Origin of the sequence: Serratia sp. Nf2 (genome assembly GCF_003028435.1) — a bacterium.
In the GTDB taxonomy this organism is placed as follows: Bacteria; Pseudomonadota; Gammaproteobacteria; order Enterobacterales; family Enterobacteriaceae; genus Serratia; species Serratia marcescens_L.
In genome coordinates, this window is the sequence record NZ_PYTW01000008.1 from 1 (window position 1) to 112,473 (window position 112,473).

Genomic DNA, 112,473 nt, shown 5'->3' on the forward strand with positions numbered 1-112,473 from the left:
GTTGTGGTTGAGGTAGTCACGCCACAGGACTTCGGCGATGTCCGCCATGCCCATAGGGGCCCCCGGGTGGCCGGAATTTGCTTTTTGTACGGCGTCCATGCTGAGTGCGCGGATGGCGTTGGCAAGCGCTTTACGAGAGGACATGTTTTACTCCAGTGCGGTTACAGTTGAGCGGCCAACATGTCTTCCAGCTTCTGCTGGTCGACGGCGAACAGGCGAATGCCTTCGGCGAGTTTCTCCACCGCCATGGCGTCCTGATTGTGCAGCCAGCGGAATTCCGCTTCGGCCAGCGGGGCAGGTTGGTGGAAGCCCTCGGTAGACGGGGTCAGCTTGCGCTCGACCGGCTGGTCGCTGTTTTTCAGCTGTTCAAGCAGGTTCGGCGCGATGGTCAGGCGATCGCAGCCGGCCAGCGCCAAAATCTGCTCAACCTTACGGAAGCTGGCGCCCATGATCACCGTCTGGTAACGATGACGCTTGTAGTATTCATAGATGGTACGCACCGACTTCACGCCCGGATCCTGATCGGCATCGTAGTCGGCGGCAGGCTGTTTGGCTTGATACCAGTCATAGATGCGGCCGACGAACGGCGAGATCAGATACACGCCGGCTTCGGCGCAGGCGCGAGCCTGAGCGAAGGAGAACAGCAGCGTCAGGTTGGTGTTGATGCCTTCTTTTTCCAGCTCTTCGGCGGCTTTGATGCCTTCCCAGGTGGAAGCCAGTTTGATCAGAATGCGCGATTTGTCGATGCCCTGTTCCTGATACATGGCGATCAGCTTGCGCGCTTTGGCGACGCACATGCCGCGATCGAACGACAGACGGGCGTCCACTTCGGTGGAGATGCGGCCCGGCACGCTTTTGAGGATCTCGACGCCGATATTGACCGCCAGCTTATCACTGGCGTTGATCAGCTGGGTTTCCTTGCTGCCGCCCTGGCGGCGGGCATACTCCAGCGCTTCGGTGATCAGCGCTTTATACTGCGGCAGCGCGGCGGCTTTCAGGATCAGCGAAGGGTTGGTGGTGGCGTCCTGGGGTTCGAACTGGCGGATGGATTCGATATCGCCGCTGTCGGCGACCACCGTGGTCAGCTGCTTGAGTGCGTCTAATTGATTCATTGATAAGCTCCTTGACCAAGCTCAACGTAGGGAAATGAGAACCTTTTGCATCGTAGGGGGAACACACTGCATCATCGGGTCGGGAATGAAAATGCGCTTTTTCTGATTGTTGCGATGGATAATAACAATGAATGCCGAATAAACCCAGGCGGGGCGCGGCTTGCGGCGGTGGCAGGCGAAGGAGGCGGTAGCGCGAGAGCCAAAAAAGAAGGGTTCAGCGCCAGGCTGAACCCTCAAAGATCGCCTCATTTGGCCGATTATTTGCTCAGGTTGACATCGATCGCCTGGTAGAAGGCGTTGGCGGTGTCGGCTATATCCCACACGGCAAGGATCACGTGCGAACCGCTGCGATCTGCCGGTATGTTGCACTGGTGGGTCACCTGCGCGGCAGGAATGGCGCCGCCGTCGTTGAACTGGCAGAACGGCGTCAGATCAAAGGAGGCGCGGGTCAGCGGTTGCGAAGCGTCCCAGTTCGGCTTGGTGATGAAATAGCGCCAGCTGGTAGTGCTGTGACGCGCGGTCAGCTTCCAGGTAAAGGAGTTGGGGCCGGTTTTCAGGTTGAGCTTGTTCCAGCGCGTCGGCGTTTGCTGATCCAGTTCGAAGAAGGTGGATTTGTCGGCGCTGGCGATATGGCCGTCAGCCGGACCGGCCTGCGGGAAGCCTTTCAGGCCTTCGACGCTCTGCGGTTCATACTGCACGCTGCCGCACTGGGTGTTGAGCTGCAGTTTGCACTGATAGGCGCGGCTGGCCGGCGATTCGACATAACCGTGGGCATTCGCCTGTTGCGAAACGCCGAACATGGCCGCGCTCAGCAGGCCCAGAGAGAGCAGGGTACGGGAAGATTTGTTCATAAGTCACTCCTGACTGAAATTATGTTGTAAGTTGAGCGTATTTCACCGACAAAATGAGAGGCTAATAACGTAATTGGAAATAACCATTTCTGTCGGCTTGTTTTATTTTTATCATTCTGGTTTGGCCGTAGATCGGAATGTTTTACCGGCTATTAACGAAAAATATTATGATGACGATCTTTGATCGTTAGGCCGAATTTATTTAACTTTCACAATGTAAAAGCACGGCGCTATGATGAAATTTATATCAGGTAGTGATGAATAGTATTTAAGATAGCGCTCTCATTTATGAAGTATATTGCTTGTTGCCTTGAGCACCCTTGTTCGACTTGATCGATTTTTGTGCGCCACCACCTTGGGAATTTAGTGTCATTTTTCTTATTTTATTTTAAAGAGGAATTTGTATGACTAGATTATCCCTGGACGCGATTAAAATAATCAGCACCATCAAGAGCACCGGCTCTTTCTCTATGGCGGCGGAGGCGCTGCATAAAACGCCCTCGGCGATCTCTTATCGGGTTTCCAATATTGAAAGCAAACTCTGCGTGAAACTTTTTCATCGCAATGGCCCCATGATTACCCTGACGGATGAAGGGGAGTTTCTCCTGCAGGAGGGCAGCTGGATATTAAATGCGGTGCAGGATCTGGAAAGTCGGGTCAGAAACATCCCCAAGCTGGACAATAATATCCGCCTGGCGGTGGACACCTTCTTCCCGCTGGAGACCCTGACGCAGGATATCCGCGATTATATTCAGCATTGCCCGAACGCCAATATCTCGGTGCAGCGGGAAGCCTTGAACGGCACCTGGGATGCGCTGAAGAACAACCGGGCGGACCTGATCATCGCCATTGGCCAAATTCCCGACAGCGTACAGGCCAAAACCCTGATGCTCGGCAAGCTCAACTTTGTGCTGTGCGTGTCGCCTTCGCACCCGTTCGCGGCGCAGAGAAAGCCGGTGTGCAAGAAGCAGCGCTTGAACGACATCGTGGTCGCGATCGCCGACAGCAGCCATGAGCTGCCCAAACGCAATCACGGTACGCTGCCTCTGCAGCGCCAACTGGTGGTGTGCGACGTGGAAAGCAACCTGGCGCTGCTCAAACGCGGCATCGGCCACGCTTTTCTGCCGCCGTCGCTGATTGAAAAGGAGCTGGCCAGCGGCGAACTGGTGACGGTGCCGGTGGAGATGCAGAAGGGCGACGAAATGATTTGGCTGGCGTGGCATCCGGCCAGCAAGGGCGCCGGGTTTAACTGGTGGCATGAGCGGCTGACGCGCAAAAGCGATGTTTACAGCCTGATGGGCCGGGAAGTGGTGCGGGATGGCGGCTATCCTTGGTGCCACAACTGAAGGGATAGAGACGAAGGGACGCGAAAATCAAACGGTTAACTCAATGAAAACCCCGCAGCGCTCGGCTACGGGGTTTTTTTATGGCTTACGCCACGCGGCCCACCTTCAACCAGGCGCTGTCGGAACCGGGTGCCGAGGTGATATAGCCCCATTTGGTCTGCCAGACGTAACCCTGATAGGACACCAGCGCGCCTTGCGCGTAAGTGGTGCCCGGCACGTAGGCCGGTGCCGTCATGATCGGCAGGTTGCCGGGGCCGACGCCGGTGTAGCGCAGGCCGGTGCCCATATCCAGCTGGCTGTCGTCGTAGTCTGCGGCGTTGAAATAGCGATCCAGCGCGGCCAGCAGATCGCCGTTGCGGTTGTCTTGCCCCAGATGCCAGAACATCACGCCGCCCAGCTGCTGCTGCTTGATGTACTTCGCTTTGTATTTGAAGCTTTCGGCATCGTCATAGGTGACGAACAGCCCGTTCTGCGCATGATACAGGTAAGGGGTTTTGGTCTTGTCGTTCCACAACCGCTGATAGCCGTAGTTGCCCTGCAGCATCTGCTCCAGCTGACGATAGGAGGCGATGCGCGGATCTTTGTCGCGCACGCACTCTTCGCAGCCCACCAGCCAGTAGTCGGTGCTCGGATACGGATCTTCGCCCGGCGTGCTGTGGCTGCTGTACTGGCCGCCGTTGCTGCCGCTGACGCCTTTGAAGGCGCGGCCGTAGAAGGGGACGCCCATCACGATCTTGGCGCTCGGCACGCCTTCCATCATCAGGTGTTGCTGCACTGCGGCGTCGACCGTCAGGCTGAACGGGCTGGGGAAGGCGCGGGTCAGCTCTTCCCAGCTCCAGCCCAGATTGGCTTCGCGCAGCGCGTTGTAGAAGGTCGGCCCGGCCGCGTCGCCGAACAGCGCCGCCTGGTGGTTGGTGATCTTCTCCCAGGGGCCGGCCAGATCGTAGGTCATCAGGTTGATGTAATCGAGCGGCGCGACGATCTGCGCCAGCTTGCTGTAATAGCGCGACAGGAAGAAGGCGCCGCCGGCGCCGGCGATGGTCAACTGATACGGCAGCGCCTGGCGGCCGTCGGCGACGGTTTGCTGATTCAGCAGGGTGCGGATCTCTTGCAGCGCGGCGATGAAACCGTCCACTTCTGAGGCCTGCGGGTACTCCCAGTCGATGTCCACGCCGTCGAAGCCGTAATCCTTCATGATGCGCACGCAGGATTGGGCAAACTTGGTGCGCGATGCCGGGGTCTTCACCGCGTTGACGTAGTTGGCGTGCGACACGCCCAAATCGTTGGAGTAGTACCAGCCGCCGATGGAGAACATGATGCGCAGACTGGGGTTGTGCGCTTTGAGCGCGGTCAGGCGATTGACGACATCACGCGCCTTGGCGTCGTTGGTGGCCGGATCCCAGGCGCATTCCAGATTGCTGTTGATATCCAGGAACGAGAAGTTGATGTGCGTCAGCTGTTTGGCTTTGGCCGGCGTGATGTTGGAAACCGGGAACGGCACGACGGAGGTATCGGACTCGGTGTAATTATTGATTTGGTTGGTCGGAATAAAATAATACCCAATAACGGCTTTGCGTGTGGACATGGCATTTCTCCAGAGTGGATGTTTTTAGGGTGGGGAACTATTTCCCACAGCCATTAATGTTTATTTTTGGTGAAAACAAAAGTCGAAATAAATCACGATAACAATGAATTTTTATTTACCGCCGCCTGCATTAGCGTCTAGGTGTTGTGCCAGCGTTCAGCATGAATGAATTCGACCGTAGGGCCTGTATTTATTCATTTGCTTTGTCATAGCATCCTTAACTAGATTCTGATTATCCGATGTCCCACCGGCCGTGATTGGCATTTAATTAAAAATAAAAAAAGGAGATGAGCTATGTCCAGCATAGAGCCTGACGCTGTTGGCTTAATAGTCCAGCGAGTATGTGAATATCTGCAGCCGGTATTGAACGCCATTCTGGCCGGCGTAATGGCGTTATTGCACGGCGCCTATCGCAACGTGGGCATTCGGCGCCGTTTATTGAATGCGGCGATGTGCGCGTTATTAGCCTGGACGGTACGCGATGCGCTGGCGTTGATGGGCCTGGAATTAAAGTGGGCGAATTTGGCCAGCGTGCTGATTGGCTTTATGGGGGCGGATTACATCAACGCCTTAATTAAGAAATTCATTGGTAAAAAAACGGGGTTTAAAAATGTTAAATGACATCGAAGATATTCGCTTTACCGCCCGCAGCGAAGAGAACCTGCGCGGCGTGCACCCGGATCTGGTGCGCGTTATTCGTCTGGCGCTGCGTTATTCGCTGGTGCCGTTCTCCGTCAGCGAGGGGCTGCGCAGCATGGCGCGCCAGCGGGAAATGGTGCGCGCCGGCAGCAGCCAAACGTTGCGCAGCCGCCACCTGACCGGCCACGCGGTGGACGTGGTGGCGATGCCGGCGGGCGTGGTCTCCTGGGAGTGGGATTACTACGCGCAGATTGCGGTGGCGGTGCGGCGCGCGGCGCGCGAATGCGGCATCAACGTCGAATGGGGCGGCGAGTGGAAAACCCTCAAGGATGGCCCGCACTTCCAACTGCCGTTTCGGGATTACCCGGCATGAGCGGCTGGCTGCAAAAACTGATGCAGGGCGGGTTGTTGCTGTTGCTGCTGGCGGCTATCTGCCTTGGTAGCTACAGCTCGCTGTTGTCGCACCAGTTGGCGTCTGCGCGGCAACAGGCGGAGGAACTGCAAAAAAGCCTGGCGCAGCAGGCCGGTCTGATCGCCACCCTGCAGACCCAGGATGCGCAAAACCGTGTGCTGATGGCGGCGCAGCAGCGGCAGGAACGGCAGCTGCGCCAACAGCACGAGGCTTATCAGAGGAAATACCGTGAAGCGATTAAAAACGATCCCTGCGCTGCTCAGCCTCTGCCTGGCGCTGTGCTTGAGCTCCTGCGCCCGGCCGCCGGCGCCCCAGGCCGTGCCGCTGTTGCCCCCTGAGTCGGTGTTTGCGCCCTGTGAGCAACCGCAGCTGCAAGGCGAGACCTGGGGCGATGCGGTAAGCTATACCCTGGCGTTACAAACCTCGTTACACATTTGCGCCGGTCAGGTGGAGACGCTCAACGCCTGGCGCGCCACGCTGCCGTCGCACTGACGGCGGCGTTTCTCTGCGCGTCCCGCAGACCTTCTTTTTTTACTTTTAAAACGGTCTTTCGACCCAGGTTATGGCGCGCTTCAAAGTTTGTGATGTTTCTCTCACTATACTTCAAGGCTGTGCCCTGTCATTGTACTTGGGCGCCACGGCCCACGGCAGGGCGCAGCCTCAAAGCCTTACCTCAACATAAAAGCAAAAAACAAAGGAATCCATAATGGACGAACAGCTCAAACAGAGTGCCCTTGATTTCCATCAGTTTCCTGTCCCAGGGAAGATCCAGGTTTCCCCTACCAAACCGTTGGCGACCCAGCGCGATCTGGCGTTGGCCTATTCGCCGGGCGTCGCCGCGCCTTGCCTCGAGATCGCCGAAGATCCGCTGGCGGCCTACAAATACACCGCGCGCGGCAATCTGGTGGCGGTGATTTCCAACGGCACGGCGGTACTGGGTCTGGGCAATATCGGCGCGTTGGCCGGTAAGCCGGTAATGGAAGGCAAGGGCGTTTTGTTCAAGAAGTTTTCCGGTATCGATGTGTTTGATATCGAAGTGGATGAGCATAACCCTGACAAGTTAATCGACATTATCGCCGCGCTGGAACCGACCTTCGGCGGCATCAACCTGGAAGACATCAAGGCGCCGGAGTGTTTCTACATCGAACAGAAACTGCGCGAGCGCATGAAGATCCCGGTGTTCCACGACGACCAGCACGGCACGGCGATCATCACCACTGCGGCGGTGCTCAACGGCCTGCGCGTGGTGAAGAAGAATATCTCCGACGTACGCCTGGTGGTGTCCGGCGCCGGCGCGGCCTCCATCGCCTGCCTGAACCTGCTGGTGGCGCTGGGGCTGCGGCAACAGAACATCACCGTTTGCGACTCCAAGGGCGTCATCTATAAAGGCCGCGACGCCAACATGGAGCAGACCAAAGCCGCCTACGCCATCGAGGATAACGGCCAGCGCACGCTGGGCGACGCCATCCCGAACGCCGACATCTTCCTCGGCTGCTCCGGCCCGGGTGTCCTGACGCAGGATATGGTGAAAACCATGGCGCGCGATCCGCTGATCATGGCGCTGGCCAACCCGGAACCGGAAATTTTACCGCCGCTGGCCAAAGCGGTGCGCCCGGACGCCATCATCTGTACCGGCCGTTCCGACTACCCGAACCAGGTGAACAACGTCCTATGCTTCCCGTTCATTTTCCGCGGCGCACTGGACGTGGGCGCCACCACCATCAACGAAGAGATGAAGCTGGCCTGCGTGCATGCCATCGCCGATCTGGCGCTGGCGGAGCAGAGCGACGTGGTGGCTTCTGCCTATGACGACCAGGATCTCTCCTTCGGGCCGGAATACATCATTCCGAAACCGTTCGATCCGCGCCTGATCGTCAAGATCGCGCCGGCGGTAGCCAAGGCGGCGATGGATTCCGGCGTGGCGACGCGCCCGATCGAAGACTTCGACGCCTACGTCGAGAAGCTGGCGGAGTTCGTCTACAAAACCAACCTGTTCATGAAGCCGATCTTCTCGCAGGCGCGCAAAGAGGTGAAGCGGGTGGTGCTGGCGGAAGGCGAGGAAGAGCGCGTGCTGCACGCCACGCAGGAGCTGGTGTCGCAGGGGCTGGCCTTCCCGATCCTGGTCGGCCGCCCGAGCGTGATCGAGATGCGCCTGAAAAAATTGGGTCTGCAGCTGACGCCGGGCAAAGATTTCGAAGTGGTAAACAACGAGTCGGATCCGCGCTTTAACGAATACTGGGGCGAGTACTACCAGATCATGAAACGTCGCGGCGTCTCGCAGGAACAGGCGCGCCGCGCGGTGATCGGCAACCCGACGCTGATCGCCGCCATCATGCTGCACCGCGGCGAAGCGGATGCGATGATCTGCGGCACCATCGGCAGCTACCATGAGCATTACGACGTGGTGAAGAACGTGTTCGGCTTCCGTGAAGGCGCGCACGTCGCCGGTGCGATGAACGCGCTGCTGTTGCCGAGCGGCAACACCTTTATCGCCGACACCTACGTCAACGACGATCCGACGCCGGAGCAGCTGGCGGAGATCACTCTGATGGCGGCGGAAACCGTGCGCCGCTTCGGTATCGAGCCGAAGGTGGCGCTGCTGTCTCACTCCAGCTTCGGGTCTTCCGACTGCCCGGCGGCGCGCAAGATGCGTAAAACGCTGGAGTTGGTGAACGAGCTGGCGCCGGAGCTGGAGATCGACGGCGAAATGCACGGTGACGCCGCATTGGTGGAAAGCATCCGTCACGATCTGATGCCGGACAGCCCGCTGAAAGGCTCGGCCAACCTGCTGATCATGCCGAACATGGAAGCAGCGCGCATCAGCTACAACCTGCTGCGCGTCTCCTGCTCGGAAGGGGTGACCGTCGGGCCGGTGCTGATGGGGGTCGCCAAGCCGGTGCACATCCTGACGCCGATCGCCTCGGTGCGTCGCATCGTCAACATGGTGGCGCTGGCGGTAGTGGAAGCCCAGACCGAACCGCTGTAAGCCCAGGTTGAGTGACTGGCCCCCTGCGCCGCTGGCGCCGGGGGCTTTTTTATGCCTTGCAGCGTGCGGCGATGGCGCGGATATCCTGCGGGGTGGTGCGGCAACAGCCGCCGATCAATTGTGCGCCGAGCGTGCGCCACTCCGTCGCCTGATCGACCAGGCTGCCGTGCTCGCCGCCGCAGGCGTGCCAGGTTTTGCTCACCGCATCGTAGTGCTCGCCGGAGTTCGGGTAAACCAGCAGCGGTTTGTCGGCCAGCGCGCCCAGTTGGCGCAGCGCCGGGGCGACCTTGTCCAGCGCGATGCAGTTGATGCCGATGGCCAACACCTGTGGGTTGCCGCGCAGCGCGGACAGGACCTCCGTCAGCGGCGTGCCGTCGCTGAGGTGTTGGCTGTCGCGCAGGGTGAAGGCGAACCAGGCGCCGAGCGTCGGGAATTCCTGCAGCAGCGTCAGCAGCGCCTGCAGTTCGGCGAACGACGGCAGCGTTTCGCAGGCCAGCAGATCGACGCCGGCGGCGGCCAGGGCTGCAATACGCGGGCGGTGGAAGGCGATCATGTCATCCTGCGCCAGCCGGTAGTCGCCGCGGTATTCCGAGCCGTCGGCCAGATAGGCGCCGTACGGGCCCACCGAACCGGCGATCAGCAGCGGCGCGGCCTGCGGGTGCGCGGCCAGATAATCGCGGCGCGCGCGTTGCGCCAGCTGCACGCTTTTGGCGATCAGCGCCAGCGACCGATCCTGATCCAGGCCGCGGCGCAAGAAGCCCTGCGGCGTGGCCTGATAGCTGGCGGTGATGGCGCAGTGGGCGCCGGCGTTGAAATAATCGAGATGCACCTGATAGATAAGCTCGGGATTTTCAATCAGCACTTTGGCCGACCAGAGCGGATCGGTCAGATCGCAGCCGCGCGCTTCCAGCTCGGTGGCCAGCGCGCCGTCCAGGATCAGCGTGGGGTGTTCGGCCAGCAGGCGGGCGACGGGGTTATTAACCGACATGTTGTTCTCCCAAAGCGGTTTTTTGCCCGGCGCGCCGGGTCAGGAAATAGGTGAGGTAGCACAGGGCGACGAACGGCAGTCCGCAGTAGAGCGCAATGCGCTGCTCCGGATCGAACGCCAGCCCGATGCAGGCCAGCAGGCACAGCGCAAAGCCGAGGATCGGCGTCAGCGGGTAACCGGGGGCGCGGTATTTCAGGCCGCTTATCGGCTGGCCGCTGCGCAGGTAGGCGCGGCGGAAAGCAAAGTGGGCCGCGCAGATGCTCAGCCACACCGCCACCACCGCAAAACCGGAGATCGCCGACAGGGCGACAAACACCGTGTCCGGCGCGATCACGCTGGTCAGCAGCGCCAGCACGCCGCCGAGCATGCTGAAGGTCAGGGCGTTGATCGGAATGCCACGCGCATTGACGCGCGCAAAGTAGGCCGGCAGGGTGCGCTGGTGGGCCAGCGACCACAGCATGCGCCCCGAGGCGTACAGGCCGGAGTTGGCCGCCGACAGGATGGCGGTCAGGATCACGAAGTTGAAGATATCGGCGGCGTAAGGCACGCCGATGCGTTCAAACACCAGCACGAACGGGCTTTTGACGATCCCCGCCTGATCCATCGGGATCAACGCCGCCAGCACGAAGACCGTGCCGATAAAGAACAGCATCAGGCGGATCACCGTGGTGCGGATCGCCAGCGGCACGACTTTTTCCGGGTTTTCGGTTTCACCGGCGGCGATGCCGATCAGTTCCGTGCCGGAGAAGGCGAAGTTCACCGCCACCATGGTCATCAGGATCGGCAGCGTGCCGTGCGGCAGCCAGCCGGAAGCGGTCAGGTTATGCAGGAACGGCGCCGGCGTGCCGTCTTTCATCGGCAGCAGGCCGAACATGGCGGCGCCGCCCAGAATGATAAACGCCAGAATGGTCACCACTTTGATCAGCGAAAACCAGAATTCGCTTTCGGCGAAAAAACGGGTGGTCACCACGTTGAGCAGAAAAATGGCCGCGCAGAAGATCAGGCACCACAGCCACACCGGCGACTGCGGGAACCAGTACTGCATGCAGAATCCGGCGGCGGTCAGGCTGGAGCCGAGCGCCACCGTCCAGGTGAGCCAATACAGCCAGGCGACGGCATAGCCGGTGGCCGGCCCCAGATAGCGCGAAGCATAGACGTGAAAAGCGCCGGTTTCCGGCATCGCCACCGACAGCTCGCCCAGGCACAGCATCACCAGATACACCACCAGCGCGCCGATCAGGTAGGCCAGCAGCGTGCCGAGCGCCCCGGTGGTGGAGATGATGTAGCCGGTGTTGAAAAACAGCCCGGTGCCGATCACGCCGCCCAGCGACAGCATCACCAGGTGCCGGGCCTTCATGCTGCGTTTGAACTGTCCTGCGGCGGGTGCCGATGGTTGCATAATAATCTATCCGTATAGACGTCTAAATATCTGAATGGCTATTGGTTATACCCGCAATGCTTTTTCAACGCAATGCGCAGCCGGCGATCGCCGCGTAAAAAAATCGTTAAGCCGGATCTATATGCAAATGATAATTATTATCTATAATGTCGCCATTTTCGATAATGGGGCAACATGATGAGATACCTGATTTTATTGGCGGCGTTGGCGCTCGGCGCCTGCAGCCAAACGCCGGTGAAGGCGCCGGCCAGCGACGTCGCGAGTTTGGGGAGTATCACCGATCTGCACAGCGGCGCGACCCTGACGCCGGAGCAGCTGTTGACGCGACTGGCGCAGCAGCCGCGGGTGATCCTGGGGGAGAAGCATGACAATCCTTACCACCATCAGATTGAGGAATGGCTGGTGCAGCAGTTACCGCTGCGGCGGCCGCAGGGCAGCGTGCTGATGGAGATGATCAACCCGAACCAGCAGGCGCAGGTCGACAAGGTGAAGCAGTGGTTGCAGAGCGATCCGACGGTGCGCGACGGCCGCGTAGCGGAGCTGATCGCCTGGCAGCCGGGCTGGAAGTGGGCGCTGTATGGCGGGGTGACGATGGCGGCGATGCGCGCGCCTTACCCGCTGTGGTCGGCCAATCTGGATCGCAGCGAGATTACGGCGTTCTATCAGCAGCCGCAATTCCCGGCGGGGCAACTATCGGCGCAGCCGGCGGTGCGCAAGGCGCTGGAAGAGACCATCCGCACTTCGCACGGCGGCAAGATTGAGGCCGACCAGCTGCATGCGATGCTGGCGATCCAGCAGCAGCGCGACCGGCGCATGGCGGAACGTCTGCTGGCGGCGCCCACGCCCGCGCTGCTGATCGCCGGCGGCTATCACGCCGCCAAATCGGTGGGGGTGCCGCTGCACGTGCGGGATCTGCAACCGGCGGCGGCGCCGACGGTGCTGATGCTGGCGGAGCAGGGCGTACAGGTCGATGCGAACACCGCAGACTACCTGTGGCTCACACCATCAGTGAAATGAATACGTTAAGACAGTGAAAAGGGGTGTTAATTATATTTGCAAATGATTATCATTAGTAAATGTGATCTGCAATCATTCGCAATTAAGCAAAGCTAATGCCCCTATGTTAAGTCAGTCTTACTCCCTCCCGGCCTTTGAACTGCCGCAGCCGCGCTGGGCGCGCGGCCTGCTGCTCGCTCTGGCGGCGCACGCGGCGTTGGTGCTGTTGTTTTACTGGCCGCAGACGGCGCTGGAGCCGGTGGTGTTGCCACCGCCGGCGGTGATGATGAGCTGGGCGGCGCAGATTGAAGCGCCGGAAAGCAAGCCGCTGCCGCTGGGCGTGCAGCAGGCGGAGTCCGCCGCGGCGCAGCCGGCGGAGCAGCAGCAACAGCCGGATCTGCCCAAGCTGGCGCACGCCGAGAAAGCGAAAATCGTGACGGCGCAGAAGAAGCGCGCCGAACACCGACCCCCGCAAAAATCGCAGCCGAAGCCGCAGGAACAGGCCAAAGAGACGCGCAATGCCGCCGCGTCCAGCGCCGCCGCGCCGCAGGCGCAGACGCTCTCCCACCAGACCGCCGCACCGATCAACAGCGACGCCAACAGCAACGTGCAGGCCAAACTGTCGTGGGAGAGCCTGGTGAAAGGCAAACTGAACCGCATCAAGGATTACCCTTTGGATGCCCGCAGCCGCCGGCGCAGCGGCATGCCGCAGGTCAGCTTCAGCGTTGACGCGCAGGGACGGGTCTCGAACGTCATGCTGCAGGTGCGTTCCGGCACCGCGTCGCTGGATCGGGAAGCGGTGGCGGTGGTATCGCGCGCCCAGCCGTTGCCGCCGCCGCCGCCGGAGATGCTGCAGCAGGGGGCCGTCAAGGTGACGATGCCGATCGATTTCAATCTGGCGGAGCTGAACGCCCGCCGTTAATGCCCGCAGGCGCCGCATCGCCGTCGTGCGCCTCTTCAAACTTCGTGAGGGATTATGAATCCGCTGTTATTCACCCCGCGCCGTCGCATCGCGGCCGCGCTCTGGCTTTCTTTAGGCATCGCTGGCGCCGCGCTGGCGCAACCGCAGCCGCCGTTGGCGGAACGCGCGCCGAAAGCGCTGACGGCGCACGGCGAGACGCGCACCGACGATTACTACTGGCTGCGCGACGACAGCCGAAAAGAGCCGAAGGTGCTGGACTACCTGAAGGCGGAGAACCGCTATACCGAGCAGATGATGGCGCCGTACCAGAAGCTGCGCGCCACGCTGTATCAGGAGATGTTGGGCCGCATGAACCCTGACGATCGTTCGGTGCCGTATCAGCTCAACGGCTATCGCTATCAGGAAAGCTACGCCGCCGGTAAAGATTTCGCGCTGTATCAGCGCCAGGCGCTCACCGCCGACGCGCCGTGGCAAACCTTGCTGGACGCCAATCAGCGCGCGGCCGGCCACGCCTACTATCGCCTGGGGGCGATGGACGTCAGCCAGGACAACCGCCGCCTGGCGGTGGCCGAAGATCTGCAGGGCCGCCGCCAATACCGCATCTCCCTGCGCGAGATAGGCAGCGAACGCTGGTCGCCGGAAACGCTGGAAAACACCTCCGGCAACATGGTGTGGGCCAACGACAACCAAACCCTGTTCTACGTGCGCAACCACCCACAAACGCTGTTGCCGTACCAGGTCTATCGCCATCAGTACGGGACACCGACGGCGGAAGATAAGCTGGTGTACCAGGAAAACGACCCGGCGTTCTACCTCAGCCTTGGCCGCTCGTCCTCGCGTGATTATCTGATTCTGACCATCAGCGGTAACACCACCTCCGAGGTGCGCCTGATCGACGCCAACCAGCCGCAGCGCGAGCCGCAGCTGTTTGCCGCCCGGCAGAACGGCCGCGAGTACTATCTCGATCACTACCGCGGCGAGTTCTATCTGCGTTCCAACCATCAGGATCCGAACTTTGGCCTGTACCGCACGGCGGCGGCGGGCAAACCCTGGCAGACGCTGATCGCACCGCAGGTGCAGCACGAGGTGGAGAACTTCAGCCTGTTCCGCGACTGGCTGGTGGTGCAGGAGCGCGCCAACGGGCTGGTGCAGCTGCGGCAAATCAGCTGGGACGGCAAAACCGAGCGCGCCATCCCGTTCGACGACGCCAGCTACATGGCCTGGCTGGGTTATAACCCGGAGCCGGACAGCGATCGGTTGCGCTACGGCTATTCGGCGATGACCACGCCGACCCGCACCTATGAGTGGGATCTGAACAAGGGCGAGCGCACCCTGCTGAAGCAGCAGGAAGTGAAAGGCGTCGATCCCAGCTTGTATCACAGCGAGCGCATCTGGGTCACGGCGCGCGACGGCGTGAAGGTGCCGGTCTCTCTGGTGTACCGCACATCGCTGTTCAAAAACGGGCATAACCCGCTGCTGGTATACGGCTACGGCGCTTACGGCATGAGCATGGATCCGGCGTTCAGCGCCAACCGCATCAGTCTGCTGGATCGCGGCTTCGTCTATGCGCTGATCCACGTGCGCGGCGGCGGCGAGCTGGGGCAGAGCTGGTACAAACAGGGCAAGCTGACGCACAAACCGAACAGCTTCAACGACTTCATCGACGCCACCCAGGCGCTGATCAAAGACGGCTACGGCCAACCGGGGCGCATCTACGCCATGGGCGGCAGCGCCGGCGGCTTGCTGATGGGAGTGGTGATCAATCAGGCGCCGCAGCTGTACAACGCGGTAGTGGCGCAGGTGCCGTTCGTCGACGTGGTGACCACCATGCTGGACGACAGCATTCCACTCACCACCGGCGAATACGAGGAGTGGGGCAACCCGCACCAGCCGGCCGCCTATGCGCTGATGAAGTCCTACAGCCCGTACGACAACGTGCGCAAGCAGCGTTACCCGAACCTGCTGGTTACCAGCGGCTTGTACGACTCGCAGGTGCAGTATTGGGAACCGGCCAAATGGGTGGCGAAGCTGCGGCGCTTCAAGCAGGGTGATTCGCTGCTGCTGCTCTCCACCGACATGACCGCCGGCCACGGCGGCAAGTCGGGCCGCCTGGCGCGGCTGGAAAACGGCGCGCTGGAGTACGCCTTTATTCTGGCGGCGGATCGGCAGGCGCAGAAATAACCTTCAGCGCCGCGGCACGCTGCGGCGCAATAAAACAATAACAATCTTTTACCGCGCGTTTCGGCGGGCTTTTTGCTGGGCATTGTCGGCCATCAAACCTTATTGGCTATTTCTGGGGATATATGAAAATCAAAATGATAGCGAGCCTGATCGGCGCGGGACTGGCGCTGTACGGGCAGGCTGCGGCCGCGCAGGAACAGGCGGAAAATAATAAAGGCAGCGTGGCGTTCAGCCCGCTCAACGTCTCGGCCGCCGACAGCGGCAAAAGCAGCGAAAAAGACGCGTTGGCCCGGCCGGGCGCGTTCAGCTCGCGCGATGAAAACAAGAATCTGGAGTCAGTGGACAGCATTCTGCGCAGCATGCCGGGCACCTATACCCAGATCGATCCCGGCCAGGGTTCGGTCAGCGTCAATATCCGCGGCCTGAGCGGCTTTGGCCGGGTCAACACCATGGTCGACGGCATCACCCAAAACTACTACGGCAACTCGCCGAACGACGCAGCGCACGGGGGATTGCCCACCAGCCAGTTCGGGGCGCTGATCGATCCTAACTTTATCGTCGGCGTTGACGTGGCGCGCGGCAATGCCACCGGCTCCGCTGGAGTGAACGCCCTGGCGGGCAGCGCCAACTTCCGCACTATCGGCGTGGACGACGTGGTGTTTTCCGATAACCCGTTCGGCGTGCGCACCAAATTCTCGGTGGGCAATAACGGCATCGGCCGCAGCGGCATGATCGCCGTGGGCGCCAAAACCGCCGCCTTTGCCGACGGCGGCAGCCTGGGGGCGATGGCGGCGATCAGCGGCAGTTCCATCACCTCCAACTACAAAAACGGCGCCGGTTTCGACAGCGAGATGTTCAACGTCGATAAAACCTACCGCCAGAACCCGAAATCCCAGCTGTTTAAGGTGGACATCAAGCCGGATGCCTTCAACAGCATCGAACTGTCGGCGCGCAGCTACCAGAATAAAATCACCCGCCGCCACATCGACAGCGACGATTTCTACCTTAAATATCACTACGCGCCGTTCTCGGAACTGATCGATTTCAACCTGACCGCCAGCACCAGCCGCGGCAAGCAGCAATTTATGTCCAACAACATGGCGGGCTTCAGCGACAGCACGGCGAAAAACATCTCCGATGCGCTGGATATCAACAACACCAGCCGTTTCAGCCTGCAGGACGTCGATTTCGCCTTCAGCTACGGCGGCAAGCTGGTGCGCAACGAGTATAAGAAAAAGGCCTCCGGTTTGGTGACGGATGACAATCAGGCGGAAAGTTCGCCGGTGGGAATGTCGGGCAAGCAAGATATTTCCAGCCTGTACAGCGGGTTGCAGGCCAACTACGGCATCTGGCAGGGGAATTTCGATCTGAACTACACCGCCTATCGCCTCTCCGGCTATAAGCCGGCCTGTGACGAGCGCGTAGAGTGCTTCCCGCAGGGCGCCGGCAATATCAACCGCAATGAACACGGCTTCAACCCGTCGGTCATGCTGTCGGCGCAGGTGACGCCGTGGCTGCAGCCGTTCGTCAGCTACAGCAAGTCGATGCGCGGGCCGAATATCCAGGAGGTGTTCTTCGCCAACAGCGGCGGCCAGTCGATGAACCCGTTCCTGAAGGGCGAAAAAGCGGAGACCTGGCAGGGCGGTTTCAATGCCAATGCCCACGATCTGTTGTTCAAGCAGGACAGTTTCCAGCTGAAAGCGGTCTATTTCGAAACCAGAATCAAAAACTACATATCCAGCCAAACCTACCTGGTGTGTAAAAACCGCCAGAAGTGCAACCGTTCGCAGGCGACGCAGGAAGAGTGGGATAACGCGGACGCCAACGTCAGCATGACCATGTACAGCAACGCCCCCGAACCGGTCAAAATGCGCGGGGTGGAGCTCGAAGCGCTGTACGACGCCGGTTTCGCCTTCACCAAGCTGTCGTTAAGCAAGGAGCATACCTCCCAGCCGACCAACCAGGCCAGCAACGTGTTCGGCGCGGGCGATGTCAGCGAACTGCCGGAATTCTACTTCACGCTGGACAGCGGGGTACGCTTGCTGGACGAGAAACTGACGCTGGGCGGGGTGGTGAAATACACCGGCAAATCGGTGCGCCTGTCGCCGGACTCTGATTACGATGAGAATGAGCAGTTGCTGAAAGAGCCGGCGCCGCATATTCCGACCATTATCGATCTATACGGCACCTATCAGGTGAATCGCAATCTGTTGCTGAAGCTCAGCGTGCAAAACCTGATGGACAGAGACTATTCGGACGCGCTGAACAAGATGAACTCGCTGCCGTCGCAGTCGCAGTATGAGACGCCGACCAACACCGCCCGTGGGCGGACTTATATCTTCGGCGGGGAGGTACGCTTCTAAACCGCAGCAGAGCAGGGCGCAGTCACTGCGCCCGTTTCGCCTGCAGCAGCCATTTATCCAGCTCGTTGGCGAACTGCTGGCGGTCGCGCTGGTTCAGGGCGTTCGGGCCGCCGGTCTGAATGCCGCTGGCGCGCAGGGTATCCATAAAATCGCGCATGTTGAGGCGCTCGCGGATGGTGTCCGGCGTATAGCGTTCGCCGCGCGGGTTCAGCGCTACCGCACCTTTCTCTATCACCTCCGCCGCCAGCGGGATATCGGCGGTGATCACCAGATCGCCCGCTTCGCAGCGGCGCACGATCTCGTTGTCGGCCACGTCGAAGCCGGCCGCCACCTGCAGCGAACGAATGTACTTCGAGGGCGGCGTGCGCAATGGCTGATTCGCCACCAGCGTCACGGTGATGGCGGTACGATCGGCGGCGCGGAACAACACCTCTTTGATCACGTTCGGACAGGCGTCCGCATCGACCCAAATCTGCATCATTTCGCCTCCTGCAGCCAGTCGCGCACCGGCAGGAAATCGCGCGCCAGCGCCGCTTCCGGGCTGTCGCCTTCCGGCTGGTAGTTATATTCCCAACGCACCAGCGGCGGCATCGACATCAGAATGGACTCGGTGCGCCCGCCGGTTTGCAGCCCGAACAGCGTGCCGCGATCCCACACCAGGTTGAACTCCACATAGCGGCCGCGGCGGTACAGCTGGAACTGGCGCTCGCGCTCGCCCCAGGTCAAGGCCTTGCGTTTTTCGACGATCGGCAGATAGGCGTCGAGGAAGCCCTGGCCCACCGCGCGGGTGAAGGCGAAGCAGTGGTCGAAGTCCGGGGTGTTCAGATCGTCGTAGAACAGGCCGCCGATGCCGCGTGCTTCGTTGCGATGCTTGATGAAGAAGTAATCGTCGCACCACTGTTTGTATTTCGGGTAGACCTCGTCGCCGAACGGCGCACACAGATCGGCCGCGGTGCGGTGCCAGTGCACGGCGTCCTCTTCGAAGCCGTAGAACGGCGTCAGATCAAAGCCGCCGCCGAACCACCACACCGGCGCTTCGCCCGGTTTTTCGGCGATGAAGAAACGCACGTTAGCGTGGCTGGTGGGCACGTAGGGGCTGAGCGGGTGGATAACCAATGAGACGCCCATCGCCTGGAAGCTGCGCCCAGCCAGTTCCGGACGGTGCGCGGTCGCCGAGGCCGGCAAGGTGGCGCCGGAGACGTGCGAGAAGTTGACCCCCGCCTGTTCGAACACCGCGCCGTTGGTCAGCACGCGGCTGCGGCCACCGCCGCCTTCTTCACGCGTCCATTGGTCTTCGGTGAACACGGCGCCGCCGTCGGCCTGGGCGAGCTGCGCGCAGATGTGATCCTGCAGCGCCAGCAGGAAGGATTTTACTTCAGCGATGTTAGGTAAACTCATGCGGGGTCTTTATAGCGTCTGGCTGAACAAGGCGCTGAGTATACTCTTATTCGCCGCCCGCGGCATCAGCGGGGTTTGCGCTGGTGGGCGTCGAAGTAGTCGAAGAAGTTAACGATGCCGTCCGCGATGGCGCGGGCTATTTTCTCGCGAAACGCGGTGGTGCCCAGCAGCCGCTCTTCGTTCGGGTTGGTGATGAACGAGGTTTCCACCAGCACCGAGGGAATGGACGGGGATTTCAACACCGCGAACGCCGCCTGTTCGGTGCTGTCGCTGTGCAGGTGGTGTACCGGGCGAATTTGGCCGAGCACGTGGCGGCCGAGCGTCAGGCTGTTGTTGATGGTGTCGGTTTGCACCAGATCGAACAGCACCTGTTGCAGGTAGTTGTCCTGATCTTTGTACTTGCCGCCTGCCACGTCGTCGGCGGCGTTTTCACGGTTGGACAGGTAGCGCGCCATGGCGCTGCTGGCGCCGCGGTTGGACAGGGCGAACACCGAAGCGCCGGAGGCCGATGGGCTGGTAAAGCCGTCGGCGTGGATCGAAATGAACAGGTCGGCCTGGTGCTGGTGGGCGATCTCCACCCGCTGGAACAGCGGAATGAACTCGTCTTCTTCGCGCGTCAGGCGCGCCTCGACGTGGTCGTGCTCATGCAGAAAACGGCGTACGTGGTTGGCGATTTCCAGCACGATGTGTTTTTCCTGCGAGCCTTCGTGGCCGACCGCGCCGGAGTCGATGCCGCCGTGGCCGGGATCGATCATCACCCGTTTTTTGCCGCCGGCCGGTTTCGCCGCCGGCTTGCTGTGCTGATTGCGCAGCAGGCCTTCCGCCCTGGCGCTGTGGTTTTTCACGCCGAACAGCGCCACCGCCAGGCCGGAAAGCAAAAGTTGGCGTCGCGTCGGGGAAACGGCAAGCGGCTTAAAATTGAGGAATTGTTTACCCTGCTTTTTCATTACGCAACGCTCCATCGACGATTCTATTTTGCGACGTTATATCGTATTGATAATCATTAATCGACCCGATAACTATTTCCATTTATTACGCCTGTTACCGGCGATTTCCGGGCAAATAGCGCGGTAAATCGCAGTTTGATATTGCGTAAGTGAATAATCACGCGATAATCAGATAAACACCTTAATTAACAGCGGCCAACATCGATGGAAATTCGCGTATTTCGACAAGACGACTTTGAAGAGGTCATTACCCTGTGGGAGCGCTGCGATCTGCTGCGGCCCTGGAACGATCCGGAAATGGACATCGAGCGCAAGCTGAACCACGATCCGGAGCTGTTCCTGGTGGCGGAAGTCGGCGGCGAAGTGGTCGGTTCGGTGATGGGCGGCTATGACGGCCACCGCGGCTCGGCGTATTACCTCGGGGTGCATCCCGACTATCGCGGGCGCGGCATCGCCAATGCGTTGATCAACCGTCTGGAGAAGAAGTTGATCGCCCGCGGCTGCCCGAAAATCCAGATTATGGTGCGCGAAGACAACGACACGGTGGTCGAGATGTACGAGAAGCTCGGCTATGAGATCCAGGGCATCACCAGCCTGGGCAAGCGGCTGATCGAAGATCAGGAATATTGATCGAGCGGCGGGCGGCGGCGTTGCACCGCCCGCCGCAGTGCATTACGGCAGCTTTTTGACGGTTTTCACGTCCACTTCGACGCTGCTCCAGTCTTTATCCACTTTACCTTCCAACTGTACCTTGTCTTTCGGCGTCACGGTTTGGCCGTTCCAGCGTTTGCGGTCGATATCGACCGTCAAGGTGCCGGTGGCGTCGCGGAAGGTATAGGTTTCGTCGCCGATGCGCTGCTCGATGTTGCCCTGCAGCATCACCCAGGTGTCGTCGCTCAGCGATTTCACCTTGTCTACGGTGGTCAGCGCCGCGCTGGGGCCGGAGAAACCGCCTTGTGCGGTGGTTTGCGTTTGAGCCTGCGGCGCGGCCGGATCGAGGAACCCGCCTTGTTGCGCCAGTACCGGTGCGCTGCACAGCGCGATCAGAGCGGCCAGAGTCAGTTTTTTCATGTTGCGCTTCCTTATCGTTATCGAAAATTACATCCCGCTGATATCGGGTTGCTTGCTGAGTGATAAGCATTAAAACACGCCGATCTTAAGAGCTTCTTAAGCCGACGCATTGAAATTCCCATCGCCGGCGCCCATCTGTAGCCATAGTCTTTATTCTGTTGGCAAGGAACGATCGTTGAAGCCATTCTCACCCCAGTTTTCCCCGGATGATTACGACCAGCACGGCGCGCTGCGGCTGCCGCTGGGATTTTGGGCCGTGCTGATTCTGCAGGCGCGCACCTGGCTGCTGTTCGTGATGGCCGGCGCTTCGCGTGAGCAGGGCGAAAGCTTGCTGGCGCTGTTTTATCCGGATACCCAACGCTTTTGGTACGGCATGCTGCTCGGTCTGCCAGCGGCGCTGGCGTTTTTGCTGAGCGGCCGCCGCCACCAATGGCCGCGGCTGTGGCACGGCTGGCGCTGGGGGCTGGTTGTCTCCGTGCTGGCGTCGCTCGGCGGCTCGCTGTTCAGCCTGTGGCGCCAGGACGGCGATGCGCCGGGGCTGGAGCTGGCGTTGGCGCTGCTCGATGCGCTGGCGCTGAGCTATCTGCTGTTGAATGCGCGCCTGAAAGCCTGCTTTACGCCGGCGGAGCACGCCGACTAATTGCCGAGAAGTGCGGCACTTTTCGCATTTTCCGTACTCCAAGCTGGCAACCGTTGGCGTAGTGCAGGCCGTTGTGAGAGGCTGGCACGCAGCAAAACGCCGAGTGCGGCAAGGGCGGGCCACCGCCCCGCGCCATTGATGTTTAAGGAGCTAGAGATGAATATTCGCCCCCTGTTGTTAGGGCTTCCGCTGTTACTGACCGGCTGTTCGAGCATGTCCAATTTCTCCTGGTCCAGCCTGTCGCCGTTCAACTGGTTCGGCAGCAGCCTGGAGGTCGGTGCCAAGGGCGTCGGCAAGCTCAACGCCGGCACGCCGATGTCGGAAAGCGCCATCAACGACGGGCTGGACGGCAACTACCGCCTGCGCGGCGGCATGGCGACCAGCAACGGTCAGATCGTCTCTTATTATCAGGCGCTGTCCGGCGACGAGGTGAAGCTGGTGATCACCGGTGAACCGAAAGGGCGCCTACAGCGGGTGGACGTGCTGGATCCGAAAGTGGCGACGGAGTGGGGCAACAAGCTCGGCACGCCGTTCGGCGATATGTACAGCAAGGCGTTCGGCTCCTGTAAACCGGGCAGCGGCGAAGACGCCGGCAAAGTGGAGTGCGTGGCGGAGCAGAGCAAGTACGTTACCTACATCTTCAGCGGCAAGTGGGCCGGGGCGCAGGACATCATCCCGCCGGACGACACCCTGAAAAGCTGGACGGTCAGCAAAATCATCTGGCACGCCAAGCCGCAGCAGTAATATGTTCAACGGGCGCCGGTTCACGGCGCCTGCCTTTTCAAGCCATTACCCCTATTTTCTTTGCGCTGCTGCAAGGCAATCGCCCGTGCTTGCGGTATGATAGCGCGCGTTTGTAACAGGGAACCCGCGCGTCAACCGCCATACCTTACCTGTTGCCGGATTCTGGTATTGAGGATAACAACATGACACAGGTTCAGAGCGGCATTCTGCTGGAGCACTGCCGTTTCGCCATTTTTATGGAAGCCAGCGTACAGGGCGAATTCGCCGACTTGCGCCAGGGCTGCAAGCAGTTTTGTCAGACGCTGAGCGAGCTGCAGCAGCAGTTTCCCGATGCGCGCCTCGGCGCGGTGATCGCTTTCGGCTACGACGTCTGGCACGATCTCTCCAGCGGCCAGGGCGCGCAAGAGCTGAAGCCGTTCACGCCGCTCGGCAAAGGGCTGGCGCCGGCCACCCAGCGCGACATGCTGATCCACATCCAGTCGCTGCGCCACGACGTCAATTTCACGCTGGCGCAGGCCGCGCTGGCGGCGTTCGGCAACGTCATCAAGATTGAAGAAGAAACCCACGGTTTCCGCTGGGTGGAAGAGCGCGATCTGAGCGGCTTCATCGACGGCACCGAAAACCCGCAGGGCGAGCAGCGCGCGGCAGTGGCGACGATCGCCGAAGGCGAAGAGGACGCAGGCGGCAGCTACGTGCTGGTGCAACGTTACGAGCACAACCTGCGCCAGTGGCAGCGCTTTACCACCGAACAGCAGGAGCAGATCATTGGCCGCACCAAGCACGACAGCGAAGAGCTGCCGGCCGATCAGCGCCCGGATACCTCGCACGTCAGCCGCGTCGATCTGAAAGAGGATGGCAAAGGCCTGAAAATTCTGCGCCAGAGCCTGCCTTACGGCACCGCCAGCGGCAAACACGGCCTGTTCTTCATCGCGTATTGCGCGCGCCTGCACAATATCGAGCAGCAGCTGCTGAGCATGTTCGGCGATCTGGACGGCAAACGCGACGCGATGCTGCGTTTCAGCCGCGCGGTCACCGGCAGCTACTACTTTGCGCCATCGCTGACGCGCCTGCTGTCACTTTGACGCCGTTGCCGAAGCCGGCACGCCCGGCTTCGGCCCGTTTTCCCGCCCCGAAAACGCCATGTGCCCCCTGCCTTATAGCGTTTGATGCTTGTAAATCACTAAACGGTATATAAAAGCGTTACAGCTCCGCACCGAGTTATAAATACACTGGTCGTCAATAAGGCGAAAGCCTGAAGGAATGACTCAGTGATAAGGTGCAGAATGAAACAAAACCGGGTTAAAAATCTCGTGCTGAAAGGTTGGCTGGCGGCTGCGCTGTTGGCGAGCGGCGCCGCGTCGGCGACGGAATTGCTGAACAGCTCTTATGACGTTTCCCGTGAATTGTTCGTCGCGCTGAATCCCGGCTTTGAACAGCAGTGGAATCAACAGCATCCGAACGACAAGCTGACCATCAAACAATCGCATGCCGGCTCGTCGAAGCAGGCGCTGGCGATCCTGCAGGGTTTGCGCGCCGACGTGGTGACGTACAACCAGGTCACCGACGTGCAGATCCTGCACGATCGCGGGCAGCTGATCCCAGCGGACTGGCAGGCGCGCCTGCCAAACAACAGCTCGCCGTTCTATTCCACCATGGCGTTTCTGGTGCGCAAGGACAACCCGAAGGGCATCCACACCTGGAACGATCTGGTGCGCGACGACGTGAAGCTGGTGTTCCCGAACCCGAAAACCTCCGGCAACGGCCGTTACACCTATCTGGCCGCCTGGGGCGCCGCCAGCCAGGCCGACGGCAACGACGCGGCCAAGACCCGCGCCTTCATGACCCGCTTCCTGAAAAACGTGCTGGTGTTCGATACCGGCGGCCGCGGCGCGACCACCACCTTCGTCGAACGCGGCTTGGGCGACGTGCTGATCAGCTTCGAGTCCGAAGTAAACAACATCCGCAAGCAATACGGTGAAGACAAGTACGAAGTGATCGTGCCGCCGGTCGATATTCTGGCGGAATTCCCGGTGGCCTGGGTCGACAAAAACGTCGAGCGTAACGGCACCGAACAGGCGGCCAAAGCTTATCTGAACTATCTCTACAGCCCGGCGGCGCAGCAGGTGATCACCAGCTTCTACTACCGCGTGTACGACCAGAAAGCGATGACTGCCGCGAAGGGGCAATTTCCGGACACCCAACTGTTCCGCGTGGAAGATCAATTCGGCGGCTGGCCGCAGGTGATGAAAACCCACTTCGCCACCGGCGGCGAGCTGGATCAGCTGTTAGCGGCAGGGCGCAAGTAAATGTTGGCGTTGTCGTCCAGTAAGCGGGTGCTGCCCGGATTTGGCCTCAGCCTCGGCAGCAGCCTGTTTTATACCTGTTTGATCCTGCTGCTGCCGCTCACCGCGTTGGTGATGCAGCTGGCGCAGATGAGCCTGGCACAATACTGGGAAGTGATTTCCAACCCGCAGGTGGTGGCGGCGTATAAAGTGACGCTGCTGGCGGCCGGCGTCGCCAGCCTGTTCAATGCGGTGTTCGGTATGCTGATGGCCTGGATCCTGACGCGCTACCGTTTTCCCGGCCGCTCGCTGCTGGATGGCCTGATCGATCTGCCGTTCGCGCTGCCGACCGCGGTGGCCGGCCTGACGCTGGCCGGCCTGTTTTCCACCACCGGCTGGTATGGTCAGTGGCTGGCGCACTTCGATATCAAGGTCACCTTTACCTGGCTTGGGATCGCGGTAGCGATGGCGTTCACCAGCCTGCCGTTTGTGGTGCGCACCGTGCAGCCGGTTCTGGAAGAGCTGGGGCCGGAATACGAAGAGGCGGCCGAGACGCTGGGCGCCACGCGCTGGCAGAGCTTCCGCCGCGTGGTGCTGCCCGAGGTGGCGCCGGCATTGTTGGCCGGCACCGCCATCTCCTTTACCCGCAGCCTGGGCGAGTTCGGCGCGGTGATTTTCATCGCCGGCAACATCGCCTGGAAGACGGAAGTGACCTCGCTGATGATTTTTGTGCGTTTGCAGGAGTTCGATTACCCGGCGGCCAGCGCCATCGCCTCGGTGATCCTGGCGGCGTCGCTGCTGCTGCTGTTCAGCATTAACGTATTGCAAAGCCGCTTCGGCAGACGCTTGGGAGGAGGGCACTGATGGCTGATGTTTCCGCCTTCAACGGCGCCGAGCGCCCGCGCGTCAACTGGGGCAAGTGGACGCTGATCGCCATCGGCGCGCTGTTCTCGGTGCTGCTGCTGGTAGTGCCGATGATGTCGATTTTCGCCGAGGCCTTTTCCAAAGGATTCGGCGCGATGTGGAGCAACTTGCTCGATCCGGACATGCTGCACGCCATTTGGCTGACGGTCTTGATCGCGCTGATCACCGTGCCGTTCAACCTGGTGTTCGGCACGTTGCTGGCGTGGCTGGTGACGCGCTTCACCTTCCCCGGCCGCCAGCTGCTGCTGACGCTGATCGATATCCCGTTCGCCGTTTCACCTGTGGTGGCGGGGCTGATTTACCTGCTGTTTTACGGCAGCAACGGCCTGCTGGGCGGCTGGCTGGATGCGCATAACATCCAGATCATGTTCTCCTGGCCAGGCATGGTGCTGGTGACCATTTTCGTCACCTGCCCCTTCGTGGTGCGCGAGCTGGTGCCGATGATGCTCAGCCAGGGCAGCCAGGAAGACGAGGCCGCCATTTTGCTGGGGGCGTCCGGCTGGCAGATGTTCCGCCGCGTGACGCTGCCCAACATTCGCTGGGCGCTGCTGTATGGCGTGGTGCTGACCAACGCGCGCGCCATCGGCGAGTTCGGCGCGGTGTCGGTGGTGTCCGGTTCGATTCGCGGCGAAACCTACAGCCTGCCGCTGCAGGTCGAGCTGTTGCAGCAGGATTACAACACCGTCGGCTCCTTTACCGCCGCCGCCCTGTTGACCCTGATGGCGATCGTTACCCTATTTTTGAAGAGCGCGCTGCAGTGGCGTCTGGAACGTCAAAACGCGCGTCTCGAGCGGGAGGAAAATCATGAGCATTGAGATTAACGGCATCAACAAGTACTTCGGTCGCACCAAGGTATTGAACGATATCTCGCTCGATATTGCTTCCGGCGAGATGGTGGCGCTGCTCGGGCCGTCCGGTTCCGGCAAGACCACGCTGCTGCGCATCATCGCCGGGCTGGAAAGTCAGAGCGGCGGCAAGCTGGGCTTCCACGGCACCGACGTCAGCTACATGCACGCGCGCGACAGGCGCGTGGGCTTCGTGTTTCAGCACTATGCGCTGTTCCGCCACATGACGGTGTTCGACAACATCGCTTTCGGCCTGACCGTGCTGCCGCGCCGCGAGCGGCCGAACGCTGCGGCGATCAAACAGAAAGTCACCCAACTGCTGGAGATGGTGCAGCTGGGCCACCTGGCCAACCGCTATCCGTCGCAGCTGTCCGGCGGCCAGAAACAGCGCGTGGCGCTGGCGCGTGCCCTGGCGGTGGAACCGCAAATCCTGCTGCTGGACGAACCGTTCGGTGCGCTGGATGCACAGGTGCGCAAAGAGCTGCGCCGTTGGCTGCGTCAGCTGCACGAAGAGCTGAAGTTCACCAGCGTATTCGTTACCCACGATCAGGAAGAGGCGATGGAAGTGGCCGACCGCATCGTGGTGATGAGCCAGGGCAATATCGAACAGGTCGGGTCGCCGGTCGAAATCATGCGCGAACCGGCCAGCCGTTTCGTGCTGGAATTCATGGGGGAAGTGAACCGCCTGAACGGCGAAATTCGCGGCTCTCAGCTGTTCGTCGGCGCGCACCAGTGGCCGCTGTCGTTCCAGCCGATGCACCAGGGCAGCGTCGATCTGTTCCTGCGCCCGTGGGAAATGGAAGTGGCGACCGAAAGCAGCGAGCGCTGCCCGCTGCCGGTTCAGGTGCTGGAAGTCAGCCCGCGCGGCCATTTCTGGCAGTTGACGGTGCAGCCGATCGGCTGGCATCAGGAACCGATAAGCCTAGTGCTGCCGGAGGGCAACGCCACGCCGGTGCGCGGCGGCCGTTACTACGTTGGCAGCCTCAATGCGCGGCTGTATGCCGGCGATCAACTGCTGCAACCTGTTGCGTTAGCCAAAAGCGCCTGATAGGTTTTAGCAGCCCTTTTCTTCAAGGCAACCCCCGGGTTGCCTTTTTACTTTACGCACACCAACACACAGGCAAAGATCGTGACAACGCTCGAACAATGCATCGGGAACACCCCGCTGGTACAACTGCAACGGCTGGCCGCCCAGGCGGGCAGCGAGGTATGGGTCAAACTGGAAGGCAATAACCCGGCGGGATCGGTGAAGGATCGCGCTGCGTTGGCGATGATCCAGCAGGCGGAGCTGCGCGGCGAGATCAAGCCCGGCGACGTGCTGATTGAGGCCACCAGCGGCAACACCGGCATTGCGCTGGCGATGATTGCTGCATTGAAAGGCTATACGCTGAAGCTACTGATGCCGGAGAACATGAGCCTGGAGCGGCAGGCGGCGATGCGCGCCTACGGTGCCGAGCTGATCCTGGTCAGCCGTGAACAGGGAATGGAAGGGGCGCGCGATCTGGCGCTGGAGATGCAGCGCCAGGGGCAGGGTAAGGTGCTGGATCAGTTCAATAATCTCGACAATCCCTATGCCCATTTCACCACCACCGGCCCGGAGATCTGGCGCCAGACCGAAGGGCGCATCACCCACTTCGTTTCCAGCATGGGCACCACCGGCACCATTACCGGCGTGGGCGGTTACCTGAAGAGCCAGAATCCGCAGGTACAGATCATCGGCCTGCAGCCGGCAGAAGGCAGCAGCATCCCCGGCATTCGCCGTTGGGCGCCCGCTTACCTGCCGGGCATTTTCCGCCCGGAGCTGGTGGATCAGGTGCTGGATATCGAGCAGCGCGATGCCGAGCAGACCATGCGCCAGCTGGCGCAGCGTGAAGGCATCTTCTGCGGCGTCAGCTCCGGCGGCGCGGTAGCCGGCGCCCTGCGCGTCGCGGCGGCCCATCCCGGCAGCGTCGTGGTGGCGATCGTCTGCGATCGCGGTGACCGTTACCTCTCCACCGGCGTGTTCGACTGAATGTGCCCTCCCGGCGGTGCGTTCCGCCGGGAAAACCCTTCTCACTTCCCTTTTGACCGACGGTATAGCCGGCCCGCCTGCGCGGTGGCCGGCGCCTGTCGGCATGCCAATACCCTGACAGAAGTAGAGAAATTGCGCGACAGCAGCCACACTAACGATGGCGAGACGCGAACCGCGATGTGTAAGGATTGAGTAAAACCGGCTGCGGGCCGGCGGAATTGGCGGGAAAATAACGAAAATCGGTGAAGGAGCAAGGCATGAAAATTTTACTGGTCGACGATGACCTGGAGCTTGGCACCATGCTGAGCGAATACCTGACGGGCGAAGGCTTCGACGCCACGCTGGTGCTGACCGGCAAGGCGGGGGTAGAGGGCGCGCTGTCGGGCGACTATACCGCGATGATCCTCGACATCATGCTGCCGGACATGAGCGGCATCGACGTGCTGCGCGACGTGCGTAAAAAGAGCCGGCTGCCGATCATCATGCTGACTGCCAAAGGCGACAACATCGATCGGGTGATTGGCCTGGAGATGGGCGCCGACGATTACATGCCCAAACCGTGCTATCCGCGCGAATTGGTGGCGCGTCTGCGTGCGGTGCTGCGCCGTTTCGAAGAGCGGCCGCAAGAGGCGGACGACGAGGCCGCCATCAGCTTCGGCGAGCTGACGCTGAACCCTTCAACCCGCAGCAGCGAATGGCGCGGTAAGGCGTTTGATCTGACCGCTTCGGAGTTCAATCTGTTGGAGCTGTTGCTGCGCGCGCCGGATCGCGTGGTGTCGAAGGACGAGCTGTCCGAGAAGGGGCTGGGGCGCCCGCGTGAGGCCTATGATCGCAGCGTGGACGTGCACATCAGCAATATCCGCCAGAAGCTGAGCGCGTTGGCCGGCAGTAAGCTCAGCATTGAGACGGTGCGTAGCATCGGCTATCGCATTCGGTAATCTGACATGCGCGGAAGACTGTTCTGGAAAATTTTGCTCGGCTTTTGGCTGACCTTTCTCATCATGACGCAGGCGCTGTGGGTGGCGTTTTCTCTCTATGGCGATCGCTATGTGCCGCCGGAGAACGCCATGGCGCGGCGGGTCATCGGCCTGCAGCTGACCTCGGCCGCCACCCAGTTGCGCAGCGGCGGCATGCCGGCGCTGGAAGCCTTGATGCGCGACTGGCCCGAGGACGACAGGCGTTTGCTGTCCGTGACGCCAATGACTCAACCACCGCCGCCCACGCCGGAAGAACCGGCATTTGAAGGGCGGCGGATGCCGAAAGAGATCTCTGCCTGGGTGCAGACCGGGGAAGGGCAGGGATACTGGCTGAGTTATAACGTGCGCGGGTTGCGGGAAGAGTATCGGCCGGAGCGGCGCTCCCATTTCTTCAACATTCCTGCGCCGATGCTGTGGGTCGGCGGGCTGGGCGGTTTGCTGTTCAGCGCCGTGCTGGCCTGGAACCTGACCCGGCCGATGCGTCAGCTGCGCGGCGGTCTGGATCGGGTGGCGCAGGGCGATCTGTCGGTGCGGCTGTTCCCGAAGATGCGGCGCCGCCATGACGAGCTGTCCGACGTGGCGCGCGATTTCGACACCATGGCCGAGCGGCTGGAACTGCTGGTCAGCGCCCGCGAGCAGCTGTTGCACGACGTTTCGCACGAGCTGCGTTCGCCGCTGGCGCGCCTGCAGTTGGCGATCGGCCTGGCACGGCAGAATGCCGGCAACGTCGAAACCTCGCTCAAGCGCATCGAACACGAATCGGGGCGGCTGGACAAAATGATCGGCGAGCTGCTGGCGTTGTCGCGAACCGAACACAGCAGCCTGCCGGACGAGGAGTATTTCGATCTGTACGGCCTGGTGGATGCGGTGGTGAGCGATGCGCGCTATGAGGCGCAGGTGCCCGGCGTGGATATCGTGCTGCAGGCCGAGTCGGACGTGGAGTACACCGTCAAGGGCAATGCGGAGCTGATGCGGCGAGCGGTGGACAACATCGTGCGCAATGCGCTGCGCTTTTCCAGCCACGGCCAGCGGGTGACGGTGGCGCTGACGCGCGTCGATAATCAGTTCCAGATCGCGGTCAGCGATCAGGGGCCGGGAGTCGAGGAGGCGAAGCTGTCGAGCATCTTCGATCCGTTCGTGCGCGTGAAGTCGGCGCTGTCGGGCAAGGGCTACGGCCTGGGGCTGGCGATCACCCGCAAGGTGGTACTGGCGCACGGCGGCCAGGTTGAGGCGCGCAACGGCGATAAAGAGGGGCTGGTCATAACCCTGCGCATCCCGCGCTGGCAATAATAGACTATCTTACTTGCCATTTTGAACTAGGGCAGTGCTCGCCTTCGTCACGTACTGCGTGTACGCTCCGAAGGTTGCGCGCTGTCCATGTTCAAACTGCCTGCGCCGATAACGTCTATTATCCGCGGTATACCCAAAGGGTTTCGAATTGCAGCTAGGCGGCAAGCGGGGGAATCCCCGGGAGCTTACTCCAGTAAGTGACCGGGGTGAGCACGTGCGGCCAACAACGCTGCGGTTCGAAAGACGAAGGGGATAAAAAAACGGCGCCGAGGGCGCCGTTTTTCTTGCTCATCCGCGCTTACTTCTTGATGCGGATGATCGGGGTTTCGCCAACGGTCACGCTGCCGGACAGTTTGATCAGCTCTTTGATCTCGTCCATGTTGGAGATAACGACCGGCGTCAGGGTAGACTTGGCTTTCTCTTCCAGCAGTGGCAGGTTGAACTCGATAACCACGTCACCTTTCTTGACGCGCTGACCTTCTTCGGCGATGCGTTTGAAGCCTTCGCCTTTCAGTTCTACGGTATCGATGCCGAAGTGGACGAACAGCTCAATGCCGCTGTCGGATTCGATAGAGAATGCATGGTTGGTTTCGAAAATCTTGCCGATGGTGCCGTCAACCGGAGCAACCATTTTGTTGCCGGCCGGTTTAATAGCGATACCGTCGCCAACGATTTTTTCAGCGAACACTACGTCCGGCACATCTTCGATATTGACGATTTCGCCAGAAAGGGGAGCGACGATCTCGATAGTGCCCGTGTCTTTCTTGTCATCAGAAACCAGAGATTTCAGTTTATCGAACAAACCCATGATCTTCTCCTAAGCATTAAATTGGGCGGCGTTCCAGTGTCGTGGAAGTTTAGCAGAGCGTTTTTTCTTCGATGAATTTATTGACGCAATTCATCAGGTCTTGTGCCGTTGGCTGTGCCAAGGCCTGCGCTGCCAACGCCTTCACATCTTCGAAATTCGTGTTACGAATAATTTTCTTGATGCGCGGGATTGAAATCGCACTCATGCTGAACTCATCCAGCCCCATGCCCAATAACAACAGTGTAGCACGCTCATCGCCAGCCAGTTCGCCGCACATGCCGGTCCACTTGCCTTCCGCGTGAGATGCATCAATAACCTGTTTGATCAGGCCAAGCACTGATGGGGACATCGGGTTATAGAGATGAGAAATCAGCTCGTTGCCGCGATCTACCGCCAGAGTATACTGGGTTAGATCGTTTGTCCCAATACTAAAGAAGTCGACTTCTTTCGCCAGGTGATGAGCGATGACCGCCGCAGCCGGTGTTTCCACCATCACGCCCACTTCGATGCTCTCGTCAAACGCCTTGCCTTCTTCGCGCAGCTGCGCTTTCAGCGTCTCGATTTCGCCTTTCAGATCGCGCACTTCTTCCACGGAGATGATCATCGGGAACATGATGCGCAGTTTGCCGAACGCCGAAGCGCGCAGGATGGCGCGCAGCTGGGCGTGCAGGATTTCACGGCGGTCCATCGCGATGCGGATGGCGCGCCAGCCGAGGAACGGGTTCTCTTCCTTCGGCAGGTTCATGTACGGCAGGTCTTTGTCGCCGCCGATGTCCATGGTGCGGACGATCACGGCCTGCGAGCCCATGGCTTCCGCCACGGCTTTATAAGCCTGGAACTGCTCGTCTTCGGTCGGCAGCGAGTCGCGGTCCATGAACAGGAATTCGGTACGATACAGGCCGACGCCTTCCGCGCCGTTGCGCTCTGCACCCGCGACGTCGCGCACGGTGCCGATGTTGGCGCAGACTTCAACCTGATGGCCGTCCAGCGTAATCGCCGGCAGGTCCTTCAGCTTGGCCAGATCGTTTTTCTCGGTGATGTATTGGTTTTGGGCGGCTTTCAGCTGATCGATAACGTCAGCAGTCGGGTTAACGTAAATTTTGTTGTTAACCGCATCCAGAATCAGGTAGTCGTCGTTTTTCACCTGCTTGGTCACGTCGCTGGTACCGACGATCGCCGGCAGCTCCAGGGAGCGCGCCATGATAGAGGTGTGGGAAGTCCGGCCGCCGAGATCGGTAATGAAGCCCAGCACTTTGTCCAGGTTCAACTGCGCGGTCTCGGACGGGGTCAGATCGGTGGCCACCAGGATCACTTCGTCCTGAATGGAGCCCAGATCGACGATCGGCATGCCCAGGATGTTCTGCAGCAGGCGCTTACCGATGTCGCGCACGTCGGCGGCGCGTTCTTTCAGGTATTCGTCGTCCAGCTCTTCCAGCGCTTTCGCCTGACCTTCGATCACGGTGTAGGCGGCGGCGTCTGCGGAGGCCAGATCGTCTTTGATTAGGGCTATGATTTCCTGCTCAAGCTCTTCGTCTTCCAGCAACATGATGTGGCCTTCGAAGATAGCTTCCTTCTCTTCGCCGAAGGTTTCGCCAGCTTTGGTCTTGATCGCTTCCAGCTGTTCGGACGCTTTCGCGCGGCCGGCCAGAAAACGCGAGACTTCCTGCTCTACTTGATCAGCAGAGATTTTCTTCCGGTTGATGACGATGTCGTCTTCTTTCAGCAAGAGAGCCTTACCAAAAGCGATGCCCGGTGATACTAAAATGCCTGAAATCATAACCCTACCTTACTCTTGACTGGTGTTAACTAAAAAGACGGGCCGATTACTCAAGCTCTGCCATCAGTTTTACCAAGTGCTCAACGGCTTTCTGCTCGTCTTCACCTTCAGCTGAGATGGTCACTACGGTCCCTTGAGTCAGCCCCAGAGTTTGCAGTTTGAACAGGCTTTTAGCGCTGGCGCTTTTGCCGTTGGAGGTCACGGTGATGTCAGACGCGAAGCCTTTGGCTTCTTTAACGAACTGAGCGGCAGGGCGAGTATGCAGACCATTCGGAGCGGTAATAGTAACTTCTTGCTGGAACATTGATGTTTCCCCAACTTATTGGATTAATGTTGTGGAGCTAAAGTTTAGCCCAGGGGCCTGACTTTAGCTTGTCTGGTTATAGCGCCTGACTATGGACAGGGGCGAACGTTGATGCAACAGAAAACGACGCGTTAGGCACTTCAGATCAAAAAACTCGGCTTTAGACGTCGTTCCAATCCGCTCCCCATTATGCCCGATTCGACGCGTCGGCGACAGATGAGTAAATCGATTCAGCCTTGGCCGGGCTCAGGGGGTGATTAATTTTGCGCATCGAAATAATGCACCGTTAAATACTAAAGCCGACGGGCAAAAGCAATCTTGGACTGCTATAAAGTTTGATCCAGTCCACAAAAAAGCACCCCGCAGGGTGCTTTTTTAGCGATTTGTGCAGTGGCGGAATTACTGCTGCAATTCCTGCTCGGTGAACAGATCGGCAAACAGCGCGGTGCTCAGGTAACGTTCGCCGGAAGAGGGCAGGATCACCACGATGGTCTTGTCGGCGAACGCCGGTTCTTCGGCCAGTTTCACCGCCGCCGCAACCGCTGCGCCGGAGGAGATGCCCGCCAGAATGCCTTCTTCGTCCATCAGGCGACGCGCCATGCTGATGGCTTCGTCGTTGGAGACTTTCTCGACGCGATCCACCAGGTCCAGATCGAGGTTGCCCGGAATGAAGCCGGCGCCGATGCCCTGGATCTTGTGCGGGCCCGGTTTCAGCTCTTCACCGGCCAGCGCCTGGCTGATGACCGGCGAGTCGGTCGGCTCGACCGCCACGGTGGTGATGGCCTTGCCTTTGGTGTGCTTGATGTAGCGGCTGACGCCGGTCAGCGTGCCGCCGGTGCCGACGCCGGAGATGAACACGTCGACGTCGCCATCGGTGTCTTCCCAGATTTCCGGGCCGGTGGTTTTTTCATGGATGGCCGGGTTGGCCGGGTTGCTGAACTGTTGCAGGATCAGGTAACGGTTCGGGTCGGTGGCGACGATCTCTTCGGCTTTGGCGATAGCGCCTTTCATGCCTTTCGCCCCTTCGGTCAGCACCAAATTGGCGCCCAGCGCCTTGAGCAGCTTGCGGCGCTCGATGCTCATGGTTTCCGGCATGGTCAGCGTCAGCTTGTAACCGCGCGCGGCGGCCACGAAGGCCAGCGCGATGCCGGTATTGCCGCTGGTCGGCTCCACCAGCTCTTTACCGGCGGTCAGTACGCCGCGTTGTTCCGCATCCCAAATCATATTGGCACCGATGCGGCATTTGACGCTGAAGCTCGGGTTGCGTGATTCAACCTTGGCCAGAATGCGTCCGTTGCCGATACGGTTCAGACGAACCAGCGGCGTATGGCCGATTGTTAATGAGTTGTCTTCATATATCTTGCTCATAGCCCGTCCTTTAACTCTATGAAAATGTGGGGAACATCGAAAGCATACGCTAACAGTACCGGCAGGGAAGTAAAGAATTGGTATATCTATATGTTATTAGGAAATAAGTTTTAAGCACAATGATAAGGGCGCGAAATGCGCGCCCTGTAGAAAATTTCCGCGCTATCGGCGGTAAAAAACGGCGGTTATCGGACGAATTGCGAGCGATAGCGATCGACCCACATCGCGGTGGCGCCGCAGACGGCGACCGGCAGGATCACCAGGTTGAGGATCGGGATCATGGTGAACAGGCTGACCAGCGCGCCGAACTGCAGGTTGTCGGTTTTGTGCTGGCGCAAGGCGCGACGCATGTCGGCAAAGCTCACCTTGTGGTTGTCGAACGGGTAGTCGCAATACTGAATCGCCAACATCCAGGCGCTGAACAGGAACCACAGCACCGGCGCCACCGTCTGGCCGATGCCGGGCACGAAGTAGAGCGCCAGCAGCAGCAGCGCGCGCGGCAGGTAATACATTAGCTTGCGCCATTCGCGCGCCATGATGCGCGGCAGATCTTTGGCGATGCCGAGCAGGCCGGTGTCCGGCAGCGGTTTGCCGGTCAGGCTGCCTTCGAGCTGCTCGGCCAGCAGGCCGCAGAACGGCGCGGCGATCAGGTTGGTGAGGGTGCTGAACAGATAGCTGAACACCAGCAGCACCGAAATGACCGCCAGCGGCCACAGCAGGTAGCTCAACCATTGCAGCCAGTCGGGAACGTGGCTCATCATCGTCGGGATCCAGTCGCCGAGCCGGCTGAACAGCCACCAGAAAGCGGAACCCATCAGCAGCACGTTGACCAGCAACGGCAAGACCACATAGCGTTTAATCCCCGGGCGCGAAATCAGGCGCCAACCTTCGGCGAAATAGTGAATGCCGCTGGTCGAACGGGAAGGGGGCTGCGTATAGGACATATCTTAAGTTATCTCGTTGTCTGAACAGGCATCATTATCATATAGGGATGATTTTCCACTGGCTAGGGTAGGGTTGGCTGAAAAACCAGCAGAAAAAGGCAGTATAATCATCTTTATTGGCATAAAGTTCAGCACGGACTTGCACTTGTGTGCGCGGGCAAATAGAGTTAAAGAGTGAATGTTTGCCGCGGTGGCAATGTATTGGAACAACAGAGATAGCAATGATGCAGGATTTGCGTCTGATATTAATCGTTGTTGGCGCGATCGCCATAATAGCGCTGTTATTGCACGGTCTGTGGACCAGTCGCAAAGAACGGTCAGCGCTCTTCCGCGATCGCCCAGCCAAACGTTCCCAAAAGGAACGTGAACAAACTCCGATCGACGATCTCGAAGAAGGCGTCGGTGAGGTGCGCGTACGCGCCGCTCACCCGCAAGACGAGCCGTCATTCGGCCATTTCGATGCCGCACGCGAAGAACCCGTGGCCGCGACGAAGCCTGCTCCGGCGGCTGCGCCAGCGCCCCGCGCCGTTCAACCGGCTGCCCATCAGACGCCGCCTCCGCTGTCTCAGCGGCCGGAGTATGATGACATCCTGCTGAACAACTACGCGCCGGACGAAGAACAGGCCGAGCCGCAGCAACCGCAACCGGCCGCGCGCCGTGAGCCGCGCGTCGACGATCTGCCGCATGAACATGAGGCGCCGCAGGGGGCGGAACCGGCATTCCACGCCGAGCCGGCCCCTGTGCAGCAAGCGCCGGAAGTGAAGCCGGCGCAGGAACCTGCACCGCAACCGGCGGCTGCGCCCATTCAGGCTAAACTGAAAGAGACCGTGCTGGTGCTGCACGTCGCGGCCCATCAGGGCGGCGTAATCGGCGGCGAAGTGCTGCTGCAGAGCGTGTTGCAGGCGGGCTTCCAGTTTGGCGAGATGGGCATCTTCCACCGTCATATCAGCCCGGCCGGCAGCGGCCCGGTGCTGTTCAGCCTGGCGAACATGGTCAAGCCGGGGTCGTTCGATCCTGACATGATGTCCGACTTCTCCACGCCGGGCGTGTCGATGTTCATGATGGTGCCGTCTTACGGCGACGCCAATCAGAACTTCAAGCTGATGCTGCAGTCGGCACAGCGCATCGCCGACGACGTGGGCGGCGTGGTGCTGGACGACGAGCGCCGCATGATGACGCCGCAGAAGCTGGAAACCTACAAAGCGCGTATCCGTGAAGTGTTGGAAAACAACGCCTGACCGGGTTGCCGCGCGCACTGAACATCCGTAACAACAAAGCCCCCGCTAGCCGGGGGTTTTTTATCTTTGATGGTGAGCCATGGAATCGATAATCCAACAAATCAATCAACTACGAGCCACACTGCGCCATCATGAATACCAGTACCATGTGCTGGATGCGCCGGAAGTGCCGGATGCGGAGTATGACCGCCTGATGCGCGAACTGCGCGAGCTGGAGAGCGCGCATCCGGAGTGGGTCACCGCCGATTCACCGACCCAGCGCGTGGGCGCGGCGCCGCTTGCGGCGTTCGACCAGGTGCGTCATGAAGTGCCGATGCTGTCGCTGGACAACGTGTTCGACGAAGAAAGCTTTCTGGCGTTTTACAAGCGCGTGCAGGATAGGCTCAAGAGCAGCGAACCGCTGACTTTCTGCTGCGAACTGAAGCTGGACGGCCTGGCGGTCAGCCTGCTGTACGAAGACGGCGAGCTGGTGCGCGCGGCGACGCGCGGCGACGGCACTACCGGCGAGAACATCACCACCAACGTGCGCACCATCCGCGCCATCCCGCTGCGCCTGACCGGCGACAACATTCCTCGCCGGCTGGAAGTGCGCGGCGAAGTGTTCATGCCGCAGGCCGGTTTTGAACAGATGAACGACGAAGCGAGGCGCAAAGACGGCAAGGTGTTCGCCAACCCGCGCAACGCTGCCGCCGGCTCGTTGCGCCAGCTCGATCCGCGCATTACCGCCAAACGCCCGCTGACCTTCTTCTGCTACGGCGTCGGCCTGCTGGAAGGCGGCGAGCTGCCGCGCAGCCACTTTGAGCGCCTGATGCAGTTCAAGGCCTGGGGCCTGCCGGTCAGCGATCGCGCCCAACGCCGCACCGGCAGCGAGGAAGTGCTGGCGTTTTATCGCCAGGTCGAGCAGGACCGCGCGCAGCTCGGTTTCGACATCGACGGCGTGGTGATCAAGATTGACGATATCGATCTGCAGGAAACGCTGGGATTTGTGGCGCGTGCGCCGCGCTGGGCGACGGCGTTCAAATTCCCGGCGCAGGAGCAGATCACCGTGGTGCGCGAAGTGGAGTTTCAGGTTGGCCGCACCGGCGCGATTACGCCGGTGGCGCGCCTTGAGCCGGTGCTGGTGGCCGGGGTGACCGTCAGCAATGCCACCTTGCACAACGCCGATGAAATTGAGCGCCTGGGGCTGCGCATCGGCGATACGGTGATCGTGCGCCGCGCCGGCGACGTCATCCCGCAGGTGGTGGGGGTGCTGGAAGATCGTCGGCCACAGGATGCGCGCGAAGTGGTGTTCCCGCTGCACTGCCCGGTGTGCGGCTCCGACGTTGAGCGCGTGGAAGGCGAAGCCGTGGCGCGCTGCACCGGCGGTCTTATCTGCGGCGCGCAGCGCAAAGAGGCGTTGAAGCACTTTGTTTCCCGCCGCGCGCTGGACGTTGAAGGCATGGGCGACAAGATCATCGAGCAACTGGTGGACAAAGAGTACGTGAAGAACCCGGCCGATCTGTTCCGCTTGTCCGCCGGCATTCTGACCGGCCTGGATCGCATGGGGCCGAAATCGGCGCAGAATCTGGTCAATGCGCTGGAAAAATCCAAACAGACCACCTTTGCTCGCTTCCTGTATGCGCTGGGCATTCGCGAGGTTGGCGAAGCGACCGCCGCCAACCTGGCGGCGCATTTCGGATCGCTCGAGAAGCTGTTCGCCGCCGATATCGAAGCGCTGAAAGAGGTGCCGGACGTCGGCGAAGTGGTGGCCAAACACACCCGCAATTTCCTCGATGAAGCGCTCAATCAGCAGGTGATCAACGAGCTGGTGGGCGCCGAAATCGGCATCCACTGGCCGGCGCCGGTGATGGTGGTGGCCGAAGAGATAGACAGCCCGTTCGCCGGCAAAACCGTGGTGCTGACCGGCTCGCTGAGCCAGCTGTCGCGCGACGAGGCCAAAGATCGCCTGACGGCGCTGGGCGCCAAGGTCAGCGGCAGCGTGTCGAAGAAAACCGATCTGGTGATCGCCGGCGAGGCGGCCGGCTCCAAGCTGGCGAAGGCGCAGGAGCTGGGTATCGCCGTGATCGACGAAGCGGAGATGATCCGCCTGCTGGGTGACTGATGGAAAAGGAAAACCTGCTGGAGATCGCCAATACCGTGATGCCGTTCGGCAAGTACCAGGGGCGGGTGCTGATCGACCTGCCCGAAGAGTACTTGCTGTGGTTCGCCCGCAAGGGCGAATTCCCCAAAGGCAAGCTCGGCATGCTGATGGAGATGACGCTGGCGATTAAAATCGAAGGGCTTGACCACCTGGTCAAGCCGCTGAAGAAAAGCTGAACTGACGGGCCTTGGCCCGTCTTTTTTTACCCGCGTGACGCCTGCGCGTTGGCGTTGGGCACCGCCTGTTGCGCCCGCTGCTTGCGCTGATACCTTTTCGCCAGCACCGCACAGGTCATCAGCTGCACCTGATGGAACACCATCAGCGGCAGCACCATGATCCCCACCGTTGCCGCCGGGAACAGGATATTGGCCATCGGAATGCCGTTCGCCAGGCTTTTCTTCGAACCGCAGAACACGATGGTGATCTCGTCCGCCTTGCTGAACCCCAGCCAGCGCGCCATGTAAGTGTTCACCACCAGCACGATCGCCAGCAGCACGATGCTGCCGCCGACGATAAACGCCAGCGAACCGATCCCCACCTGATGCCAGATGCCGTGCGTGACCGCCTCGCTGAAGGCGGCGTACACCACCAGCAGAATCGAGGTCTGGTCGGTTTTACCGATCAGCGGGCGATGGCGCTCGATCCAGCCGCCGATCAGCGGCCGCAGCAGGTGGCCGGCGACGAACGGCACCAGCAGCTGCAGCACGATCGAGCCCACCTGCCGCAGGCTGCCGGTATCGCCGTGCACGTTCATCAGCAGGCCGACCAACAGCGGTGACACGAAGATCCCCAGCAGGCTGGAGGCGGAAGCGCTGCACACCGCCGCCGCCACGTTGCCGCCCGCCAGCGAGGTGAAGGCGATGGCCGACTGCACGGTGGCGGGCAGGATGCACAGGTAGATGAAACCGGCGTACAGCTCGGGGCTGACGTCGATCGGCGCCCACCAGGCGAACAACATCCCCAGCGCCGGAAAAATGATGAAGGTGCTGAACATCACCCACAAATGCAGCCGCCAGTTATTGCTGCCGGCCAGGATGGCCTCGCGCGACAGCTTGGCGCCGTGCATGAAGAACAGCAGGGCGATGGCGGCGATGGTCAGGGCATTGAGCCAGCCGACGAACTCGCCGCGCGCCGGCAGGAACGACGCCAGCAGCACGGTGGCGATCAGCGTCAGGGTAAAACGATCGGGCAGGAATCTCATGGCGATGCGCTCGGGTAGAAAATCGATGGGGCTATTCTCCCGCGTGGGCATATAATAATTAAATTGATTTATTTAATTTATCTATGAATAAAAAACATGAATTACTCACTCAAACAGCTGCGGGTGTTCGTCACTGTCGCCCGCCACGGCAGCTTCAGCCGCGCCGGTGAGGCGATTGGCCTGACGCAATCGGCGGTCAGCCACAGCGTGAAAGAGCTGGAGGCGGAGATCGGCGTGCGCCTGCTGGATCGCACCACGCGTGAAGTGGTGTTGACCGACGCCGGCCTGCGGCTGGCCAACCGGGTCGAACGGCTGCTGGACGAGCTGCAGGCCGCGTTGCTGGATGCGCGCAGCTTTGGCGTACAGCGCAGCGGCACGGTGCGGGTGGCGACCAGCCAGACCATTTCCGCCCATCTGATGCCGCAGTGCATCGCCGCCGGCGAGCGTGAATACCCGGAGATCCGCATCATGCTGCGCGATCAGGCGCAGCAGCAGGTACTGCACAGCGTGCGCAACGCCGAGGTGGATTTCGGCATCGTGGTCGATCCGGTGCAGGCGGTGGACCTGGAGTGCGAAGCGGTGCTGCATGAACCGTTCCTGCTGCTGTGCCGAGACGACCACCCGTTTGCTGCGCAGCAAGAGGTGCGTTGGTCGGCGTTAAACGGCTGCCGCCTGGTGTTACAGGATTATGCGTCGGGCAGCCGGCCGCTGATCGACAGCGCGCTGAGGCAGCAGGGCGTCGAGGCGCAGGTGGTGCAGGAAATCGGCCATCCGGCCACGCTGTTCCCGATGGTGGCGGAAGGGATTGGCATCAGTATCTTCCCGGCGTTGGCGCTGCCGCTACCGGAAGGGGGGCGGCTCCGGGTGCGGCGGCTGGTGCCGGAGATCAACCGCGCGCTGATGCTGGTGCGGCGCAAGAATCGCTCGCTGACGCCGGCGGCGGAGGCCATCTGGCAGGTCGCGCGTCAGCAGGCGGCGCTGCTGCACCAGCGCCGGCAGGAAAACGCGGCATATTGAGTCAGATATAGACGTCCACCGCGTTGAGCGGCGTCGGGCGGTTTACGCCGTCGCCGGCTTGCGCTGCGGCTTTCTTCATTTGCTCCTGCTGTTGCTTTTCCATCTCTTCTTTCTGGATGCGCGCGATCTCGGCCTGCAACATCTTGATCTGCGCTTCGATCAGCTGCTTTTGCTTCTCGATCTCTTTGGGATCGGCGCTGGAGTCTTTCAGTTCCACCAGCTTTTGCTGCAGAGCCTGAATCTGCCGGTTCAGCGCCTTGATGCGCACCGAGGCGCGGCTTTCGTTGAGATTAACCGGTTCGTCATTGCCGTTGGCGCGTTCGTTTTTCTCCATCTTGCCGCCTTGCGGCTGGTTGTTGACTGGTTTGGCCATCAGCAATTCGCCCTGATGGCCCGGCGCGCTGAAGACGTTGCTGACGCCGGGAACGGTATTTTTGATCGGTACGATCATGGTGATGGTGGTCGACATGGATGCTCTCCCTGAGTCTGGCTATCGCTGTTCAGGGTATCGGCAGCGGTGGCTAAATCTTTACCTGCCGCAGGTGAGGCCAGCGCTGCAGCCAGCCTTTGTCGAGCACGCGCTGGGCATAGGCCGTGCGATCGCCGTTTTTCACGTTGAAGGTGATGGTGTCGTCGAACAGCGCCGCGAGGCCGAAGGGGGCCACCAGCGTGATGCTGTCGTCGGCGTTCAGGCGCGCGCCGATCGCCGTTTCCACTTCGGTCCAGAAGCTGATGGCCTCTTCGCTGTCGCGATAGGGTTCCCGGCCGCCGCGCAGGTGCATGCGCGCCTGATTCTTGACCGACCACGGCTGCGGCAGCCATTGGTGCAGCCGCACCTCCAGCATGCGATCGCGCTCGGCGTCCGCACGCTGCGCATCGAAGTGGATCACGTCGATATCGTTGAGTGGCGTGGGCTCCTTATAGCCGTGGCGCCGATCCCACACCAGGTTGCGTACGAAGCCGGCGCCGAGGCACCAGTCATTCAGGCCGAGCCGGCGCACGGTGCGCAGGGCGGCCATGCGCGCGTCATCTTGTTGCAGCCAGTCGATAATTTGCCGTTGCGGATCCATCACCCCTCCTTTTTTCGCGGCTACTGTAACCCGAAGCGGCGGCGGGTGAAATGGGGGAAAGCGCGATGGCGGCGATCGCGTGCAAAATAATTTTCTTTTCCCACTGACTACACTTGGTGCAGGGCTTTTATCACGTCACTCGGGGCAAGGGAGGGGGCTATGTATCAGGCAACGGTGGGCCAACGCGGCTATCGCTTTGGCGATCTGCGTCAGCTGATGGCGAAGGCTTCACCGGCGCGTTCCGGCGATTATCTGGCGGAGGTGGCGGCGCAAAGCGCCGAAGAGCGTATGGCGGCGCGCATTGTGCTGGCGGACTTGCCGCTCAAGGCGTTCCTGCAGCAGGCGCTGGTGCCCTACGAACAGGACGAGGTGACGCGCCTGATTATCGACGGCCACGATGGTGCGGCCTTTGAACCCATCTCGCACCTCACGGTCGGCGATTTTCGCGACTGGCTGCTGAGCGAGCAGGCGGACAGCGCCATGCTGGCGCAGGTGGCGGCCGGCATCACGCCGGAGATGGCGGCGGCAGTGAGCAAGATCATGCGCAATCAGGATCTGATCCTGGTGGCGAAGAAGTGCCGGGTGGTGACGCGCTTTCGCAATACGATTGGCCTGCCGGGCCACCTCAGCGTGCGGCTGCAGCCCAATCACCCGACCGACAGCCTGCAGGGCATCGCCGCCAGCATGCTGGACGGCCTGCTGTACGGCAGCGGCGACGCGGTGGTCGGCATCAATCCGGCCAGCGACAGCCTGCCGCTGCTGGAAAAGCTCAACTACATGCTGGACGACGTGATCCAGCGCTTCGCCATTCCCACCCAATCCTGCGTGCTGACCCACGTGACCAACACGCTGCGGCTGATGGAGCGCGGCGCGCCGGTGGATCTGGTGTTCCAGTCGATCGCCGGTACTGAAGCGGCCAATCGCGGTTTCGGTATCAGCTTGGCGCTGCTGGCGGAAGCGCAGCAGGCGGCGCTGAGCCTTAGGCGGGGCACGCTGGGCGACAACGTGATGTATTTCGAAACCGGGCAGGGCAGCTGCCTGTCGGCCAACGCCCATCACGGCGTCGATCAGCAAACCTGCGAGGCGCGCGCCTATGCGGTGGCGCGCCATTTCTCGCCGCTGCTGATCAACACCGTGGTGGGGTTTATCGGCCCCGAATACCTGTATGACGGCAAGCAAATTATCCGCGCCGGGCTGGAGGACCATTTCTGCGGCAAGCTGCTCGGCCTGCCGCTGGGCTGCGACGTCTGCTACACCAACCATGCCGAAGCCGATCAGGACGACATGGATACGCTGCTGACGCTGTTGGCCGCCGCTGGCTTGACGTTCCTGATCGGCGTGCCGGGCGCGGACGACATCATGCTCAACTACCAAAGCACGTCGTTCCATGACGCGCTCTATATCCGCGAGCTGCTGGGGCTGAAGCACGCGCCGGAGTTCGCCGCCTGGCTGGCGGCGATGAACATCACCGACGAACGCGGGCGGCTGCGCGACGCCGCTGCCAATCATCCGCTGTTGCTGGCGCTGCAGGGAGAACGCACATGAGCAAACCGGTTCACGCCAACAGCTGGGACGCGCTGCGCGCCTTTACCGATGCGCGTATCGCGCTGGGGCGCACCGGCGCCAGCCTGCCGACCGACGAGCTGCTGCGCTTCGGGCTGGCCCATGCCCAGGCGCGCGACGCGGTGCATCAGCCTTTCGACAGCGAGCGGCTGGCGGCGGATCTCCACGATGCCGGTTGGCCCACGCTGGCGGTACATAGCCAGGCCGCCGACCGCGCCGCCTATCTGCGCCGACCGGATCTGGGGCGGCGATTAGCGCTGGACAGCCGCAGCCTGCTGCTCGGCGTGCCATCGCACCGCGTCGATCTGCTGCTGATAGTGGCGGACGGCCTTTCCTCCAAGGCGGTGCACCGCCAGGCACTGCCGCTGCTGCAGGCGCTGCGGCCCTATCTCGATACGCTGGGGCTGACCGTTGCGCCGGTGGTGCTGGCGCATCAGGCGCGGGTGGCGCTGGGGGATGAGATCGGCGAATGCCTGCAGGCCAGGGCGGTGGCGGTTTTGATCGGCGAACGGCCGGGGCTGTCGTCGCCGGACAGCCTGGGCGTCTATTTGACCTGGGGGCCGAATGCGCGCAGAACGGACGCCCAGCGCAACTGTATCTCCAACGTGCGCCCCGAGGGGTTGGATTACCCGCAGGCGGCGTTCCGCCTGGCCTGGCTGCTGGAGCAGGCGTTCCTGCGGCGGCTGAGCGGCATCGAGCTGAAGGACGAGAGCGACAACCCGGCGCTGCACGGCCGGGTGACGCCGCTTTATCCCCAGCTGGGCGGTTGACCGATAGTTTGCTGCAGCAGGGCGGTGAAGGCCGCCAGCCGGGCGGACACCTTCGCCATCGGGCGCAGCAGATAGATACCTTGCTGCTCATGGCGCGGATCTTCCAGCATTTGCACCAGTTGCCCGTGCTGCACGTCCGGCCCCACCACCCAGTTGGGCAGAAAGGCGATGCCGAGGCCGAGCAGCGCGGCCTGGCGCTGTGCGGTGAAGTCGTCGCAGCGCAGCGCCATGGTGCAGCGGCTCATCAGCGCTGCGTCGAGGATCTGGGCCCAGCAGGCCGGCTGCTGCTTGTGATAACGGGCGATCAGCCGATGCTGCGGCAGCGCCTCCAGATCGGCCGGCAGGCCATAGCGGGCGACGTAGGCGGGGCTGGCGCACATCACCCAGCGTTGGGTGGCGATGCGACTGGCATACAGCGCGCTGTCCTTCTGCTCGCCGATGCGGAGGGCGGCGTCGAGCCGTTCCTGCGTCGGATCGGTCAGGCGTTCGGTCAGATCGAGGTCGACCGACAGCTGCGGGTAGCGTTCCGCCAGCGTCGGCAGCAGCGGCAGCACATAGGTTTTGCCGAAGGTCGGCAGGCAGCTGATGCGCAGCGTGCCCTGCGGCGTTTCGTTCAGCGCGCTCAGCTCGGCGCGAAGGCCGGTAATGTCCGTCATCAGCGCGGCGGCGCGCGTCAGCAGCAGCTCGCCGGCGTCGGTCAGCAGCAGGCCACGGGTGGAGCGCACGAACAGCGCGGCGCCGAGCGCGCTTTCCAAGGCGTCGATGTGGCGCACCAGCGAAGAGGGCACCATGCCCAGCCGGCGCGCGGCGGCGGAAAAGCTGCCCAGGCGGGCGACGTCGAGAAAAATTGGCAGGTGTTCAACATAGCGTGCGTCATTCATTTTTGCATTATATGCAAAAGCGTTTCTTATGAATACCTGCTTCTCTGCCGACGGCGCGGCGGCTACTCTGGCTGCGGGTTGACGACGCGCCTCAGCGCCGTCTCATCCCGGCCGCATAGAGAGAAAACGCATAAACCTCGCGGCGCTTAGTTCTAAATAACAGATGTTTTTCCCAGGCCGCGCGAGCCGCCTGCGGAGTTGATTGTCGCTCCAACACCAGATTAACCGTTCAATTTGATATTCGAGTCAGCATTAATGATTAGTAAGTCTTTACTTTCAATCATCATGCTGTTGACTCTGGATATCTGCCGGCCAGCCGTGCCGGTTTTTTTGTCGCCTCAGGCTGAATCGTTCCAACTGATGAACGCGCCTTGGGGGGCATCTTGGCCCACCGTCGGTGGGTCTTTTGAACGCGCGGAACCGCGGTTCCGCGCTGGTGGAGGAGTCAGTCATGAACGAAAAACACGGGTGTTCCTGTGCGCGCCATTTGGCGCAGGGTTTTGCCAGGCAGTCGATCAACGCCGGGGAGGGCGAAATCTATCAAATCTCGCTGATGAGCGCGCTCATCGACGGGGTTTACGAGGGGGAGACCACCATTGCCGAACTGCTCAAGCACGGCGATTTCGGCCTCGGCACCTTCAATCATCTGGACGGCGAATTGATCGCTTTCGACCAGGAAATACACCAGCTGCGCGCCGACGGCAGCGCCCGGCCGGCCGGCCTGCAACAGCAAACCCCCTTCGCCGTCGTCACCTTTTTCCAGCCCAGCGTCAGCCAGCAGTTCGACCGGCCGATCACCAAGGCGCAGCTGCACCAGTGCATCGACGAGCAGGTCGCCTCGCCGAACCTGTTTTGCGCGGTGCGGGTCGACGGCGAGTTCAGCCACGTGGAAACCCGTACCGTGCCGCGCCAGGAGCGGCCCTATCGCCCGATGCTGGAGGCGATAGAAGAGCAGCCGACCTTCTCGTTCCATCAGCGGCGCGGCACGCTGGTTGGTTTCCGCTCGCCGGATTACATGCAGGGCATCGGCGTGGCCGGCTATCACGAACACTTCGTTACCGACGACCGCAGCGGCGGCGGCCACGTGCTGGACTACCAGCTCGATCATGGCCGCCTGCAGTTCGGCGTCATCACGCGTCTCAATCTTCAGTTACCGCATGATGCGGATTTCTTGCGCGCCAACCTCTGTCCAGAGGATTTGGATCGCGCGATTCGTTCCGCCGAGGGCTAACCCCGGCGATCGTTTTCTTAGGAGGTGGAACCATGGCACAGGAAAAAACAGGCAATGACTGGCAATGCGGCGCCGATTTGGTGGTGAAAAATCTGGAAGCGCAGGGCGTCAAACACGTTTTCGGCATTCCGGGCGCCAAGATCGACCGGGTGTTCGACTCGCTGGAGGACGCGCCATCGATCGAAACGGTGGTGGTGCGGCATGAGGCCAACGCAGCCTTTATGGCGGCGGCGGTCGGCCGCTTGACCGGTAAGGCCGGGGTGGCACTGGTCACCTCCGGGCCGGGCAGCTCCAACCTGATCACCGGGCTGGCCACCGCCACATCGGAAGGGGACGCGGTGGTGGCCTTCGGCGGGGCGGTGAAGCGTGCCGACAGCCTGAAACAGACGCACCAGAGCATGGATACCGTCAGCATGTTCCGGCCGGTGACCAAGTATTGCGCCGAAGTGCATGCCGGTTCGGCGATTTCCGAGGTGATCGCCAACGCCTTTCGCCGCGCCGAGTTCGGCCGGCCGGGGGCCTCGTTCGTCAGCCTGCCGATGGATATCGTCAATGAACCGGTCAGCGCGCCGGTGCTGGCCGGCTGCCGCTTGCCGCGTATGGGGGCCGCGGCGGCGGACGACATTCAGGCGGCGGTGAAACTGATCCGGCAGGCCAAATGCCCGGTATTGCTGCTCGGTTTGCAGGCCAGCCGGCCGGAGAACAGCGAAGCGGTGCGCCATCTGCTGTATCGCACCCATATGCCGGTGGTCGGCACCTATCAGGCGGCCGGGGTGATCGACGTCAACCACTTCGCCCGTTTTGCCGGCCGCGTCGGCCTGTTCAACAACCAGCCAGCCGATCAGCTGTTGCAGAAGGCCGATCTGGTGGTGAGCGTCGGTTATGATCCGATCGAATACGATCCCTGCATGTGGAACAGCCACGGGCGGCTGAAACTGGTGCACATCGACGTGCTGCCGGCGGATATCGATACCTGCTATCGGCCGGATGTCGAGCTGGTGGGCAACATCAGCGCCACGTTGAACATGATGACCGAAACGTTCACTGAGGCGGTCTGCGTGCCGCCGGAGGTGGAGCTGATCCTCACCGATCTCGGCCGCCAGCGCACTGAACTGGCGGAGCGCGCCGCCCGCCGCGGCGGCATGCCGATCCACCCGCTGCGCATCGTCAAGGAGCTGCAGGACATCGTCAGCGACGACGTGACCCTGTGCGTGGACATGGGCAGCTTCCATATCTGGATCGCCCGCTACCTGTACAGCTTCCGCGCCCGCCAGCTGTTGATCTCCAACGGCCAGCAAACCATGGGGGTGGCGCTGCCGTGGGCCATCGGCGCGGCGCTGGTGCGCCCCGGCGATAAAGTGGTGTCTATCTCCGGCGACGGCGGATTCATGCAGTCGAGCATGGAGCTGGAGACTGCGGTGCGGCTGAAAAACAACATCGTGCACGTCATCTGGGTCGATAATGCCTACAACATGGTGGAGATGCAGGAAGTGAACAAATACCAGCGTAAATCCGGCGTGGAGTTTGGGCCGATTGACTTCAAGGCTTACGCGGAATCCTGCGGTGCGGTCGGTTTCGCCGTGCAGTCGGTGGACGATCTGCGGCCGATGCTGCGCAAGGCGATGGCGATCCAGGGGCCGGTGGTGGTGGCCATTCCGGTCGACTATGCCGACAACTATAAGCTGATGGCGCAGATGAACTTCAGCCAGATGATTTAATTTCATCATCGCGCGATTTCACCGGGGCAGGCCGCTTGCGCGCCTGCCCGTTTTTATGCGCGGATTTTGTCCTTTACATCGCTAACTGCATGATTTATTGCTATCCGTTGGGCTGTTTTTTCACCACTGGGGATAGCGCAATGAAAAGAAAAGCAATAACGATCGGGCTGCTGGCGTTGGCGATTGCCGGCGGCGCGCGTGCCAAGACGCTGGTCTACTGTTCCGAAGGCTCGCCGGAAGGCTTCAACCCGCAGCTGTTCACCTCCGGCACCACGGTGGACGCCAGTTCGGCGGCGATCTACAACCGGCTGGTGGACTTCAAACCCGGCACCGTCGAGCTGCAACCCAGCCTGGCGGAAAGCTGGGAGGTGAGTGAAGACGGCAAGCGCTATACCTTCCACCTGCGCAAGGGCGTGGCATTCCAGAGCAATAAATATTTCACGCCCACCCGCGATTTCAACGCCGATGACGTCATCTTCTCGTTTATGCGGCAGAAGGACGCCAACAACCCGTATCACAAGGTCTCCAACGGCGCCTACACCAACTTCGAGTCGATGGAGTTCGGCACGCTGATCGACCGGATCGTCAAGGTGGACGATTACACCGTGCGCTTTGAGCTCTCCCGCGCCGAGGCGCCGTTCGTCGCCGATCTGGGCATGTACTTCGCCACCCTATTATCGGCGGAATATGCCGAGGCGATGCTGAAGGCCGGCACGCCGCAGCGGGTGGACAACGATCCGATCGGCACCGGGCCGTTCCAACTGGTGCAGTACCAGAAGGACGCGAAAATCCTCTACAAGGCGTTCGATCGTTACTGGGAAGGCAAACCGAAGATCGACCGGCTGGTGTTTTCGATCACGCCGGATGCGACGGTGCGTTACGCCAAGCTGCAAAAGAACGAGTGCCAGGTGATGCCGTTCCCCAACCCGGCGGATCTGGCGCGCATGCGGCAGGACGGCAACCTTCAGGTGATGGAAAAATCCGGCTTGAATATCGGCTTCCTGGCGTTCAATACCCAGAAAAAACCGTTGGATAACGTCAAGGTACGCCAGGCGTTGGCGCTGGCGGTCAACAAGCCGGCGATCATCGAGGCGGTGTTCCACGGCGCCGGCCAGCCGGCCAAGAATCTGCTGCCGCCGACCCAGTGGGGCAGCAACGCGCAGCTTGAAGACTACCCGTATTCGCCGGAGCGGGCGAAGCAGCTGTTGCAGGAGGCCGGGCTGGGGCAGGGGTTTGACATCGATCTGTGGGCGATGCCGGTGCAGCGGCCTTACAACCCCAACGCCAAACGCATGGCGGAGATGATCCAGGCCGACTGGGCTAAAATCGGCATGCGTGCCAAAATCGTCACCTTCGAGTGGGGCGAATATTTGCAGCGGATTAAAAACGGCGAGCACCAGACCGCGCTGATGGGCTGGACCACCGCCAACGGCGATCCGGACAACTTCTTCGGCCCGCTGTTCACCTGCGCTTCGCTCGGCGGCTCCAACTCGGCGAAATGGTGCTACAAACCGTTCGACCAGCTGATCCTGCAGGCGCGCGAGGAGAACGATCACGCCAAGCGGGTGGCGATGTACCAGCAGGCGCAGGTGATGATGCACGATCAGATGCCGGCGCTGATGATCGCGCACTCGACCATTTTCGAACCGGTGCGCAAGGAAGTGAAAGGCTACGAAATAGACCCGTTCGGCAAACACATCTTCAAGCAGGTGTCGCTGGAGAAGTAACGAAAAGGCCGGGTTACCCCGGCCTTTTTCATGCCTGCGGCGCGTCGCAGTGGTAGCGGCCGCGCGGGATCACCAGCGGCGTGTGGGACAGCGGATCGTCGATGATCATACACGGCATGCCGAACACCCGTTCCACCAGCTCGGCGGTGATGATTTCCGCCGGGTTCCCCTCCGCCACGATCTTGCCGTCGCGCATGGCGATGATGTGATCGGCATAGCGGCAGGCGTGGTTGAGATCGTGCAGCACCGCGATGAGGGTTTGGCCGTGCTCGCGGTTGAGCTGGCGGAACAGATCCAGCAGCTCGATTTGGTGCGCGATGTCCAGATAGGTGGTCGGTTCATCCAGCAGCAGCAGCGGCGTTTGCTGCGCCAACGCCATCGCCACCCAGACGCGCTGGCGCTGCCCGCCGGACAGCTCGTCGACGCTGCGATCCGCCAACTGGCTGACGTTGGTGGCCGCCATGGCGGCTTCCACCGCCTGTTTGTCGGCCTGCGTCCACTGTTTCAGCAGGCTTTGGTGCGGATAGCGGCCGCGCGACACCAGGTCTGCCACGGTAATGCTGTCCGGTGCGATCGAGGTTTGCGGCAGCAGGCCAAGCTCGCGCGCCAGCGCCTTGGTGGCGAAGTTGCTGATATTCTTGCCGTCCAGCATCACCTCGCCGGCGCTGGGCTTCAGCAGGCGGCACAGGGCGCGCAGCAGCGTCGATTTGCCGCAGGCGTTCGGCCCGACGATCACCGTGAAGGCGCCGTCGGGGATCGCCACGCTCAGATCGTCAGCGATGATTTTATTGTCGTAGCCCAGCTTCAGGTGCGAGGCGTGCAGGCGGTGGCTCATGGCGTTATCACTTTTCATTATCTGCGGGCCTCACGGATGAGCAGCCAAATCAGGTACAGGCCGCCGATGCAGACGGTCACGACTCCGACCGGCAGTTGGATCGGCGCAAAAAGATGTTGGGACACCACGTCGGCGCCGAGCAGCAGCGTCGCGCCCATCAGCGCCGAGGACGTCAGGGTGACCGAGGATTGTCCGGCCAGGCGGCGGGCGATCTGCGGCGCCGCCAGCGCGATAAAGGAAATCGGCCCGGCGGTGGCGGTGACGGCGGCGGTGAGGGTGACGCCGAACAGCATCAGCCACAGCCGGCTGCCTTCGGCGTTCACGCCCAGTGCGCGCGCCGTATCATCGCCCATTTCCAACAGCTGCAGCCGTTTGCCCATCAGCAGCGCGGCCGCGGCCGCCAGCACGATGAACGCCGTGGCGGGCTGGGCTTTCTGCCAGGTCATGCCGTTGAGCGAACCGGCCTGCCACATGGCGGCGTCCATGGCGCGCTCGAGCGAGGCGGTGATGATCAGCCAGGTATTGGTGGAGACCAGCACCGCGCTGATGGCGATGCCGACGATGATCAGCCGGAAGCCGGCGATGCCTTGCCGCCAGGCCAGCAGATAGATGGCCAGCGCGGCGAGAATGCCGCCGGCCAGCGCACCGCCGGCGATGTAGTAATAGCCGCCGTTGAACAGGGTGATGGCGATCAGCGCGCCGGTATAAGCCCCCATGTTAAAGCCAATCACGTCTGGGCTGCCGAGCGGGTTGCGGATAATCGACTGGAAGATGGCGCCGCTCATGCCGAGCGCGGCACCTAACAACAGCGCCATGGCGATACGCGGCATGCGCCATTGGGTGACCACGGTGACCAGGTTTTTCGGCGCCTCGCCGCTAAGCGCGGCAAAGACCTGTTCCAGCGAAAGCTGCAGCGTGCCGTAGCACAGCGCGGCAACGGCCATCGCCAGGCACAACGCCAGCAACGAAAGATTGACCAACAGCAGGCGCAGCGGCACGCGCCAGTTGATGACGCCGTCCGGGCGGCCGATATGCAGCGTGTGCGGCAGACTCATCACAGACCCCCCAGCGTTTTCTTGCGGCGCACCAGCCAGATCAGCACCGGCGCGCCGATGAAGGCCGCCACGATAGAAACCCGCAGTTCACCGGCCGCCAGCAGGCGGCCGACCACGTCGGCGCACAGCAGTAAAATCGGCGCCAGCAGCATGGAGTAGGGCAGGATCCAGCGCTGATCGGGGCCGACCCACCAGCGGGCGATATGCGGCACCATCAGGCCGATGAAACTGATTGGACCGACGGTGGCGGTTGCCGCGCCGCACAGCAGCGTGATGGCGATCACCGCGACGACCTGAGTCAGCACCACGCGCGCGCCGAGCGCGATAGCCAGATCTTCTCCCATACCGATGGTATTCAGCGGCCGGGCGATGAGCAGCGTCAGCAGGCAGCCGAGCAAAATGGCGGGGGCGGTAACCGGCAGCGTGGACAGCGTGCGGATATCCAGCGTGCCGGCCTGCCAGAAGCGCAGTTGGTCGAAGGTTTGCGGATCGATCAGCGACAGCCCGGTGGTGATGCCGATCAGCACCGCGCCGATCGCCACGCCGGCCAGCGTCAGCCGCACCGGGTTGATGCGCCCGCCCGCCAGCGTGCCGATCAGGTAGACCAGCAGGGTGGTGAGGGCAGCGCCGACGAAGGCATAGGCCATATAGCTTTCAGTGGTGGCCGCGCCGAAAAACATGATGCCGATGACCACGGCGAAGCTGGCGCCGGCGTTGATGCCGAGCACGCCGGGATCGGCCAGCGGATTACGCGTCAACGCCTGAATCAGCGCGCCGGCGGCGCCGAGCGCCATGCCGGCCAAAATGCCTGCCAGCGTACGGGGCACCCGGGCGTTGAGAATGATGGTGCTGTCGGAACCGCTCGCGGCGCCCTGCAGGCTGAGCCAGACGGTATGGAAGGGGATGGCTTTGGAACCCAGCATCAGGCTGGCAATGATGCACAGCAGCAACAGCGCCAAGCCGATACCGAACCCGGCGATGCGTTTGAAGCCACTGGCGTAAGCTGCGTGCGGTGCGGACGAAAGCGTCCGCTCAGTCGGAGTGGGTACGTTCACACCGGTAACTCCTGTATGATTTTTATTCTCATTGTTATTTGCGTTCATGCGGGCGCTAATAGTAGCACGAGTTTACGCCCGCATGCACCCGCCGGTTGGTGGCGCAGGTGCGTTGACGATGTTAATAACTATTGATATTTCAATTGATTGAATGTGAACGATTGCCCTGTTTATGGCAAACGTCGGCAGGAGGCTGACCTGCCGACGGCGTGGTTCAGGGCTTTTTGAACAGCCGTTCGATTTGGTTCAGCATGTTGGTGGCGCTGTAGTAATCGAGACGGAAGGTGTCGTTGCCGACGGCGTAGACGTGCCGCTGTTCCACCGGTTCCAGATGTTTGAGGAACGGGTTGGCCAGCACCTCTTGCACTTTGCGCTCATTGGTGGCGAACAGGATCAGCGTTTTGCCGTTCAGGCCTTCGGCCATTTTTTCGCCGGAGATCTGGATGATGTCATGGCGTTTACCCATGCTGGCGTTGCCTTTGGCGCTTTCCGGCGGGGTAGCCAGTTGGAAGCCGAGCTGGGTCAGCAGCTTGCCCTGGGCGGAACCCGGTGTCCACAGCATGGCCTCGCGGCCGTTGTCGGCATACACCAGCGGGGTGGTCGGCTGCGGCGGCAACGTGATCGCCTGCTTCACTTGCTCCACGCGCTGTTCGAAACGATCTTCCGCCTGTTTGGCGCCGGCTTCGTGACCGGTGATCTCGCCGAGCTCGCTGGCCAGCTGCTGCCAGCTCTTGTCGCCATAATCGAGCACCAGCGTCGGCGCAATGGCGGACAGCTGGTCATACAGTTTCAGCGCCGAATCCCCGCCGGTGGCGGCGACGACGATCAAGTCGGGCGCGGCGGCGGCGACGGCTTCGGCATTGGGCTCCACCTGGTACAGCCGTTCGACGTGGCGCTGTTTGGCCACCTCGCTCCACTGGGTAAAGAAGCCTTGTTTATCGGCCACCAGGGGATTTGGGCTGGTAGCGGCGCTGGCGACCACCGGGGCGTCGATCGCCAGCAGCGTGCCGGTGATGGTGACGCTGGTGGACACGATGCGCTGCGGCGGTTTTTCCAGCGTGAACTTCCCTTTGGCGCTGTCGATGGTGCGCGGCCAACTGCTGTCGGCAGCGGGGGGGGACGGTTTCTGCCCGTCGTTCTTGTCGTCCGGGCCGCAGCCGCTGAGCAGCAGGCTTGAAGTGGCGATAAATGCAATGAACAGCTGGCGTAAGGATAGGGTCATGAGCGGGCTCTTTCTTTCCTTGAACTAAGGCGTATCAATCCGGCGGCGGATTGGCTGCGTGGTGGATGCCCGCTAATTTACCATTCAAGCCGCCAAAATGATAACCATTCGTATCTCAGCGCGTGGCGAATAAAGTGAGAATAAGGCTAAAGGGAAAGTGAGTGCGGCAGAAACGAAAAAAGCGCCCAAAGGCGCTTTTTTCTGAATGGGTGGGTCGTGCAGGATTGATTCGGCCAGTGGCCTCACCCTGCGGGCAACGCTGCGCGTTGTCGTATCGCTGCGCGATGCTCGAACCTCTCCGGTTCTTCATCCTGCTCGACTCGGTAAACTATGCCGGCGAGAGATGAAGTCAGAGTCGGATGGCGCAGAAACGAAAAAAGCGCCAAAAGGCGCTTTTTTCTGAATTGGTGGGTCGTGCAGGATTCGAACCTGCGACCAATTGATTAAAAGTCAACTGCTCTACCAACTGAGCTAACGACCCGCAGAAGTGGTGGGTGATGACGGGCTCGAACCGCTGACCCCCTCCGTGTAAAGGAGATGCTCTACCAACTGAGCTAATCACCCACTTCAGGACTTCCAGGTACTGCTAAACGAGAGAATGATGGTGGGTGATGACGGGCTCGAACCGCCGACCCCCTCCGTGTAAAGGAGATGCTCTACCAACTGAGCTAATCACCCTCATTCGTTCTCATTTTTTTCTCAACAAGATGGTGGGCGATGACGGGCTCGAACCGCCGACCCCCTCCGTGTAAAGGAGATGCTCTACCAACTGAGCTAATCGCCCCGTCTTGTTGGAGTCGCATTATAGGGATAGTTCAAAGTGAGTCAACGGTTTTTAAAATGATTTCAATCGTTCGCCGCAAATTTAGGCAGGGCGCGATAATTATCGGCAACGGCGCCGATTCTTTGTGCAACGCTATGCGAAACTCGCCGCAAAACGGGCGAAATAGACCGGCGCAATATCGTGTCGGCGTTGAGGAATTAGCGCGTGGTGATACAATGTCGCCCACTCTTTTTTCAATTCCGAGCAATCGTCGGCAACGGCCGACACGCGTTGCGTAATAAGGCAGTGAACCCAATGAAAATCAAAACCCGTTTTGCACCGAGCCCGACCGGCTATCTTCACGTCGGCGGCGCGCGTACCGCACTTTACTCTTGGTTGTTCAGCCGCCATGCGGGCGGTGAGTTCGTTCTGCGTATCGAAGATACCGATTTGGAACGCTCTACCCAGGACGCGATCGACGCAATTATGGATGGCATGAACTGGTTGAACCTGGATTGGGATGAAGGCCCGTATTTCCAGACCAAGCGTTTCGATCGTTACAACGCGGTCATCGACGAGATGCTGGAGCAGGGCACGGCCTATAAATGCTATTGCTCCAAGGAACGTCTGGAAGCGCTGCGCGAGAAGCAGATGGAAAACGGCGAGAAGCCGCGTTACGACGGCCACTGCCGCGACAGTCAGTGCAGCCACACCGACGACGAGCCGCACGTGGTGCGCTTCCGCAACCCGCAGGAAGGCTCGGTGATCTTCGACGACAAAATTCGCGGCCCGATCGAATTCAGCAACCAGGAACTGGACGATCTGATCATCCGCCGCACCGACGGTTCGCCAACCTATAACTTCTGCGTCGTCGTCGATGACTGGGACATGGAAATCACCCATGTGATCCGCGGCGAAGACCACATCAACAACACCCCGCGCCAGATCAACATTCTCAAAGCGCTGGGCGCGCCGGTGCCGGAATACGCGCACGTGTCGATGATCCTCGGCGACGACGGCAAAAAGCTGTCCAAGCGTCACGGCGCGGTGGGCGTTATGCAGTACCGCGACGACGGCTATCTGCCGCAGGCGCTGCTGAACTACCTGGTGCGTCTGGGCTGGTCCCACGGCGATCAGGAGATCTTCTCCATCGATGAGATGAAAGAGTTCTTCACGCTGGAAGCGATCAACAAATCCGCCAGCGCGTTCAACACCGAGAAGCTGCAGTGGCTGAACCACCACTACATCAACCATATGCCGGCGGAAGAAGTGGCGGTGCATCTGGCATGGCACGTTGAGCAACTGGGCCTTGAAACCCGCAACGGCCCGGAACTGAAAGACCTCGTCAAGCTGCTGGGCGAGCGTTGCAAGACGCTGAAAGAGATGGCGGAGTCCTGCCGTTACTTCTACGAAGACTTCAGCGAGTTCGACGCAGACGCGGCCAAGAAGCACCTGCGCCCGGTGGCGCGTCAGCCGTTGGAAACCGTGCGCGCCAAGCTGGCCGCCATCACCGTCTGGACGCCGGAAAATGTGCACGACGCCATTCAGGGCACGGCGGATGAGCTGGGCGTCGGCATGGGTAAAGTCGGCATGCCGCTGCGCGTCGCGGTGACCGGCGCCGGCCAGTCGCCGGGCATGGACGTGACCGTGCATGCGATCGGCCAGAAGCGTTCGCTGCAGCGTATCGATATGGCGCTGGCTTACATCGCCGAGCGCGAAGCGCAAGCCTGATTAGGCTGAGACGCCAGACGCCATAAATGAAAAAGCCCCGTGGAGCGATCCCGGGGCTTTTTCCATGGCGGTGTGTCAGGCTTGCTCGCCGGCCGGCAAACCCGGGCGGTAGGCGAGGAAATACATCAGCCCGACAAAAACGGCGCCGCCCAGCGCGTTGCCGAGAAATACCGCGACGAAATTGGGCAAATACTGCTCCCAGCCTATGCCGCCGGCAAAGATGGCCGCCGGGATGATGAACATATTCGCCACCACGTGCTGGAAGCCGATGGCGACAAAAGCCATGACCGGGAACCACATGCCGATCACTTTGCCCGGCACATCCTTGCTGGCGAAGGCTAACCACACCGCCAGGCACACCAGCCAGTTGCAGCCGACGCCGGAAATGAAGGCGTGCAGGAAGTCTGCATCCACTTTGGCCTGCGCGATCGCCAGCGTCTTATGCAAGAACGCGCCTTCGGTCAGGCCCAGCAAATGACCGAAGAAGTAGGCGACGGCCAGGCTGCCGGCCAGGTTGGCCAGGGTGACCCAAAACCAGTTGCGCAGCACGGCGATGGCGGGGATTTCGCGGGCAAACCAGGCCATCGGCAAGGTCATCATGTTGCCGGTCAGCAGTTCGCCGCCGGCCAGAATAGTCAGGATCAAACCGATAGGAAAGACCGCGGCACCCAACAGGGCGCCGAAAGAGCCCCATTCGGCCGGCAGGGTGCCGATGACGTGAATATCCAGCAGAAAACCGGTGGCGATAAAGGCGCCGGCGAGAAAGCCCAGAATCAACAGATTAGCGAGAGGGGCGCGGCTTTTGTTTACCCCGGCCTGAACGGCGAGGGCGGCGATTTCTTTTGGTGAATGCAAAGACATGACGGACTCGGTTTATAGTAATGAAGTTTATGGCGCGGGCAGTCTATGCCGCTCGGGAGTCCGACTCAAGCGCATTTCGCTAACATTCCGTTAATTAAAAATCAACGTGATATGCAGGGTCTTTTGCCATTTTGAGATGTAGCACGCAAAATGGATGAACTCTGCGCAAAGTGATGATTTTTTGGTGCCAAACATGCTGATTTGGCGGCTTTTTCAACGCTTGATTCAGTAATTCAATTTAGCCGTTGACAGCTTTGAGTGGGTTTCATATTATGCGCCCCGTTCACAGCACAAAGTGATTGTGGAACGGGGCTATAGCTCAGCTGGGAGAGCGCTTGCATGGCATGCAAGAGGTCGACGGTTCGATCCCGTCTAGCTCCACCAACCTTCTTTTCAGAGAGGTTGGGGAATACCGTAACGCCGGTCAAAGCGTACCACTTTTGTGGGGCTATAGCTCAGCTGGGAGAGCGCTTGCATGGCATGCAAGAGGTCGACGGTTCGATCCCGTCTAGCTCCACCACCATTTGAAAAGCCGACCTTAGGGTCGGCTTTTTGCTTTTCTTTTTTCATCTTCGCCGAATGCCAGCCAACAAAAAAGGCGCCCGCAGGCGCCTTGTTATCGCAGTCGGTTCGAGGCTTAGCCCAGTACCAGACCCGCGATGGAAGCGGACAGGATGCTGACCAGCGTAGAGCCGTACACCAGCTTCAGGCCAAAGCGCGACACCACGTTGCCCTGGTGTTCGTTCAAGCCCTTGATCGCACCGGCCACGATGCCGATGGAGGAGAAGTTGGCGAAGGACACCAGGAACACCGACAGGATCCCCAGGCTGCGCGGCGACAGCTCGGCAGACACTTTCTGCAGCTCCATCATTGCCACGAACTCGTTGGAAACCAGCTTGGTGGCCATGATGCTGCCAACCTGCAGGGCTTCGTGTTTAGGAATCCCCATAATCCAGGCGAACGGATAGAAGAAGTAGCCGAGGATTTCCTGGAAACTCAGGCCGAAGATGGCGCTGAACACACCGTTGAGCGCGGCGATCAGGGCGATGAAGCCGATCAGCATCGCGGCAACGATAATCGCTACTTTGAAGCCGGCCAGGATATATTCACCCAGCATTTCGAAGAAGCTCTGGCCTTCATGCAGGTTGCCGAGGTGCAGCTCTTCTTCTTTATTGGTGTCGTACGGGTTGACCAGCGACAGCACGATAAAGGTGCTGAACATGTTCAATACCAGCGCCGCCACCACGAACTTGGCGTCCAGCATGGTCATGTAGGCGCCGACGATGGACATGGAAACCGTAGACATCGCGGTCGCCGCCATGGTGTACATGCGCTTTTCCGACATCTTGCCCAGGATATCCTTGTAGGCGATGAAGTTTTCGGATTGGCCCAGGATCAGCGAGCTGACGGCGTTGAACGACTCCAGCTTGCCCATGCCGTTCACTTTCGACAGCACGGTACCGATAATGCGGATGATGAACGGCAGCACCTTGATGTACTGCAGAATACCGATCAGCGCCGAAATGAAGACGATCGGGCACAGCACCTTCAGGAAGAAGAACGCCAGGCCTTTGTCGCCCATGCCGCCGAATACGAAATCAGTCCCTTGTCCCGCAAACCCGAGCAGTTTGTCAAACAGCGCGGCAAATCCTTTTACGAAGCCCAAACCCGCTTCTGAATGCAGGAAAAAGTAGGCCAGCAGTACTTCGATAACCAGTAGTTGAATAACATAGCGAATGCGGATGCTTTTACGATCGCGGCACACCAACAGGGCCAGGATCGCCACCACCACTATCGCCAACGCAAAGTGCGCAATATGGGACATGTTTGCTCCAAATTTGAGGCAGGCTGAATTTCGGCTGTCATTTTATGTAACGCTACGTTTAAAAACGAGACTTCTATTGCAAATATGGAAAATCATAGCGGGAGTTCTCCTAAAGTGTTACGCAAAAGCATAAAAAATCAAGACGTTAAAGCAGCAATAGGAAATTCGTATTCTTGTGCTAACCTGTCTTTCAGGGGTATTGCAGCCAAAATCTCATCAGAAAAGCACGGAAATCGGTAAGCTCAGCGCTGAACCCTTCGATAAAACCGTTAATGTTGGCTATTACAGAGATAAGTTTTACCGCTCTAAATGCGCTTGATAATTATTATCATTTATATAGAGTGGAGATAAACGTAATTTCAGTAAGGGTTCAACATATGCTGAACAGTCGCGTGGTTGAAACCACCTCCGGGCGCTCCGCCAGAAAAATCAAACTCTCGCTGATGGGGCCCGCCTTCATCGCCGCTATCGGCTATATCGATCCCGGTAACTTCGCCACCAACATCCAGGCCGGCGCCTCGTTCGGCTACAGCCTGCTGTGGGTGGTCGTCTGGGCCAACGTGATGGCGATGCTGATCCAACTGTTGTCCGCCAAGCTGGGCATCGCCACCGGAAAAAACCTGGCCGAGCATATTCGCGATCGCTTTCCGCGGCCGGCGGTGTGGGCCTATTGGGTGCAGGCGGAGATCATCGCCATGGCGACCGATCTGGCCGAATTTATCGGTGCGGCGATCGGCTTCAAGCTGCTGCTCGGCGTGTCCCTGTTGCAGGGCGCGGTGCTGACCGGTATCGCCACCTTTTTAATTTTGATGCTGCAAAAACGCGGTCAAAAGCCGCTGGAGCGGGTGATTGGCGGCCTGCTGCTGTTCGTCGCCGCCGCTTATATCGTCGAGTTGGCATTCTCCCAGCCGCAGCTCGCGCCGCTGCTGAAGGGCATGGCGCTGCCCGATCTGCCTAACGGCGATGCGGTATTTCTGGCCGCCGGGGTATTGGGCGCCACCATCATGCCGCACGTGATCTACCTGCATTCGTCGCTCACCCAAATCGGCGGCGAGCACGACAAGGCGGAGCGCTATGCCGCCACCAAGGTCGACGTCGCCGTGGCCATGACCATTGCCGGTTTCGTCAACCTGGCGATGATGGCCACCGCCGCTGCCGCGTTTCATTTCAGCGGCCACAGCGGCATCGCCGATCTCGACGTGGCTTACCTGACGCTGCAACCGCTGCTCGGGCAAGCCGCTGCCACCGTGTTCGGCCTGAGCCTGGTGGCCGCCGGCCTCTCTTCCACCGTGGTGGGCACGCTGGCGGGGCAGGTGGTTATGCAGGGGTTCGTGCATTTCCATATTCCGCTGTGGCTGCGGCGCGCGGTGACCATGCTGCCATCGTTTATCGTCATCATGCTGGGGATGGACGCGACGCGCATTCTGGTGCTAAGCCAGGTGCTGCTCAGCTTCGGCATTGCGCTGGCGCTGGTGCCGCTGCTGGCTTTCACCGGCAATCGGGCGCTGATGGGGGAAATGGTCAACGGCCCAGTGGTGCAAAACCTGGGCAAGCTGATCGTGCTGGTGGTGGTGGGATTGAACGGCTATCTGCTGATCGGTAGCGTGCTGTAGGAAAAAAAACGCGGGCCGGCATGGTGCCGGCCCGTCGCCGTTAATCGCGGTCGTCATCGCCGTGGCGGCGCCAGCGATCGCGGTCATGATCGTGGTGGTGCTTTTTCTCTTTCTTCCAATGGTGCTTATCGTAATGCTTGTCGTATTTACGATAGCGCCCTTCATGATAGTAATAGTGTTTGCGCCAGTAGTCGCGGTCGCGCCAGCGATAGCCGTCCCAGTAGTAACCGCGACGGCTGCGGTCGCCGAGATAGCGCCCCTGATGACCCTGCCACCAGTCGCGATCGCGCCAGTCGTAACCGTCCCAGTAACGGCCGCGATTGTCCTGATCGCCGATGCGCAGTGAAACGCCCGGCATCAGATCGATGCTGATCCCTTCGGCGTGTGCTTGCTGTGCGGCGGGCAGTACCGTCGCCGCCAAGATGGCGGCCAAGAGCAGAGGTTTAAACATGACTTCTCCTTTCCGCTTGCGCGGCCTGGCCGTTTGTCACTTTATGAAGCGCGTTCATCAGTTTAAAAAAGCGGCCTTATCGTTATTTTTGCTGCAATATCGGCATCATAGCGCTGGCGCATAGGGTTGAATCTGAGAGCCATTCTGAAAACGGCGACGAAGACCAAGATTTGAGATTTTTCTGGAGTATCGCCGCTCGATTGAGCGGCGGTATTTGTAAACGATTACAGTAGGATTTGCTCGATCTGCGCGAGCTCTTCTTCACTGAAATGACGATTGGCCAGCATGCCTACCGCGTCTTCTATCTGCGCATCCTTGCTGGCGCCGATCAACACAGAGGTAACGCGATCGCCGCGCAGCACCCAGGCCAGCGCCATCTGCGACAGCTTCTGCCCGCGTTGCCGCGCCAGCGCATCGAGGCGGCGCACCTTGTCCAGCCGCTCGGCGGTCAGTTGTTCCGGCTGCAGGAAGCGGCTGCCGCTAGCGGCGCGGGAATCTTGCGGAATGCCGTGCAGGTAGCGGTCGGTCAGCAACCCGCCCGCCAGCGGCGAGAAGGCGATCGATCCAACGCCATGCTCCGCCAATGTATCCAGCAATCCCACCTCCGGCGTGCGTTCCAACATCGAATACTTGGGTTGGTGGATCACGCACGGCGTGCCGAGCCGCTGCAGAATGTCGAACGCCTGCCGTGCGCGCTCGGCCGGGTAATTGGACAGGCCGACGTACAACGCTTTGCCCTGGCGCACCAGCAGATCCAGCGCCGCCATGGTTTCTTCCAGCGGCGTGTCCGGATCCGGCCGGTGGTGATAAAAGATATCCACATAGTCCAGCCCCATGCGCTTCAGGCTCTGATCGAGGCTGGCGACCAGGTACTTTTTCGAGCCCCAATCGCCGTAGGGGCCGGGCCACATGGTGTAACCGGCTTTGGATGAGATGATCAGCTCATCACGCCAGGCCCGCAGATCGGCGTTGAGTATGCGGCCAAAGTTCTCCTCGGCGGCGCCGGGCGGCGGGCCGTAGTTGTTGGCCAGATCGAAATGGGTAATGCCGCGATCGAAGGCGCAGCGGATCAGAGCGCGGGCGTTGTCGTACAGCGTGGCGTCGCCGAAGTTGTGCCACAGCCCGAGTGAGACGGCGGGCAGCTTCAGCCCGCTGCGGCCGCAGCGCCGGTATTCCATATCTTGATAACGCGATGGGGAGGCTTGGTAGGACATAGTTATCCTTGTCGGCGAGAGGTGAAGTACTCTGAGTGTATACGTTTTCACACCGCGCTGCCGGGGGAGCGATCACAGCGCCAGCATGTAACGCCAGGTTGCCGATCGAGGCAGGAATGATTGTTCGAAATTTGAGCGGCATCTTCGATACTTAAAGATAATCGCTCCAGCTGCAGACAGGTGATGATCATGACTCAGATCTATACGGTGGCCGATTATCTGCTCGATCGTCTGGCCCAAATCGGCATCCGTCATTTCTTCGGTGTGCCGGGGGATTACAACCTGCAATTTCTCGATCACGTCCTCGCTCATCCGCAAATCACCTGGGTAGGCTGCGCCAACGAATTGAACGCCGCCTACGCCGCCGACGGCTATGCGCGCTGCAAACCGGCGGCCGCGCTGCTCACCACCTTTGGCGTGGGGGAGCTGAGTGCGTTGAACGGGGTGGCCGGCAGCTACGCCGAATACCTGCCGGTGATCCACGTGGTCGGCACGCCGGCACTGCGCGCCCAGCGCGCCGGTGATTTACTGCACCATTCGCTGGGGGATGGCGACTTCACCCACTTCGCCCGGATAGCCAAAGAGGTGACCGTCGCGCAGGCCGACCTGACCGCCGACAACGCCGCGATGGAGATAGACCGCCTGATCGGCGTTGCCTTGCTGGAACATCGCCCGGTTTACCTGATGTTGCCCAGCGACGTCGCACAAGCGCCGCTGCCGAGTAAACCGGCGCCGCTGATGCTGCGTCAGGCCAAACTGTCGCAGAGCGCATTGCAGGCGTTTATCGCCGCGGCGCGCGAAAAGCTGCTGTCGGCGCGGCGAGTATCGCTGCTGGCGGACTTCCTGGCCGATCGCTTCGGCGCCGAAGCGGCGCTGGACGAGTGGCTGCAGGAGGTCGACATTCCGCACGCTACGCTGCTGCTCGGCAAAGGCGTGCTGGATGAGAACCGCGCCGGCTTTGTCGGGACTTACTGCGGCGGCGCCAGCGATCCGGCGGTGAAACAGCTTATCGAAAACGCCGATGTGGTGATCAACGTCGGCGTACGTTTGACCGACACCATTACCGCCGGTTTCACGCATCATCTGCCGGTGGAAAAATGCATCGACATTCAACCGTTCGAAGCCTGGGTCGGGCGGCAGCGCTTTAGCCGCATTCCGATGCGCGAGGCGGTGCAGGCGCTGCATCGCCTGAGCCTGTCGATGGCGTCGCGTTGGCCGTTGCCGCCGATCGTCCGCCCGGCGCTGCCGGAAGGCGATGGGAAAGGGTTGGATCAGCACGCCTTCTGGCGGCAGATGCAGGATTTCCTGCGGCCCGGGGATATCGTGCTGGCCGATCAGGGCACCGCCTGTTTCGGCGCGGCGGCGCTGACGTTACCGCGCGGCTGCCGCCTGATCGTGCAGTCGCTCTGGGGGTCGATCGGCTATACCCTGCCGGCGACGTTCGGCGTGCAGACCGCCGAACCGCTGCGCCGGGCAGTATTGCTGATCGGCGACGGCGCCGCGCAGCTGACCGTGCAGGAACTGGGCTCGATACTGCGCGACGGGCTTAAACCGGTGATCTTCGTGTTGAACAATCAGGGATATACCGTCGAGCGCGCCATCCACGGGCCGGAGCAACGTTATAACGACATCGCGCGCTGGAACTGGACGCAGTTGCCGTCGGCGTTGGCCGGCGAGCGGCCGGTGAGGGCATTGCGGGTCAGCGAACCGGACGGATTGCGCCAGGCGCTGCGCGAGGTAGCGGACGACGATCGGCTGGCCTTCATCGAAGTGATGCTGCCGAAGATGGACATGCCGGAACTGCTCGATACCGTCTCACGCGCCATTCAGGCGCGCAACGCCGCCGCTTAAGGCAGGGTATCGCCCAGCAGGCGCTCCAGCATCCAGAACCCCGCCGGGCCCGGCGGGGTCAGTTTGGACCATACCGCATCCACCGAAATCAGTTTTGGCCAGCCGCGCGGCCGCAGCTGGGTGAGCCTGCCGTGGCCGTATTGCTGCACCAGCCAGTGCGGCAACACCGCCCAACCGAATCCTTGTTCCGCCATCTCCAGCAACAGCAGATAGCTGGGCGCCGACCAGACCAGGCCACCCTGTCTGGCCGCCTCGGCGCCAGTGTAGGTATTCAGGATCAGCTGACGGGTGCTGGACAACTGCTCCGGCGTCGGCGCGGCGACCTGCGCCAGGGGATGCTGATGGGCGACGAATAGCCCCATTTCGGTCTGTTCCGGCAAGCGGGAGAAAGCGATATCCGGCGGATAACTTTTTTGCACTTCCACCATGCCCAAATGCGCGCGGCCGCTTTGCAGCAGATCGATAACGTCGCCTTCCTCGGCGATCATCCATTCCAGCTCAATCTCCGGGTAGCGCTGTTCGAACAGCTGCATCAACCGATCGTGATGCTTGGGCTGGTAGGTATCGGAAAACACCATGCTCAGGCGGGGTTCAACCTCGCCCGCCAGCTGAATGCTCAGGGCATCGAGCCGTTCGCTGGCCGCGAGGATCGCCTGCACATGCCCCAGTACCTTGCGGCCGGCGGCGGTGAGCACCGGCTGGCGCGCGCCGCGATCGAACAGCGTCAGCGCCAGGTCGGCCTCCAGATTGGCGATGGCGGTGCTGATGGTGGATTGGCTTTTGCGCAGCTTGCGCGCGGCGGCGGAAAACGAGCCGAGGGCGGCGGCTTCGACAAATGCGTGCAGCGCTTCCGGGGAATAGTGCATAACCTATCTACTTTATCGATGGAATCTATTTTTAATCTACCCAAAAAAGCGATGATAATCACCAGGCTTTCGCAACAACTGTCGAAAAAAAGGTGATGTATGCAACTGCAAAACAAGTCTCTCATTGAACGTATCGTCCACGCCGTCGGTTTCGAGGCCATCGCCGTGATGGTTTGCGCCCCGCTGGGCGCGTGGCTGCTGAACCGCTCAATGGTGCAGGTCGGTGCGTTGGCGGTGATGCTCTCCACCGTCGCTATGTTGTGGAATATGGTTTACAACACGGTGTTCGACCGCCTGTGGCCGGTCAGCCGGGTGGTGCGTAACCTGAAAGTGCGTGCGTTGCACGCCGTCGGCTTTGAAGCCGGTTTTATCCTGATCGGCGTGCCGATCGCCGCCTGGATGCTGAGCATCTCCTGGACGCAGGCGTTTATGCTGGAAATCGGTTTCTTCCTGTTTTTCCTACCGTACACCATGGCCTATAACTGGCTGTACGACACGCTGCGCCAGCGCTGGTTCGAAGCGCGCCAGCCGATCAATTCCGGCGCCAAATAAGGCGTCGTCAGCCCGGCGATTCTCAGGTAAGGTCAGAGGATCGTCGGAAATGCTGAGGAACGAATGATGAAAGTGTTGGGCTTGCTGGGTGGCATGAGCTGGGAATCCACCATTCCTTATTACCGCACCATCAACGAGCAGGTAAAGGTGCGCCTCGGTGGGCTGCATTCGGCCAAAATCGTGCTCTACAGCGTCGATTTTCAAGAGGTTGAACGCTTGCAGCACCAGGGCGATTGGGACGGTGCCGGCCGATTGCTGGCCGCCGCCGCGGTGGCTTTGCGCGCCGCCGGTGCCGAAGCTATCGTGATCTGCACCAACACCATGCACAAGGTGGCGGAGGCGGTCGAGCAGGCCAGCGGCCTGCCGCTGATTCACATCGCCGATGCCACGGCGCTGCAGGTGCGGGAAAAAAACATACGCCGCGTCGGGCTGCTGGGCACACGCTTTACCATGGAGCAGACCTTCTATCGCGGCCGCCTGCAGGAATTGCACGGCATCGACGTGGTGACGCCGGTCAGCGCCGATCGCGACATCGTACACCGCATCATCTATGACGAACTGTGCCTGGGTAAAATTCGCGACGCCTCGCGCGACGAGTATCGCCGGATCATCAGCGATTTGGAGCAGCAGGGCGCGCAGGGGATTATTTTCGGCTGCACCGAAATAGGCTTGCTGGTGAGCGAGCGGGATGCGTCGGTGCCGGTGTTCGATACCACCGCGATCCACGCCCGCGCCGCCGCGGCGTTCGCGTTGGCCTAATCGTCGTGCGGCGGCTGCCGGCGATTCACCAGCATCAGCGGTTTGCCCGCCAGCGCCAGCCAGGCGGGCAGCATCACGATGCACAGCACCGGCAGCAGGTGCAGATCCGGCACCACCGCCACCGCCATGAACAGGCTGAGCCAGCCGTCGCGCGTGACCACCAGCACCAGCCCCATGATGGCGCAGGAGACGGTGATCGCCGCCGGCACTGCGGGAACGTGCTGGTGCAGCATCAGCCCCAGCGCCACGCCGACGAACACCGCCGGGAAGATGCGCCCGCCGCGAAAGCCGCTGGCGGCGGCGATCACCAGCGCCGCCAGCTTGGTCAGGGTAATGGTCAACAGCGCCGGCACGGAATAGCCGTCGTCTGCCGCGAGGCGCTTCATCTCATCCAGCCCTTTAAACAGGGTAATCTCTCCGCCCACCAGCGCCAGCAGGCCTAGCACAAAGCCACCCAGCCCTAACATCAACACCGGATTCTTCATCGAATGGAACAGGCGGTGAACGTGCGGGAAGCACCACAGCGCCACCATGCCGAGCGCGATGGCGATTAGCGCTACGATGGCGCCGCTGAAGATGTCCGGCAGCCGCGTCACGTCATAGGCGTCGAGCTGCAGGGCGAAATTGGGCACGAAGAACATCTGGGTGGTGACTGCGCCGGCGGCTGCGGCGACCAGCGGGGCGAACAGCCGATCCCACAACGGCGTTTCGTTATTGCCTGCCAGGGTTTGCGAGAAGATCAGCGCGGCGGCGACCGGCGTGCCGAACATCGCGCCGATGGTGCCCGCAGCCGCCAGGATGATCCAGTCCATGCGCGGCACCTTCGGCAGCAGGCGCGCACCGGCGGCCGCTACCAGCGCGATATTGATGGCGGTGATTGGGTTCTCCGGCCCCAGGCTGACACCGCCGGCCAGGCCGACGATCAGCGCCAACCCCAGCCCCGGCAGGGCGGAGAGCGGCAGCGGCATACCGATCAGCGATTCCGTCGCCGGGTCCGGCCCGGCGTGGCCCGGCATATAGCGCACGATAAGGCCGACCGCCACGCCGGTCAGCGTCAGCATCGCGACCGACCACCAGGGCGACTGGGCGTCCAGGCTCAGCGCATCGGGCAGCGTTACCCACAGCCATTGCTGCAGCGCGGCGGCGACTTTCATCACCAGCAGCAGCACCAGACTGGAGGCGGAACCGATAATCAGCGCAGGCAAAGCAAAGGCCAACATGGCATTGGCGCGCGGATGCAGCATGGATAATCCTTTGTCGATGCCTCCCGGCAGGGCTGGGAGAGCGGGTGGTTGGGCAGTGGCCACAGCTTGCCAGACTATCGGCGTGCAGGCACGCATTGATATTGCCCGGCGCCGATGACGGTTAACAGTTGTCGGGGGGCGTTTTTTGCCGCAATTTGTTTCAAATCGCGGCGTCGCAGGCCAGCTGAAACGTTTTTTGTGATCCGGATCGCTATTGGGGTGCAGATCCGAGGCGGGTGATTGTTGTTTTTGCAGCAGGATTTTACAGTGTGGGCAGCTTTTTATTTTTCATTTTGCGGAGACGAAATCAATGACCTATGCCCTCGTGGGTGATGTTGGCGGCACCAATGCCCGCCTGGCGTTGTGCACTGTTGCGACGGGTGAAATTACCCAGGCGAAAACCTATTCCGGCCTGGAGTTCGACAGCCTGGAGGCGGTGATCCGCCACTACCTGAAAGCGTGCGATATCGAGGTGCAGGACGCCTGTATCGCGATTGCCTGCCCGGTGACCGAAGACTGGGTGGCGATGACCAACCACAGCTGGGCGTTCTCGATCCAAGCGATGAAGGCCAGCCTGGGGCTGAGCCATCTGGAAGTGATCAACGATTTCACCGCCGTCTCGATGGCGATCCCGATGCTTTCGCCGGATGACGTGCTGCAGTTTGGCGGCGGCGATGCGCAACCGGGCAAACCGATCGCGGTGTATGGCGCCGGCACCGGGCTGGGTGTTGCCCACCTGGTGCACGTCGGTCGCCGCTGGGTCAGCCTGCCGGGCGAGGGTGGCCATGTCGATTTCGCGCCGAACAGCGAAGAAGAAGACATCATTCTGGAGGTGCTGCGCGCGGAAGTGGGGCACGTTTCCGCCGAGCGCGTGCTGTCCGGGCCTGGCCTGGTCAACCTGTATCGCGCCATCGTCAAGGCGGATAACCGCCTGCCGGAAAAATGGGAGCCGAAGGACATCACCGAGCGGGCGCTGGCAGACAGCTGCATCGACTGCCGCCGCGCGCTGTCGCTGTTTTGCGTGATCATGGGGCGCTTCGGTGGCAACCTGGCGCTGAATCTGGGCACCTTCGGCGGCGTGTACATCGCCGGCGGCATCGTGCCGCGCTTTATGGAATTCTTCAAGGCCTCGGGTTTCCGCGCCGCTTTCGAAGACAAGGGGCGCTTCCGCGATTATGTGCGCGAAATCCCGGTGTTCATGATAACGCACGGCCAGCCGGGCCTGCTGGGTGCCGGTGCGCATCTGCGCCAGACGCTGGGCATGCACCTGTAAGCTCAGGAGCGGGGCAATAAAAAAGGGGCGCAACCCACAGGTTGCGCCCCTTGTCGTTTTCGCGGGGTATCAGGCTTTGGCCAGCTCCGCCGTCTGGGCGGTTTCCGCTGTTTCCGTTTCTACCGCTTTCGGCGCTTTGATGAACAGCGTAATCAGCAGAGAGGCGGCGGACAGAACGCCAATCACCATGAAGGTGGCGTGGAAGCCGCCGAAGTATTTGGCGACGAACGAACCGGCCAACGCACCCAGGCCGAAGCCCTGGTAGATGATGCCGTAGTTCTTGCTGTGGTTCTTCAGGCCGAAGAAGTCGCCGACAATCGCCGGGAACACGGTGATGTTGCCGCCGAAGCAGAAGGCCACCGCGCCGACGCAGATGAAGAACAGCGTGTGGTTCAGGGTCATGAAGCTCAGCGCGACAATCGCCAGCACGGTAACCAGCATGGTGAAGCTGATGACGCGCATACGGCCCACTTTATCGGACAGCGTGCCCAGGATGATGCGGCCGGCGGTGTTGAAGATGGCGACGGCGGACACGGTGTTGGCGGCAGTGGCCAAATCCATCCCGGCCAGCTGAACGCCCATGTCTTTCACGATGCCAATCAGGTACAGGCCGCTCATGCAGGCAGCGAAGAAGATGGTGAACAGCAGATAGGCTTCTTTGGTGGCCAGCATCTGACGCACACTGTAGTCGTTTCCCAGCCCGTTGGCGCCTTGCTGCGCGGCATTGGTCGCCAGCACCGGCTCTTTCAGCAACAGGGAGCCGACGACGATCAGGCCCATCACGATGGCGCCCCAGTAGAAGAAGGCGCCGGAAACGCCGACGTCGGCGATCAGGGCGGCGTTGACGTATTTGAACAGCAGGCTGCCGCTGCCGAAGGCGCCGACGGAGATGCCGGAAATCAGGCCTTTGTTGGCCGGGAACCACTTAATCAGGTTGGACAGGGTGGAGATGTAGGCGATACCGACCGCAAAGCCCACCACCACGCCGGCCAGCAGGTAGATCATGTCGAGCGAGCTGACGTGGGCGCTGGCGATAAGGCCCAGGCCGACCAGAATGCCGGAACACAGCGTCAGGTTGCGGATGCCGAAGTGCTCTTGCAGCTTGCCGGCGAACAGCGTGGCGAAGGCCAGGAAGAAACTGGTGATGGAGAAGGTGGTGGCGACGTCCGCCAGCCCCCAGTGGAACTTGTCGACCAGCGGCTGGTTGAACAGGCTCCAGGTGTAGATGGTGCCCAGACCCATCTGACAGATGATGGTGCCGAGAACGATTAAGCTGCGATTTGCCGGTTTGGTGTTCATGGCCGGTCTCCTTCCTGTGTGTGCGTTGCCGGGCGTGAGCCGCTGGCTGAAATTTGCGGGGTGAAGCTGTGTTCCCGCGGTATGGGCTTATTATATGGCCGGCACCCCCGGCGGGCGGCGGATCGGGAATGAGTTGCACGACGGAAGGAATGAAATGCATGTTATACGGCGTGAGTTGCCGTTTTAGCGCCGAAAAGCGCGTGAAATGCCGGGGGTAGCACGTGATCTACATCAAAGATATCAACGATTTATTGTTAATCATGGGTGAACGATTGTGGTGAAATTGTGAAGGATGCGTCTGAAAGGCGTAAATCGGCATTGCGCCTATAGAGCGGCGGCAAGCGCGGGACTATGTTATCTGCGATCGGACGAGGTCCGCTCTGCAGGAGTCCATGAAATGAAAAAAACGCTGTTGTTACTGGCCGCGCTGCTGGCGCTGCCGCTGGCGAGCCAGGCCGACGTGTCCATCGGCGTGAACGTGCCGGGCCTGTCGTTGCATATCGGCGATCGCGATAATCGTGGCCACTACTGGGACGGCTATCGTTGGCGCGATCCGCGCTGGTGGGCCGATCATCACCGGTATGAACGCCCGCGCGGGTACTATTATGGCCCGCCGCCACGGGTAATTTACTACGGGCCGCCGCGGCGTGACTGGCGAGATCGGCCGCATTACCGTATGCCGCCACCGCCGCCGCCCGGCTATTACTACCGTCCGGGCCCGCGCTGGTAAGCGCTTACAGGCGCATCAGCTTGCGAAACTCTTTCACCTTGCTGCGGCTGACCGGCACTTCAAACTCAAGATCGCTCAGCCGCAGAATGTAGGTATTGTTGAACCAGGGCACGATCTCGCGGATCTTCGCCAGGTTAACGCAGTAAGAGCGGTGGCAGCGGAAGAAATGCGCTTCCGGCAACCGGCTGTAAAACTCGGTGATGTTCATCGGCATCACGAACTCTTCCCGGCGGGTATAGACCCGCGTCACCTTTTCATCGGCGGCGGCGTAGTAGATGTCGTTGATGTCGGTAACGATGATCCGCTCGTCTTTGATCAGGTTGATGCTGTGGCTGCCGCGGCCCGGCGCGCTGGTCGGTTCCGCCGCGCCGGCGGGGCGATGATGCAGCGCCTCCAGCTTTTGCAGCATGGTGACGATGCGCGCCTCGTGATAGGGCTTGAGGATGTAGTCGAACGCCTCGATCTCGAACGCTTCCACCGCGTGCTCTTTATAGGCGGTGATGAACACGATCGACGGGCGATGCGCGAACTTGCTGATGTTTTGCGCCAGCAGCACGCCGTCCAGTGACGGGATGTTGATGTCGAGGAAAATGGCGTCGACCTGGTGGGTTTGCAGGTATTTCAGGACGTCGAGGCCGTCCTCGAAGGTGGCGACGATATCGATATTGCTGTGTTTCTTGATCAGGTAGCTGAGTTCTTCCTGCGCGAGGAATTCGTCTTCCACGATGATGGCTTTCATGAGGCCTCCCCGACCGGCGGCGCGCTCGGTTCCTGATGCAGCTTGCCGCCGTTTTTGCTGATGTAGAACGCGATTTCGGTGCCCGGCTCCAGGCGGCGGATATGCAGCCCTTCACCGTACAGCAGCGACACGCGGTGATGCACGTTGAGCAGGCCGATATTGTGGCCTGGCATTTCGTTGCGTGCCACCCGGTCGATGGTGTCCTGGTTGATGCCGTTACCGGTATCCTTTACCGAAATCTTCACTCGGTCGCCCTGATCTTTCACCGCGATCACCACCACCCCTTTCCCCTTGCAGGGCTGGATGCCGTGCACGATGGCGTTCTCCACCAGCGGCTGGATCAGCAGGCTGGGAATACGCACCGAGACGTCGTCATCGATGTCGTAAATCACCGTCAGCTTGGCGCCGAAGCGTGCCTGTTCGATGGCGATATAGTCCTGAATCTGATGCAGCTCCTTGCGGATATCGATCAGTTCGTCGTTCAGCTCCAGGTTGTAGCGCAGGTAGCGCGACAGGTTAATGATCAACTGGCGCGCGGTGTCCGGATTCAGGCGAATAGAGGAAGAGATGGCGTTCAGCGCGTTGAACAGGAAGTGCGGGTTAATCTTGCTCTGCAGCGCGCGCATTTCGGCCTTGTCCGCCATCTGGCGCAGGTGCTCGATGCGGGAAACCTCCATCTGCGTGGAGATGATCTGCGACAGCCCGACCGCCATCACCTTCAGCGTGTTGGTGATCTGGTGAGCGTGGCAGTAGTAGATTTTCAGCGCGCCGGTCACTTCGCCTTTTTCCCACAGCGGCACCACCAGCTGCGAGTGGATCTGCGGCGCGGCCGGGTTTTCCAGGTTGTTCTTGATGATGATTTTGCCGTGGCGAATGCTTTCGCGGGTGACGCGGCTCAGCCCTTCGCGGCCGATCGGGTAAGCTTCGCGCCCTACGCCCACGTAAGCCAGCACCTGATGGGTATCGGTGATCGCCACCGCGTCGGCACGGATGTCCTGGCGGATGATATCGCAGATGGTGGCCAGCGATTCGCTGTTGATGTTGCGGAAATAGGGCAGCGTCTTGTGGGCGATATCCAGCGCCAGCTTGGCCTGGCGCGCGGCGATCACCTCTTTTTCATCCTCGACGCTCTGTACCAGCAGCACGATCAGGCCGATGCACACCGTGCCGAGGATCATCGGCAGGGCGATCTGCGACACGATGTCCAGCCCGAGCTCGGTCGGCTTGGCCCACAGCACGATCAGCAGCATGGTGAGGGATTCGCACAGCATGCCGCCGACGATGCCGGCGCGCCAGCGTTGCTCTTTTTTCACCTTGAGGTTGATGTAACCGGCGCTGATGCCGGCGATGATGCTGGTGATAAGACAAGGTACCGAGGTGATGCCGCCGATGTCGATCAGATAGCGGTGCAGCCCGGCGACGATGCCGGTGACGATTCCCACCCAGGGGCCGAACAGGATACCGCCGGCCATGATGGCAATGACGCGCACGTTAACCAGAGACCCTTCGACGTTGATGCCGGAGTAGGTGCTGAACAGTGCGAACAGCGAGAAGATCGCCGTGACGATGCCGAGCTCGAGCGGCGTATGGTCTTCTTTTTGCAGCAATTGGCGGAACAGCCGGGTGCGGGTCAGGAAAAACAGACAGATCAACATCAGCGCGGCGCGATCAAACACCGCCAACAGCATTTCAAAAAAAGGGTGCACGACGGGTTCTCGCTGCGGCCTACGGATGGCGGCAGTATACCACAGCGAAAGGGGCCCGTGGCGTGCGCCACGGGCGGGGGATCAGCCCATGCCGAGCTGCGTTTTGCCCAGCGGCGTCAGCAGGTCGGCGGTGGCGCGGCCGTCGAAATCCACCTCGAAGTCGTCGGGGGCGAAGTCCGGCGGCGTTCTGCCGTCGATAAAGCTCGGCAGCTGGCGCTGCAGATAGGCATCGTTTTTCTCGCAGCCCGGCGCGGCGGCGATGTACATCACGTTGCTGTCGAACTCGCCGTTATGCTCGTTCTCCACCGCGTGGATCACGTCGCAGTGCCAAAAGACCGTGTCGCCCGGCTCCAGATCGGGAATAGGGGAAATCCCACTTAACAAAAGGGGATGCCATTTTTCCGATATCGACAGCGCGCGGCCCGGCGCCGCATCGCACAGATCGTCGTCGGCGACGTCGTCCTGCAGCGCGCGCAGCAGCACATAGGCCATGGCGTTGGCGATCGGCACCAGGTTCAGCGTGCCGGCGTTGGTGCGCTGCGGCGTCAGCGCCGTCCAGCCCTGGAAGGTGCGGAACATCGAGCAGACCGCCGGGGAGGCTATCTCGCGCACCTCGGTGCGGCCGTCGGCGGCGAAGGGGTCGTACTGCTGCCAGTCGCCGGAGAAAACGTGGCGATACACATAGCGGAAGTTTTCGTCCAGCCAGCGCTCGATGGTGCCGCTGTCGACGTGCGGCGACAGGCCCAGCGACGAGGAGTTTGGCGGGCGGCGGCGGGTGCGATCGGCGTAGGTGGCGACGCGGGTCGGATCGAAATGCTGTTTGCCGTTGCTCTCGGTAGCCCACAGGCTGTTGAGAAACACCTGCACCGCATGCATGCGCGCGTCCTGCCGCGCTTCGACCTGCGGTTTCGACCAATAGATGCCGTAGATCTGCGGTTTGCTTGCAGCCAGCTTACCGAAATAGTTGTCTTCGGCGGCATTTTTCAACCGCTCGACGAAGTTGTTGCGCTCAAGGTAGTCGCCGATTTCCCGGTTCCAGCCCTCGGCCTTGGCGCGGGGAAACACGCCGCGAATGGCACAGGCACCGCGCTGTTTGATCAGCGCTATCTGCTGCTCGTTGACGCGCTGCTGCAGGATATCTTCCGCGTCGATCTGCGGCACCGGATTGTGGCCGGCGGCCAGCTCGCGGCGGATCTGTTCGACCTGGCCGCGGATGTTCTCTTCCAGCGCCAGAAACACGTCGCGGTAGTTCGGCAATGCCTGGCGCAGCTGGCGTTTGACGTTAGCGATCGTCTGCGGAATATCGTCGATGACTAAAGAGGCCATGGTGTTCTCCTCGTGCCGCGTGAGTGACTGCGGCGAGCGGTTGTAGGGAATCGGGCAAGACGTTATGGTTTTGTGGTTTTAACGTGAATGATTATCGGCAACCAATCAGGGAAAATAAAGAGATATCTTTCATTCGTAAGTTCCTCTTTTTCGTTTTTCGGAGATTTTATGAAGCTGGTCACTGAACGTCTGCACTTACAGTCGATAACCGCCGAGGATTGGCCGCTGTTTCTGCGCCTGTACCAAGATCCCGAGGTGATCCGTTACATCTCCGATCCGCGCAGCGAAGCGGAGATCCGCGCCCGGTTCGAGGAGCGGCTGCCGGCCTGGGACAAACACGGCGAGCAGTGGCTGTGCCTGGTGATGCGTGAGAAGCACAGCGGAGAGGCGGTGGGCATTACCGGTTTTCGCCCGCAGTGGGTGCCGTATCGGCAGGCGGAAGTGGGATACGGGAGCTTGCCTGCCGGGCAGGGCAAGGGCTATGGCAAGGAGTCGCTGCGGGCGGTGCTGGATTATGCGGTGAACGCCTGCGGCTTTCACAAGCTGACCGCCACCGTGACCGCGGGCAATCTCGCCTCGCGCGGCCTGCTGGAGTCGTGCGGCTTTCAGCTGGAAGGCACGCTGCGCGATAACTTCCGTCTGGCGGGGCAGTGGTGCGACGACTGGCTGTTCGGGCTGCTGGCGGCGGAGTTTCAGGGCGGCAAATAAAAATATCGCGCCGGGTATCGACAAGCTCGTCGGCGCTGCGCTATGTTCGATATTCGGTCAGTTCGCTGGCCAGCGTCGCTCGGACGGTCCGGGCGCTAACGTCTATCGAGGAATCCCCTATGGCTGATAACAGTCCACAGCGCCGTTTTACGCGCATTGAACGTCTTCCCCCTTACGTATTCAACATCACCGCCGAACTGAAGATGGCCGCACGCCGTCGCGGCGAGGATATTATCGACTTCAGCATGGGTAACCCCGACGGCCCGACGCCGCCGCACATCGTGGAAAAACTGTGCGCCGTCGCCCAGCGCGACGACACCCACGGTTATTCCACCTCGCGCGGCATTCCGCGCCTGCGCCGCGCCATTTCGCGCTGGTATGCCGATCGTTATCAGGTGGATATCGATCCGGAAAGCGAAGCCATCGTCACTATCGGTTCGAAAGAGGGGCTGGCACACCTAATGCTGGCGACCCTCGATCACGGCGATACCGTACTGGTGCCGAACCCCAGCTATCCGATCCACATTTACGGCGCGGTGATCGCCGGCGCTCAGGTGCGTTCGGTGCCGCTGGTGGACGGCGTGGATTTCTTCGGTGAGCTGGAGCGCGCCATTCGGGAAACCATTCCGCGTCCGAAAATGATGATCCTCGGCTTCCCGTCCAACCCGACCGCGCAGTGCGTGGAGCTGGATTTCTTCGAGCGGGTGGTGGCGCTGGCCAAGCAGTACAACGTGCTGGTGATCCACGATCTGGCCTATGCCGATATCGTCTATGACGGCTGGCAAGCGCCGTCGATCATGCAGGTGCCGGGGGCAAAAGACATTGCGGTGGAGTTCTTCACCCTGTCGAAAAGTTACAACATGGCCGGTTGGCGCATCGGGTTCATGGTCGGCAACCCCGAATTGGTCAGCGCGCTGGCGCGCATCAAGAGCTATCACGACTACGGCACCTTTACGCCGCTGCAGGTGGCGGCCATCGCCGCGCTGGAAGGCGATCAGCAGTGCGTGCGCGATATCGCCGAGCAGTATCGGCAGCGCCGCAACGTGTTGGTGAAGGGGCTGCATGAGGCCGGCTGGATGGTGGAAAACCCGAAGGCGTCGATGTACGTGTGGGCTAAAATTCCCGAGCCTTATGCCCACCTCGGTTCGCTGGAGTTCGCCAAGCGCCTGCTGGCGGAAGCCAAGGTCTGCGTCTCGCCGGGCATCGGCTTCGGTGACTACGGCGATACCCACGTGCGCTTCGCGCTGATCGAGAACCAGGACCGTATCCGCCAGGCGGTGCGCGGCATCAAGGCGATGTTCCGCGCGGATGGGCTGCTGAAGCCGGGCAAGGCGGGCAGCGCCAAATAATCCTGTCAGGCCGGGCGTTCGCCCGGCCTTATTTTTGCCGTCCCAAGGTTTTCTTCATTATTTCCCCATTATGCTCGACTACGCTGGGTTTTATTTTTGGACAGAGTGTATGAGCAACCGCTACGCGCGATCGCAGATCGTTTTACATTGGCTGACTTTGCTGATGGTGATCCTCACTTATTCGGCGATGTTGCTGAAGGATTCGGTGCCGGAGGCGTGGGTGCCGATGGTCAAAAATTTGCACTTTAATTTTGGGGTATCGGTCTTTGCCCTGATGCTGATTCGGTTGGCGGTGCGTTCTTTCCACGCGACGCCGCCGACCACGCCCCCGCTGGAAGAATGGCAGGAGGTAGGCGCCAAGATTTTCCATTGGCTGCTGTACGTGGTCTTCCTGATGTTGCCGCTGCTGGGCATGTTAACCCTGGCCTATGGCGGCAAATCGTGGTCTTTGCTGGGCTGGCCGGTGCCGCAGTGGGTGACGCCGGATCCGGTGATGCGCCGGCTGGTCAAAACGGTTCATGAGACGCTGGCAAACGTTGGCTACTTTATCATTGGCGCGCATGCGCTGGCGGCGCTGTATCACCACTATCTGCGCAAGGACGACACCCTGCGCCGCATGATGCCGGGCAAATGATCGCTAGCCGAAACGACAAAGGGACGCTTGCGCGTCCCTTTGGCTGTGTTCCTGGTCAGGCTGCTGTCAGGCAACCATCAACATGAAGGTGCCAACCCAGGCAACCAGCATGAATGACACGCCCATCAAAAAATATTTCACTGAACAACTCCTGTCTGGAGTCCTCGCCAGCAATGATCCCGATTGTTGTGCTGAGTATTTTATGGGCAACCTGCTTGTCGGGCGGATTCTTCCAAGCGAAAGAACAACGTCCTCGAGCGCGGGTTGTCCGGTTGTCGCGCCTCATGCTCCGTGAGGTAAAATCCGAACCGCGACAGGATCGGCGCTAATGTACTCTCAATACTGGTCTGATTTCAATACTGTGTTTTTGATCACAATTTTCGGCTGTTTTTTGCACAGTGCAGACTGTTCTATAACGCTTTTTATGGGCAAGCGACAGGAAGTAGCCTGCCGCTGCGGGTTTTAAAATCGGGGTATTGCAATGCGGTGGACGGCGCTCAAGCGACGGCGTTGATGCCGGTCACCAAAATGGCCCAAAAAACGAGACAAGACAGCAGAATAACGGCCCAAATATGACGGCGACTCCACTCCATTTTTAGCCTTCGTTGTTGCGACAAGTGATTAGGTAACGATCATATCGGCGCACAATGGGGTAAATTTAGCCCCATCGGATAATATTTCGCTTACCTGCCGCTAACTTATTGGCAAACTTCGCTTATTGTCACGTGCACTTCGTAGCCCAGCAGATACAGCGCCTGCTCCAACGCCTCAACCTTCGAGGCGTAACCGAGATCCAGCAACCGCTCCATTTGCCCGCCGTTGAATCCCAGCTTGCGTGCCAGCTCCGCTTTGCCGGTGTTTTTGCGCAGCATGGCGTTGTGCAGTTCGATCTTCAGTGCCACCAGCGCCGGCAGGTGTACCCTCAAGTCATCGGTTTGCAGAGGGGAAGGGGCTGGCAGAGGCAGCCCTTCGTCCATCGCGGTGGCAATGGCGGCCAGCAGGCTTTCCTGCGCTTCCAGCTCGACGTCTTCGCGTTTATAGCAGGCCGATTGCCACTCGGGGAAGTCGTGGAAACCGATCTGCCAGGCGTCGCTGTCGCTATCGAAGGTGTAATGGGCGGGGTAGTGGCTGTACATGGCAATCCCTGATTGAAGCCTGAATGAGGCGCTATTGTGACGGCGCGGCCGGCGGATAGCCATAGCCTTGAGCGGAATGGCGCTCAATCGGCATGTTCACGCGGCTTGCGGCGCAGCCCGTCGGGCGGCAACAGCAGGGCGCAGATCATGACGGCCAGGCTGAACAGCGGCAGCCAGCGCGCCACCGGGCCGGGGGAGTAGTTGTTGAGCACCGAGCAAACATAGCACGCCACGGCCAGCGCCCAACCCGGCAGGCCGATATCGTTGAGCCGAAACGCGGTTTTGGCCATAAACCACGTCACCAGGCCAAAACAGAACAGCGCCCACACCATGATGCACAGTAGATACAGCAACACCGAGACAAATTCCTCGGTATCGCCGTGCGCATGGGCGCGAAAATGGTTTTTATCCAGATAGGTCGACAGAAACGACAGCAGCACGATGCCAACGGCGAAGATCGCCAGCGAGAAAACAAAGGGTTTGCGCGAGATGCGCCCACGATAAAGGTCTTTGGCGAGTTGTCCGAGAGATTCCATCACAGTCCGTTGTCGTCATCATTGGCCGCCCGGCGGTGGCCGAATGGCAAGCAGCCGGGCATTTTATCGGGGTAAAAGGGGACGTCAAGGTGATAGTTTTTCTCATTTAGTCGCGGTTGAGATTCCGCGCGGCCGCACCGGGTGTCCTTTCTCCGTGCAAAACGTCACAATTTGGCACGTTTGGCTACCTGACGCGGTAATTGGCGGCATAATCCTGTTTGTTCGCGTTGAACAATGCATTAACATAACTCCCACTTATCTCTTGCATGGCTATATGGATATCCGATGCGTCACCTGGTTGCGCTTTTACCGCTGATTACCTTGCTTGCTGCCTGTAGCAGCACGCCGAAACCCAGTCCCACCGCTACGCCGCAGGGCACCCCGGTAAAGGGCGGCTTTTTGCTGAGCCCGGCGCACAGCGGCGCGCCGCTGGGTGGAGACTTCGCCAATAACCCGAATACCGCCCGCTTTATCGATAAGATGGTACAGGAACACGGCTTTGATCGGCAGCAGCTGCACGATGTGCTGGCGCAGGCACGGCGCCTGGATTCGGTGCTGCGGCTGATGGACAGGCAGGCGCCGACGCCGTCTACCCAGGGGCCAACCGGGCCGAACGGTTCCTGGCTGCGCTACCGCAACAAGTTCATCACGCCGGATAACGTGCAAAACGGCGTGGTGTTCTGGAATCAATATCAGGATGCGCTGCAGCGTGCCTGGCAGGTATACGGCGTGCCGCCGGAGATCATCGTGGGGATTATCGGCGTGGAGACCCGCTGGGGCCGCGTAATGGGTAAAACCCGCATTATCGATGCGCTGGCGACGCTGGCCTTTGACTACCCACGCCGCGCCGATTACTTCGCCGGTGAGCTGGAAACCTTCCTGCTGATGTCGCGCACCGAAGGCGACGATCCGCTCGAACTGCGCGGCTCCTTCGCCGGCGCGATGGGCTATGGGCAGTTCATGCCATCTTCCTTCAAGAGCTATGCGGTCGACTTCAACGGTGATGGTCATATCAACCTGTGGGATCCGGTCGATGCCATCGGCAGCGTGGCCAATTACTTCAAGGCGCACGGTTGGTCCAAAGGCGAGCCGGTCGCGATTCAGGCCAACGGCCAGGCGCCGGGGTTGGAAAACGGCTTCAAGACCCGCTACTCGGTCGCCGCGCTGGCGGAAGCCGGCCTAAGCCCGCAGGGTTCGCTCGGCGATAATCAGGAAGCCAGCCTGCTGCGGCTGGACGTCGGCACCGGCTACCAGTATTGGTACGGCCTGCCGAACTTCTACACTATCACCCGCTATAACCACAGCACCCATTACGCCATGGCGGTATGGCAGCTGGGCGAAGCGGTAGGGCGCGCAGCGCGCGGCGGCTTCTGACCGCTGCTTCTATCAACGAAAAAGGCCGCTTGCGCGGCCTTTTTTACGTTCTGAGCAATCAGAAATCGTAGCGCAGACGCACCACGGTCATATCGCCGAGGTTGTCGGTGCTCGATGTCAGCACGTGCTCTACGTCAACGCGGAAGCCGTAGTCAAACTGCACGGTAACCCCGAGGCCGTTGTCGATGCGCTGGTAGTTGCGGCCGCTGATGTATTCCAGGCGGTCGCCCATAAAGTACGGCATCACCGATTTCACCGCGTACTGGCCCACCGGCACGGTATAACCGGCCAGGTATTCGATACCCCACGCATCGCCGGCGAAGTAATTATTGACGTCGGCTTTCTTGGTGGTCAGGAAGTCGTTGTAGTAACCGCCGCCGAAGGTGAGGGTCCAGTTGTTCGGTTTCCAGCTGATGGCGGTGCCGAAAATGTTCTGGTCATAGCTCTTGCTGCCGCTGGTGGACGGGTTGCGCATTTCGGCGCGGGTGTAGTTCCAGGCGGTGCCCCAGGTCAGATCCTGCGTGATGTGGTAATCCACGCCCAGTGAGCCGCCGCCTTTGCGCTTATAGCGCAGGCCGTTGCCCGGCAGGTAGTCGCTGTCGCTGAACAGGTACGACGCATAAACGTCCGCATCGCCGAAGCGGTTCTTGTACTTCAGCATTTTGCGTGAACGGTAAGAGCCGTCGTAGTCGCCGTTGATGCCGTTGCCCGGCGCCTGGGCCAACATGTCGTAGTCCCAGATATCGGTCTTGGCGCCCACCACGTCATAGTAAACGCTGTTCTGCTGGCCGAAGGTCATCTGGCCCCAGGTGTTACTTTTCAGGCCGGTGTACAGCATGCGGCGGCTGGTGTTTCTCGCGCCGTCGGCATAGTGATGATCCCAGTCGAACAGCGCAGGAATGTTTACGCCCAGCTCGTAGTAGCTGATCCAGCTGATATCGTCGAACAGGTAGTAGTCCGCCGCGAAACGGAAGCGGGTGCCGCCGTCGAAGCCGTTACGCTTGTAGGAGCCCTTGTCACCGTCGCCCGTCATGTTGTTGAACTGCGGACGGATACTGCCGCCAACGGTGAAGTTCAGGCGGCTGAGCGGATCGCCGGCCTGCGGATCCTGCTTCAGCAGGGTGATTTCCGCCTGAGCGGCGAACGACGCGCTGCCGATCGCCAGACCCAGCGCCACCGCTTGAGTCAATACGCGCAATTTCATTGCCATGTGTTATCCCTGTTTTATGTATGACCGCCCCCATCAGCGCCGCCATGCCGATGTTTTGCGCAGAACGCTGCGTTTTCACGCATTTTGACGGTTTTTTTTGGTGTTTTAGCGGCGGGCCGCATTTGTAACATAAACGGTGGGATAAAGAATTACTTTTCTTGCTAATTATTGGCCGGTTTTTGACCATTTCGTGCGGTGAGAAGGGCCGTTTTTCATGCCTCTCGATTCGGATGAATTCATCTAACGCCAAGGTTTATATTTTTCATTTGTCAGTCATTGGCGTCAGCCTGTAATTTTAGTCGTGCAAGAGATAATTAATTTCAGCCTGTCACCGGCGTATTAACGTTAGCCTTTTTCTGCGTAATCGGTCGGCAGGAATAAGCGATTGGGAGGTCGCCATGAGAAATCTGTTCATGTTGTTAGTGGGGTTATTTTCATTACCGGCGATGGCGGCGGAGTCGCACGTTTGTCATTCTCAAGCTTATGATTATGCAGAGGTTAGCAAGCTCAGGTTGTCTGATGATACCCTGTTTTCCTGCCGCGGCGTGGGGCGCCTGACGATCCCTGAACTGGCGCGAAAAGGATGGAGGGTGATTCATTTGGCGCAGCAAACCGAATATACCGACTCCGTCGACAGCGACGGTGAGGTTATTAAGCTTTACCAGGAAATCGTGGTGTATAAAGAATAACGCGACGGTAGCCCGTTATTATTCTCACGGCGGCGAGAACCCTATTATGAATGCGAGAATCGGAATCGACGGCAGGGCTGCCGCCGCGATGGTGATGCTATGCGCCATCTGGGGAATGCAACAGGTGGCGATCAAGGCCGTCGAGCCGGATGTGTCGGCGGTGCTGCAAATTGCCATTCGCTCGGGCCTCGCCGCACTGGGGGTATACCTGCTGGCGCGCTGGCGCGGCGAGCGCTTTACCTGGGATCGCGCCACGCTGAGCGCCGGTTTGAGCGTGGGGGTATTGTTCGCGCTGGAGTTCTTTTTTGTCTCCGCAGGGCTGCGTTACACCAGCGCCTCGCATATGGCGGTGTTTTTGTACACCGCGCCGCTGTTTTCCGCCCTCGGCCTGCATTTTCTCCTTCCTCAGGAGCGTCTGTCGCCGGTGCAGTGGCTGGGCATGCTCATCGCCTTTGGTGGCGTGGTGCTGGCCATATCGGGCATGGCTGAGGGAAGCGGCGGGGCCGATCGGCTGAAAGGCGATCTCTATGGCCTGCTGGCGGGGATCGCCTGGGGAGGCTCTACCCTGGTGATCCGCACCACGCGCCTGGCGGAGTGCCCGGCCAAACAGACGCTGCTGTTTCAGTTGACGGGCGCCTGTGTGCTGTTGTCGTTGCCGGCGCTGGCGACGGGAAACCTGCATTTCACCCTGAGCCCGGTGGCCTGGTACAGCTTGCTGTTCCAGACCGTGGTGGTGTCATTTTTCAGCTACCTGATCTGGTTTTCGCTGCTGCGCCGTTATCAGGCTTCCTCGCTGGGCATTCTCACCTTTATGACGCCGGTATTCGGCATCCTGGCGGGGGGCGTCATTCTCGGCGAACCGCTACAAATTGAATTTGTATTGGGTGCTGTACTGATCGTACTGGGGTTAATCGTGGTGAGTTGTTCTTATCTTATTTATTTTGACCGAAGGGTGGCACCAAAAATATAAATTATGGATGTTGATGTACAAAACTACCAAATAAGCTGCGAAAGCCAATTCATTATTCAGCTGCAAATATCCCGCTATGCCTGGGGCGTACCGCTGATTACGCTCAGCGATAACGGTGATTTTACTGTGATACGAAGCCGAGGCTGGTCGAGGTTGGCTAATGGGATGCAATTGGAGGTTTATTATTTTGCCAATAATTCCCTGCTTACCTGGGATAAAAACCGCAAATATATCTCTTATTCAAAGGCCGGCCGGCTCTACGCCTGCGCGCTGAATTTTTCTTATTCCCCCAAAATAGAGCGCTAACCCTCTGGCCATCAAACCAGAGGGACGATTTTCATGATCCACTGCTTGAACGCGAGGATTTTCGGCCACTGCCGCTCGGAGATGGTCGAGGTAAAATAGCAGTGCTCGCAGGGCACGGTCATGTTGGTGAACGGAATGATCAGCTCGCCGCTTTTGATCCAATCCTGCACCAGATTGAGCCGCCCCATGGCGACGCCAAGGTGCCGCGTGGCGGCCAGCACCGCGAGATCGGAGCGGTCGAACTCCATGCTTTTGCTGTCGGTATCCAGCCCCAGCGCAAAGTGTTGCGACCAGGTTTGCCACTCATCTTCGCCGGAGTTGTAGCGATCGTGCAGTAGCGTGCAGCGGGCCAGGTTTTCCGGCGCATCGTACAGGCTATGTGCGGCGGCGTACTGCGGCGTACAGATCGGCACCATCGATTCCTGCATAAAGGCCTCGTCCAGATGCCGCCCCGAGGGCAGTTTGCCGAAGTACATCGCCAAGTCCACGCCGCGGTTGGCCAGGTTGATGATCTCCTGCCCGGTCAGAATGTTGAGATGAATGGTGGGGTGCTGGGCGATAAAGTCACCGATGCGCGGCAGCAGCAGGCATTGCACCAGAGAGGGGTGCGAATAGAGGGTCAACGTCCCCGTCAGCTCGCGATTTTTGATGTCCAGAATTTCCTGATTCAGCGTGTTGAAGGAGCTGTCCAGCGCCCATTGCATGCGCTCGCCCTCCGGCGTCAGGGTAATTCTGCGATGAAAGCGCTGGAATAGCAGAAAACCCAACTCCTTTTCGAGCAGATTAATGCGGTGGCTTACGGCGCTGGGGGTGATCGACAATTCTTGCGCCGCCAGCGCAAAAGATAAATGACGGGCGACGCATTCGAAAGTATGCAGCCGGGAAAATTGATAGCTGGTCAGCGGGGTGGCCCGCTGTGAATGTTTTTTACTGGGGAACATGCTATTTCTCCGTGCGCGCAATGCGCTAATATTAACACTTAATGGCATGAGTGATAAACCCAAGTTGATTAATATGTTCAGGTTATATATCAGGGCCCTGTTTACTGATTACCGTCATAGATTTTAAGGATTAAGATGATGAGATAACATGAACCGATAAATGACTTGTCTGCTGGCAGACTGAAATTAGAAATTGACGAGGTCTGACATAAACCTGTTAAAGATAAATGTGACGTAGAAGGAGAAACGGTAAAAAATAAGGCCGTTATTTCTTACGCACGTATCGGTCAAGTTGAGCTGTAGGTATGATGAAAAACGGGCTCGTCCAGTGACGTTCACTGACAGACGAAGGGAAAGCCAGTAGCAAGCCGAAGGGAGGCCATTGTGCAGTTGATTTATTTTATGTCGGAATCGTTGGCGCCGGAGAAATTTGCCCGCATCCTCAATCCCGCCGATGCGCGTTATGAGCTGGAGCGGCATTACCTGTTCGGCGGTTCGTCCATGTCGTCGATATCGAGCAGGCACACTATCACACGCAATACGCAGTCCGGTATTGGCGTATCGAGTTACCGGGAAGATAGCGGCATGAAGCGCGGCGTGTTTGACGAACTAAAACGCGGCAGTTTGCTGGCCGTTGATGCCAGTATCGGCGCCTGGAGCCCCGTCAAATATCCGTTTTTCATCAATGCGCAAGGGCGCCTGCAGCGCTATCCCGGCACTGTATTACCGCCGCAGTACCCCGTCGAACGTATAATTCAACGTTATGAAGAGATGATCAGCCGATACGCCGCCAGGCCTAAACCAACTTCCTTGCCCCCGAGACAAAACACCGCTAAAAATCCGCCGCTGATGCAGGCGGTGGCCACCGCCGTTGGCTCAAGCCTTACCGTCATCAAAGAGGTTGTTCGCCCAATGAGCAAACAGGCGCGTTGGCAGGCGAGAAAATATCTGATTGGTCGAGGGGAGCGAAGTATCTATCCGGATGCGCGGATTGCGGCGCAACGCCTGGCGCAAAATAACGTCGCGGTGGAAAAGGCCAAGCTGGCGCAGAATGTCTATAACACGACCAACCCGTTGGCGGCTACGCCTGGCGTGCCTGAAGGATGGCGGGATGTGAGTAATGACGGCGGTTTTTTAGAAAAATTGGAGCTTCGCAGGGACATGCTTTTTGATAATGAGACCGAAGCAAACTTTTTGTCGAGAATTTATGCACCGGATAGAGCCGTGTTTGGCGATGACATGAATCCGACAGTCGTCTTTCGCGGATCAAGAATGCCTGAGCTCCCTAACGGCAAATTGAATGCGGCGAAGAAGATATTTATTGATCGTGAACTGCCGGAGATAAAAAATCTGGAAGACTGGACGAATAATTTCAATCAAGGTCGGGGGGCTGAGTCTGAATATTATAAAAAGGCTGTTGCTATAGGTAAACGGTTAGATGGCTCTACAACAAAAATCGATATTTCAGGGCATTCATTGGGGGGCGGTTTGGCTTCTGCTGCATCCATTGCTAGTGGTAAGCCAGGGTGGACATTTAATGCTGCGGGATTGAATTCGAGTACCGTGGAGAAATATGGCGGTTCCTTGGTGGGCAGTGAAGATATTATCAACGCCTACCGGGTGAAGGGCGAAGTTTTGACGAGGATACAGGAATTCGATCTCAGGCAAGATTTTATCGACGTTAATGGCAACCTTGCGTTATTGGCCGCGAAGGAAAAATTATCATCGCATTTGCCGGATGCCGTTGGTGTTAAACACACGCTTGATGGCGGTGTGGGCAATATGGGTGACCGACATGGCATCCAACAAGTGATAGACTGCATCGAACAGGAAAAAGACGACGATATCGCCACAATCGGCCACAGGATATAGAAACTCGATGAGACAAGTTTTTAATGTGTTCGCAGCGTTGTTCATCGCGATTGGATTGGTGCTTACAACCGGATGTAAGGAGAAAGGAATGGACTTGCCGCCAGAAGGTTACTTTACAGGTCAACAGCTTGTATTGGCTAAGGCGATCCGCGATGGGAATATCGGTGACATCAAACGGCTGGCGAAAGAGACGGATCTGAACAGCCCCGGTGAACATGATATGACATTATTGTTTTATGCCCTGGCGACGTCGACTCATGATAATGCTACGCCGGAACGGCTGCAGATTGCGACCGAGTTGGTAAAGGCCGGAGCCGATCCACTGCAACCTCGCCCCAATGGCGGTGCCAGTCCTGCTGAATGGATGGCAAAATTAGACAACGGTATTTGGTTAAAGGCATTGCTTGATGGGGGATTGTCTCCAGATGCTCGGGGTAAGGTAGACGAGTTACCTATCATATTTCAAACTTCAAAAGCCAGTAACGCAGAAACCCTGAAGGTTCTGGTTGCATATGGTGCGAACTTAGAAGCAAGAGATGTTCTTGGCCAAACCGTGGTGATGGATGCTTTTAGGTATTCATCATTTGATAATGTTAAGTATCTTCTTAATAACGGCGCTAATCCTAACCCCATAAATAAGAAAGGTGTTTCCTTAGTTGAGATGGTCAGTAAAGAAATAAAAAACAGCAAGGAAGGCGGAGAGTATAACGACGAATGTCTGACCATCAGAAAAATGATAATAGAGCGTGGGGTGAAATGGCCGAGGTCATAATTTTCTGACGCTGTGATAGATAGGGTATGGAAGAAATATTTTCCTGTATTCAAACAAAGGCGAGCCATGGATTTCTATAAATATTGATTGAATAAATTGATAAGACCGTATGTTCGCTATGTTTGCTCTTTGGCCGAAAAGAACCGCGCCCGGTGGTTACCCTCCGGGCGCGGCATTCAGGGAAAAACGGTATGCTTGTCGGCGCGCATCAACGGCGGCGCAGCAGCAGGCCGGCCAACAGGCCTGCACCAGCAATGAGGGCTAACGCGGCGAGGGGGTTTTTCTTCATCATGCTGCCGGCGCAGCTCAGGGCGTCACCGTATTTTTCTTGCAGCGCGCCCGCTGCATAGCGCGTGACGCCTTCGGCCTGCAAACGTTCGTTTCCGGTGACGTCGCCCGCTATTTCCTGCGCTTTGCCCGCCACTTTTTCCATCATGCCATTGGCTTTTTCGCTGTTCATTATGATGCGCTCCTAAGGTTCGATCCGTTTGGCTTCCGCACAGGGCGAAAGCCTGCATTTGCACCTCCATGTTATGCACTTCACTTTGTGCCGATAAGGGGCGTTTGCATCGGTGCAGATAGTGCATTTGCAGGCTACTTGCCGTTCCTGGTGGCCGGCCCGCCGGTAAACAGCCCGCGCTCTCTGGCCCAGACGATGGCTTCGCTGCGGCTGTGCACGCCAAGTTTGGAATAGACCGTCGCGACATGATTGCGAATGGTGTTGAGCGCCAGATTGAGACGCGCCGCGATTTTCTTGTCCGGCAGCCCCTCGCAAATCAATTCCAGCACATCGCGCTCGCGCGGCGTGAGATCGCTGGCGTTAAATCCGGTCTGATCGGGCCGGTTGATGCTTTTCACGTTGGCCAGTTTTTCAATCAAGGTTTGGCTGAACCAGGACGCGTCCTGCATCACTTCTTCGATGGCGCTCACCAGTTCCAGCTCCGAGCGTTTGCGTTCGGTAATGTCCATGAGCACCAGCAGGTAACAGGGCGCATTGTGAATGCTGACGGCATCCGCCGAGGCCACGCAGTCGATCGATTCGCTCCCTTTCTTGCGCACCCGGATGTCCAGCCCTTCGACGTTACCGCTTTTTTCCAGCGCGGCAAACAAACGGCGGTTCGCCTCGGGATCGTCAATAAATTGGATCTCATCGACCGTCTTGCCGATCAAGGCTTCGGCGTCGTACTCGGTGGTGCGGGTGAAGGCTTCGTTGACGTCCAGCACGCGCCGCTCGTGCGCCGTACACAACAACGTCGGCACAGGGCTCAGGCGAAATGCCTTGGCGAACCGCTCTTCACTTTCCCGCAGCGCCGATTCCGCCTGGCGCCGGGGTTCGAGATCGGTAAAAGTGAACAGCATGCAGTCGTCTTCATTGAAGTCCAGCGGTTGGCCGGCAACCACCACCAGCTTGCTTCCTCCGCCGGGCAGTTTCAGCTCGGCCTCCATCTGCGGAATGGTGGCGCCTTCCCCCAGGCGCTGAATCGCCAGCTCTTTGTGCTCCGCCTGTTCTAAAACGTCGAGTTCATAAACCGAACGCCCCATGACCTGTTCACGCTGGTAACCGGTCATATCGAGGAACCCCTGATTGACCTTGACATAACGCAGGTCGCTTAGCCGACAAATGACCGCCGGTGCCGGATTGGCGTTGAAGGTTTTTTCAAAGCGCTGTTCGGCGCTGGCCCACTCCGTCGCGTCGCTCAGGATCAGCGCCAGCAGCTCCGGCTGCCCTCGCGCATCGGTGATAATCAGGCTCCGCAAGCGGTGTACCCAGAAACTCTCCGGATCGTCGACCTGCCGAACTTCCACCACCACATCGGTGAAGGTCTCGCCATCGGCAACCCGGTTCAGCGGGTACTGTTCCAGCGCCAGCGGGTGATTGTTGCGATAGCGCAGGGCAAACCGCGCCGCGTACTCGGCGGCATTGGCCCCCAGGGCTTTCTGGTGGCTCACGCCATGCATGGCCAACGCGGCTTCGTTGGCCCAGAGCAGCGTTTGATCGGTATCCGTCAGGATCACGCCGTCGGACAAGCCGGAGATGATTTGCTGCAGGTGGCCGCGGTGGGTTTCGCTGGCCAGGACGGATGGGTTCATGTGCTCTCCGCTAGACAGAAGGGGGAGCGGCCTCTGACGGGGGCCGCGGGTTACGCTACTCGCTGAGCAGCTTAGTGCATAACGTGCGTATTCGCAGGGTGTGAATGCACTAGTCATTCTGGCGCAAATGAACCGGGACGGCCGACGACGCCGCGCGGCAGACTGGATTTGTCTGCGCGGTTATCCGCCGTGTGTGCAATCACTTGTCCAGAAAATATAAGGAACAACGATGACCACTGTCTATGAATCAAATCGCTTTGCGTTTCAGGTGTCATGGGGCTCGATATTGGCCGGGAGTGCCGTGGCGCTGGTGACTTATCTGATCCTCAGCGTGCTGGGTACGGCTATCGGTGCCCAGGCCGTGGATATGATGCAAAAGGGCAACCCGCTGAGCGGCTTTGGCACCGGCACCGGGATTTGGCTGCTGGTTTCAACGCTGGCGTCGCTGGCCGCCGGCGCGTTCGTCGCCGGCCGCACTGCGCCGAACCGCGGCGGTTTGCATGGATTGCTGAGCTGGGCGATCACCACCTTGTTGACCACCTGGCTGGTAGCTTCATTGGCTAGCGGCGTGGTGGGGCTGGCGGGCAGCGCGGTGGGTAAAGGGCTTTCGCTGGCGGGCAACGGCCTGGCGGCGGCAGCGCCAAACGTGGGCGAAGGCATCAAGCAACAGCTGGATAAAAAGGGCATCAGCCTCGACTGGGGAAGCCTGGAAAATCAGTTGAACGCCACGCTCAAGCAGACCGGTAAGCCGGAGCTGGATCCGGCTCGATTAGAACAGAAGGCTGACAGGGCGACCGCCGATGGCAAGCAATCGGCCATGGACGCGGCTGCCGATCCGGCACAGGCCGCCTCCGAGCTCAAACAGTGGTTCGACCGTGTCAAGCAGTCCGGTGAGCCGACGTTGAGCGCCGCCGACAAGGATGCGTTGGTGAATATCGTTGCGGCGCGCACCGGCAAGAGCCGCGATGAAGCGAGCCAAATCGTCGATAACTACGCTCAGGCTTACCAGCAGGCGGTGCAGAAAGTGGAAAAACTCAAGGCCGAGGCCGAGCAGAAAGCGCGTGAAGCGGCCGATGAAGCGGCCAAACAGCTGTCGCGTGCCGCGTGGGGGTCGCTGTTGGTGCTGCTGTTGGGCGCCGCGCTGAGCGCTGGCGTGGGGCGGATTGCCGAATCAACCCGCCGCACTGTCGCGGTGAGTTGAGATGAAAAAAAACCTGTCGTGCATCTCGCTGAATTATCGAAAAGTAGTCGGGGCCTCTGCGCCCGTGCTCGTCATCGATTTTTGCAACGAGAATAATGAGCGCTATACCCTGCGCTACAACCTGCCGCCGGATACCCCGGAACGCACCGAGCGGCGGGTGTCTTTGCTGCTGTATCTGTTGCGCAAGCACAGGTCCGCAGAGATCGACAACCTGGCTGATTGATCAGCCCGTGAATGAAAAGCCCGGCTTTGCGCGCCGGGCTTTTTGCCGTGCTTTGGCAATAAAGCACTGCGTAAGCAGACAGGGCACTCTTACGAGAAAAGGGGAGGCGGTTCACCAGGGCATAAGTGGCGCTCCAATTGGCATGGAGGGAATAGGGCATTGAACAAGGTTTGTTGAAACGTCGATTCTTTACTGTGCGGGAAAAGATAAAAAAGAAACTCTCAATGACGATCTACGATTATCGGGCCCGAGGTTAAGGTCTTGCGCTTATCCACCGTATCTTCCTTCGCCACCGTTCATACTTTTTCGTATTAGGCCCAATAATTTTATCAGCCGGCCAAACAATAAAATACGATTTAATTTGCGATGATGAAATTCCTATTCAGCCATGTCTGTGGGGTGCAAAAAAACACGTTAAGATAAAACAATTAACAAAAAGTGTGATTCACCCTGGTGATGTAAATGCATCTTTGACGGAAGCATTTTATGTTGATTGTTTTTGTTCTGCGCATTTTTCGCGGGTGGATTGATATAACATGATCATTTTCAGTTATTTAAGTAATGGCTTTTCCTATGCCGCGAAAATGGCGTTGTCAGGGTGAACTTTTTTAGGATTAATCTTAATGACTTGATTGGGTTGGTTAACGATTTTAATGAAAAGGACACGATTTTTATAAAAGCAAGGAGCGCATATGGACTATCGAAAAGATATTCTCTTACAGGTGTTAGAGTATATGGAGAAGAATATTATAGAGGGGCTATCCGTTGAGAAAGTGTCCATTATCTCAGGGTACTCCAAATGGCATTTGCAACGGTTATTTAAGCATTATTTTGGCATGACGCTCGGGACTTATATCAGGCACAGAAAGCTGAGCCGATCCGCAATCTTGCTTAAACAACACCAAGGGAACATATTGGATGTCGCCCTGGCATCGGGCTTTGCCTCTCAGCAATGTTACACGCGGGCATTCAAACGTTTCTTTGGCGAAACGCCCAACAGCTTTAGAAACAGCCGGGGATGGGATTTTTCCATCCAGATCCCACCGTATGGCAATGACAAGAAACCCTATTTTTATCACACGGTCATGCCGGATGATATCGAGTTATTAAAACAGTACAAAGCATTGATTTTCCATTCCATAAGAAAATGCAGAGATGCCGGTGACATTACGCAGACTAATGAGAAATGGTTAAGCAAGCATGGAAAGGTTTATAGCGCGGAAAAAAACAGATCGGGAAAATGGCATTCAAACGGTAAGGAACAAGAAGTTTTTCATTCTATCTTCAATTTCTACATACCCAGAGGGAAATATATTGTCATCCCTTTTATGGGAGAGCTGCCTGAGTACATTGATTTTTTTGCAGGCATTTATGATGCCTATTTGCCGGCTATTAATGTCAAAGTGAGAGAAAGCTTTTTTATCGAGCTATATAGAAACGAACATTTAAATAGTCGAGTCGTCAATGTCGACATACTTATTCCTGTGGCGTAGCGTTGAGAAAAGGAGATGTCATGAGTGTAGAGAAATCCCCCGATTCGATGAATGAACGTCATTACGCTTTATGTATGCTACCTTTAACGTTGTCTGTGCCTGGCAGAGTGAACGCGGCCGGTTTAGGCTGGCAGGTCATTCAATTAACAATGGCATTAACGCTCTTTATGTTTTCAGGAAATGCGATGGCAAATAATCGGGAGCATCAGCAAATAGCGTTAGTCGGCACCTGGACCCATATTCCGGATGCGCCGGCCGTGCAGAAACCGGCGCACCCCAGTGAAGGGCTCTATCATCTGGCGATAAATGGCGACGGCACGTTAACGCTGCTCAATGTGATTAAGATGAAAAGCCCGTCATGGATCGTCACATCCCGCGATGGCCGTTTTGCCTATGCCACCAATGAGGAGGACGCGGGAACGGTGACCGCCTTGGCGATAGACCAGGCTGGCAGCCTGCGGGTGCTGAATACGGTGAGCAGCGCGGGTCGGCAGCCGACGCATGCCACCCTCAGCCCGGACGGCAAGTTTCTGTTGGTCGCCAACTATTCCGTCGCCAAAGGCGGCGCGGGGGTGACGGTATTGCCGATTGGCAGCGACGGCAGGCTGGGTGAACGCGTACAGCATTATCCGTTTACGCCCGGCTCCGGCATCGTGCAGGGGCGCCAGGAAGGCGGGCATGCGCACTCCACCACCTTCAGCCGCGATGGCCAATACCTGTACGCGGCGGACCTCGGCGGCGATAAGCTGCACGCCTACCGCTATCGTTCGGATAACGCGCAGCCGTTGCAGGCGGATGCTTCGCGCGATGTCGCCTTTGCGCCCGGCGCCGGCCCAAGGCACATGGTGTTCTCGCCGGCAGGCGACTATGCCTATGTCATCACCGAAATGGCGGGCGAGATCGAGGCGTTTGCCGTTAACGACAATCGATTGACGCGGCAAGGGAAAGTGAAACTGAACGGCGGCCTCGATTCGGCGGAGGCGAAAAGCGGTGGGGCCATTATCCTGAGCCCGAGCGGCAGATATCTTATTGCCACCCATCGCGGCACCGATAACCACCTGCTGGTATTAAAAATAGGCAGGGACGGTCTGCCAGGCGTGCCGACGCGCTATGAGGCCGGCGGCATTGAGCCGCGTGCGCTCGCTTTCGATGCCGGTGGTAACCATCTCTATGTGACGAATGTATTCACCAATAGCGTGACGCTGTTCGATTTCGATGATGAAAAGGGTGAGTTGCAGGCCAGAGGGCAGGCGGCGACGATTTCAACGCCGACGGATATTAAGTTTTTTAATTAATGCCAATTATAACGCGTGGGGGAAATCGGGTCTGAACAGGGGAAAGAGTGATCGCAGGTGCGGAGGATGGGGAATGGCTGGATTAGAAAGAATGGTGTCCCCGACTGGAATCGAATTTAAATGATAATTATTTGATTATATTGTGAAATTTAAATGCTTGCTGATTTCTATATACATTATCTTACTCGCATAATGGATCTCCTCTTCTGAAGTTGTTGGCTGTGTGGTTGTTTTTTGTTCTTGCATGAGGTTTACAAAAACTTACATAATTTGAGGTGAGTTCAATATGTAAACATACCGATTACTCGTGACAACTAATAGTAACTCCTCACCCTTGCGATACTATCACTGCGCTTTTTTTGGCCTCCATGTTCAATTTTCACCCCTTTACACAAGAATAATTGGCGTTAATCTATGGGCATCCAATGAGATCCCAAGATATCAAATGGTATTTACAAAACCTTACAAAAAGGTAGCTTATCATTATTTATTAGTATTTAGTCATATATGTTCGTATGCGTTCGTATCCTTTCCCTATCAGCCATTCGTCTGAGGTTTTTTGGCGAGTAGGGGGGCTTTACACTTTTTATATCAAGTGTAATTCTATACTCGAATTTTATATTTAATTAATAACTAAGGGGGCGCAGTGCAGGTTAGAAATGAAACTTCTCGCTTAATAAGGTTGCCAGATGTACTAATGATTACCGGTCTAAAAAGATCTACCGTATATCAAAAGATGAAGAGTGATAAGTTTCCGAAGAGTGTGTCTATCGGTGAACGATCTGTTGCTTGGGTTGAAAGTGAAATCAATGGGTGGGTTTCCAATAATATATCAAGGAGGGATGTGAAGTGAATAAAATAAAATGCACTAAGAATGATGATAACCTAAAAGAAATTTGTAATTATCATGTTATTCCATTCAATGAATCATATGGTCAGGGAGGATATGCAATCCGTACTATTGAAATATATCGATTGCATAAAATGGAGCCTCTTTTGAAGCAGTTTGAAAATTTGACTGGATATATGCCTCCGCGTGCTAATTGTACAGCGAAAGAAATTCATGCTCTGATAGAGCAGGGTGAGAAAATTTGTTTTGATGCCGAGTCAAAAGTATCCGGTATCGAAAATGAAATAATGCTCTGTGAGCGCGAATTGGGCAATGCCAAGCGTGGTGTAAGTGACGCATCTCGTTGGAATGGCAGCATGAAAGAAGCTATTGTACAGGCAAGCGCCAAACTCGAACGGGCAAATGCGAAGTTGGTTGAAGCTAAGGCCGCTGTCGCTGCTCGTCGGGGACTACTAGGGTTACTGCGCGAGCCTGTAGATCAGATGTTAATGTGCGGGGAAAAAGGGTTTAAGGGGAAGGTGTTAACGCATATCCCGTTGGAGCCTCTTCCTGCCTACACCTACCGTAAAGGAGTGTATAGCGATGGGCTACGTTCTCATATCTATGCCTGGGGAGTAATGGATGCCCTGGAAAAAGCATTACGTGAAATAGTCCAAAGATGCACACCACCAACAGATAAATACGCGCTTAACAATGGCGGGTTAGAACGTGCGGCTTTGGCTGTAGAGTATTACAATGTATCCGGTGAAAAATGGCGGGAATTAATGACGGTAGGTGAATATACCGATCTTATGATGGGTGGAGAATTATCCTTAAAGTCTAAACAACAAGAAATGTGCTCATCCCTTTAATTTAAATATAAACATCTACAGGTAAAATATCATGGCAACAATTCCTGTTCCCGCCGTGGCGGAACGCTATCACCAAAATTTAATGAAGACTGTCAATTTTCCTTATGGGCACCATCGAGCATTTACGATTTCTGATGTGGCTGAAAATAAGCTCCGTATTGCCATGCTGGAATCTGGTTGGATGATGAATGGCATCACATTGATGGATGTTGATGCGGAAAAAGGCCAGGCAATAGAAATTGGCGATGCTTCTTTGCATACCGGGCGAGCTATTGAAGGACGTTTTAATAAACGACTGGCAGTTAATGGTACGGACTATGTTTTGGTAGAAACGGATTCCTGTGCATCCTTGCCCTACGGAAAAATGTCAGCAATTGCGAATGTCGGTGGCATGGAGCATTTTACGCAAGCTGTGTCTGAATTCTTTGGTATGGCTGTCTCGCTCGATATGTTGCGTATTGGTCTCAACGGCGAACGGATTTCCTATCCCACTGATCCGGAAAATAATCCCAAAGGGCAGGACGTTAATATTGGGTGGCACGCCATTGCAAAAGCCTTTAATAACGGCTCGCAGGTCATCACTGAGGCCGTCACGTTAGGTGAAGGTGGTGATTTCCCACACCTCGATGCGCTGGCAAATCATCTTATTACGACAAATATCCCGGAGGGTTTCCGTGAGGATCCACGCCTGGTGGTGATGGTCGGGGCAGAACTGGCGGCAGCAGAGCGTTTGCGCTTGTTTAATGCGGCTGACCGTCCGGCAGACACAGCGGCGGCGCAGATGCTCACCAGCTCTATCGCAGGACGTTTTGCTTTTGTGCCGCCTTTTATGCCGGGAAAACGCCTGGCAATCACCACGCTGGATAATTTGTATATTTATACCCAAAAAGGCAGTCGCCATTTTAGAGCGGAATTTGTCGATGATCGCACTGTGTATGAACAAAGTTATTGGCGCAATGAGGGTTATGCATTGGGCAATGGCTTTCTTTATACCGCTGTGGATGAGAACGCGTTAAGCCTCATGCGTAAATAAACCATTCTTAATGAGATAGGAATACACATAAAAAGCCCAGAAAAATAGTGTCCTGGGCTGATAAAAAGTTTGCTGTCGAAACAAACGGTGTGGAGGAAATAATATGTATTTTATTCTTGCTTGGCTGAATATGGCATTCAGCCTATTGACTGTCAACCTTGAGCGTTCGGATAAAAACGGCTTGCGCGGTGCTGTGTGGTCACGGTATAGTTTTATCGTTGTCGCAAAATCGGCAACCGGGCGTAGGAACCCGTGTAATCTAACGGCGATACCAGACGCCCTTTGCGTCTTTTTTTGTATCGTAGCTTTGACACACCTAAAGTTTTTGGTGTGGTGCTCACAGGTCTGTATGGGCGTCATTCTGGCCTGTGTGCATCATATCCATCGCGTTATGGTAGTCCAGGCGGGGCAGCTTTCGGGCTGGCCGGTATCCGTTAGAGCCGGTATTCCTACCCCCGTTTGGGCTACCACCAATCTTGGGCGTAGGAACCCTGGTGGTAGCTGTTTCAGCTATCTAACGGAGGTTGCCGCTATGGCCACTACCCCAACCAACACACATTTCAAATTTACCTATCTGTTTTTGGGCGTTCGTCGCGCTGATCTCAAGGCTATTCCCTGCCGCTTACAAGTTACTGCCGATTCTGAACAAGCCGCACACCGTGCGTTAGTCAGAGAGTATGTGCTGGCGTTTGCTGGCCGCCTGCCGTCACGTCCTGCAACTGAATGGCGTTAAGGGGGCTAAAATGAACAACAATAAACTTACCTCCAAGTATTCTTTGGGTGATCAAGGCGGTGAGCAATTAATTCGCGCCACATTGGTGTGTGAACTTATGGCCGATTTGATGAGTCACCAAGGCAGCAGTAATCAAAAAATGGTTTCAGCATTAGGGGTGTCAGCCCTGTTTGAATGTTTGGCCGGGCAACTGGATGGTGTGCTTGATAACAGTATTTTATTGAGCGTGACCAAAATTAAAGGGGAAGATAATGCTATCAATTAATCACCCCGCATCACCCGAATTTAAAATTGCCTTGCTGCGTCATTATATTGCCTGCGCTTTTATTGACTCAATGACAAGTAAAAATGGTCAAGCGGTATTTATTTATGATGGGGAAGAAGTGATGCTAACGCTGGATAAGGTCGCGTTGAATATTATTTATCATATTGAGGCGCCTTTTATCGACCAGTTTGGCGTCATGGAGGGCGGGATGTTGGCCGCTGCGGATTTGATGGCCATGCTGGCACCTGGTTTTATGATTGCGCCAGTACAACTATCCCATTATGGCTATCATCGGCTGTGCGAAGTGTATCGAGACATTATCTTTGGTGCCCCTGATGGCGAGTTGCCCCCAGGGGCTACGTTATACGCCCGTAATGCCAGGGAGGTGCACTGATGAGCCAACAACCGGTTACAGCGGCCATTAACGCCGCCAAAGGGCGCTGGCCGCATATCCTCCCGGCGTTGAGTATCAAGGTTCCCGCTAACGGTAAACATGGCCCTTGCCCTAAATGTGGTGGAACGGATCGCTTTCGTTTCGATGATCGTGACGGACGCGGGACATGGATATGTTCGCATTGCCAGCATGGCGATGGCCTGGATTTGGTAAAACTGGTCGCCGGGATTGATGCAGCCAGTGCGGCGAAGGAGGTGGCTCAGGCGTTGGCCTTGCCTGCCGTGCAACAGTCACCCATTTTGCCCGCCAGGAAAGAAACCTCCGATGCGCAGAAATTGGCAAAGATGCAGAAAAGCTACCAGGCATTGTTATCACGCAGTTCAACGGGCGAAAGCCCGTATCTGACAGAGAAAGGCTTGCAGGGGCAGACGGTCACGCTGATTGGGCAGACGGCTTCTTATGGTGGCGTTGAGTTTCCTGTAGGGGCACTTCTGCTGCCATTAACGGACGTGTCAGGGCAATTACGCGGGGCGCAGTTGATCCACCCCCTGGGAGAAAAGCGCCTGCTGCCTCATTCGCTGTTAGCCGGGGCATTCGTTGCCGTAAATGAACCAGGTCAAGAACCGCCGGAACAGGTAATTATCACCGAGGGCTATGCCACTGCATTGACCGTGGCCAGGCTAACCGAGGGTGTGATCGTCGCCGCCGTTGCCGCCAGCAACTTGGTTAATGTGGCGCAGCAACTGCGGCAAAAGTGGCCAGAGGCGCGTTTGGTTGTGGCGGGGGATAACGATTTTGACGACGGGAAAGAAAACACCGGCAAATTGTGGGCGGAAAAAGCGGCCAAGGCGGTAGATGGTTGGGTTACGTTGCCGCCCACACGGCATAAGGCCGATTGGGACGATTTTCGCCAGGATCAAGGGCTGGAGCGCGCGAAAGAAGCTTTCCGGGAGGAAATGATCCTGTTTGGCAAAGGGAAAACCAAACTGCCGCAGGGATTCCGGCTTACCCAGGAATATCTGTGGTACGACAAACTGGTTAACAAGTCGGACGGTGACACCGAGATCCGCAATATCAAGATATGCAGCCCGCTGCGGGTCACCGCCATTACCTGCGATGAAGATGGCAGTAACTATGGCCGTTTGCTGGAGTGGGAAGATACCAATGGGATCAGCCGGAAATGGGCGATGCCGATGGAAATGTTATGCGGTGGCGGGGAAGAGCTGCGGCGCGTGTTGCTGGTCAATGGGCTGTCGTACATCAATATCAACGGCCAGGCGCGTGCGCATCTGATGGAGTACATCTCGTTATGCAAGCCTGAACGTAAAGTGACGTGTGTCACCAAAACCGGTTGGCATGGCTCGGTTTACGTACTCCAGGATGAAGTGATCGGCATTGGTGCGGAATCGGTGATCCTGCAAACCTCCAGTGTTCAGGGGCGTGATTTCCGCCAGTCTGGCACGCTGGATGAATGGCGCGAACAGATTGGGCGTTACTGTGTGGGCAATGGGCGAGTGGCGTTCGCGGTCAGCCTGGCCTTTGCTGCTCCCCTGTTAAAACTGGTGGGCGTCGGTGGTGGTGGCTATCACCTCAAAGGCGAATCGACGGATGGCAAAACCACGACCATGAAAGTGGCGGCGTCGGTCTGTGGGGGTACGGATTTTTGGCATACCTGGCGTGCGACTGGTAACGCACTGGAAGGGACGGCCAGCCGTCGCAACGATGCCACCTTGATGCTGGATGAGATCCGCGAAGTGGATGGCCGTGAGGCCGGCAATATCGCCTATATGTTGGCGAACGGTCAGGGCAAGGCACGAGCTAGAACAGACGGAAGCGTGCGTGAAACCAATAGGTGGTGTTTGTTGTTCCTCTCCACCGGCGAGCTATCCCTGGTTGAACATGCGGCCAACGTGGGGGAGCGCACCTATGCCGGGGTAGAGGTCAGGATGATCCAAATTCCCAGTGACACCGGCAAGTATGGCGTATTCGAAGAACTGCACGGCTTTGGCGGGGGGAAGGCACTGGCGGAACATCTGGAGCAGGCTGTCACCACAAGCCACGGAGCGCCGTTCCGGGAGTGGTTACGTTGTTTGACAGCGGATCTGCCGGGCATGACGCATAAGGCCAAATCCTTGCTGAAAGACTACACGCGGCTGCTCACACCGGAAAATGCGGGGAACCAAGTTGGCAGAGCGGTAACGCGCTTTGCCCTGGTGGCGATGGCCGGAGAATTGGCCACCGAAGCGGGGATCACCGGTTGGGCGCAAGGTGAGGCGTTAAAAGCCGCTAAAAGCTGCCTGGCTGCGTGGATGTATGACCGGGGCCACTCCGCCAATCAGGAGGACGCCGCAGCGCTGGAGCAGGTCAGGGACTTTATGACGCGCAATCAATTTAGCCGCTTTGCCGATTGGTACGATGCACAAAGCCGGCCAGGAAATATGGTGGGGTTTCGCCAGGTAAAAAAAGGCGACAACCTGGAAGACGCGGTGACCACGTTTTATGTGTTGCCGTCTGGGTGGAAGGAAATCTGCAAGGGGTTTGACGCCAAGAAGGTGGCGCGTTTATGTGCGGCGGCGGGGTATCTGGATGTGCCAGAGGATGAAACCCGGACGCAGAAAAACATACGCCTGCCAGAAATGGGGCTGAAACGGGTTTATCAGTTTAACAGTAGCGTTCTGGGGTAATTCTCTTACGCGAGTCTTATTTATGACTGGTAACACTGGTAACTGAGGTAACACCCAGATGTGGCAAGGCTTGTCGGTGTTACCAGTGAAATCTATCCACTGGTAACACTGGTAACGTTTTTGTGGCTGTTACCAGTTGATACCAGTCGAAAATAGCCAGTGGTAACGGGTTTTATCCTTATATATCAATGGTGTTACCAGTGTTCCCACTGTTACCAGTCAAAAAGGATAAAGAGAAGGTGAAAACCGGCTTGCAGAGGCTTCTTTCCTGGCTGGCGGTGTTGAAAGATTGAAGGAGTTAAAAGGAATGCGAACATTTACGGTGGTTTGCCCCGATTGTGAGTCGAAAGCCATTATTAGTAAGACGAATCGCAAGCATAAGATGCTTGCGGATGTGTACTGCACCTGTAGCAATCCGGAGTGTGGTCACCGGTTTGTGGCTAATGTGACGTTTTCCCATACCCTGTGTCCTAGTGCATTGACGCACGGTCAGATGATCCAGAGTTTGCTTAAGGGGATTACTCCAGAACAACGAGCAGACACCATTGGGTGGCTTAAGGCGGCTCAGGATAAAGAATCACAAGAGGCAAAGGACAGAGTACCCGACCCCATCAAACCTGTCGTTACGCGGCGCAAACACGCCGATTACGTAGCGAAGCAGTAATGCCATCATATGCCACGGCATAGGGGCTGCATCGGCAGTTTAGATTACAGCTTTTTCAGTTGGATAGTTTACGTCCACACCTCGCGAAGCCGCGCCCTGCGCGGCTTTTGCGTTTTTCGTCATTGTGCTGCGGAGGTGATTTTATAGGCGCGATCTCACGTAAAATAAAAAAATCTAATTTAATCATATCGTTGTGATTGCGCGGGGGAGGTTAAATTGAGAGGTCTACTGAAAAATACTGAAATTCTTTTCAATCTTTTCAGTTTGGAATTGCTCGCAAAGCCCTAGGCGTGGCGCGGCCCGGCGGGATGTTTTGTAGAAAATCAGAACTGAAAAAATTTCCTGATCCAAATTGTGCAGGCGGGTGCGGTGTAGTGCCGTTTCCGTGCTTAGATCGTTTACGCAAGGGTATAATATGATAAAATGAAAAATAACTAACTAATAAGAATCCCCAATTACTTGAGGAAAATATGAACCAATCACAGATAGAACAAATTAAGACTGATATAGATAGTTTTTATGCCCTAAATTTCGAAGACATTTTAGGAAAAAGCCTTAATAAAGATGAATTAAATTATGATACAGCGATGATCGGCGATTATACAATAAGTGAATATATCATAATTGTTAATAAAGTATTCCGGCACTTCAAACAAGAATTGATGGATGTAGGTTTTAAATCACTTCCATATCAATATAATTTTAACAATGAGTTTAGTAACGGTAATTTACATTCTGATATATCGAGTGTTGTTTCGTATATAAGTTCAGCATCATTCCCTTCGAGTGTTCAATGTTTAAATAGGCTTGTGCACTATCAACGTTTGAATGGGTTTTGGGAAAAAAGTAATAGGAAATACTTCAAAAGCTCCGAAGATAAAAATATACAAGACAGGGAGGTTTTGGAAACTCTTAAATATCACCTAACCAATTACTCTGAAAGTTTTGTTGAAATCGTTTCGCAAATAGATAAAAAGAAAGATGAGTTGTCGTCTTTCATCTCTGCTAAGCAGTCAGAGTTGAGGGAAATCGAAGCTGGTTTGTCAGAAATGAATAGGCAAAACATCGCAATAAATGAACTTCATAATAATGCCACATCTACAGTTGAAAAGATAAACTCGCAGTTTAATATAACCGAGAGCAAACGGGTTGACTCTGAGAAACTACTCAGTGAAGCGAGGGGGGAGTTAAATACTCTCCAGGATGATATAATTGAATACGGAAAGAAAATAGCAAATCAAGATACTAAATACAATGAGTTGAAAGATTCGTTTGAACAGTCATTGAATTTTGTTCAAGGCAAAGAAGAGTATTTTGAAGAGCGTAATCAATACCTTGATGATTTAATTGGTAGGGAAGTCGGTGCGTCGCTTTTCGAGACATTTAAGCAGCGTAAAGAAGAATTGTCCCCATCTGTTAATTTCTGGAAATGGGCTGTCCCTATTTTAGCGAGTGCTACAGTTATTTGGATATTTATTCTTTTTTCTACAAGTCAGGGAGCAGTGCTGTCATATCAAGTTATTATAATTAACTCACTAAAAGCACTGCCGGCCATTGGTCTTCTGTTATTTGGTATTTCGCAATATAGTAGAGAGAGGAATTTTCAGGAAGAGTATGCATTCAAATCGGCAGTGGCATTGACTCTGAATTCTTATGCCTCACAGTTGAGAAATGAAGAGAATAAAGACCAGCTGATCATGAATTCGGTTAATGAGATATATAAAACGCCTATACAACATAGTAAGGTAAAAACATCCGAGAGCAAGTCATTAATTGATGCTGTTAAGGAGTTGGTGGATAGTACGAAGAATTTAGTAGATAGTAAAAAATAGCTATTCTTCTTTGTGATTAATTGCGTATAAAATGGTTTGTACGCAATTAGATAATGAATTTATGTTTTTTAAATATCTTCATTGAATCAGATTTAACCTAGCAGTTTTTCCGGCCATTAATTATCAGGTGTGATAGTCGAGTTTTGAGTGGAAGGGGCTCTTTGGGTCAAAGTTTATATGGTTAATAAATTGACCCATCTCTGATTCTAGAGATCACTTTTAACGGATTCACACATTTCTTTTTGTATCTTTTCCAGTACCTCATCTGTTAAACCGTACTTTAGTGCGGCTGATTTTGTTATGGGTTGCAAAATATCTTCAACTGAGTTAAAGAGTTCGATTGTATGATTAAGTTCTTTAATCATATCGTGACGACCTGATTCATTAATAAAATCTAATGCATGATCAACAAAATATGAATGAGCTAACCAATTTCTTTTTTTCAAGGCTATTGAAAGTGTGTTTTTAATGTCTTCATTTAGCACTCCAAGTTTTTTTATTAGACCTAAAAGCTGACCCATCGTTTTTTCAGAAAGGAATTTGTCAAATTGATCAAAGTCATTTTCCCACTCATCATTTGTGGTGAATTTAGGTATTTTTTCTTTGAAAAAATCGAAGAAAATGAGCAGTTGTATTATCGACTGTTCGACACATTGTGCTCTGTACATAGCTAGCCCGAAGTATGCGTAAACCTCTTTGCAATGTTCTGAAGTATTCATTATAGATAGACCTCAACTAGATAGTGTAAATTAAAAATAGCATATTAAGGTTACAATATCATGCAGCTTGAGCCTCTGCTCGATAATCATTGCACTACGATGTTACGATGCCCGCGTCTCACTCAACGTTTACTGTCAGATTGAGTATAGTTCTGAGCCGCAAAGTGCCAGCTCAAATTTGAGCTAATAATACTATTTGTATGTTTTTGTTAAGGCGCTATTGTAGCTGCATACCATTGCATCATACCCCTCCGCCCTTCCAAGTATTGCGCATGATTGTAAGTTCCTCGGATAGAGTTTTTATCAACATGCGCAAGCTGCATTTCAATCCAGGCGCTTTCAAAGCCATGCTCGTGTAAAATGGTACTCATTGTATGGCGGAAACCGTGACCAGTAGCACGGCCGTGATAACCGAGCATCTTGATAACTTTATTGATGCTGGCTTCGCTCATCGGCTTGCGGACATCGTTACGACCAGGAAACAACAGCGTATAGCGTCCAGTAAGCACTTTTAGTTTTTCAAGGATCTCTAAAGCTTGGGTTGAAAGCGGTACCAGGTGGGAGCGACGCTTCTTCATCCGTTCTTTTGGCACTTCCCACAATGCATTCTTAAAATCGAATTCTGACCATTGGGCAGCTCGTAGTTCTATAGTGCGAACGCCGGTTAGGATTAGCAGTTGTGTAGCATATTTCGTTAGTTTACTACCCTGGTAGTTATTGAGTGCGAGCATAAACTCTGGCAATTCGCTTTCAGTTAAGAAAGGATAATGGCCGTTCTTGGGCTTATTCAGTGCGCTAGCCAGATCTGGTGCCGGATTATAGGTTGCTCGACCGGTTACTACAGCGTAACGGAAAACTTCACCACAGCGCCTTCTGACCTTACTTGTTAATTCCAGCGCGCCACGCTTTTCTATCTTTTGCAAAACGGTAAGCAACTCCAACGGGGCGATTTGGTCGATTGGCCGTTTACCGATGTAAGGGAATACGTTGTTTTCAAAACCCCGCATCACATAATCGGCGTAATCTGTTGACCAGGTTGGAAGCTTGGAACTGTGCCATTCACGGGCGATAGCTTCGAAGGTATCGTTGTTGGTGTGGGCGAGGGCAATTTTATTTGCTCTACGTGCATCGCTAGGGTTGATGCCATTGGCTAATTGATTTCGGGCCTCATCGCGCTTCTTTCGAGCTTCAGCAAGTGAAACTGCACCATAAACACCAAAAGAGATCATCTTCGCCTTGCCGGCAAATCGGTAGCGGAAACGCCAGCCCTTACCGCCGTTGGTATCAATTAGCAGGGATAGGCCGCTCCCATCGTTCAATGTGTAGGGCTTGTCCTGGGCTTTAGCGCGTCGTATCTGTACATCTGTGAGTAGCATAATGTGTATAACCAAAACTTCGAACCTGGAGTTATACGCAATATTATACACACCCAAGCTTGGATTTTACTAAACAGCGTTGGATGTTGTTAGACAAAATTTTAGATGAACTGATTGTTATAGAAGGGTTTTATAGAGCTCTTTGGACGTGTTGAGATGTAGTAATGGTGTCCCCGACTGGAATCGAACCAGTAACTAGCCCTTAGGAGGGGCTTGTTATATCCGTTTAACTACGGGGACGCTGCGGGCCGGCAACCGACGCTGCCGGGGCATTATACCTTTTTTTACCCGCAGAATAAGCGCTTAGCGGCGCGTTTGCTCAATACCTCGCCAGTTCACGCCGAAATTTCCTCGGCTAACCGACGGCGATCACGGTTTTTCCCCGCCGTGGCGCCGCTTTTCCTCTTGCCGATGCGCGGCCTGGTTTTTGGCGCTCAAATCGTTGCGGATCTGCGCGTGGCTGATCAGCGCAAAGATAAAGGTGCCGCCGATGATGTTGCCCGCCAGCGTCGGCAGGGCGAACGGGTAAATGAATTCTGGCCAGCCAATCGCGCCGTTGAACACCAGATACAGGATCTCGACCGAGCCGACCACGATATGGGTCAAATCGCAAATCGCCACCAGGTAGGTCATCAGCACGATCACCCAAATTTTCGCCGCGCCGGCGGCCGGGATCATCCACACCATGGTGGCGATGATCCAGCCGGCCAGGATGCCGTTGGCGAACATCTCTCCCGGCGTATGGCGCATCACCTCTTCACCCAGGCTGATGAAGGCGCCGCGCGTTTCGGCGTCGAACAGCGGCATATGGGTAAACGCCAGCGCCGCCAGTCCGGTGCCGATCAGGTTGCCGAGCAGCACCACGCCCCACAGGCGCAGCAGGATCAGCAGGTTGCGCGGGGTGGGTTTATGCATGATTGGCAATACCGCCGTGACGGTGTTTTCGGTAAACAACTGCTGGCGCGCCATGATGACAATGATGAAACCGAAGGTGTAGCCGAGGTTCTCGATGAAAAAGCGGCTGGGATCGTCCGGCAAACGGGCGTGGAAAATGCCTTTTGCCGCCAGCGAGGCGCCCATCGACAGACCGGCGGCGATCGCCGACCACAGCAGCGCCAGCCCGTCGCGCTCCAGCTCTTTTTCGCCTTCCATCCGGATCTGTTCATGCACCGCCGCCGCGCGCGACGGCAAATTCTCTTCCCTGACTTCGATTTCGCGCTTGCCCTGTTCCTGTTCTTCGCTCTCTACCTGCATTGTTTCATCCGGCTCGTGTTCCTGGCGTTGCTGTTCGCTCATGCTGTCGCTCCTGCTCAATAAGGGTGAGTTCACGTTATTAAGCGTAGTTGCCCGACCTAAATGCGGCGAAATACAGAAAAAGGTAACAAGAGTTAAAATCCGCCGATTTTTTCCACGCATTCTTGATCCTGCGCGCCATATTGGCCCGTCGGCGCGCCCGCCGCGGGCTGCGTGCGGGGAAAGGCTTATGCTATGATTCGCTATCCCAAAGAAAAATATGAGTTCCCCGATGCTGGAAGCCAAAAGTCTGAGTTGCGTGCGCGATGAGCGCATCCTGTTTAGCGAGCTAAGCTTTTCAGTTCATCCGGGCGATATCATTCAGGTAGAAGGGCCGAACGGCGCGGGCAAAACCAGTTTACTGCGCATTCTCGCCGGCCTGGCGCAGCCGGACGGCGGCGAGGTCTGCTGGCGGGGGCGCAACACGCTGCGCGATCGTGCGGGTTACCAGCAAGATTTGCTGTTTATCGGCCATCAGCCCGGCATCAAAGCCGTATTGACGCCCTTCGAAAACCTGCAGTTTTATCAGGCGGTGCGCGGCACAACCGAGCATCAGGCCATCTGGCGCGCCCTGGAGCAGGTGGGGCTGGTGGGTTACGAGGATCTGCCGGTGGCGCAGCTTTCCGCCGGGCAGCAGCGGCGCGTGGCGCTGGCGCGGCTGTGGCTCAGCGCGGCGCCGCTGTGGATCCTCGATGAGCCGCTGACGGCGATCGACAAGCAGGGCGTAGCCGAGTTGATTAGCCTTTTTGAACAACATGCGCAGCGGGGCGGCATGGTATTGTTGACCACCCATCAGGATTTGGCCGGTGTCAGCCAAACGGTGGGTAAAGTTCGTTTGGCGGAACATGACGCGGGGAGCCTGTGATGTTTTTGACCCTGGTGCGCCGTGAACTGAAGATCGCCTGCCGTAAAGGTTCGGAGATCGTCAACCCGCTGTGGTTTTTCCTGATTGTGATCACGCTGTTCCCGTTGGGGATTGGCCCGGAGCCGCAGCTGCTGGCGCGGATTGCGCCGGGCATCGTGTGGGTGGCGGCGCTGCTGGCCTCGCTGCTGTCGCTGGAGCGGCTGTTTCGCGACGATTTCCTCGACGGCTCGCTGGAGCAGCTGTTGCTGCTGCCGACGCCGCTGCCGATGACGGTGCTGGGCAAAGTGTGTGCTCACTGGGTCGTGACGGGGCTGCCGCTGCTGATCCTGTCGCCGCTGGTGGCGTTGCTGCTGTCGCTCGATATGCAGACCTGGCTGGCGGTGGCGGGGACGCTGCTGCTCGGCACGCCGACGCTGAGCCTGATTGGCGCTATCGGCGTGGGGCTGACAGTCGGCCTGCGCAAAGGGGGTGTGCTGCTCAGCCTGCTGGTGTTGCCGCTGTATATCCCGGTGCTGATCTTCGCCACCGGCGCGATCGACGCCGCCTCGATGGGCATGCCGATCGACGGTTACCTGGCGATACTCGGCGCGATGCTGGCGGGCAGCGTGACATTGGCACCGTTTGCCACCGCGGCGGCGCTGCGAGTGAGCGTGCACTAGCTAACTGATTGAATGAACAGACGGGGCAAGGCCGACAAGAGCGTACCCCGCAGAAGATTTTCGCCGTTTCGATCGCTCGGGGCGGCCGACGCATAAAAATTACCGTGAGCACTGACGACAATGTGGAAATGGTTACATCAACTGGCGCGGCCTGAACGGCTGTATCACGTCTGCGGCCGCTTTATCCCCTGGCTGGGGCTAGCGGCGGCGGCTTGCCTGCTGCTGGGCTGGGCATGGGGCTTTGGTTTCGCGCCGAAGGATTATCAGCAGGGCGACAGCTTCCGCATCATTTATATTCACGTGCCGGCGGCCATGTGGTCGATGGGTATCTACGCCTCGATGGCGGTGGCGGCGTTTATCGGCCTGGTGTGGCAGATGAAAATGTCCGATACCGTGGTAGCGGCGATGGCGCCGATCGGCGCGGTGTTCACCTTTATCGCGCTGGTGACCGGCTCCGCCTGGGGCAAGCCGATGTGGGGCACCTGGTGGGTGTGGGATGCGCGTCTGACCTCCGAGCTGGTGCTGCTGTTCCTTTATATGGGCGTCATCGCGCTGTACAACGCCTTTGAAGACCGCCGTCTGGCGGGCCGCGCCGCCGGGATTCTGGTGCTGGTGGGCGTGGTGAATATCCCGATCATCCATTTTTCGGTCGAATGGTGGAATACGCTGCATCAGGGCTCGACCAATATGCAGCAGTCTATCGCGCCAAGCATGCGCACCCCGCTGCGCTGGGCGATCCTCGGTTACCTGCTGCTGTTCGTCACGCTGACGCTGATGCGCCTGCGCAATCTGATCCTGTTCCAGGAGCGCCAGCGCCCGTGGGTCGCCGGGCTGGTGAATAAGGAGCGTCAGTCATGAATGCCGCGTTCGATTCCTGGTCGGCGTTTTTCGCCATGGGCGGTTACGCCTTCTATGTTTGGCTGGCGGTCGCCGCCACGCTGATTTCGCTGTTGGGGCTGGTGGCGCACACCGTCTGGCAACGGCGGCAGTTGCTCGCCGAGATCGGCCGCCGTCAGGCGCGCGAGCGGCGCATTCGCCATGCGCAACAATCAAAACAAAAATCCGCCCCACCGCGGGAGAAATCATTGTGAATCCACGTCGTAAAAGCCGCCTTTATCTGGCGATCGTTGTGCTGATCGGCATCGCGCTGACCGCGACCCTGATGCTGTACGCGCTGCGCTCCAACATCGATCTGTTCTATACCCCGGGTGAAATCCTGCAGGGCAAGGGCGAAAATCATGAGAAGCCCGAGGTTGGCCAGCGACTGCGCATCGGCGGCATGGTGATGCCGGGCTCGGTGAAACGCGATCCCAATACGCTGCAGGTCAGCTTCAAGATTTACGACGCGCGCGGCGCGATCGGCGTGACCTACACCGGCATTCTGCCGGACCTGTTCCGCGAAGGGCAGGGCGTGGTGGCACAGGGCGTGCTGGGTGAGGGCAACGTGGTCAATGCGCGCGAAGTGCTGGCCAAACACGATGAAAAATACACGCCGCCTGAAGTGGCAGACGCAATGAAAGAGAACCACAAAGGCCCGGCGGAAGCGTATAACGCGCCGCAGGCGGAGGGCGCCAAGTCATGATGCCGGAACTGGGCAGTTTTCTGCTGTGCCTGGCGTTGGCGATCGCGCTGCTGCTGAGCATTTACCCGCAGTGGGGCGCGGCGCGGCAAGACAGCCGCATGATGGCGGTAGCCCGCCCGCTGACCTACGGCATGTTCGCCGCGATTGCGCTGGCGTTCCTGTGCCTGGTGCACGCCTTCGTGGTCAACGATTTTACCGTCGCCTACGTGGCCACCAACTCCAATACCCAACTGCCAGTGTATTACCGTATCGCCGCCACCTGGGGGGCGCATGAAGGTTCGCTGCTGCTGTGGGTACTTCTGCTGAGTTGTTGGTCGCTGGCGGTGGCGTTGTGCAGCCGGGCGATGCCGCAGGATGCGGTGGCGCGGGTGCTGTCGGTGATGGGGATGATCACCGCCGGTTTCCTGTTGTTCATCATCATGACCTCCAATCCGTTCACCCGCACGCTGCCGAATTTCCCGATCGACGGCAGCGATCTCAACCCGCTGCTGCAGGATATCGGCCTGATCTTCCACCCGCCGCTGCTGTATATGGGCTATGTCGGTTTCTCGGTCGCCTTCGCCTTCGCCATCGCCTCGCTGATGGCCGGCCGGCTCGACACCGCCTGGGCGCGCTGGTCACGCCCGTGGACTACCGCCGCCTGGGTGTTCCTCACGCTCGGTATCGTGCTCGGATCGGCCTGGGCCTACTATGAGCTGGGCTGGGGCGGCTGGTGGTTCTGGGATCCGGTGGAGAATGCCTCCTTTATGCCGTGGTTGGCCGGCACCGCGCTGATGCATTCGCTGGCGGTGACCGAAAAACGCGGCACGTTCAAAGCCTGGACGGTGTTGCTGGCGATCACCGCCTTCTCGCTGTGCCTGCTGGGCACCTTCCTGGTGCGCTCCGGCGTGCTGGTCTCGGTGCACTCCTTCGCCTCCGATCCGGCGCGTGGCATGTTCATCCTCGCCTATCTGGTGATCGTGATCGGCGGTTCGCTGCTGCTGTACGCGGTCAAGGGCGGCCAGGTGCGCAGCCGGGTGCAGCACGAGACCTTCTCGCGCGAGACCTTCCTGTTGGGCAACAACGTGCTGCTGATCGCCGCCATGCTGGTGGTGCTGTTGGGCACGCTGCTGCCATTGGTGCACAAACAGCTGGGGCTGGGCAGCATCTCGATTGGCGAGCCGTTCTTCAACACCATGTTCACCTGGCTGATGGCGCCGCTGGCGCTGCTGTTGGGCATCGGGCCGCTGGTGCGCTGGCGCCGCGATGAGCCGGGCAAGCTGTGGCGGCGCCTTGGCGTGGCGCTGCTGGCGACGCTGGTGTTGTCAATCCTGCTGCCGTGGCTGCTGCAGGACAGCATCGCCGGCATGACGGTGGTGGGCCTGATCATGGCGCTGTGGGTGATCATCCTGACGCTGATGGAGCTGCATGAGCGCGCCACCCACCGTCACGGTTTCTGGCGCGGGCTGCGCCAGCTGTCCCGCAGCCACTGGGGCATGGTACTCGGCCACCTCGGCGTGGCGGTGACGGTGATCGGCATCGCCTTCAGCCAGAACTACAGCGTGGAACGCGACGTGCGGATGAAGGCCGGCGACAGCGTGGATATCCACAACTATCACTTCGTGTTCCGCGACGTGCACGACATTCGCGGTCCGAACTACAGCGGCGGCGTCGGCATCATCGACGTCACGCGCAACGGCAAGCCGGAGGCGACGCTGCACGCGGAAAAACGCTACTACAGCGTGGCGCGCAGCATGATGACCGAAGCGGCGATCGACGGCGGTTTCAGCCGCGATCTGTACGCGGCGCTGGGCGAGGAGCTGGAGGACGGTTCCTGGGCAGTGCGCCTGTATTACAAACCCTTCGTGCGCTGGATTTGGTTCGGCGGCGTCTTTATGGCGATCGGCGGCCTGCTGTGCATCCTCGACCCGCGTTACCGCATGAGTAAAAAACTCAAGCGCGAAGGCAAGCTGGAGGCGCAACCATGAATCGTAAGCTGCTGTTTATCCCGTTGGTCCTCTTCCTGCTGCTGGTGGCGGCACTGATGGTGCAACTGACGCGCAACGCCGGCGGTGAAGATCCGACCATGCTGGAATCGGCGCTGATCGGCAAACCGGTGCCGACCTTCAGGCTGGAATCGCTGGATCAGCCCGGCAAAACTTACGATCAGGCGGTGCTGCGCGACGGTAAGCCGATATTGCTCAACGTCTGGGCCACCTGGTGCCCGACCTGCCGCGCGGAACACCAGTACCTTAATA

109 protein-coding genes, 7 tRNA genes, 1 other RNA gene and 1 pseudogene (1 of these 118 only partly in view) are annotated in these 112,473 nt (G+C 58.6%); 69 read left to right on the plus strand and 49 right to left on the minus strand.

Translation table 11 applies throughout. The features are described from left to right. The 3 genes from C9411_RS17320 to C9411_RS17330 form a co-directional block, all read right to left on the minus strand. A partial coding sequence (locus C9411_RS17320) for a hypothetical protein (RefSeq protein ID WP_146158885.1) occupies positions 1-144 on the minus strand: 144 nt, incomplete at its 3' end. 17 nt (positions 145-161) lie between these two features. Further along, a complete protein-coding gene (tal, locus tag C9411_RS17325) occupies positions 162-1,112 on the minus strand; it encodes a transaldolase (protein WP_063988882.1) in 951 nt (316 codons plus the stop codon). Between the two features lie 257 nt (positions 1,113-1,369). Then, positions 1,370-1,963, minus strand: coding sequence for a lytic polysaccharide monooxygenase (locus C9411_RS17330; protein ID WP_063988883.1), 594 nt, complete (start codon positions 1,961-1,963; stop codon positions 1,370-1,372). Positions 1,964-2,367: 404 nt separating this feature from the next. On the opposite strand from C9411_RS17330, the gene C9411_RS17335 reads away from it, so the two are divergent. Then, the gene (locus C9411_RS17335; RefSeq protein WP_063988884.1) at positions 2,368-3,309 is read left to right on the plus strand and encodes a LysR family transcriptional regulator; all 942 of its coding nucleotides are present in this window, start codon (positions 2,368-2,370) and stop codon (positions 3,307-3,309) included. A gap of 85 nt (positions 3,310-3,394) precedes the next feature. Here C9411_RS17335 and C9411_RS17340 read toward each other — a convergent pair whose 3' ends face one another. Next, positions 3,395-4,894 (minus strand): glycosyl hydrolase family 18 protein, encoded by a 1,500-nt coding sequence (locus C9411_RS17340; protein WP_033635479.1) that lies wholly within the window; start codon positions 4,892-4,894, stop codon positions 3,395-3,397. Between the two features lie 294 nt (positions 4,895-5,188). Here C9411_RS17340 and C9411_RS17345 point away from each other — a divergent pair, with 294 nt between their 5' ends. From C9411_RS17345 to maeB, 5 genes are all read left to right on the plus strand, one after another. Continuing rightward, the gene (locus tag C9411_RS17345; RefSeq protein WP_004936551.1) at positions 5,189-5,515 is read left to right on the plus strand and encodes a phage holin, lambda family; all 327 of its coding nucleotides are present in this window, start codon (positions 5,189-5,191) and stop codon (positions 5,513-5,515) included. Then, positions 5,505-5,906 (plus strand): M15 family metallopeptidase, encoded by a 402-nt coding sequence (locus tag C9411_RS17350; RefSeq protein ID WP_019453868.1) that lies wholly within the window; start codon positions 5,505-5,507, stop codon positions 5,904-5,906. The genes C9411_RS17345 and C9411_RS17350 overlap by 11 nt, the downstream gene beginning before the upstream one ends. Beyond that, the gene (locus C9411_RS17355; protein ID WP_063988885.1) at positions 5,903-6,283 is read left to right on the plus strand and encodes a DUF2570 family protein; all 381 of its coding nucleotides are present in this window, start codon (positions 5,903-5,905) and stop codon (positions 6,281-6,283) included. Before C9411_RS17350 ends, C9411_RS17355 begins: the two co-directional genes overlap by 4 nt. Then, positions 6,264-6,437 (plus strand): hypothetical protein, encoded by a 174-nt coding sequence (locus C9411_RS25860; RefSeq protein WP_172837464.1) that lies wholly within the window; start codon positions 6,264-6,266, stop codon positions 6,435-6,437. The genes C9411_RS17355 and C9411_RS25860 overlap by 20 nt, the downstream gene beginning before the upstream one ends. Before the next feature lie 214 nt (positions 6,438-6,651). Next, positions 6,652-8,931, plus strand: a complete 2,280-nt coding sequence (gene maeB, locus C9411_RS17360; protein WP_016926766.1) for an NADP-dependent oxaloacetate-decarboxylating malate dehydrogenase — start codon at positions 6,652-6,654, stop codon at positions 8,929-8,931. A gap of 49 nt (positions 8,932-8,980) precedes the next feature. Here the strand turns inward: maeB and mmuM are convergent, their stop codons facing one another. Both mmuM and mmuP read right to left on the minus strand, forming a co-directional pair. Further along, positions 8,981-9,919 carry a homocysteine S-methyltransferase gene (gene mmuM, locus C9411_RS17365; RefSeq protein ID WP_107227555.1) on the minus strand — a complete coding sequence of 313 codons (939 nt, stop codon included), beginning with the start codon at positions 9,917-9,919 and terminating at the stop codon, positions 8,981-8,983. Continuing rightward, positions 9,909-11,318: an S-methylmethionine permease gene (mmuP, locus tag C9411_RS17370; RefSeq protein WP_047730133.1), complete on the minus strand. Its 1,410-nt coding sequence runs from the start codon at positions 11,316-11,318 to the stop codon at positions 9,909-9,911. Before mmuP ends, mmuM begins: the two co-directional genes overlap by 11 nt. Before the next feature lie 177 nt (positions 11,319-11,495). On the opposite strand from mmuP, the gene C9411_RS17375 reads away from it, so the two are divergent. The 4 genes from C9411_RS17375 to C9411_RS17390 all read left to right on the plus strand — a co-directional run bounded on the left by C9411_RS17375 (position 11,496) and on the right by C9411_RS17390 (position 17,780). Next, positions 11,496-12,335, plus strand: coding sequence for a ChaN family lipoprotein (locus tag C9411_RS17375; RefSeq protein ID WP_107227556.1), 840 nt, complete (start codon positions 11,496-11,498; stop codon positions 12,333-12,335). Between the two features lie 103 nt (positions 12,336-12,438). Beyond that, entirely contained in the window at positions 12,439-13,236 is a 798-nt protein-coding gene (locus tag C9411_RS17380; RefSeq protein WP_107227557.1) for an energy transducer TonB, read from the plus strand. Between the two features lie 54 nt (positions 13,237-13,290). Next, positions 13,291-15,417 carry a S9 family peptidase gene (locus C9411_RS17385; RefSeq protein WP_107227558.1) on the plus strand — a complete coding sequence of 709 codons (2,127 nt, stop codon included), beginning with the start codon at positions 13,291-13,293 and terminating at the stop codon, positions 15,415-15,417. A gap of 122 nt (positions 15,418-15,539) precedes the next feature. Then, on the plus strand, positions 15,540-17,780 hold the full coding sequence (locus tag C9411_RS17390; RefSeq protein WP_063988888.1) for a TonB-dependent receptor domain-containing protein: 2,241 nt from the start codon (positions 15,540-15,542) through the stop codon (positions 17,778-17,780). A gap of 22 nt (positions 17,781-17,802) precedes the next feature. On the opposite strand, the gene C9411_RS17395 is transcribed toward C9411_RS17390, so the two are convergent. The 3 genes from C9411_RS17395 to amiA all read right to left on the minus strand — a co-directional run bounded on the left by C9411_RS17395 (position 17,803) and on the right by amiA (position 20,125). Beyond that, on the minus strand, positions 17,803-18,258 hold the full coding sequence (locus C9411_RS17395; protein ID WP_004936514.1) for a YaiI/YqxD family protein: 456 nt from the start codon (positions 18,256-18,258) through the stop codon (positions 17,803-17,805). Next, positions 18,258-19,178 (minus strand): oxygen-dependent coproporphyrinogen oxidase, encoded by a 921-nt coding sequence (gene hemF / locus C9411_RS17400; RefSeq protein ID WP_107227559.1) that lies wholly within the window; start codon positions 19,176-19,178, stop codon positions 18,258-18,260. The genes C9411_RS17395 and hemF overlap by 1 nt, the downstream gene beginning before the upstream one ends. A gap of 65 nt (positions 19,179-19,243) precedes the next feature. Further along, positions 19,244-20,125 carry an N-acetylmuramoyl-L-alanine amidase AmiA gene (gene amiA / locus C9411_RS17405; RefSeq protein ID WP_107227560.1) on the minus strand — a complete coding sequence of 294 codons (882 nt, stop codon included), beginning with the start codon at positions 20,123-20,125 and terminating at the stop codon, positions 19,244-19,246. A gap of 204 nt (positions 20,126-20,329) precedes the next feature. Between amiA and C9411_RS17410 the strand changes: the two genes are divergently transcribed. Then, positions 20,330-20,755 (plus strand): GNAT family acetyltransferase, encoded by a 426-nt coding sequence (locus tag C9411_RS17410; protein ID WP_004936504.1) that lies wholly within the window; start codon positions 20,330-20,332, stop codon positions 20,753-20,755. Positions 20,756-20,797: 42 nt separating this feature from the next. Here the strand turns inward: C9411_RS17410 and C9411_RS17415 are convergent, their stop codons facing one another. Continuing rightward, positions 20,798-21,196, minus strand: a complete 399-nt coding sequence (locus C9411_RS17415; RefSeq protein WP_049213185.1) for a YgiW/YdeI family stress tolerance OB fold protein — start codon at positions 21,194-21,196, stop codon at positions 20,798-20,800. Between the two features lie 175 nt (positions 21,197-21,371). Between C9411_RS17415 and C9411_RS17420 the strand changes: the two genes are divergently transcribed. The 10 genes from C9411_RS17420 (at position 21,372) to C9411_RS17465 (ending at position 30,909) form a co-directional block, all read left to right on the plus strand. After that, positions 21,372-21,836 (plus strand): DUF2919 domain-containing protein, encoded by a 465-nt coding sequence (locus C9411_RS17420; protein ID WP_063988891.1) that lies wholly within the window; start codon positions 21,372-21,374, stop codon positions 21,834-21,836. Positions 21,837-21,992: 156 nt separating this feature from the next. Next, on the plus strand, positions 21,993-22,580 hold the full coding sequence (locus tag C9411_RS17425) for an RpoE-regulated lipoprotein (protein ID WP_063988892.1): 588 nt from the start codon (positions 21,993-21,995) through the stop codon (positions 22,578-22,580). A 182-nt stretch (positions 22,581-22,762) separates the two neighbouring features. After that, positions 22,763-23,662 (plus strand): Dyp-type peroxidase, encoded by a 900-nt coding sequence (locus C9411_RS17430; RefSeq protein ID WP_063988893.1) that lies wholly within the window; start codon positions 22,763-22,765, stop codon positions 23,660-23,662. A 201-nt stretch (positions 23,663-23,863) separates the two neighbouring features. Then, entirely contained in the window at positions 23,864-24,886 is a 1,023-nt protein-coding gene (locus C9411_RS17435) for a sulfate ABC transporter substrate-binding protein (protein ID WP_107227561.1), read from the plus strand. Next, positions 24,887-25,726: a sulfate/thiosulfate ABC transporter permease CysT gene (gene cysT, locus C9411_RS17440; RefSeq protein WP_019453852.1), complete on the plus strand. Its 840-nt coding sequence runs from the start codon at positions 24,887-24,889 to the stop codon at positions 25,724-25,726. Next, the gene (cysW, locus tag C9411_RS17445; RefSeq protein ID WP_019453851.1) at positions 25,726-26,601 is read left to right on the plus strand and encodes a sulfate/thiosulfate ABC transporter permease CysW; all 876 of its coding nucleotides are present in this window, start codon (positions 25,726-25,728) and stop codon (positions 26,599-26,601) included. The genes cysT and cysW overlap by 1 nt, the downstream gene beginning before the upstream one ends. Continuing rightward, on the plus strand, positions 26,591-27,679 hold the full coding sequence (gene cysA, locus C9411_RS17450) for a sulfate/thiosulfate ABC transporter ATP-binding protein CysA (protein ID WP_107227562.1): 1,089 nt from the start codon (positions 26,591-26,593) through the stop codon (positions 27,677-27,679). The genes cysW and cysA overlap by 11 nt, the downstream gene beginning before the upstream one ends. Positions 27,680-27,760: 81 nt before the next feature. Continuing rightward, positions 27,761-28,642 (plus strand): cysteine synthase CysM, encoded by an 882-nt coding sequence (cysM, locus tag C9411_RS17455; protein ID WP_033638551.1) that lies wholly within the window; start codon positions 27,761-27,763, stop codon positions 28,640-28,642. Positions 28,643-28,899: 257 nt separating this feature from the next. Continuing rightward, entirely contained in the window at positions 28,900-29,580 is a 681-nt protein-coding gene (locus tag C9411_RS17460; RefSeq protein WP_025303784.1) for a response regulator transcription factor, read from the plus strand. A 6-nt stretch (positions 29,581-29,586) separates the two neighbouring features. Then, positions 29,587-30,909 (plus strand): ATP-binding protein, encoded by a 1,323-nt coding sequence (locus tag C9411_RS17465; RefSeq protein ID WP_107227563.1) that lies wholly within the window; start codon positions 29,587-29,589, stop codon positions 30,907-30,909. Between the two features lie 298 nt (positions 30,910-31,207). Here C9411_RS17465 and crr read toward each other — a convergent pair whose 3' ends face one another. From crr to cysZ, 5 genes are all read right to left on the minus strand, one after another. Beyond that, positions 31,208-31,717: a PTS glucose transporter subunit IIA gene (gene crr / locus C9411_RS17470; RefSeq protein WP_004936467.1), complete on the minus strand. Its 510-nt coding sequence runs from the start codon at positions 31,715-31,717 to the stop codon at positions 31,208-31,210. A gap of 49 nt (positions 31,718-31,766) precedes the next feature. Then, on the minus strand, positions 31,767-33,494 hold the full coding sequence (ptsI, locus tag C9411_RS17475; RefSeq protein ID WP_015378671.1) for a phosphoenolpyruvate-protein phosphotransferase PtsI: 1,728 nt from the start codon (positions 33,492-33,494) through the stop codon (positions 31,767-31,769). A gap of 46 nt (positions 33,495-33,540) precedes the next feature. Beyond that, the gene (ptsH, locus tag C9411_RS17480) at positions 33,541-33,798 is read right to left on the minus strand and encodes a phosphocarrier protein Hpr (protein ID WP_033635455.1); all 258 of its coding nucleotides are present in this window, start codon (positions 33,796-33,798) and stop codon (positions 33,541-33,543) included. Between the two features lie 399 nt (positions 33,799-34,197). Further along, positions 34,198-35,166 carry a cysteine synthase A gene (gene cysK, locus C9411_RS17485; protein WP_063988897.1) on the minus strand — a complete coding sequence of 323 codons (969 nt, stop codon included), beginning with the start codon at positions 35,164-35,166 and terminating at the stop codon, positions 34,198-34,200. A gap of 185 nt (positions 35,167-35,351) precedes the next feature. Next, on the minus strand, positions 35,352-36,110 hold the full coding sequence (gene cysZ, locus C9411_RS17490) for a sulfate transporter CysZ (RefSeq protein WP_063988898.1): 759 nt from the start codon (positions 36,108-36,110) through the stop codon (positions 35,352-35,354). Between the two features lie 221 nt (positions 36,111-36,331). Between cysZ and zipA the strand changes: the two genes are divergently transcribed. The 3 genes from zipA (at position 36,332) to C9411_RS17505 (ending at position 39,664) form a co-directional block, all read left to right on the plus strand. Continuing rightward, positions 36,332-37,348: a cell division protein ZipA gene (zipA, locus tag C9411_RS17495; protein ID WP_107227564.1), complete on the plus strand. Its 1,017-nt coding sequence runs from the start codon at positions 36,332-36,334 to the stop codon at positions 37,346-37,348. A gap of 79 nt (positions 37,349-37,427) precedes the next feature. After that, on the plus strand, positions 37,428-39,449 hold the full coding sequence (gene ligA, locus C9411_RS17500) for an NAD-dependent DNA ligase LigA (protein WP_107227565.1): 2,022 nt from the start codon (positions 37,428-37,430) through the stop codon (positions 39,447-39,449). Continuing rightward, complete coding sequence (locus C9411_RS17505) at positions 39,449-39,664, plus strand: DUF3820 family protein (protein WP_004936441.1); 216 nt, start codon at positions 39,449-39,451, stop codon at positions 39,662-39,664. Before ligA ends, C9411_RS17505 begins: the two co-directional genes overlap by 1 nt. A gap of 26 nt (positions 39,665-39,690) precedes the next feature. Here C9411_RS17505 and C9411_RS17510 read toward each other — a convergent pair whose 3' ends face one another. Next, a complete protein-coding gene (locus C9411_RS17510) occupies positions 39,691-40,689 on the minus strand; it encodes a bile acid:sodium symporter family protein (RefSeq protein WP_049198403.1) in 999 nt (332 codons plus the stop codon). Positions 40,690-40,785: 96 nt separating this feature from the next. Between C9411_RS17510 and C9411_RS17515 the strand changes: the two genes are divergently transcribed. Next, positions 40,786-41,706 carry a LysR family transcriptional regulator gene (locus C9411_RS17515; protein ID WP_063988902.1) on the plus strand — a complete coding sequence of 307 codons (921 nt, stop codon included), beginning with the start codon at positions 40,786-40,788 and terminating at the stop codon, positions 41,704-41,706. A 1-nt stretch (position 41,707) separates the two neighbouring features. Here the strand turns inward: C9411_RS17515 and C9411_RS17520 are convergent, their stop codons facing one another. Together C9411_RS17520 and C9411_RS17525 are read right to left on the minus strand one after the other, a co-directional pair. Then, complete coding sequence (locus C9411_RS17520; protein WP_063988903.1) at positions 41,708-42,175, minus strand: FlxA-like family protein; 468 nt, start codon at positions 42,173-42,175, stop codon at positions 41,708-41,710. A gap of 52 nt (positions 42,176-42,227) precedes the next feature. Further along, positions 42,228-42,776 (minus strand): nucleotidyltransferase family protein, encoded by a 549-nt coding sequence (locus C9411_RS17525; RefSeq protein WP_107227566.1) that lies wholly within the window; start codon positions 42,774-42,776, stop codon positions 42,228-42,230. Positions 42,777-42,935: 159 nt separating this feature from the next. Between C9411_RS17525 and C9411_RS17530 the strand changes: the two genes are divergently transcribed. Next, complete coding sequence (locus C9411_RS17530; protein WP_063988905.1) at positions 42,936-44,321, plus strand: ethanolamine ammonia-lyase subunit EutB; 1,386 nt, start codon at positions 42,936-42,938, stop codon at positions 44,319-44,321. Then, positions 44,318-45,109: an ethanolamine ammonia-lyase subunit EutC gene (gene eutC, locus C9411_RS17535; RefSeq protein ID WP_107227567.1), complete on the plus strand. Its 792-nt coding sequence runs from the start codon at positions 44,318-44,320 to the stop codon at positions 45,107-45,109. Before C9411_RS17530 ends, eutC begins: the two co-directional genes overlap by 4 nt. On the opposite strand, the gene C9411_RS17540 is transcribed toward eutC, so the two are convergent. Next, a complete protein-coding gene (locus C9411_RS17540) occupies positions 45,088-45,990 on the minus strand; it encodes a LysR family transcriptional regulator (RefSeq protein WP_107227568.1) in 903 nt (300 codons plus the stop codon). The genes eutC and C9411_RS17540 overlap by 22 nt on opposite strands. A gap of 451 nt (positions 45,991-46,441) precedes the next feature. On the opposite strand from C9411_RS17540, the gene budA reads away from it, so the two are divergent. From budA to C9411_RS17555, 3 genes are all read left to right on the plus strand, one after another. After that, positions 46,442-47,221, plus strand: coding sequence for an acetolactate decarboxylase (budA, locus tag C9411_RS17545; protein WP_063988908.1), 780 nt, complete (start codon positions 46,442-46,444; stop codon positions 47,219-47,221). A gap of 32 nt (positions 47,222-47,253) precedes the next feature. After that, positions 47,254-48,939, plus strand: a complete 1,686-nt coding sequence (gene alsS, locus C9411_RS17550; RefSeq protein ID WP_033635442.1) for an acetolactate synthase AlsS — start codon at positions 47,254-47,256, stop codon at positions 48,937-48,939. Between the two features lie 140 nt (positions 48,940-49,079). Next, positions 49,080-50,666: an ABC transporter substrate-binding protein gene (locus C9411_RS17555; RefSeq protein WP_107227569.1), complete on the plus strand. Its 1,587-nt coding sequence runs from the start codon at positions 49,080-49,082 to the stop codon at positions 50,664-50,666. A 28-nt stretch (positions 50,667-50,694) separates the two neighbouring features. On the opposite strand, the gene C9411_RS17560 is transcribed toward C9411_RS17555, so the two are convergent. From C9411_RS17560 to C9411_RS17600, 9 genes are all read right to left on the minus strand, one after another. Further along, positions 50,695-51,501 (minus strand): ABC transporter ATP-binding protein, encoded by an 807-nt coding sequence (locus C9411_RS17560; protein ID WP_107227649.1) that lies wholly within the window; start codon positions 51,499-51,501, stop codon positions 50,695-50,697. A gap of 17 nt (positions 51,502-51,518) precedes the next feature. Then, positions 51,519-52,556, minus strand: a complete 1,038-nt coding sequence (gene fepG / locus C9411_RS17565; protein ID WP_107227570.1) for an iron-enterobactin ABC transporter permease — start codon at positions 52,554-52,556, stop codon at positions 51,519-51,521. Continuing rightward, entirely contained in the window at positions 52,556-53,611 is a 1,056-nt protein-coding gene (gene fepD, locus C9411_RS17570) for a Fe(3+)-siderophore ABC transporter permease (protein WP_107227571.1), read from the minus strand. Before fepD ends, fepG begins: the two co-directional genes overlap by 1 nt. Before the next feature lie 214 nt (positions 53,612-53,825). Then, positions 53,826-54,833 (minus strand): Fe2+-enterobactin ABC transporter substrate-binding protein, encoded by a 1,008-nt coding sequence (gene fepB, locus C9411_RS17575; protein ID WP_107227572.1) that lies wholly within the window; start codon positions 54,831-54,833, stop codon positions 53,826-53,828. 207 nt (positions 54,834-55,040) lie between these two features. Further along, a non-coding RNA gene (locus tag C9411_RS17580) (RtT sRNA) lies at positions 55,041-55,164 on the minus strand. A 74-nt stretch (positions 55,165-55,238) separates the two neighbouring features. Further along, positions 55,239-55,314, minus strand: a tRNA-Lys gene (locus tag C9411_RS17585). 7 nt (positions 55,315-55,321) lie between these two features. After that, positions 55,322-55,397: transfer RNA gene (locus C9411_RS17590), tRNA-Val, on the minus strand. Between the two features lie 38 nt (positions 55,398-55,435). Then, positions 55,436-55,511 (minus strand) — tRNA-Val (locus C9411_RS17595). A gap of 30 nt (positions 55,512-55,541) precedes the next feature. Beyond that, positions 55,542-55,617, minus strand: a tRNA-Val gene (locus tag C9411_RS17600). A gap of 294 nt (positions 55,618-55,911) precedes the next feature. Between C9411_RS17600 and gltX the strand changes: the two genes are divergently transcribed. Further along, positions 55,912-57,327: a glutamate--tRNA ligase gene (gltX, locus tag C9411_RS17605; protein ID WP_063988913.1), complete on the plus strand. Its 1,416-nt coding sequence runs from the start codon at positions 55,912-55,914 to the stop codon at positions 57,325-57,327. A 75-nt stretch (positions 57,328-57,402) separates the two neighbouring features. Here gltX and C9411_RS17610 read toward each other — a convergent pair whose 3' ends face one another. Next, positions 57,403-58,188, minus strand: a complete 786-nt coding sequence (locus C9411_RS17610; RefSeq protein ID WP_107227573.1) for a formate/nitrite transporter family protein — start codon at positions 58,186-58,188, stop codon at positions 57,403-57,405. Between the two features lie 308 nt (positions 58,189-58,496). Between C9411_RS17610 and C9411_RS17615 the strand changes: the two genes are divergently transcribed. Continuing rightward, positions 58,497-58,572: transfer RNA gene (locus C9411_RS17615), tRNA-Ala, on the plus strand. Positions 58,573-58,632: 60 nt separating this feature from the next. Beyond that, positions 58,633-58,708 (plus strand) — tRNA-Ala (locus C9411_RS17620). A gap of 117 nt (positions 58,709-58,825) precedes the next feature. Here C9411_RS17620 and C9411_RS17625 read toward each other — a convergent pair. Beyond that, positions 58,826-60,013 carry a NupC/NupG family nucleoside CNT transporter gene (locus tag C9411_RS17625; protein WP_004936373.1) on the minus strand — a complete coding sequence of 396 codons (1,188 nt, stop codon included), beginning with the start codon at positions 60,011-60,013 and terminating at the stop codon, positions 58,826-58,828. Positions 60,014-60,390: 377 nt separating this feature from the next. Here C9411_RS17625 and C9411_RS17630 point away from each other — a divergent pair, with 377 nt between their 5' ends. Beyond that, entirely contained in the window at positions 60,391-61,626 is a 1,236-nt protein-coding gene (locus tag C9411_RS17630) for an Nramp family divalent metal transporter (protein WP_043147789.1), read from the plus strand. A gap of 40 nt (positions 61,627-61,666) precedes the next feature. On the opposite strand, the gene C9411_RS17635 is transcribed toward C9411_RS17630, so the two are convergent. Together C9411_RS17635 and mgrA are read right to left on the minus strand one after the other, a co-directional pair. Then, entirely contained in the window at positions 61,667-62,077 is a 411-nt protein-coding gene (locus tag C9411_RS17635) for a DUF2502 domain-containing protein (protein WP_025303761.1), read from the minus strand. A 224-nt stretch (positions 62,078-62,301) separates the two neighbouring features. Then, positions 62,302-63,291 carry an L-glyceraldehyde 3-phosphate reductase gene (gene mgrA, locus C9411_RS17640; RefSeq protein WP_063988915.1) on the minus strand — a complete coding sequence of 330 codons (990 nt, stop codon included), beginning with the start codon at positions 63,289-63,291 and terminating at the stop codon, positions 62,302-62,304. Between the two features lie 189 nt (positions 63,292-63,480). Here mgrA and C9411_RS17645 point away from each other — a divergent pair, with 189 nt between their 5' ends. Further along, entirely contained in the window at positions 63,481-65,142 is a 1,662-nt protein-coding gene (locus C9411_RS17645) for an alpha-keto acid decarboxylase family protein (protein ID WP_107227650.1), read from the plus strand. Here the strand turns inward: C9411_RS17645 and C9411_RS17650 are convergent. Further along, positions 65,139-66,008: a LysR family transcriptional regulator gene (locus tag C9411_RS17650; protein WP_044030749.1), complete on the minus strand. Its 870-nt coding sequence runs from the start codon at positions 66,006-66,008 to the stop codon at positions 65,139-65,141. The two genes, C9411_RS17645 and C9411_RS17650, sit on opposite strands and share 4 nt — an antisense overlap. A 99-nt stretch (positions 66,009-66,107) precedes the next feature. Between C9411_RS17650 and C9411_RS17655 the strand changes: the two genes are divergently transcribed. Next, positions 66,108-66,560, plus strand: coding sequence for a multidrug/biocide efflux PACE transporter (locus C9411_RS17655; protein ID WP_063988917.1), 453 nt, complete (start codon positions 66,108-66,110; stop codon positions 66,558-66,560). Between the two features lie 66 nt (positions 66,561-66,626). Next, positions 66,627-67,319, plus strand: a complete 693-nt coding sequence (locus C9411_RS17660; protein WP_063988918.1) for an aspartate/glutamate racemase family protein — start codon at positions 66,627-66,629, stop codon at positions 67,317-67,319. Here C9411_RS17660 and C9411_RS17665 read toward each other — a convergent pair. After that, complete coding sequence (locus tag C9411_RS17665) at positions 67,316-68,563, minus strand: ion channel protein (RefSeq protein WP_063988919.1); 1,248 nt, start codon at positions 68,561-68,563, stop codon at positions 67,316-67,318. The genes C9411_RS17660 and C9411_RS17665 overlap by 4 nt on opposite strands. A gap of 310 nt (positions 68,564-68,873) precedes the next feature. On the opposite strand from C9411_RS17665, the gene glk reads away from it, so the two are divergent. Continuing rightward, positions 68,874-69,836, plus strand: coding sequence for a glucokinase (glk, locus tag C9411_RS17670; RefSeq protein WP_107227574.1), 963 nt, complete (start codon positions 68,874-68,876; stop codon positions 69,834-69,836). A gap of 69 nt (positions 69,837-69,905) precedes the next feature. Here the strand turns inward: glk and C9411_RS17675 are convergent, their stop codons facing one another. Further along, positions 69,906-71,135, minus strand: coding sequence for an OFA family MFS transporter (locus tag C9411_RS17675; protein WP_107227575.1), 1,230 nt, complete (start codon positions 71,133-71,135; stop codon positions 69,906-69,908). Positions 71,136-71,532: 397 nt separating this feature from the next. Here C9411_RS17675 and C9411_RS17680 point away from each other — a divergent pair, with 397 nt between their 5' ends. Continuing rightward, positions 71,533-71,865, plus strand: coding sequence for a DUF2502 domain-containing protein (locus C9411_RS17680; RefSeq protein WP_025303752.1), 333 nt, complete (start codon positions 71,533-71,535; stop codon positions 71,863-71,865). A 4-nt stretch (positions 71,866-71,869) separates the two neighbouring features. On the opposite strand, the gene C9411_RS17685 is transcribed toward C9411_RS17680, so the two are convergent. The 3 genes from C9411_RS17685 to C9411_RS17695 form a co-directional block, all read right to left on the minus strand. Beyond that, on the minus strand, positions 71,870-72,604 hold the full coding sequence (locus tag C9411_RS17685) for a LytTR family DNA-binding domain-containing protein (protein WP_063988923.1): 735 nt from the start codon (positions 72,602-72,604) through the stop codon (positions 71,870-71,872). Next, complete coding sequence (locus C9411_RS17690; protein WP_063988924.1) at positions 72,601-74,292, minus strand: sensor histidine kinase; 1,692 nt, start codon at positions 74,290-74,292, stop codon at positions 72,601-72,603. Before C9411_RS17690 ends, C9411_RS17685 begins: the two co-directional genes overlap by 4 nt. A 99-nt stretch (positions 74,293-74,391) precedes the next feature. Then, the gene (locus C9411_RS17695; RefSeq protein WP_107227576.1) at positions 74,392-75,636 is read right to left on the minus strand and encodes a DUF1479 domain-containing protein; all 1,245 of its coding nucleotides are present in this window, start codon (positions 75,634-75,636) and stop codon (positions 74,392-74,394) included. 168 nt (positions 75,637-75,804) lie between these two features. On the opposite strand from C9411_RS17695, the gene C9411_RS17700 reads away from it, so the two are divergent. The 3 genes from C9411_RS17700 (at position 75,805) to C9411_RS17710 (ending at position 78,327) form a co-directional block, all read left to right on the plus strand. Further along, positions 75,805-76,344 carry a GNAT family N-acetyltransferase gene (locus C9411_RS17700; RefSeq protein ID WP_063988926.1) on the plus strand — a complete coding sequence of 180 codons (540 nt, stop codon included), beginning with the start codon at positions 75,805-75,807 and terminating at the stop codon, positions 76,342-76,344. Positions 76,345-76,463: 119 nt separating this feature from the next. Then, positions 76,464-77,693, plus strand: coding sequence for an alanine transaminase (alaC, locus tag C9411_RS17705; RefSeq protein WP_033648107.1), 1,230 nt, complete (start codon positions 76,464-76,466; stop codon positions 77,691-77,693). Between the two features lie 109 nt (positions 77,694-77,802). Then, on the plus strand, positions 77,803-78,327 hold the full coding sequence (locus C9411_RS17710; RefSeq protein ID WP_063988927.1) for a cytochrome b: 525 nt from the start codon (positions 77,803-77,805) through the stop codon (positions 78,325-78,327). A gap of 66 nt (positions 78,328-78,393) precedes the next feature. Here the strand turns inward: C9411_RS17710 and ypdK are convergent, their stop codons facing one another. The 3 genes from ypdK to C9411_RS17725 all read right to left on the minus strand — a co-directional run bounded on the left by ypdK (position 78,394) and on the right by C9411_RS17725 (position 79,999). After that, a complete protein-coding gene (ypdK, locus tag C9411_RS17715; RefSeq protein ID WP_099782600.1) occupies positions 78,394-78,468 on the minus strand; it encodes a membrane protein YpdK in 75 nt (24 codons plus the stop codon). 557 nt (positions 78,469-79,025) lie between these two features. After that, on the minus strand, positions 79,026-79,463 hold the full coding sequence (locus C9411_RS17720) for a hypothetical protein (RefSeq protein ID WP_107227577.1): 438 nt from the start codon (positions 79,461-79,463) through the stop codon (positions 79,026-79,028). A gap of 83 nt (positions 79,464-79,546) precedes the next feature. After that, a complete protein-coding gene (locus tag C9411_RS17725; RefSeq protein ID WP_063988929.1) occupies positions 79,547-79,999 on the minus strand; it encodes a DUF805 domain-containing protein in 453 nt (150 codons plus the stop codon). A gap of 285 nt (positions 80,000-80,284) precedes the next feature. Here C9411_RS17725 and mltB point away from each other — a divergent pair, with 285 nt between their 5' ends. Further along, positions 80,285-81,373 carry a lytic murein transglycosylase B gene (gene mltB / locus C9411_RS17730; RefSeq protein ID WP_063988930.1) on the plus strand — a complete coding sequence of 363 codons (1,089 nt, stop codon included), beginning with the start codon at positions 80,285-80,287 and terminating at the stop codon, positions 81,371-81,373. Positions 81,374-81,431: 58 nt separating this feature from the next. On the opposite strand, the gene C9411_RS17735 is transcribed toward mltB, so the two are convergent. Beyond that, complete coding sequence (locus tag C9411_RS17735) at positions 81,432-82,583, minus strand: porin (protein WP_063988931.1); 1,152 nt, start codon at positions 82,581-82,583, stop codon at positions 81,432-81,434. A 398-nt stretch (positions 82,584-82,981) separates the two neighbouring features. Here C9411_RS17735 and C9411_RS17740 point away from each other — a divergent pair, with 398 nt between their 5' ends. From C9411_RS17740 to C9411_RS17750, 3 genes are read left to right on the plus strand one after another with little or no spacing between them, the layout of a single operon-like run. Then, complete coding sequence (locus C9411_RS17740; RefSeq protein ID WP_063988932.1) at positions 82,982-83,272, plus strand: hypothetical protein; 291 nt, start codon at positions 82,982-82,984, stop codon at positions 83,270-83,272. Positions 83,273-83,318: 46 nt separating this feature from the next. Then, the gene (locus C9411_RS17745; protein WP_107227578.1) at positions 83,319-84,242 is read left to right on the plus strand and encodes a DMT family transporter; all 924 of its coding nucleotides are present in this window, start codon (positions 83,319-83,321) and stop codon (positions 84,240-84,242) included. A gap of 3 nt (positions 84,243-84,245) precedes the next feature. After that, entirely contained in the window at positions 84,246-84,548 is a 303-nt protein-coding gene (locus tag C9411_RS17750) for a hypothetical protein (RefSeq protein WP_033635406.1), read from the plus strand. Positions 84,549-84,559: 11 nt separating this feature from the next. Here the strand turns inward: C9411_RS17750 and dsdC are convergent, their stop codons facing one another. After that, positions 84,560-85,489 (minus strand): DNA-binding transcriptional regulator DsdC, encoded by a 930-nt coding sequence (gene dsdC / locus C9411_RS17755; RefSeq protein ID WP_063988933.1) that lies wholly within the window; start codon positions 85,487-85,489, stop codon positions 84,560-84,562. A 384-nt stretch (positions 85,490-85,873) separates the two neighbouring features. Here dsdC and C9411_RS17760 point away from each other — a divergent pair, with 384 nt between their 5' ends. Together C9411_RS17760 and C9411_RS17765 are read left to right on the plus strand one after the other, a co-directional pair. Continuing rightward, positions 85,874-87,361, plus strand: a complete 1,488-nt coding sequence (locus C9411_RS17760) for a phospholipase (RefSeq protein WP_107227579.1) — start codon at positions 85,874-85,876, stop codon at positions 87,359-87,361. A gap of 88 nt (positions 87,362-87,449) precedes the next feature. Continuing rightward, a complete protein-coding gene (locus C9411_RS17765) occupies positions 87,450-88,133 on the plus strand; it encodes an ankyrin repeat domain-containing protein (RefSeq protein WP_233221922.1) in 684 nt (227 codons plus the stop codon). Between the two features lie 208 nt (positions 88,134-88,341). On the opposite strand, the gene C9411_RS17770 is transcribed toward C9411_RS17765, so the two are convergent. Together C9411_RS17770 and C9411_RS17775 are read right to left on the minus strand one after the other, a co-directional pair. Beyond that, positions 88,342-88,593: a CsbD family protein gene (locus tag C9411_RS17770; protein WP_063988935.1), complete on the minus strand. Its 252-nt coding sequence runs from the start codon at positions 88,591-88,593 to the stop codon at positions 88,342-88,344. 134 nt (positions 88,594-88,727) lie between these two features. Continuing rightward, positions 88,728-90,224: a helix-turn-helix transcriptional regulator gene (locus C9411_RS17775; protein WP_107227580.1), complete on the minus strand. Its 1,497-nt coding sequence runs from the start codon at positions 90,222-90,224 to the stop codon at positions 88,728-88,730. Positions 90,225-90,453: 229 nt separating this feature from the next. Here C9411_RS17775 and C9411_RS17780 point away from each other — a divergent pair, with 229 nt between their 5' ends. The 14 genes and pseudogenes from C9411_RS17780 (at position 90,454) to C9411_RS17845 (ending at position 103,742) form a co-directional block, all read left to right on the plus strand. Next, positions 90,454-91,425 carry a YrzE family protein gene (locus tag C9411_RS17780; RefSeq protein ID WP_107227581.1) on the plus strand — a complete coding sequence of 324 codons (972 nt, stop codon included), beginning with the start codon at positions 90,454-90,456 and terminating at the stop codon, positions 91,423-91,425. A 1-nt stretch (position 91,426) separates the two neighbouring features. Further along, positions 91,427-91,648, plus strand: a complete 222-nt coding sequence (locus C9411_RS17785) for a hypothetical protein (protein ID WP_063988938.1) — start codon at positions 91,427-91,429, stop codon at positions 91,646-91,648. A 692-nt stretch (positions 91,649-92,340) separates the two neighbouring features. Then, a complete protein-coding gene (locus tag C9411_RS17790) occupies positions 92,341-93,141 on the plus strand; it encodes a helix-turn-helix domain-containing protein (protein WP_063988939.1) in 801 nt (266 codons plus the stop codon). Positions 93,142-93,161: 20 nt separating this feature from the next. Beyond that, complete coding sequence (locus C9411_RS17795; RefSeq protein WP_233221923.1) at positions 93,162-94,436, plus strand: lactonase family protein; 1,275 nt, start codon at positions 93,162-93,164, stop codon at positions 94,434-94,436. A gap of 646 nt (positions 94,437-95,082) precedes the next feature. Beyond that, positions 95,083-95,289 (plus strand): AlpA family transcriptional regulator, encoded by a 207-nt coding sequence (locus C9411_RS17800; protein WP_148941052.1) that lies wholly within the window; start codon positions 95,083-95,085, stop codon positions 95,287-95,289. Beyond that, positions 95,286-96,137: a hypothetical protein gene (locus C9411_RS17805; protein ID WP_142591476.1), complete on the plus strand. Its 852-nt coding sequence runs from the start codon at positions 95,286-95,288 to the stop codon at positions 96,135-96,137. Before C9411_RS17800 ends, C9411_RS17805 begins: the two co-directional genes overlap by 4 nt. A 31-nt stretch (positions 96,138-96,168) precedes the next feature. Next, positions 96,169-97,170, plus strand: coding sequence for a P2 family phage major capsid protein (locus C9411_RS17810; RefSeq protein WP_107227584.1), 1,002 nt, complete (start codon positions 96,169-96,171; stop codon positions 97,168-97,170). Positions 97,171-97,300: 130 nt separating this feature from the next. Continuing rightward, positions 97,301-97,678: pseudogene (locus tag C9411_RS26215) on the plus strand (ash family protein); the annotation flags it as partial. 24 nt (positions 97,679-97,702) lie between these two features. After that, positions 97,703-97,903 (plus strand): host cell division inhibitor Icd-like protein, encoded by a 201-nt coding sequence (locus C9411_RS26220; RefSeq protein WP_308317892.1) that lies wholly within the window; start codon positions 97,703-97,705, stop codon positions 97,901-97,903. A gap of 10 nt (positions 97,904-97,913) precedes the next feature. Further along, entirely contained in the window at positions 97,914-98,168 is a 255-nt protein-coding gene (locus tag C9411_RS17820; protein ID WP_094461223.1) for a hypothetical protein, read from the plus strand. Continuing rightward, a complete protein-coding gene (locus C9411_RS17825; RefSeq protein ID WP_107227585.1) occupies positions 98,155-98,562 on the plus strand; it encodes a hypothetical protein in 408 nt (135 codons plus the stop codon). Before C9411_RS17820 ends, C9411_RS17825 begins: the two co-directional genes overlap by 14 nt. Continuing rightward, positions 98,562-101,246: a DUF927 domain-containing protein gene (locus C9411_RS17830; protein ID WP_107227586.1), complete on the plus strand. Its 2,685-nt coding sequence runs from the start codon at positions 98,562-98,564 to the stop codon at positions 101,244-101,246. The genes C9411_RS17825 and C9411_RS17830 overlap by 1 nt, the downstream gene beginning before the upstream one ends. Before the next feature lie 382 nt (positions 101,247-101,628). Continuing rightward, positions 101,629-101,910 carry an ogr/Delta-like zinc finger family protein gene (locus tag C9411_RS17835; RefSeq protein ID WP_233221927.1) on the plus strand — a complete coding sequence of 94 codons (282 nt, stop codon included), beginning with the start codon at positions 101,629-101,631 and terminating at the stop codon, positions 101,908-101,910. A 470-nt stretch (positions 101,911-102,380) separates the two neighbouring features. Then, positions 102,381-103,742, plus strand: a complete 1,362-nt coding sequence (locus tag C9411_RS17845; protein ID WP_107227589.1) for a hypothetical protein — start codon at positions 102,381-102,383, stop codon at positions 103,740-103,742. A 206-nt stretch (positions 103,743-103,948) separates the two neighbouring features. Here the strand turns inward: C9411_RS17845 and C9411_RS25865 are convergent, their stop codons facing one another. From C9411_RS25865 to C9411_RS17865, 4 genes are all read right to left on the minus strand, one after another. After that, positions 103,949-104,461 carry a hypothetical protein gene (locus C9411_RS25865; RefSeq protein WP_199200137.1) on the minus strand — a complete coding sequence of 171 codons (513 nt, stop codon included), beginning with the start codon at positions 104,459-104,461 and terminating at the stop codon, positions 103,949-103,951. Positions 104,462-104,670: 209 nt separating this feature from the next. Then, positions 104,671-105,837 (minus strand): tyrosine-type recombinase/integrase, encoded by a 1,167-nt coding sequence (locus tag C9411_RS17855; protein ID WP_107227653.1) that lies wholly within the window; start codon positions 105,835-105,837, stop codon positions 104,671-104,673. Between the two features lie 165 nt (positions 105,838-106,002). Next, positions 106,003-106,077, minus strand: a tRNA-Arg gene (locus C9411_RS17860). A 129-nt stretch (positions 106,078-106,206) separates the two neighbouring features. Next, a complete protein-coding gene (locus tag C9411_RS17865) occupies positions 106,207-107,133 on the minus strand; it encodes a formate/nitrite transporter family protein (protein WP_063988941.1) in 927 nt (308 codons plus the stop codon). 229 nt (positions 107,134-107,362) lie between these two features. Here C9411_RS17865 and ccmA point away from each other — a divergent pair, with 229 nt between their 5' ends. The 7 genes from ccmA to C9411_RS17900 all read left to right on the plus strand — a co-directional run. After that, positions 107,363-107,995 carry a cytochrome c biogenesis heme-transporting ATPase CcmA gene (gene ccmA, locus C9411_RS17870; protein WP_107227590.1) on the plus strand — a complete coding sequence of 211 codons (633 nt, stop codon included), beginning with the start codon at positions 107,363-107,365 and terminating at the stop codon, positions 107,993-107,995. After that, on the plus strand, positions 107,995-108,654 hold the full coding sequence (gene ccmB / locus C9411_RS17875; protein WP_025303731.1) for a heme exporter protein CcmB: 660 nt from the start codon (positions 107,995-107,997) through the stop codon (positions 108,652-108,654). The genes ccmA and ccmB overlap by 1 nt, the downstream gene beginning before the upstream one ends. A gap of 120 nt (positions 108,655-108,774) precedes the next feature. Next, positions 108,775-109,512, plus strand: a complete 738-nt coding sequence (locus C9411_RS17880) for a heme ABC transporter permease (protein ID WP_004936270.1) — start codon at positions 108,775-108,777, stop codon at positions 109,510-109,512. After that, a complete protein-coding gene (ccmD, locus tag C9411_RS17885) occupies positions 109,509-109,745 on the plus strand; it encodes a heme exporter protein CcmD (RefSeq protein WP_107227591.1) in 237 nt (78 codons plus the stop codon). Before C9411_RS17880 ends, ccmD begins: the two co-directional genes overlap by 4 nt. Further along, a complete protein-coding gene (ccmE, locus tag C9411_RS17890) occupies positions 109,742-110,236 on the plus strand; it encodes a cytochrome c maturation protein CcmE (RefSeq protein ID WP_004936264.1) in 495 nt (164 codons plus the stop codon). Before ccmD ends, ccmE begins: the two co-directional genes overlap by 4 nt. Continuing rightward, positions 110,233-112,203, plus strand: a complete 1,971-nt coding sequence (locus C9411_RS17895) for a heme lyase CcmF/NrfE family subunit (RefSeq protein ID WP_063988943.1) — start codon at positions 110,233-110,235, stop codon at positions 112,201-112,203. The genes ccmE and C9411_RS17895 overlap by 4 nt, the downstream gene beginning before the upstream one ends. Beyond that, on the plus strand, positions 112,200-112,473 hold the 5' portion of the coding sequence (locus tag C9411_RS17900; RefSeq protein ID WP_033653726.1) for a DsbE family thiol:disulfide interchange protein. Its footprint extends 278 nt past the window's final position; only the first 274 of its 552 coding nucleotides appear in the window; its start codon is at positions 112,200-112,202; the stop codon falls past the right edge of the window. The genes C9411_RS17895 and C9411_RS17900 overlap by 4 nt, the downstream gene beginning before the upstream one ends.

Bases quoted from the DNA above. Each gene is read 5' to 3' on its own strand.
- C9411_RS17750 (WP_033635406.1), top strand. From the start codon at position 84,246: ATGGATGTTGATGTACAAAACTACCAAATAAGCTGCGAAAGCCAATTC.
- C9411_RS17410 (WP_004936504.1), top strand. From the start codon at position 20,330: ATGGAAATTCGCGTATTTCGACAAGACGACTTTGAAGAGGTCATTACC.
- C9411_RS17830 (WP_107227586.1), top strand. From the start codon at position 98,562: ATGAGCCAACAACCGGTTACAGCGGCCATTAACGCCGCCAAAGGGCGC.
- C9411_RS17770 (WP_063988935.1), bottom strand. From the start codon at position 88,593: ATGAACAGCGAAAAAGCCAATGGCATGATGGAAAAAGTGGCGGGCAAA.
- C9411_RS17345 (WP_004936551.1), top strand. From the start codon at position 5,189: ATGTCCAGCATAGAGCCTGACGCTGTTGGCTTAATAGTCCAGCGAGTA.
- C9411_RS17635 (WP_025303761.1), bottom strand. From the start codon at position 62,077: ATGTTTAAACCTCTGCTCTTGGCCGCCATCTTGGCGGCGACGGTACTG.
- C9411_RS17795 (WP_233221923.1), top strand. From the start codon at position 93,162: ATGAGTGTAGAGAAATCCCCCGATTCGATGAATGAACGTCATTACGCT.
- C9411_RS17825 (WP_107227585.1), top strand. From the start codon at position 98,155: ATGCTATCAATTAATCACCCCGCATCACCCGAATTTAAAATTGCCTTG.
- ptsI (WP_015378671.1), bottom strand. From the start codon at position 33,494: ATGATTTCAGGCATTTTAGTATCACCGGGCATCGCTTTTGGTAAGGCT.
- mmuP (WP_047730133.1), bottom strand. From the start codon at position 11,318: ATGCAACCATCGGCACCCGCCGCAGGACAGTTCAAACGCAGCATGAAG.
- C9411_RS17735 (WP_063988931.1), bottom strand. From the start codon at position 82,583: ATGGCAATGAAATTGCGCGTATTGACTCAAGCGGTGGCGCTGGGTCTG.
- alaC (WP_033648107.1), top strand. From the start codon at position 76,464: ATGGCTGATAACAGTCCACAGCGCCGTTTTACGCGCATTGAACGTCTT.
- fepB (WP_107227572.1), bottom strand. From the start codon at position 54,833: ATGACCCTATCCTTACGCCAGCTGTTCATTGCATTTATCGCCACTTCA.
- mmuM (WP_107227555.1), bottom strand. From the start codon at position 9,919: ATGTCGGTTAATAACCCCGTCGCCCGCCTGCTGGCCGAACACCCCACG.
- glk (WP_107227574.1), top strand. From the start codon at position 68,874: ATGACCTATGCCCTCGTGGGTGATGTTGGCGGCACCAATGCCCGCCTG.
- C9411_RS17685 (WP_063988923.1), bottom strand. From the start codon at position 72,604: ATGAAAGCCATCATCGTGGAAGACGAATTCCTCGCGCAGGAAGAACTC.
- budA (WP_063988908.1), top strand. From the start codon at position 46,442: ATGAACGAAAAACACGGGTGTTCCTGTGCGCGCCATTTGGCGCAGGGT.
- mltB (WP_063988930.1), top strand. From the start codon at position 80,285: ATGCGTCACCTGGTTGCGCTTTTACCGCTGATTACCTTGCTTGCTGCC.
- C9411_RS17330 (WP_063988883.1), bottom strand. From the start codon at position 1,963: ATGAACAAATCTTCCCGTACCCTGCTCTCTCTGGGCCTGCTGAGCGCG.
- C9411_RS17790 (WP_063988939.1), top strand. From the start codon at position 92,341: ATGGACTATCGAAAAGATATTCTCTTACAGGTGTTAGAGTATATGGAG.
- C9411_RS17610 (WP_107227573.1), bottom strand. From the start codon at position 58,188: ATGTCTTTGCATTCACCAAAAGAAATCGCCGCCCTCGCCGTTCAGGCC.
- cysT (WP_019453852.1), top strand. From the start codon at position 24,887: ATGTTGGCGTTGTCGTCCAGTAAGCGGGTGCTGCCCGGATTTGGCCTC.
- C9411_RS17665 (WP_063988919.1), bottom strand. From the start codon at position 68,563: ATGCTGCATCCGCGCGCCAATGCCATGTTGGCCTTTGCTTTGCCTGCG.
- C9411_RS17430 (WP_063988893.1), top strand. From the start codon at position 22,763: ATGACACAGGTTCAGAGCGGCATTCTGCTGGAGCACTGCCGTTTCGCC.
- C9411_RS25865 (WP_199200137.1), bottom strand. From the start codon at position 104,461: ATGAATACTTCAGAACATTGCAAAGAGGTTTACGCATACTTCGGGCTA.
- C9411_RS17690 (WP_063988924.1), bottom strand. From the start codon at position 74,292: ATGCTGTTGGCGGTGTTTGATCGCGCCGCGCTGATGTTGATCTGTCTG.
- cysA (WP_107227562.1), top strand. From the start codon at position 26,591: ATGAGCATTGAGATTAACGGCATCAACAAGTACTTCGGTCGCACCAAG.
- fepG (WP_107227570.1), bottom strand. From the start codon at position 52,556: ATGAGTCTGCCGCACACGCTGCATATCGGCCGCCCGGACGGCGTCATC.
- C9411_RS17740 (WP_063988932.1), top strand. From the start codon at position 82,982: ATGAGAAATCTGTTCATGTTGTTAGTGGGGTTATTTTCATTACCGGCG.
- C9411_RS17560 (WP_107227649.1), bottom strand. From the start codon at position 51,501: ATGAGCCACCGCCTGCACGCCTCGCACCTGAAGCTGGGCTACGACAAT.
- C9411_RS17835 (WP_233221927.1), top strand. From the start codon at position 101,629: ATGCTTGCGGATGTGTACTGCACCTGTAGCAATCCGGAGTGTGGTCAC.
- C9411_RS17650 (WP_044030749.1), bottom strand. From the start codon at position 66,008: ATGCACTATTCCCCGGAAGCGCTGCACGCATTTGTCGAAGCCGCCGCC.
- C9411_RS17745 (WP_107227578.1), top strand. From the start codon at position 83,319: ATGAATGCGAGAATCGGAATCGACGGCAGGGCTGCCGCCGCGATGGTG.
- C9411_RS17780 (WP_107227581.1), top strand. From the start codon at position 90,454: ATGACCACTGTCTATGAATCAAATCGCTTTGCGTTTCAGGTGTCATGG.
- ccmB (WP_025303731.1), top strand. From the start codon at position 107,995: ATGTTTTTGACCCTGGTGCGCCGTGAACTGAAGATCGCCTGCCGTAAA.
- mgrA (WP_063988915.1), bottom strand. From the start codon at position 63,291: ATGTCCTACCAAGCCTCCCCATCGCGTTATCAAGATATGGAATACCGG.
- C9411_RS17385 (WP_107227558.1), top strand. From the start codon at position 13,291: ATGAATCCGCTGTTATTCACCCCGCGCCGTCGCATCGCGGCCGCGCTC.
- C9411_RS17680 (WP_025303752.1), top strand. From the start codon at position 71,533: ATGAAAAAAACGCTGTTGTTACTGGCCGCGCTGCTGGCGCTGCCGCTG.
- C9411_RS17510 (WP_049198403.1), bottom strand. From the start codon at position 40,689: ATGAGATTCCTGCCCGATCGTTTTACCCTGACGCTGATCGCCACCGTG.
- C9411_RS17350 (WP_019453868.1), top strand. From the start codon at position 5,505: ATGTTAAATGACATCGAAGATATTCGCTTTACCGCCCGCAGCGAAGAG.
- C9411_RS17765 (WP_233221922.1), top strand. From the start codon at position 87,450: ATGGACTTGCCGCCAGAAGGTTACTTTACAGGTCAACAGCTTGTATTG.
- C9411_RS17675 (WP_107227575.1), bottom strand. From the start codon at position 71,135: ATGAACACCAAACCGGCAAATCGCAGCTTAATCGTTCTCGGCACCATC.
- C9411_RS17710 (WP_063988927.1), top strand. From the start codon at position 77,803: ATGAGCAACCGCTACGCGCGATCGCAGATCGTTTTACATTGGCTGACT.
- dsdC (WP_063988933.1), bottom strand. From the start codon at position 85,489: ATGTTCCCCAGTAAAAAACATTCACAGCGGGCCACCCCGCTGACCAGC.
- C9411_RS17820 (WP_094461223.1), top strand. From the start codon at position 97,914: ATGAACAACAATAAACTTACCTCCAAGTATTCTTTGGGTGATCAAGGC.
- C9411_RS17695 (WP_107227576.1), bottom strand. From the start codon at position 75,636: ATGGCCTCTTTAGTCATCGACGATATTCCGCAGACGATCGCTAACGTC.
- C9411_RS17645 (WP_107227650.1), top strand. From the start codon at position 63,481: ATGACTCAGATCTATACGGTGGCCGATTATCTGCTCGATCGTCTGGCC.
- C9411_RS17720 (WP_107227577.1), bottom strand. From the start codon at position 79,463: ATGTACAGCCACTACCCCGCCCATTACACCTTCGATAGCGACAGCGAC.
- C9411_RS17505 (WP_004936441.1), top strand. From the start codon at position 39,449: ATGGAAAAGGAAAACCTGCTGGAGATCGCCAATACCGTGATGCCGTTC.
- C9411_RS17845 (WP_107227589.1), top strand. From the start codon at position 102,381: ATGAACCAATCACAGATAGAACAAATTAAGACTGATATAGATAGTTTT.
- ptsH (WP_033635455.1), bottom strand. From the start codon at position 33,798: ATGTTCCAGCAAGAAGTTACTATTACCGCTCCGAATGGTCTGCATACT.
- C9411_RS17895 (WP_063988943.1), top strand. From the start codon at position 110,233: ATGATGCCGGAACTGGGCAGTTTTCTGCTGTGCCTGGCGTTGGCGATC.
- C9411_RS17810 (WP_107227584.1), top strand. From the start codon at position 96,169: ATGGCAACAATTCCTGTTCCCGCCGTGGCGGAACGCTATCACCAAAAT.
- C9411_RS17660 (WP_063988918.1), top strand. From the start codon at position 66,627: ATGAAAGTGTTGGGCTTGCTGGGTGGCATGAGCTGGGAATCCACCATT.
- C9411_RS17380 (WP_107227557.1), top strand. From the start codon at position 12,439: ATGTTAAGTCAGTCTTACTCCCTCCCGGCCTTTGAACTGCCGCAGCCG.
- C9411_RS17515 (WP_063988902.1), top strand. From the start codon at position 40,786: ATGAATTACTCACTCAAACAGCTGCGGGTGTTCGTCACTGTCGCCCGC.
- C9411_RS17415 (WP_049213185.1), bottom strand. From the start codon at position 21,196: ATGAAAAAACTGACTCTGGCCGCTCTGATCGCGCTGTGCAGCGCACCG.
- C9411_RS17555 (WP_107227569.1), top strand. From the start codon at position 49,080: ATGAAAAGAAAAGCAATAACGATCGGGCTGCTGGCGTTGGCGATTGCC.
- C9411_RS17630 (WP_043147789.1), top strand. From the start codon at position 60,391: ATGCTGAACAGTCGCGTGGTTGAAACCACCTCCGGGCGCTCCGCCAGA.
- C9411_RS17530 (WP_063988905.1), top strand. From the start codon at position 42,936: ATGTATCAGGCAACGGTGGGCCAACGCGGCTATCGCTTTGGCGATCTG.
- gltX (WP_063988913.1), top strand. From the start codon at position 55,912: ATGAAAATCAAAACCCGTTTTGCACCGAGCCCGACCGGCTATCTTCAC.
- C9411_RS17390 (WP_063988888.1), top strand. From the start codon at position 15,540: ATGAAAATCAAAATGATAGCGAGCCTGATCGGCGCGGGACTGGCGCTG.
- C9411_RS17355 (WP_063988885.1), top strand. From the start codon at position 5,903: ATGAGCGGCTGGCTGCAAAAACTGATGCAGGGCGGGTTGTTGCTGTTG.
- cysW (WP_019453851.1), top strand. From the start codon at position 25,726: ATGGCTGATGTTTCCGCCTTCAACGGCGCCGAGCGCCCGCGCGTCAAC.
- maeB (WP_016926766.1), top strand. From the start codon at position 6,652: ATGGACGAACAGCTCAAACAGAGTGCCCTTGATTTCCATCAGTTTCCT.
- C9411_RS17520 (WP_063988903.1), bottom strand. From the start codon at position 42,175: ATGTCGACCACCATCACCATGATCGTACCGATCAAAAATACCGTTCCC.
- C9411_RS17655 (WP_063988917.1), top strand. From the start codon at position 66,108: ATGCAACTGCAAAACAAGTCTCTCATTGAACGTATCGTCCACGCCGTC.
- C9411_RS17625 (WP_004936373.1), bottom strand. From the start codon at position 60,013: ATGTCCCATATTGCGCACTTTGCGTTGGCGATAGTGGTGGTGGCGATC.
- C9411_RS26220 (WP_308317892.1), top strand. From the start codon at position 97,703: ATGGCCACTACCCCAACCAACACACATTTCAAATTTACCTATCTGTTT.
- C9411_RS17785 (WP_063988938.1), top strand. From the start codon at position 91,427: ATGAAAAAAAACCTGTCGTGCATCTCGCTGAATTATCGAAAAGTAGTC.
- zipA (WP_107227564.1), top strand. From the start codon at position 36,332: ATGATGCAGGATTTGCGTCTGATATTAATCGTTGTTGGCGCGATCGCC.
- C9411_RS17855 (WP_107227653.1), bottom strand. From the start codon at position 105,837: ATGCTACTCACAGATGTACAGATACGACGCGCTAAAGCCCAGGACAAG.
- amiA (WP_107227560.1), bottom strand. From the start codon at position 20,125: ATGAAAAAGCAGGGTAAACAATTCCTCAATTTTAAGCCGCTTGCCGTT.
- crr (WP_004936467.1), bottom strand. From the start codon at position 31,717: ATGGGTTTGTTCGATAAACTGAAATCTCTGGTTTCTGATGACAAGAAA.
- C9411_RS17540 (WP_107227568.1), bottom strand. From the start codon at position 45,990: ATGAATGACGCACGCTATGTTGAACACCTGCCAATTTTTCTCGACGTC.
- ccmD (WP_107227591.1), top strand. From the start codon at position 109,509: ATGAATGCCGCGTTCGATTCCTGGTCGGCGTTTTTCGCCATGGGCGGT.
- C9411_RS17865 (WP_063988941.1), bottom strand. From the start codon at position 107,133: ATGAGCGAACAGCAACGCCAGGAACACGAGCCGGATGAAACAATGCAG.
- C9411_RS17375 (WP_107227556.1), top strand. From the start codon at position 11,496: ATGAGATACCTGATTTTATTGGCGGCGTTGGCGCTCGGCGCCTGCAGC.
- C9411_RS17435 (WP_107227561.1), top strand. From the start codon at position 23,864: ATGAAACAAAACCGGGTTAAAAATCTCGTGCTGAAAGGTTGGCTGGCG.
- cysK (WP_063988897.1), bottom strand. From the start codon at position 35,166: ATGAGCAAGATATATGAAGACAACTCATTAACAATCGGCCATACGCCG.
- C9411_RS17465 (WP_107227563.1), top strand. From the start codon at position 29,587: ATGCGCGGAAGACTGTTCTGGAAAATTTTGCTCGGCTTTTGGCTGACC.
- C9411_RS17775 (WP_107227580.1), bottom strand. From the start codon at position 90,224: ATGAACCCATCCGTCCTGGCCAGCGAAACCCACCGCGGCCACCTGCAG.
- hemF (WP_107227559.1), bottom strand. From the start codon at position 19,178: ATGAGTTTACCTAACATCGCTGAAGTAAAATCCTTCCTGCTGGCGCTG.
- C9411_RS17460 (WP_025303784.1), top strand. From the start codon at position 28,900: ATGAAAATTTTACTGGTCGACGATGACCTGGAGCTTGGCACCATGCTG.
- C9411_RS17425 (WP_063988892.1), top strand. From the start codon at position 21,993: ATGAATATTCGCCCCCTGTTGTTAGGGCTTCCGCTGTTACTGACCGGC.
- ligA (WP_107227565.1), top strand. From the start codon at position 37,428: ATGGAATCGATAATCCAACAAATCAATCAACTACGAGCCACACTGCGC.
- C9411_RS17340 (WP_033635479.1), bottom strand. From the start codon at position 4,894: ATGTCCACACGCAAAGCCGTTATTGGGTATTATTTTATTCCGACCAAC.
- tal (WP_063988882.1), bottom strand. From the start codon at position 1,112: ATGAATCAATTAGACGCACTCAAGCAGCTGACCACGGTGGTCGCCGAC.
- C9411_RS17880 (WP_004936270.1), top strand. From the start codon at position 108,775: ATGTGGAAATGGTTACATCAACTGGCGCGGCCTGAACGGCTGTATCAC.
- cysZ (WP_063988898.1), bottom strand. From the start codon at position 36,110: ATGTCCTATACGCAGCCCCCTTCCCGTTCGACCAGCGGCATTCACTAT.
- ccmA (WP_107227590.1), top strand. From the start codon at position 107,363: ATGCTGGAAGCCAAAAGTCTGAGTTGCGTGCGCGATGAGCGCATCCTG.
- C9411_RS17395 (WP_004936514.1), bottom strand. From the start codon at position 18,258: ATGCAGATTTGGGTCGATGCGGACGCCTGTCCGAACGTGATCAAAGAG.
- C9411_RS17725 (WP_063988929.1), bottom strand. From the start codon at position 79,999: ATGGAATCTCTCGGACAACTCGCCAAAGACCTTTATCGTGGGCGCATC.
- eutC (WP_107227567.1), top strand. From the start codon at position 44,318: ATGAGCAAACCGGTTCACGCCAACAGCTGGGACGCGCTGCGCGCCTTT.
- C9411_RS17525 (WP_107227566.1), bottom strand. From the start codon at position 42,776: ATGGATCCGCAACGGCAAATTATCGACTGGCTGCAACAAGATGACGCG.
- C9411_RS17700 (WP_063988926.1), top strand. From the start codon at position 75,805: ATGAAGCTGGTCACTGAACGTCTGCACTTACAGTCGATAACCGCCGAG.
- alsS (WP_033635442.1), top strand. From the start codon at position 47,254: ATGGCACAGGAAAAAACAGGCAATGACTGGCAATGCGGCGCCGATTTG.
- C9411_RS17335 (WP_063988884.1), top strand. From the start codon at position 2,368: ATGACTAGATTATCCCTGGACGCGATTAAAATAATCAGCACCATCAAG.